91 protein-coding genes, 1 tRNA gene, 5 pseudogenes and 1 riboswitch are annotated in these 94,012 nt (G+C 70.8%); of the genes and pseudogenes, 55 read left to right on the top strand and 42 right to left on the bottom strand.

Annotated features, from left to right (window positions below; all coding sequences use genetic code 11):
* Positions 1-3 precede the first annotated feature (3 nt).
* Together cbiE and cobM are read left to right on the top strand one after the other, a co-directional pair.
* Complete coding sequence (gene cbiE / locus K7G60_RS15795) at positions 4-1,233, top strand: precorrin-6y C5,15-methyltransferase (decarboxylating) subunit CbiE (protein ID WP_225801541.1); 1,230 nt, start codon at positions 4-6, stop codon at positions 1,231-1,233.
* Positions 1,230-1,979: a precorrin-4 C(11)-methyltransferase gene (cobM, locus tag K7G60_RS15790; RefSeq protein ID WP_225801537.1), complete on the top strand. Its 750-nt coding sequence runs from the start codon at positions 1,230-1,232 to the stop codon at positions 1,977-1,979. Before cbiE ends, cobM begins: the two co-directional genes overlap by 4 nt.
* Positions 1,980-2,003: 24 nt before the next feature.
* Here the strand turns inward: cobM and K7G60_RS39400 are convergent, their stop codons facing one another.
* The gene (locus tag K7G60_RS39400) at positions 2,004-2,078 is read right to left on the bottom strand and encodes a 50S ribosomal protein bL37 (protein ID WP_099895366.1); all 75 of its coding nucleotides are present in this window, start codon (positions 2,076-2,078) and stop codon (positions 2,004-2,006) included.
* A gap of 99 nt (positions 2,079-2,177) precedes the next feature.
* On the opposite strand from K7G60_RS39400, the gene K7G60_RS15785 reads away from it, so the two are divergent.
* Positions 2,178-2,855: a hypothetical protein gene (locus tag K7G60_RS15785; RefSeq protein ID WP_225801536.1), complete on the top strand. Its 678-nt coding sequence runs from the start codon at positions 2,178-2,180 to the stop codon at positions 2,853-2,855.
* On the opposite strand, the gene K7G60_RS15780 is transcribed toward K7G60_RS15785, so the two are convergent.
* Both K7G60_RS15780 and K7G60_RS15775 read right to left on the bottom strand, forming a co-directional pair.
* On the bottom strand, positions 2,840-3,403 hold the full coding sequence (locus tag K7G60_RS15780) for a GNAT family N-acetyltransferase (protein WP_225801535.1): 564 nt from the start codon (positions 3,401-3,403) through the stop codon (positions 2,840-2,842). The two genes, K7G60_RS15785 and K7G60_RS15780, sit on opposite strands and share 16 nt — an antisense overlap.
* Before the next feature lie 59 nt (positions 3,404-3,462).
* Positions 3,463-4,581 (bottom strand): cobalt-precorrin-5B (C(1))-methyltransferase, encoded by a 1,119-nt coding sequence (locus K7G60_RS15775; RefSeq protein ID WP_225801534.1) that lies wholly within the window; start codon positions 4,579-4,581, stop codon positions 3,463-3,465.
* Positions 4,582-4,593: 12 nt separating this feature from the next.
* Here K7G60_RS15775 and K7G60_RS15770 point away from each other — a divergent pair, with 12 nt between their 5' ends.
* Positions 4,594-5,316 (top strand): cobalt-precorrin-6A reductase, encoded by a 723-nt coding sequence (locus K7G60_RS15770; protein WP_225801533.1) that lies wholly within the window; start codon positions 4,594-4,596, stop codon positions 5,314-5,316.
* 9 nt (positions 5,317-5,325) lie between these two features.
* Here the strand turns inward: K7G60_RS15770 and K7G60_RS38865 are convergent, their stop codons facing one another.
* From K7G60_RS38865 to K7G60_RS15750, 4 genes are all read right to left on the bottom strand, one after another.
* Positions 5,326-6,744, bottom strand: a complete 1,419-nt coding sequence (locus tag K7G60_RS38865; RefSeq protein ID WP_263985938.1) for a fibronectin type III domain-containing protein — start codon at positions 6,742-6,744, stop codon at positions 5,326-5,328.
* Positions 6,745-6,851: 107 nt separating this feature from the next.
* A complete protein-coding gene (locus tag K7G60_RS15760) occupies positions 6,852-8,342 on the bottom strand; it encodes a precorrin-2 C(20)-methyltransferase (RefSeq protein ID WP_225801532.1) in 1,491 nt (496 codons plus the stop codon).
* On the bottom strand, positions 8,339-8,992 hold the full coding sequence (locus tag K7G60_RS15755) for a precorrin-8X methylmutase (protein ID WP_225801531.1): 654 nt from the start codon (positions 8,990-8,992) through the stop codon (positions 8,339-8,341). Before K7G60_RS15755 ends, K7G60_RS15760 begins: the two co-directional genes overlap by 4 nt.
* Entirely contained in the window at positions 8,989-10,218 is a 1,230-nt protein-coding gene (locus K7G60_RS15750; RefSeq protein WP_225801540.1) for a cobalamin biosynthesis protein CobG, read from the bottom strand. Before K7G60_RS15750 ends, K7G60_RS15755 begins: the two co-directional genes overlap by 4 nt.
* Before the next feature lie 75 nt (positions 10,219-10,293).
* A riboswitch (cobalamin riboswitch) is annotated at positions 10,294-10,434 on the top strand.
* Positions 10,435-10,472: 38 nt separating this feature from the next.
* Here K7G60_RS15750 and cobN point away from each other — a divergent pair.
* A complete protein-coding gene (cobN, locus tag K7G60_RS15745) occupies positions 10,473-14,072 on the top strand; it encodes a cobaltochelatase subunit CobN (RefSeq protein ID WP_225801530.1) in 3,600 nt (1,199 codons plus the stop codon).
* 68 nt (positions 14,073-14,140) lie between these two features.
* Here cobN and K7G60_RS15740 read toward each other — a convergent pair whose 3' ends face one another.
* Positions 14,141-15,865 (bottom strand): ABC-F family ATP-binding cassette domain-containing protein, encoded by a 1,725-nt coding sequence (locus K7G60_RS15740; RefSeq protein ID WP_225801529.1) that lies wholly within the window; start codon positions 15,863-15,865, stop codon positions 14,141-14,143.
* 133 nt (positions 15,866-15,998) lie between these two features.
* Positions 15,999-16,346, bottom strand: coding sequence for a DoxX family protein (locus tag K7G60_RS15735; RefSeq protein WP_225801528.1), 348 nt, complete (start codon positions 16,344-16,346; stop codon positions 15,999-16,001).
* Positions 16,347-16,438: 92 nt separating this feature from the next.
* Between K7G60_RS15735 and K7G60_RS15730 the strand changes: the two genes are divergently transcribed.
* From K7G60_RS15730 to K7G60_RS15715, 4 genes are all read left to right on the top strand, one after another.
* Positions 16,439-16,879, top strand: a complete 441-nt coding sequence (locus tag K7G60_RS15730; protein WP_225801527.1) for a MarR family winged helix-turn-helix transcriptional regulator — start codon at positions 16,439-16,441, stop codon at positions 16,877-16,879.
* Between the two features lie 101 nt (positions 16,880-16,980).
* A complete protein-coding gene (locus K7G60_RS15725) occupies positions 16,981-17,850 on the top strand; it encodes an alpha/beta fold hydrolase (protein WP_225801526.1) in 870 nt (289 codons plus the stop codon).
* Between the two features lie 212 nt (positions 17,851-18,062).
* Positions 18,063-19,022: a DUF1648 domain-containing protein gene (locus tag K7G60_RS15720; protein ID WP_225801525.1), complete on the top strand. Its 960-nt coding sequence runs from the start codon at positions 18,063-18,065 to the stop codon at positions 19,020-19,022.
* A 2-nt stretch (positions 19,023-19,024) separates the two neighbouring features.
* A complete protein-coding gene (locus tag K7G60_RS15715; protein ID WP_225801524.1) occupies positions 19,025-19,381 on the top strand; it encodes a GntR family transcriptional regulator in 357 nt (118 codons plus the stop codon).
* A 15-nt stretch (positions 19,382-19,396) separates the two neighbouring features.
* Here K7G60_RS15715 and K7G60_RS15710 read toward each other — a convergent pair whose 3' ends face one another.
* The 6 genes and pseudogenes from K7G60_RS15710 to K7G60_RS15685 form a co-directional block, all read right to left on the bottom strand.
* Positions 19,397-20,356, bottom strand: coding sequence for a D-2-hydroxyacid dehydrogenase family protein (locus K7G60_RS15710; RefSeq protein ID WP_225801523.1), 960 nt, complete (start codon positions 20,354-20,356; stop codon positions 19,397-19,399).
* Between the two features lie 90 nt (positions 20,357-20,446).
* Complete coding sequence (locus K7G60_RS15705; RefSeq protein WP_225801522.1) at positions 20,447-21,688, bottom strand: threonine/serine exporter family protein; 1,242 nt, start codon at positions 21,686-21,688, stop codon at positions 20,447-20,449.
* Positions 21,685-22,122, bottom strand: coding sequence for a hypothetical protein (locus K7G60_RS15700; protein ID WP_225801521.1), 438 nt, complete (start codon positions 22,120-22,122; stop codon positions 21,685-21,687). Before K7G60_RS15700 ends, K7G60_RS15705 begins: the two co-directional genes overlap by 4 nt.
* Complete coding sequence (locus K7G60_RS15695; protein ID WP_225801520.1) at positions 22,119-23,588, bottom strand: APC family permease; 1,470 nt, start codon at positions 23,586-23,588, stop codon at positions 22,119-22,121. Before K7G60_RS15695 ends, K7G60_RS15700 begins: the two co-directional genes overlap by 4 nt.
* 28 nt (positions 23,589-23,616) lie before the next feature.
* A complete protein-coding gene (locus K7G60_RS15690; RefSeq protein WP_225801519.1) occupies positions 23,617-23,895 on the bottom strand; it encodes a hypothetical protein in 279 nt (92 codons plus the stop codon).
* 157 nt (positions 23,896-24,052) lie between these two features.
* Positions 24,053-24,223 (bottom strand): annotated as a pseudogene (locus K7G60_RS15685) (helix-turn-helix domain-containing protein); the annotation flags it as partial.
* Between K7G60_RS15685 and K7G60_RS15680 the strand changes: the two are divergent.
* Both K7G60_RS15680 and K7G60_RS15675 read left to right on the top strand, forming a co-directional pair.
* A pseudogene (locus K7G60_RS15680) lies at positions 24,201-24,445 on the top strand (MBL fold metallo-hydrolase); the annotation flags it as partial. The pseudogenes K7G60_RS15685 and K7G60_RS15680 overlap by 23 nt on opposite strands.
* Positions 24,446-24,575: 130 nt before the next feature.
* Positions 24,576-24,947, top strand: a complete 372-nt coding sequence (locus K7G60_RS15675) for a hypothetical protein (protein ID WP_225801518.1) — start codon at positions 24,576-24,578, stop codon at positions 24,945-24,947.
* 8 nt (positions 24,948-24,955) lie between these two features.
* On the opposite strand, the gene K7G60_RS15670 is transcribed toward K7G60_RS15675, so the two are convergent.
* Positions 24,956-25,807: a class I SAM-dependent methyltransferase gene (locus K7G60_RS15670; protein WP_225801517.1), complete on the bottom strand. Its 852-nt coding sequence runs from the start codon at positions 25,805-25,807 to the stop codon at positions 24,956-24,958.
* 183 nt (positions 25,808-25,990) lie between these two features.
* Between K7G60_RS15670 and K7G60_RS15665 the strand changes: the two genes are divergently transcribed.
* From K7G60_RS15665 to K7G60_RS15650, 4 genes and pseudogenes are all read left to right on the top strand, one after another.
* Positions 25,991-27,388, top strand: a complete 1,398-nt coding sequence (locus K7G60_RS15665; RefSeq protein WP_374115633.1) for a glutamate decarboxylase — start codon at positions 25,991-25,993, stop codon at positions 27,386-27,388.
* Positions 27,389-27,458: 70 nt separating this feature from the next.
* Positions 27,459-27,869: a VOC family protein gene (locus K7G60_RS15660; RefSeq protein ID WP_225801516.1), complete on the top strand. Its 411-nt coding sequence runs from the start codon at positions 27,459-27,461 to the stop codon at positions 27,867-27,869.
* Positions 27,870-27,895: 26 nt separating this feature from the next.
* A pseudogene (locus K7G60_RS15655) lies at positions 27,896-28,147 on the top strand (AraC family transcriptional regulator); the annotation flags it as partial.
* A gap of 71 nt (positions 28,148-28,218) precedes the next feature.
* Entirely contained in the window at positions 28,219-28,665 is a 447-nt protein-coding gene (locus tag K7G60_RS15650; protein ID WP_225801515.1) for an iron chaperone, read from the top strand.
* A gap of 83 nt (positions 28,666-28,748) precedes the next feature.
* Here the strand turns inward: K7G60_RS15650 and K7G60_RS15645 are convergent, their stop codons facing one another.
* Positions 28,749-29,411, bottom strand: a complete 663-nt coding sequence (locus K7G60_RS15645; protein WP_225801514.1) for a TetR/AcrR family transcriptional regulator — start codon at positions 29,409-29,411, stop codon at positions 28,749-28,751.
* Between the two features lie 128 nt (positions 29,412-29,539).
* On the opposite strand from K7G60_RS15645, the gene K7G60_RS15640 reads away from it, so the two are divergent.
* Entirely contained in the window at positions 29,540-30,748 is a 1,209-nt protein-coding gene (locus K7G60_RS15640; protein WP_225801513.1) for an NAD(P)/FAD-dependent oxidoreductase, read from the top strand.
* Between the two features lie 66 nt (positions 30,749-30,814).
* Here K7G60_RS15640 and K7G60_RS15635 read toward each other — a convergent pair whose 3' ends face one another.
* The 4 genes and pseudogenes from K7G60_RS15635 to K7G60_RS15625 all read right to left on the bottom strand — a co-directional run bounded on the left by K7G60_RS15635 (position 30,815) and on the right by K7G60_RS15625 (position 33,616).
* Positions 30,815-31,699, bottom strand: a complete 885-nt coding sequence (locus tag K7G60_RS15635) for a low temperature requirement protein A (protein WP_263985937.1) — start codon at positions 31,697-31,699, stop codon at positions 30,815-30,817.
* Between the two features lie 109 nt (positions 31,700-31,808).
* Positions 31,809-31,964, bottom strand: a pseudogene (locus tag K7G60_RS39170) (low temperature requirement protein A); the annotation flags it as partial.
* Positions 31,965-32,136: 172 nt separating this feature from the next.
* Entirely contained in the window at positions 32,137-32,556 is a 420-nt protein-coding gene (locus tag K7G60_RS15630; RefSeq protein WP_225801512.1) for an SRPBCC family protein, read from the bottom strand.
* Positions 32,557-32,605: 49 nt separating this feature from the next.
* Positions 32,606-33,616, bottom strand: coding sequence for an aldo/keto reductase (locus tag K7G60_RS15625; RefSeq protein WP_225801511.1), 1,011 nt, complete (start codon positions 33,614-33,616; stop codon positions 32,606-32,608).
* A 369-nt stretch (positions 33,617-33,985) separates the two neighbouring features.
* Between K7G60_RS15625 and K7G60_RS15620 the strand changes: the two genes are divergently transcribed.
* Both K7G60_RS15620 and K7G60_RS15615 read left to right on the top strand, forming a co-directional pair.
* The gene (locus K7G60_RS15620; RefSeq protein WP_225801510.1) at positions 33,986-34,909 is read left to right on the top strand and encodes a DUF4239 domain-containing protein; all 924 of its coding nucleotides are present in this window, start codon (positions 33,986-33,988) and stop codon (positions 34,907-34,909) included.
* Positions 34,910-35,086: 177 nt separating this feature from the next.
* Complete coding sequence (locus K7G60_RS15615; protein ID WP_225801509.1) at positions 35,087-35,854, top strand: GNAT family N-acetyltransferase; 768 nt, start codon at positions 35,087-35,089, stop codon at positions 35,852-35,854.
* Between the two features lie 263 nt (positions 35,855-36,117).
* Here the strand turns inward: K7G60_RS15615 and K7G60_RS15610 are convergent, their stop codons facing one another.
* From K7G60_RS15610 to K7G60_RS15575, 8 genes and pseudogenes are all read right to left on the bottom strand, one after another.
* A complete protein-coding gene (locus tag K7G60_RS15610; RefSeq protein WP_225801508.1) occupies positions 36,118-36,621 on the bottom strand; it encodes a hypothetical protein in 504 nt (167 codons plus the stop codon).
* The gene (locus K7G60_RS15605; protein ID WP_225801507.1) at positions 36,618-36,908 is read right to left on the bottom strand and encodes a hypothetical protein; all 291 of its coding nucleotides are present in this window, start codon (positions 36,906-36,908) and stop codon (positions 36,618-36,620) included. Before K7G60_RS15605 ends, K7G60_RS15610 begins: the two co-directional genes overlap by 4 nt.
* Positions 36,909-37,038: 130 nt before the next feature.
* Positions 37,039-37,813, bottom strand: a pseudogene (locus K7G60_RS15600) (RHS repeat-associated core domain-containing protein); the annotation flags it as partial.
* 119 nt (positions 37,814-37,932) lie between these two features.
* On the bottom strand, positions 37,933-38,274 hold the full coding sequence (locus tag K7G60_RS15595) for a MerR family transcriptional regulator (protein WP_225801506.1): 342 nt from the start codon (positions 38,272-38,274) through the stop codon (positions 37,933-37,935).
* A gap of 662 nt (positions 38,275-38,936) precedes the next feature.
* Positions 38,937-39,248: an SCO5918 family protein gene (locus tag K7G60_RS15590; protein WP_225801505.1), complete on the bottom strand. Its 312-nt coding sequence runs from the start codon at positions 39,246-39,248 to the stop codon at positions 38,937-38,939.
* Between the two features lie 51 nt (positions 39,249-39,299).
* Entirely contained in the window at positions 39,300-39,704 is a 405-nt protein-coding gene (locus tag K7G60_RS15585; protein ID WP_225801504.1) for a CBS domain-containing protein, read from the bottom strand.
* Between the two features lie 46 nt (positions 39,705-39,750).
* Positions 39,751-41,259 (bottom strand): DEAD/DEAH box helicase, encoded by a 1,509-nt coding sequence (locus tag K7G60_RS15580; RefSeq protein ID WP_225801503.1) that lies wholly within the window; start codon positions 41,257-41,259, stop codon positions 39,751-39,753.
* Positions 41,260-41,508: 249 nt separating this feature from the next.
* A complete protein-coding gene (locus K7G60_RS15575) occupies positions 41,509-41,712 on the bottom strand; it encodes a cold-shock protein (RefSeq protein WP_225801502.1) in 204 nt (67 codons plus the stop codon).
* A gap of 1,057 nt (positions 41,713-42,769) precedes the next feature.
* Here K7G60_RS15575 and K7G60_RS15570 point away from each other — a divergent pair.
* Positions 42,770-45,880: an FG-GAP-like repeat-containing protein gene (locus tag K7G60_RS15570; RefSeq protein WP_225801501.1), complete on the top strand. Its 3,111-nt coding sequence runs from the start codon at positions 42,770-42,772 to the stop codon at positions 45,878-45,880.
* Positions 45,881-46,059: 179 nt separating this feature from the next.
* Here K7G60_RS15570 and K7G60_RS15565 read toward each other — a convergent pair.
* A tRNA-Gly gene (locus K7G60_RS15565) sits at positions 46,060-46,130 on the bottom strand.
* Positions 46,131-46,536: 406 nt separating this feature from the next.
* Between K7G60_RS15565 and dcd the strand changes: the two genes are divergently transcribed.
* The 4 genes from dcd to K7G60_RS15550 all read left to right on the top strand — a co-directional run bounded on the left by dcd (position 46,537) and on the right by K7G60_RS15550 (position 48,998).
* Complete coding sequence (gene dcd, locus K7G60_RS15560) at positions 46,537-47,112, top strand: dCTP deaminase (protein WP_030690788.1); 576 nt, start codon at positions 46,537-46,539, stop codon at positions 47,110-47,112.
* A 13-nt stretch (positions 47,113-47,125) separates the two neighbouring features.
* Positions 47,126-47,635, top strand: a complete 510-nt coding sequence (locus K7G60_RS15555; RefSeq protein ID WP_225801500.1) for a phosphoribosyltransferase — start codon at positions 47,126-47,128, stop codon at positions 47,633-47,635.
* A 158-nt stretch (positions 47,636-47,793) separates the two neighbouring features.
* Complete coding sequence (locus K7G60_RS38855) at positions 47,794-47,925, top strand: hypothetical protein (RefSeq protein WP_263985935.1); 132 nt, start codon at positions 47,794-47,796, stop codon at positions 47,923-47,925.
* Between the two features lie 572 nt (positions 47,926-48,497).
* Positions 48,498-48,998, top strand: a complete 501-nt coding sequence (locus tag K7G60_RS15550) for a hypothetical protein (RefSeq protein ID WP_225801499.1) — start codon at positions 48,498-48,500, stop codon at positions 48,996-48,998.
* On the opposite strand, the gene K7G60_RS15545 is transcribed toward K7G60_RS15550, so the two are convergent.
* Both K7G60_RS15545 and K7G60_RS15540 read right to left on the bottom strand, forming a co-directional pair.
* Positions 48,995-49,249: a hypothetical protein gene (locus K7G60_RS15545; RefSeq protein WP_225801498.1), complete on the bottom strand. Its 255-nt coding sequence runs from the start codon at positions 49,247-49,249 to the stop codon at positions 48,995-48,997. The two genes, K7G60_RS15550 and K7G60_RS15545, sit on opposite strands and share 4 nt — an antisense overlap.
* Before the next feature lie 275 nt (positions 49,250-49,524).
* Entirely contained in the window at positions 49,525-51,741 is a 2,217-nt protein-coding gene (locus K7G60_RS15540; protein WP_225801497.1) for a lipopolysaccharide assembly protein LapB, read from the bottom strand.
* Positions 51,742-53,566: 1,825 nt separating this feature from the next.
* Here K7G60_RS15540 and K7G60_RS15535 point away from each other — a divergent pair.
* A complete protein-coding gene (locus K7G60_RS15535) occupies positions 53,567-54,100 on the top strand; it encodes an NUDIX hydrolase (protein ID WP_225801496.1) in 534 nt (177 codons plus the stop codon).
* Here K7G60_RS15535 and K7G60_RS15530 read toward each other — a convergent pair.
* Positions 54,078-55,421 carry a helix-turn-helix transcriptional regulator gene (locus K7G60_RS15530; protein WP_225801495.1) on the bottom strand — a complete coding sequence of 448 codons (1,344 nt, stop codon included), beginning with the start codon at positions 55,419-55,421 and terminating at the stop codon, positions 54,078-54,080. The genes K7G60_RS15535 and K7G60_RS15530 overlap by 23 nt on opposite strands.
* Before the next feature lie 125 nt (positions 55,422-55,546).
* Between K7G60_RS15530 and K7G60_RS15525 the strand changes: the two genes are divergently transcribed.
* The 6 genes from K7G60_RS15525 (at position 55,547) to K7G60_RS15500 (ending at position 58,695) form a co-directional block, all read left to right on the top strand.
* Entirely contained in the window at positions 55,547-55,777 is a 231-nt protein-coding gene (locus K7G60_RS15525; RefSeq protein WP_225801494.1) for a hypothetical protein, read from the top strand.
* 186 nt (positions 55,778-55,963) lie between these two features.
* Positions 55,964-56,221 (top strand): hypothetical protein, encoded by a 258-nt coding sequence (locus K7G60_RS15520; RefSeq protein ID WP_225801493.1) that lies wholly within the window; start codon positions 55,964-55,966, stop codon positions 56,219-56,221.
* Between the two features lie 27 nt (positions 56,222-56,248).
* Positions 56,249-56,452, top strand: a complete 204-nt coding sequence (locus K7G60_RS15515; RefSeq protein WP_225801492.1) for a hypothetical protein — start codon at positions 56,249-56,251, stop codon at positions 56,450-56,452.
* Complete coding sequence (locus K7G60_RS15510; protein WP_225801491.1) at positions 56,452-57,576, top strand: radical SAM protein; 1,125 nt, start codon at positions 56,452-56,454, stop codon at positions 57,574-57,576. The genes K7G60_RS15515 and K7G60_RS15510 overlap by 1 nt, the downstream gene beginning before the upstream one ends.
* Positions 57,573-57,737 (top strand): hypothetical protein, encoded by a 165-nt coding sequence (locus tag K7G60_RS15505; protein WP_225801490.1) that lies wholly within the window; start codon positions 57,573-57,575, stop codon positions 57,735-57,737. The genes K7G60_RS15510 and K7G60_RS15505 overlap by 4 nt, the downstream gene beginning before the upstream one ends.
* A gap of 88 nt (positions 57,738-57,825) precedes the next feature.
* Positions 57,826-58,695 (top strand): GNAT family N-acetyltransferase, encoded by an 870-nt coding sequence (locus K7G60_RS15500; RefSeq protein ID WP_225801489.1) that lies wholly within the window; start codon positions 57,826-57,828, stop codon positions 58,693-58,695.
* Between the two features lie 1,699 nt (positions 58,696-60,394).
* Here the strand turns inward: K7G60_RS15500 and K7G60_RS15495 are convergent.
* Positions 60,395-60,805, bottom strand: coding sequence for a GntR family transcriptional regulator (locus K7G60_RS15495; protein WP_225801488.1), 411 nt, complete (start codon positions 60,803-60,805; stop codon positions 60,395-60,397).
* 186 nt (positions 60,806-60,991) lie between these two features.
* Between K7G60_RS15495 and K7G60_RS15490 the strand changes: the two genes are divergently transcribed.
* The 7 genes from K7G60_RS15490 (at position 60,992) to K7G60_RS15460 (ending at position 67,300) form a co-directional block, all read left to right on the top strand.
* Positions 60,992-61,369, top strand: coding sequence for a hypothetical protein (locus tag K7G60_RS15490; protein ID WP_225801487.1), 378 nt, complete (start codon positions 60,992-60,994; stop codon positions 61,367-61,369).
* Complete coding sequence (locus K7G60_RS15485) at positions 61,366-61,578, top strand: hypothetical protein (protein WP_225801486.1); 213 nt, start codon at positions 61,366-61,368, stop codon at positions 61,576-61,578. The genes K7G60_RS15490 and K7G60_RS15485 overlap by 4 nt, the downstream gene beginning before the upstream one ends.
* Positions 61,575-62,987 carry a cell division protein FtsK gene (locus K7G60_RS15480; protein WP_225801485.1) on the top strand — a complete coding sequence of 471 codons (1,413 nt, stop codon included), beginning with the start codon at positions 61,575-61,577 and terminating at the stop codon, positions 62,985-62,987. Before K7G60_RS15485 ends, K7G60_RS15480 begins: the two co-directional genes overlap by 4 nt.
* A gap of 53 nt (positions 62,988-63,040) precedes the next feature.
* A complete protein-coding gene (locus K7G60_RS15475; protein ID WP_225801484.1) occupies positions 63,041-63,793 on the top strand; it encodes a DUF2637 domain-containing protein in 753 nt (250 codons plus the stop codon).
* 131 nt (positions 63,794-63,924) lie between these two features.
* Positions 63,925-65,388, top strand: coding sequence for a replication initiator (locus K7G60_RS15470; protein WP_225801483.1), 1,464 nt, complete (start codon positions 63,925-63,927; stop codon positions 65,386-65,388).
* 314 nt (positions 65,389-65,702) lie between these two features.
* Complete coding sequence (locus K7G60_RS15465) at positions 65,703-66,083, top strand: hypothetical protein (protein ID WP_225801482.1); 381 nt, start codon at positions 65,703-65,705, stop codon at positions 66,081-66,083.
* On the top strand, positions 66,083-67,300 hold the full coding sequence (locus tag K7G60_RS15460; protein ID WP_225801481.1) for a hypothetical protein: 1,218 nt from the start codon (positions 66,083-66,085) through the stop codon (positions 67,298-67,300). Before K7G60_RS15465 ends, K7G60_RS15460 begins: the two co-directional genes overlap by 1 nt.
* Positions 67,301-67,327: 27 nt before the next feature.
* On the opposite strand, the gene K7G60_RS15455 is transcribed toward K7G60_RS15460, so the two are convergent.
* The 4 genes from K7G60_RS15455 to K7G60_RS15440 form a co-directional block, all read right to left on the bottom strand.
* Positions 67,328-68,761, bottom strand: a complete 1,434-nt coding sequence (locus K7G60_RS15455; protein WP_225801480.1) for a recombinase family protein — start codon at positions 68,759-68,761, stop codon at positions 67,328-67,330.
* A 193-nt stretch (positions 68,762-68,954) separates the two neighbouring features.
* Positions 68,955-69,803: a Yip1 family protein gene (locus tag K7G60_RS15450; RefSeq protein ID WP_225801479.1), complete on the bottom strand. Its 849-nt coding sequence runs from the start codon at positions 69,801-69,803 to the stop codon at positions 68,955-68,957.
* 164 nt (positions 69,804-69,967) lie between these two features.
* Positions 69,968-72,226 (bottom strand): (Fe-S)-binding protein, encoded by a 2,259-nt coding sequence (locus K7G60_RS15445; protein WP_225801478.1) that lies wholly within the window; start codon positions 72,224-72,226, stop codon positions 69,968-69,970.
* Positions 72,227-72,333: 107 nt separating this feature from the next.
* Positions 72,334-72,849, bottom strand: a complete 516-nt coding sequence (locus K7G60_RS15440) for a sugar transferase (protein WP_225801477.1) — start codon at positions 72,847-72,849, stop codon at positions 72,334-72,336.
* A 203-nt stretch (positions 72,850-73,052) separates the two neighbouring features.
* Between K7G60_RS15440 and dnaK the strand changes: the two genes are divergently transcribed.
* Genes dnaK through K7G60_RS15420 form a run of 4 tightly spaced genes read left to right on the top strand, consistent with a single transcriptional unit; the run spans position 73,053 to position 77,177 of the window.
* Positions 73,053-74,894 (top strand): molecular chaperone DnaK, encoded by a 1,842-nt coding sequence (gene dnaK, locus K7G60_RS15435; RefSeq protein WP_225801476.1) that lies wholly within the window; start codon positions 73,053-73,055, stop codon positions 74,892-74,894.
* Positions 74,891-75,532, top strand: a complete 642-nt coding sequence (gene grpE, locus K7G60_RS15430) for a nucleotide exchange factor GrpE (protein ID WP_225801475.1) — start codon at positions 74,891-74,893, stop codon at positions 75,530-75,532. Before dnaK ends, grpE begins: the two co-directional genes overlap by 4 nt.
* A 33-nt stretch (positions 75,533-75,565) precedes the next feature.
* Complete coding sequence (gene dnaJ / locus K7G60_RS15425) at positions 75,566-76,729, top strand: molecular chaperone DnaJ (protein WP_225801474.1); 1,164 nt, start codon at positions 75,566-75,568, stop codon at positions 76,727-76,729.
* Between the two features lie 4 nt (positions 76,730-76,733).
* Positions 76,734-77,177, top strand: coding sequence for a heat shock protein transcriptional repressor HspR (locus K7G60_RS15420; protein WP_225801473.1), 444 nt, complete (start codon positions 76,734-76,736; stop codon positions 77,175-77,177).
* A gap of 72 nt (positions 77,178-77,249) precedes the next feature.
* On the opposite strand, the gene K7G60_RS15415 is transcribed toward K7G60_RS15420, so the two are convergent.
* Complete coding sequence (locus K7G60_RS15415) at positions 77,250-78,230, bottom strand: hypothetical protein (RefSeq protein WP_030690798.1); 981 nt, start codon at positions 78,228-78,230, stop codon at positions 77,250-77,252.
* Positions 78,231-78,362: 132 nt separating this feature from the next.
* Here K7G60_RS15415 and K7G60_RS15410 point away from each other — a divergent pair, with 132 nt between their 5' ends.
* Entirely contained in the window at positions 78,363-78,578 is a 216-nt protein-coding gene (locus K7G60_RS15410) for a hypothetical protein (RefSeq protein WP_225801472.1), read from the top strand.
* 8 nt (positions 78,579-78,586) lie between these two features.
* On the top strand, positions 78,587-78,904 hold the full coding sequence (locus tag K7G60_RS15405; RefSeq protein ID WP_078953989.1) for a (2Fe-2S)-binding protein: 318 nt from the start codon (positions 78,587-78,589) through the stop codon (positions 78,902-78,904).
* A 113-nt stretch (positions 78,905-79,017) separates the two neighbouring features.
* Here the strand turns inward: K7G60_RS15405 and K7G60_RS15400 are convergent, their stop codons facing one another.
* Positions 79,018-79,422, bottom strand: coding sequence for a pyridoxamine 5'-phosphate oxidase family protein (locus K7G60_RS15400; RefSeq protein WP_225801471.1), 405 nt, complete (start codon positions 79,420-79,422; stop codon positions 79,018-79,020).
* Positions 79,423-79,544: 122 nt separating this feature from the next.
* Between K7G60_RS15400 and clpB the strand changes: the two genes are divergently transcribed.
* On the top strand, positions 79,545-82,136 hold the full coding sequence (gene clpB, locus K7G60_RS15395; protein WP_225801470.1) for an ATP-dependent chaperone ClpB: 2,592 nt from the start codon (positions 79,545-79,547) through the stop codon (positions 82,134-82,136).
* 15 nt (positions 82,137-82,151) lie between these two features.
* Here the strand turns inward: clpB and K7G60_RS15390 are convergent, their stop codons facing one another.
* Positions 82,152-82,580, bottom strand: a complete 429-nt coding sequence (locus tag K7G60_RS15390) for a hypothetical protein (RefSeq protein WP_225801469.1) — start codon at positions 82,578-82,580, stop codon at positions 82,152-82,154.
* A gap of 117 nt (positions 82,581-82,697) precedes the next feature.
* Between K7G60_RS15390 and K7G60_RS15385 the strand changes: the two genes are divergently transcribed.
* Entirely contained in the window at positions 82,698-83,234 is a 537-nt protein-coding gene (locus K7G60_RS15385) for a YbjN domain-containing protein (protein ID WP_225801468.1), read from the top strand.
* Between the two features lie 129 nt (positions 83,235-83,363).
* Here K7G60_RS15385 and K7G60_RS15380 read toward each other — a convergent pair whose 3' ends face one another.
* Positions 83,364-84,557 (bottom strand): pyridoxal phosphate-dependent aminotransferase, encoded by a 1,194-nt coding sequence (locus tag K7G60_RS15380; RefSeq protein WP_374115632.1) that lies wholly within the window; start codon positions 84,555-84,557, stop codon positions 83,364-83,366.
* Positions 84,558-84,634: 77 nt separating this feature from the next.
* Here K7G60_RS15380 and K7G60_RS15375 point away from each other — a divergent pair, with 77 nt between their 5' ends.
* The 10 genes from K7G60_RS15375 to K7G60_RS15330 all read left to right on the top strand — a co-directional run.
* Positions 84,635-84,823, top strand: coding sequence for a hypothetical protein (locus tag K7G60_RS15375; protein WP_225801466.1), 189 nt, complete (start codon positions 84,635-84,637; stop codon positions 84,821-84,823).
* A gap of 81 nt (positions 84,824-84,904) precedes the next feature.
* Positions 84,905-85,159, top strand: coding sequence for a hypothetical protein (locus K7G60_RS15370; RefSeq protein ID WP_225801465.1), 255 nt, complete (start codon positions 84,905-84,907; stop codon positions 85,157-85,159).
* A 217-nt stretch (positions 85,160-85,376) separates the two neighbouring features.
* On the top strand, positions 85,377-85,895 hold the full coding sequence (locus K7G60_RS15365) for a DUF2617 family protein (RefSeq protein WP_225801464.1): 519 nt from the start codon (positions 85,377-85,379) through the stop codon (positions 85,893-85,895).
* A gap of 75 nt (positions 85,896-85,970) precedes the next feature.
* A complete protein-coding gene (locus K7G60_RS15360; protein ID WP_225801463.1) occupies positions 85,971-87,653 on the top strand; it encodes a polyamine aminopropyltransferase in 1,683 nt (560 codons plus the stop codon).
* Positions 87,654-87,716: 63 nt separating this feature from the next.
* Entirely contained in the window at positions 87,717-88,571 is an 855-nt protein-coding gene (locus K7G60_RS15355) for an SRPBCC family protein (protein WP_225801462.1), read from the top strand.
* A 108-nt stretch (positions 88,572-88,679) separates the two neighbouring features.
* Positions 88,680-89,465 (top strand): aldose 1-epimerase, encoded by a 786-nt coding sequence (locus tag K7G60_RS15350; protein ID WP_225801538.1) that lies wholly within the window; start codon positions 88,680-88,682, stop codon positions 89,463-89,465.
* A 33-nt stretch (positions 89,466-89,498) separates the two neighbouring features.
* Positions 89,499-90,038 carry an orotate phosphoribosyltransferase gene (gene pyrE / locus K7G60_RS15345; RefSeq protein WP_225801461.1) on the top strand — a complete coding sequence of 180 codons (540 nt, stop codon included), beginning with the start codon at positions 89,499-89,501 and terminating at the stop codon, positions 90,036-90,038.
* A 222-nt stretch (positions 90,039-90,260) separates the two neighbouring features.
* Positions 90,261-91,283, top strand: coding sequence for a class II fructose-bisphosphate aldolase (gene fbaA, locus K7G60_RS15340; protein ID WP_225801460.1), 1,023 nt, complete (start codon positions 90,261-90,263; stop codon positions 91,281-91,283).
* A gap of 71 nt (positions 91,284-91,354) precedes the next feature.
* On the top strand, positions 91,355-92,515 hold the full coding sequence (locus tag K7G60_RS15335) for a MalY/PatB family protein (protein WP_225801459.1): 1,161 nt from the start codon (positions 91,355-91,357) through the stop codon (positions 92,513-92,515).
* Positions 92,516-92,570: 55 nt separating this feature from the next.
* Positions 92,571-94,012, top strand: a 1,442-nt coding sequence (locus K7G60_RS15330; RefSeq protein ID WP_225801458.1) for an MFS transporter, incomplete at its 3' end; no start/stop codon positions are given.

Below are 94,012 nucleotides of genomic sequence, written 5' to 3'. Positions count from 1 at the left end.
CCGCTGGGGGGGGCGGCCGGGGGGCGCCGCCCGCGCGCGGGCGCGGGGGGGGGGGGCCCCCCGGAGCCCGCCCGCCGCGCCCTGCGCGCCGCCGAGGTCCTGCTCGGCGCCCCCCGCCAGCTCGGCCTCCTCCCGGAGGACGACTGCCCCGGCGAGCGGATCGCCTGGCCCTCCCCCCTCCGCCCCGCCGTCCCCGGACTGCTCGCCGCCCACGAGGGCCGCGCCGTCGCCGTCCTCGCCAGCGGCGACCCCTCCTTCTACGGCATCGCCCGCACCCTCGCGGAGACCACCGGCCCCGACCGCCTCCGCATCCACCCCCACCCGTCCTCCGTCTCGTACGCCTGCGCCCGGCTCGGCTGGCCCCTCGAAGCCGTCGAGACCCTCTCCGTCGTCGCCAGGCCGCTCGCCGCGCTCTCCGCCGCCCTGCACGAGGGCCGCCGCCTGCTCGTGCTCAGCGAAGGCGCCGACACGGCCGCGCGGGTCGCGGAACTGCTGCGCACCACCGGCTGGGGCGGCACCCGCATCCGCGTCCTCGAACAGCTCGGCGGCCCCGCCGAGCGGCTCCTCGACGGGACCGCCGCCGACTGGCCGCACGGGCGCACCGACCCCCTCAACGTCCTCGCCCTCGACTGCGCCCGCGACCCGGGCGTCCTCCGGCTCGGCGCCGTGCCCGGACTCCCCGACGAGGCGTACGAGCACGACGGCCAGCTCACCAAGCGGTACGTGCGCGCCGCCACCCTCGCCGCCCTCGCCCCCGCCCCCGGCGAACTCCTCTGGGACGTCGGCGGCGGCTCCGGCTCCATCGGCGTCGAATGGATGCGGACCCACCGCTCCTGCCGGGCGATCGCCGTCGAGAAGTCCCCCGAACGGGCCGCCCGCATCACCCGCAACGCCGACGCCCTCGGCGTACCGGGCCTGCGCGTCGTCACCGGCCCCGCCCCCGCCTCCCTCACCGGCCTGCCCACCCCCGACGCGGTCTTCATCGGCGGCGGCCTCACCGCCCCCGGCCTGCTCGACACCTGCTGGGAGGCCCTACCGCCCGGCGGCCGGCTCGTCGCCAACACCGTGACGCTGGAGTCCGAGGCGCTGCTCGCCCGGTGGTACGGCCGCCACGGCGGCGAACTGATCCGGCTCGCCGTCTCCACCGCCGTGCCCGTGGGCGGCTTCACCGGCTGGCGCCAGGCCATGCCCGTCACCCAGTGGTCCGTAACGAAGGGTTCAACAGAGCAATGACCGTCTACTTCATCGGCGCGGGCCCCGGCGCGGCCGACCTGATCACCGTGCGCGGCGCGCGGACCCTCGCCGGGTGCGGGGTCTGCCTCTACGCCGGCTCCCTCGTCCCCACCGAGCTGCTCGCCGAGTGCCCGCCGGACGCGAAGCTCGTCGACACGGCGAAGATGGACCTCGACCAGATCGTCGCCGAGATCACCGCCGCCCACGAGGCCGGCCTGGACGTGGCCCGGCTGCACTCCGGCGACCCGTCGGTCTTCAGCGCCATGGCCGAGCAGATGCGCCGCCTGGACGCGGCCGGCATCCCGTACGAGGTCGTGCCCGGCGTCCCGGCCTTCGCGGCGGCCGCGGCGGCGCTGAAGCGGGAGCTGACGGTCCCGACCGTCGGCCAGACGGTGATCCTCACCCGCATCGCCCAGCAGGCCACGCCGATGCCGGAGGGCGAGGACCTGGAGACCCTGGGCCGCAGCGGCGCCCTGCTGGTCCTCCACCTCGGCGCCCGCTACGTCGACCGGATCGTCGCCGAGCTCGTCCCCCACTACGGCGCCGACTGCCCGGCCGCCGTCGTCGCGATGGCCAGCCGCCCGGACGAGGTGGTCCTGCGGGGCACCCTGGAGGACATCGCGGAGCAGGTGAAGGCGGCGGGCATCACCAGGACGGCCGTCATCATCGTGGGCCGCACGCTGGCGGCGTCGGAGTTCCGCGACAGCCACCTGTACGACCCGGCGCGGGACCGCCACGCCTGCTGACGGTCCCGACCGCGGTCCGGCGCCTCAGGCGTTGGGCCGCTTGCCGTGGTTCGCCTTCTTCTTCTTGCGGGCCCGCTTCTTGTTGCCGCGCTTCGCCATGGGACTCCCTCTCGCTCGGGGAACGGGGAACTCTGCCGTGGCCAGCCTAGGAGCGGGGCCGGAGTGCCGCATGTCGGTGCCACGGTCTTGAATGGTCCCGTGACCGTCTACGACGTGGCCCGGGCGCTGCCGGGCATCGAGGAACTGCGCGACCACTCACGGGGACTCGCGATGCTGGACGCCGTCCTGAGCCCGGAGTGGGAGAGCCGGTACTACTCCTTCGACGCGCACTGGTCGGAGACCGAGCAGCTGGCGTCGATGAAGGACGGATCGGGCGACGAGTACACGATCGTCCTCTCCCCGGCGGGGGCGTTCGCGCGCGTCTTCGACCACGAGTCGCCGCTGAGCCCCTTCGGGCCGCTCGCGGACGGGCGGACCTGGCCCGGGGTGCTCGACGGGGTCCCCGAGGCCTTCCGGGAGTACCTGACGGAGCCGGCGTTCACGGACGAGGACGGGGTGCACGTGACCACCGCCTGTCTGTGGCGCGGGACCACGGACACGGAGTGGCGGACGGGCCCGGTCGAGTTCCCGGACCTGGACGGCCGCGAGGACCCGGACGGCTCCGTCCGCCTCCTCCGCCTGCTGACGGACCGCTCGGCGGAGGCGTACGCCGAGTGGGCCTCGGACTACTACGAGACCCGGGTCGACGTCGAAGCCGTCCGCCACGTCCTGGCCCTGCGGCCCCTGACCCCGGAGCTCGTGGCGGCCCTCAACCCCGAGGTGACCCTCGCCGACCTGGCCGAGGACATCGCGGAGATCGGCTACCCGACCGTCTGACGGGCCCCGCCCCACTCCGGCGCGATCACCGACATCACCGTCGCGTCCACCCGCTCCCCCTCCCAGAGGAGTGCGCCCCGCAGGACGCCCTCCGCCCGGAAGCCGGCCTTCTCGTAGGCGCGGCGGGCGCGGGGGTTGAAGGCGTAGACCTCCAGCCGGATCCGGTAGAGGCCGAGCGCCTCGAAGCCGTGGCCGACGACCAGGCGGGTCGCCTCCGAGCCGAGGCCCCGGCCGACGGCGTCCGGGACGAAGGCGATCCGGAAGGCGCAGCTCTCGTTGTCCGGGTCCCATTCGCTGAGGACGGCCTCGCCGACGACCCGGCCGGTCGCCCGCTCGACCACGGCGAGGTCGAGCCGGTCGTCCCGCGCGCCGCGCGAGCCGTACCACCGCACCAGGGCCGCCTCGTCGAAGGACGTGTGGCTGCCGGTGAGCCGGGTGACCTCCGGGTCCTCGAACAGCGGCAGCAGCGCGGGCACGTCCGCTTCGGTGACGGGGCGCAGGACCACGCGGTCGCCGGTGAGGGTGGGCTTGTGCGAGAAGTCGGTCATCCCGGGATTCTCGGCGGCCGCCGCACGGCCTGTCGCGCGCATATGAGGACCCGGCCAGCTCAGGGCCCGGCCGGCGCCGACCGCCCCACCACGGCCCCCGCCCGGTCGATGCAGATCACGTCCACCGTGACCGGGGCGCCCCGCAGGACCGCGAGGGACTCGTCGCGGGCGCGGGCGGCGACGAGGTCGCCCAGGGGCACGCCCGCGGCCTCGCAGAGGCGGAGGGCGGCGAGGCCCGTGTTGGCGGCCGTGATCTCGGCGGCGAGGGCCTCGGAGGCGCCGCCCGTGCGGGCGAGCTCGGCGAGGAACCCCTTGTCGACCTGCGAGCGGGCCGAGTGGAGGTCCAGGTGTCCCGCGGCCAGCTTGGAGAGCTTGGCGAAGCCGCCGCAGATCGTGAGCCGGTCGACGGGGTGGCGGCGGATGTACTTGAGGACGGCGCCCGCGAAGTCGCCCATGTCGAGGAGCGCGATCTCCGGCAGGTCGTATATCCCGGTGACGGTCCGCTCGGAGGTGGAGCCGGTGCAGCCGGCGACGTGGGTGAGGCCGCCGGCGCGGGCCACGTCGACGCCCCGGCGGATGGAGTCGATCCAGGCGGAGCAGGAGTACGGGACGACGACGCCGGTCGTGCCGAGGATCGACAGGCCGCCGAGGATGCCGATGCGGGGGTTCCAGGTGGAGCGGGCGATCTCGGCGCCGTTGTCGACGGAGACGGTGATCTCGACGTCGCCGGGAGCGCCGTGCGCGGCGGCGACGGCGGCGACGTGCTCGCGCATCAGCTGCCGGGGCACGGGGTTGATCGCGGGTTCGCCGACCTCCAGGGGGAGGCCCGGCAGGGTGACGGTGCCGACGCCGGGGCCCGCGCGGAAGACGACGCCGGAGCCGGGCGGCAGGAGCCGCACCGTCGAGCGGATCACGGCGCCGTGGGTGACGTCCGGGTCGTCGCCCGCGTCCTTGACCACGGCGGCCATGGCGGCACCGGCCGTCAGGGACTCCGCGGTCAGCGCGAAGGACGGCGTCTGGCCCTTCGGGAGCGTGATCGTCACCGGGTCCGGGAAGTCGCCGGTGAGCAGCGCGGTGTACGCGGCGGTGGTCGCCGCCGTCGCACAGGCACCGGTCGTCCATCCCGGGCGGAGGCCGGTGTGCTTGAGTTGGGCCTCACGCCCGCCGCCTGAAGTCACGAAGGGGCTCCTGTGCACGTACTCATTCTCGGCGGGACCACCGAGGCCCGCGCCCTCGCCGGACTGCTGCACGGCCGGGTCCGGGTCACCAGTTCCCTCGCGGGCCGGGTGGCGAGCCCCCGGCTGCCGGTGGGCGAGGTCCGGATCGGCGGGTTCGGGGGCGTCGAGGGTCTCGTGGAGTGGACGGCGGGGCACGCCGTGGACGCGGTCATCGACGCCACCCATCCCTTCGCCGAGCGGATCAGCTTCAACGCGGCCCGGGCGGCCGCCACCGCCCATGTTCCCCTGCTGGCCCTGCGCCGCCCGGGCTGGGTCCCCGTCGACGGCGACGACTGGCACCCGGTCGCGTCCCTGGAGGAGGCGGCCGGGGCCCTGGACGGCCTGGGCGACCGGGTGTTCCTGACGACCGGCCGCATGGGCCTGGCGGCCTTCGCCGCCTGCCCGCAGTGGTTCCTGGTCCGCTCGGTGGACGCCCCGGACGCCCCGATGCCGGCCCGCACCGAGGTCCTCCTCGACCGGGGCCCCTTCACGCTGGACGGCGAGCGGGAGATCCTGGCCCGCCGGCGGATCGACGTGGTGGTGACGAAGGACAGCGGCGGCGCGGCGACCTCACCGAAACTGACGGCGGCCCGCGAGGCGGGCCTTCCGGTCGTGGTCGTCCGCCGCCCCCCGGTCCCGGAGGGCGTCCCGGTGGCGGCGACCCCGGAGGAGGCCGCCGCCTGGGTGCTGCGGTAGCGGTGGGTGCTACTCGGTTTCGGGCGTGCCGAGTTCGGTGATCTCGACCCAGTTCAGGTTCGGGTCGTCGAAGTAGATCTGGTTGTTCGCGGTGTCGATGGCGACCACGCCGTAGAGCACGTGCTCGCCGTCCGCCGCGCTTTCGTGGAGGTAGGACGAGGCGATGGACGTCAGGTACTCGACGCGGTGGGCGACCCAGACGAGGTTGCCGTCGCCGTCGTCCATCTGCACGGCCTTGTAGATCTCGTACAGCTTGACGTCGGGCTCGGTGTTCGGCGTCCATTCCAGGAGTACGCCGTCCTCGCGCGGGGTCGCCTTGAGGCCGGCGACCGGGGCGGGGGCCGTGTAGTCGTCGTGCGTGGCGGTGACGGCGGTGCGGGCCGAGGTGTTGCCGGCGGCGTCGACGGCCGAGACCCAGTACGTGTAGCCGGTCCGCTCGGCGGCGGCGGCGTCCTTCCAGGTGGTGGCGGTGACGCCGGTCGCGACCTGGGCGACGGGGTCGGCGGTGCCGGTGCGCTGCCGGTGCACGGTGTACTTCACGGCGCCCGTGACCGGCTGCCAGGCCAGGACGACGCCGGTGGCGCCGTCGGTGGCGGTGACGCCCGCCGGGGCGGCGGTCGGGGTCCGGTCGACCGAAACGACGGTGAGGTCGGCGGAGCCGGCGGACTCGTTGCCGGCCTTGTCGACGGCGCGGACCTCGTAGAGGTGGGTCTGGCCGGTCGGCGGCGGGTAGTTCACGTACGAGGCGGACGTGACGAGCGCGGTGGCGCTGCTGATCTTCGTCCAGGTGGTGGAGGTGCTCGGCCGCCGGTAGACGCGGTAGCCGGCGAGGTCCATCTCCTTGTTGGGCGCCCACTTCAGGGTGGCCTTGTTCAGGGTCCTGTCGTACGCGACGGTCGCGCCGGTCGGCGCGAGCGGGCGGACCTTGTCGAGGGTGGCCGAAGTGACGGGCCCGTAGGCGAACTTGACGTTCGCCGTGCCCGTCCACGCCGCGTAGTCGACGCGGAGGGTGTGCCGGCCGGACGGGACCGTGAGGTTGACCGTCTTCTTCTGGGTGGTGGTGACGTTCTTCCAGAGGTCGATCTTCCGGACGCCGTCGAGGTAGACGCGGATGCCGTCCTGGGTCTCGGCGGCGAAGGAGAAGGGGCCGCCGGAGCCGAAGTCCCGGGTCACCGACCAGCGGACGGAGAAGTTGTCCTTGGGGAGGGTGACGCCGGCCGGGTCGCCGAGGCCGTAGTTCTCGGCGATGGCGCTGTCGCAGGCGGTCAGCTTCGGGGTGCCGGTGAGGGTGGCGTTGGCGTAGTACTCCGCCTTCCACAGGGGGGAGGCGCAGGTGACGGCCGCTGCGGCCGGGGTGGCGGTGAGCAGACCGCCGGAGGCGGCGAGGGCGGCCGTCGTGGCCAGCGCGCTCAGCCGGGTGCGAGTCATCACAGGGAGAGGGCCCTTTCCGGACCTGGGTGAAGCATGTGAAACGGGGGAACGCCTGTGTGACTCGTGAGGTGGGTGCGGGGTTGCCCCCGCACCCACCTCCGATTTCAGCCGTAGCGCCGCGGCGTCCACGTGATCGTGCGGCCGTCGCCCCGTTCGACCGCGCGCGTCTGCGAGGAGCCGATCAGGAGGAGGGTGCGCATGTCGACCTCCGACGGGTCCAGGGTCTTCAGGGTGAGGACCCGGACCGACTGCTCCGGGCCGCCGACGTCACGGGCGACGACCACCGGCGTCTCGGGGGCGCGGAGTTCGAGGAGGAGGTCGCGGGCGGCGGCCACCTGGTGGGTGCGGGACCTGGAGCCCGGGTTGTAGAGGGCGATGACCAGGTCGGCGCCCGCGGCCGCGCGGAGGCGGGCCTCGATGACGTCCCAGGGCTTGAGGCGGTCGGAGAGGGAGATCGTGGCGTAGTCGTGGCCCAGGGGGGCGCCGGCCGCGGCGGCGGCCGCGTTGGCCGCGGTCACCCCCGGGAGGACCCGTACGGGCACGTCCGCGTACCGCGGTTCGCAGGCGACCTCCAGGACCGCCGTCGCCATGGCGAAGACGCCCGGGTCGCCGCCGGAGACGACCGCGACCTTCCGGCCGCGCCGGGCCAGGTCGAGGGCGAACTCGGCGCGCTCGGACTCGACCTTGTTGTCGGAGCCGTGCCGGATCTGCCCGGGGCGCAGCACCGGCACCCGGTCGAGGTAGGTGGTGTAGCCGACGAGGACGTCGGCGTTGACGAGCGCGCCGCGCGACTCGGGGGTGAGCCAGGGTGCCCCGGCCGGTCCGGTGCCGACGACGGTGACCTCGCCCGCCTCCCGTACGGGGGGCTCCTGGTCGATGCGGGAGGGCAGGACGGCCACCGAGAAGTACGGGACGGACTCCGGGTCCACGTCCGTCAGCTTCTCCGTGCGCTCGCCCGTCATGAACGCCCGCTCCACGTAGCGCGCGTCGTCGAGCCGCCCGGCCCGCTCCAGGGCCCGCTTCACGGTGGGGAAGGTGCGGCCGAGCTTCATGACGACCGCCGAGTCGGTGCCCGCGAGGCGGGCCGTCAGCTCGTCCTCCGGCAGGGTGCCGGGGATGATCGTGAGGACCTCCTCCGCCTCGCACAGCGGCTCGCCGAGCCGGGCGGCGGCGGCGCTCACCGAGGTGACGCCGGGGATGACGGTCGTGTCGTAGCGGTCGGCGAGCCGCTTGTGCATGTGCTGGTACGAGCCGTAGAAGAGCGGATCGCCCTCGGCGAGGACGGCGACGGTGCGGCCGGCGTCGAGGTGCGCGGCGAGGCGGGCCGAGGCCTCCTCGTAGAAGTCGTTCAGGGCGCCCCGGTAGCCGCCCGGGTGGTCCGTGGTCTCCACCGTGAGCGGGTACATCAGCCGCTCCTCGACGTGGTCCTCGCGGATGTGTTCGGCGGCGATGGAGCGGGCTATGGAGCGGCCGTGGCGGGCCGAGTGGTAGGCGATGACGTCGGCCTCGGCGATCGCCTTCACGGCGGCGACGGTCATCAGGTTCGGGTCGCCGGGGCCGAGGCCCACGCCGTAGAGCCTGCCGGTCGTGGTCATGCCTGGATCTCCGCTTCGTGGGCGAGGGCGTTGAGCGCGGCGGCCGTCATCGCGCTGCCGCCGCGCCGGCCCCGTACGACCAGGTATTCGAGGCCGAGGGTGTTCTCGGCGAGTGCGTCCTTCGACTCGGCGGCGCCGATGAAGCCGACCGGGATGCCGAGGACGGCGGCGGGCTTCCCCGCGCCCTTCGCGATCATCTCCAGGAGGTGGAAGAGGGCGGTCGGGGCGTTGCCGATGGCGACGACGGAGCCTTCGAGGCGGTCCCGCCACAGTTCGAGCGCGGCGGCGGAGCGTGTGGTGCCCAGCTCGGCGGCGAGGCCCGGCACGGCCGGGTCGGAGAGGGCGCAGAGCACCTCGTTGTCGGCGGGCAGCCGCTTGCGGGTGACGCCGCTGGCGACCATCTGGGCGTCGCAGAGGATGGGCGCGCCGGAGAACAGGGCCTCGCGGGCGTTCGCGACGACCCGCGGGGAGTAGGCGATGTCCTGCACGAGGTCGGTCATGCCGCAGGCGTGGATCATCCGGACCGCCACCTGGGCGACGTCGGCGGGCAGGCCCGCGAGGTCCGCCTCGGCGCGGATCGTGGCAAAGGACCGGCGGTAGATCTCCGTCCCGTCCTTCTCGTAGTCGAACATCCTGGTGCTCTCGCTCATCTCGTCGTGCGGGCCGTGGTCACTGCTTCGGGCAGGGAGGTACGGGGGGTGGGGACGCCGTCCACCAGGTAGGTGTCGTCGCCGGTGGCGAGGACGTCGACCCAGGTGCCGTGCGGGTGCCCGCAGCGGCGCTCGCACCCCGAGTAGTGGACGGGCAGGCCCCCGCGGCGGACGAGACCGGCGTCCGTCCGTACGTCGGCGAGGGACTTGGCGCAGCCGGGCCGCCCGGTGCAGGCGCTGACCCCGACCGAGGGCAGGTCGGGCCGGGTGACCAGGCCGTGGGCCTCCAGCTCGGGCAGCCGGTCGGCGGAGGTCCCGACGACGACCACCCCGCGCCAGGGCGTGAACCGCAGCTCGTCGGCCCCGTCGGCCAGGGCCCGCAGCCGCGCGGCGGTCAGCCGGCCGAGGGGGGCGAGGACGTGCAGGGCGCGTTCGCCGAGCGGGCCGGGTGCGGGCGGCGGGGACGCGGGAAGCGGCGGTACGGGTACGGGCTCCGCCGTGATCCCGGCCCGCGCGAGGGCCCCGGCCCAGTCGGGGACGTGCCCGGCGGGCAGCTCGCGCGGCCGCCAGGCCCCGGTCCCGGCGGCCTCGGCGGCGTCGAGGAACGCGAGGGCGGCGGCGAGGGCGGCCCGGACGGCGTCGGCGGCGGCGAGGCGGAGGAACCGGGAGCCGAGCCGCAGCAGGACGGATCCGTCCGCTCCTGCGATCAAGCTCACATCGCCGCCGAGTCCGGCGACGTCCCCGCGTCCGTCGTCGAGGAGGAACAGGAACCGCCCCGAAAGGGACGCGGCCCGGGGCTCGGCGCACAGCGCGGTGTCCAGCCCGCGCGCCCACAACTGCACGTCCGCGTGGCCGAGTCCGTCGAGTCCCGCGCCGGGCGAGGCCACGATGTTGCGGACGCGCTCGTGGGTGGGGGAGGGCAGCAGGCCCGCCCCGTCCAGGAGTTCCGCGAGCTCCGCCCCGCAGCCCTCGCCCAGACCGCGCAGCTCCGCGTTGCCGCGCGAGGTGATGCTGATCCGTCCGTCGCCGAGGGCCTCGGCGGCACGGGCCAGGACCTTGGCCTGACGCATCGTCAGGCGCCCGGCGGGCAGGCGCAGTCGGGCGAGGCGCCCGTCGTCGGCGGGGTGCAGGCGCAGCGCCCCGGGGCAGGCGTCGCCACGGTCCCGTATGCGAGCTTCGCCCGGTTCGGGCGTCGGGGGCGGGGTGGGCGGCATGGCGGCGAGCATACCCACGGGGAACCGGCTGACCACCGGGTGTGATCCGGCCGACTCCCCGGTTCCCTCCGGACCGGAGACGGCACGATCTAGGATGCAGATCGGCATGGGGTCCCAGGACCCCGGGGAGGAAGCCCGGTGAGAATCCGGCGCGGTCCCGCCACTGTGAGCCGCCCCGGTTCGTCCGGGGCGGTGAGTCAGGAACTCCTGCCGTCCACACGACCACCCGGGGCGCGGACAACCCCGAGGAAGGGCCTGAGCTCGCCATGCTCCTGCTGCTGTCGCACTCCGACACCGACCTGCTCAGCGCCCGTGCGGCCGGGGGGCCGGTGGAGTTCCGCTTCGCCAACCCCTCCCGGCTCCCGCTCGCCGACCTCCCCGCCCTCCTCGACGGCGTCGACCTGGTCGTCGTCCGCCTCCTCGGCGGCGTCCGCTCCTGGCAGGAGGGCCTGGACGCGGTCCGCGCCGCCGGGAAGCCGGTCGTCGTGCTCAGCGGCGAGCAGGCCCCCGACGCCCAGCTCATGGAGGCCTCCACCGTCCCCGTCGGCGTCGCCACCGAGGCCCACGCCTATCTGGCGCACGGCGGCCCCGGGAACCTGGAGCAGCTGGCCCGCTTCCTCTCCGACACCGTCCTGCTCACCGGCCACGGCTTCGAGGCCCCGGCCGCCGCCCCCACCTGGGGCCCCCTGGAGCGCACCGCCCGGAACGAGACCGGCCCGACCGTCGCCGTGCTCTACTACCGCGCCCACCACATGAGCGGGAACACCGCCTTCGTCGACGCCCTGTGCGGGGCGATCGAGGACGCCGGGGCCCGGGCCCTCCCGCTGTACGTGGCGTCCCTGCGCGCCCCCGAGGAGGAGCTGGTCTCCGTACTGCGGGGAGCCGACGCCATCGTCACCACCGTCCTCGCCGCCGGCGGCACCAAGCCCGCCGAGGCGCAGGCCGGCGGTGACGAGGAGGCCTGGGACGCGGGCGCGCTCGCCGCGCTCGACGTGCCGATCCTGCAGGCCCTGTGCCTGACCGGCTCGCGGTCCGCGTGGGAGGAGAACGACGAGGGCCTCTCCCCGCTGGACGCCGCCAGCCAGGTCGCCGTGCCCGAGTTCGACGGCCGCCTCATCACCGTCCCCTTCTCCTTCAAGGAGATCGACGAGGACGGCCTGCCCGCGTACGTCGCCGACGCCGAGCGCGCGGCCCGCGTCGCCGGGATCGCCGTCCGGCACGCCCGGCTCCGCCACATCCCGAACGCCGAGAAGAAGCTGGCGCTCGTCCTCTCCGCGTACCCGACGAAGCACTCCCGCATCGGCAATGCCGTCGGCCTCGACACCCCCGCCTCCGCCGTCGCCCTCCTGCGCCGCCTGATCGCCGAGGGCTACGACTTCGGGCCCGTCGAAGACCTCCCCGGCCTGGTCTCCGGCGACGGCGACGAGCTCATCTACGCCCTCATCGAGGCCGGCGGCCACGACCAGGACTGGCTGACCGAGGAGCAGCTCGCGAAGAACCCGGTCCGCATCCCGGCCGCCGACTACAAGCGCTGGTACGCCACCCTGCCCGCCGAGCTCCGCGAGCAGGTGGAGGAGCACTGGGGCCCCGCGCCCGGCGAGATGTTCCTCGACCGCTCCCGCAACCCGGAGGGCGACATCGTCCTCGCCGCCCTGCGGCGCGGGAACCTCCTGGTCCTCATCCAGCCGCCGCGCGGCTTCGGCGAGAACCCGATCGCGATCTACCACGACCCCGATCTCCCGCCGTCCCACCACTACCTGGCCGCCTACCGCTGGATCGCCGCCCGCACCGAGGACGGCGGCTTCGGCGCCGACGCCATGGTCCACCTCGGCAAGCACGGCAACCTGGAGTGGCTGCCCGGCAAGAACGCCGGCCTGTCCGCCGCCTGCGGCCCCGACGCGGCCCTCGGCGACATCCCGCTGATCTACCCGTTCCTCGTCAACGACCCGGGCGAGGGCACCCAGGCCAAGCGGCGCGTCCACGCCACCCTCGTCGACCACCTGGTGCCGCCGATGGCCCGCGCCGACTCGTACGGCGACATCGCGCGCCTGGAGCAGCTGCTCGACGAGTACTCCCAGATCTCCTCCATGGACCCGGCGAAGCTGCCCGCGATCCGCGCCCAGATCTGGACCCTGATCCAGGCCGCCAAGCTCGACCACGACCTGGGGCTCGAAGAGCGGCCCGAGGACGACGGCTTCGACGACTTCCTGCTGCACGTCGACGGCTGGCTGTGCGAGGTCAAGGACGCCCAGATCCGCGACGGCCTGCACGTCCTCGGCGGCGCGCCGGAGGGCGAGGCCCGGGTCAACCTGGTCCTGTCGATCCTCCGCGCCCGCCAGATCTGGGGCGGCACGCAGGCGCTGCCCGGTCTGCGCGAGGCCCTCGGCCTGGACGAGTCGGCGCCGACCCGCGCGAACGCCGACGCCGTCGAGGCGAAGGCCCGCGAGCTGGTCGAGGCGATGGAGGCCGCGGGCTGGGACGAGGCGGCGATCCCGGAGATCACCGACCAGTACGGTCACGACGTCCGCGAGGTGCTGTACTTCGCCGCCCGGCAGGTCGTGCCGCGCCTCGCCGCCACCACCGACGAGCTGGCCCACGCCGTGCACGCCCTGAACGGCGGCTTCGTCCCGGCCGGCCCGTCCGGCTCCCCGCTCCGGGGACTGGTCAACGTCCTGCCGACCGGCCGCAACTTCTACTCGGTCGACCCGAAGGCCGTGCCGTCGCGCCTCGCGTGGGAGACGGGCCAGGCGCTCGCCGACTCGCTCCTCACGCGCTACCGCGACGACAACGGCGAGTGGCCGGCCTCCGTCGGCCTCTCCCTCTGGGGCACCAGCGCGATGCGCACCGCCGGCGACGACGTCGCCGAGGCGCTCGCCCTGCTGGGCGTCCGCCCGCTGTGGGACGAGGCCTCCCGCCGGGTCAACGGCCTGGAGCCCATCCCGCTCGCCGAACTCGGCCGCCCGCGCATCGACGTGACGCTGCGCATCTCGGGCTTCTTCCGGGACGCTTTCCCGCACGTCATCGGGCTCCTCGACGACGCGGTACGGCTCGTCGCCGGGCTCGACGAGCCCGCTTCGGACAACCACGTCCGCGCCCACGCGCAGGCCGACCTCGCCGAGCACGGCGACGAGCGGCGCGCCACCACCCGCATCTTCGGCTCCCGCCCCGGCACGTACGGCGCGGGCATCCTCCAGCTGATCGACTCGCGCGACTGGCGCACGGACGCGGACCTCGCCGAGGTGTACACGGTGTGGGGCGGGTACGCGTACGGGCGTGGGCTCGAAGGCCGCCCGGCGCGCGCCGAGATGGAGACCGCGTACAAGCGGATCGCGGTCGCCGCGAAGAACACGGACACGCGCGAGCACGACATCGCCGACTCCGACGACTACTTCCAGTACCACGGCGGCATGGTCGCGACCGTCCGCGCGCTCACCGGCACCGCTCCCGAGGCGTACATCGGCGACTCCACCCGTCCGGAGACCGTCCGCACCCGGACCCTGGTCGAGGAGACCTCCCGCGTCTTCCGCGCCCGCGTGGTCAACCCGCGCTGGATCGAGGCGATGCGCCGCCACGGGTACAAGGGCGCGTTCGAACTGGCGGCGACCGTCGACTACCTCTTCGGGTACGACGCGACGACGGGTGTCGTCGCCGACTGGATGTACGACAAGCTCACGCAGGCGTACGTCCTCGACCCGGAGAACCAGGCCTTCCTCAAGGAGGCCAACCCCTGGGCCCTGCACGGCATCGCGGAACGCCTCCTGGAGGCCGAGTCGCGCGGCATGTGGGAGAAGCCGGACCCGGAGACGCTGGCGGCGCTGCGGCAGGTCTTCCTGGAGACGGAGGGCGACCTGGAGGGCGAGGAGTAGCCCCTGGACGGCGCCCCGGCCGCCCACCGCCCGTGTGGGCGCCGCACCCTGCTGGGCGGTGCCCCCGCCTACCCGCCGTGTGGGCTCGCGCCCGGCGGGTCGGTGCCCCGGCCCCGCCCGTGCGGGCAATCGTCCCGCGGGGCGGAACGACTGCCCACAACGGGCGGCGGGAGCAGTTCGAGGCGGCGGCCCCGGAAGCCGGAACGCAGACGGCGGTCGTGGCTGGCGATCACCAGCGTCCCCCGCCAGGCCGCCAGCGCGGCCTCCAGCTCCTCCACCAGGCCCGGCGCCAGGTGGTTGGTCGGCTCGTCCAGGAGCAGCAGGTCGGCCGGCTCGGTCACGAGCCGCGCCAGTTCGAGCCTGCGGCGCTGGCCGGCCGACAGCCGGTCCACCGGGACCGTCAGGTCCCGGGCGGCGAAGAGCCCGAGGGAGAGCAACTCCTCCGTGCGCTCCTCGCCGAAGGCCTCGCTCACCGTACGGGGGTCGGTGGGCGGGGCCATGTCCTGCCGGAGCAGGCCCACCCGGGCGGGTGTCCTCACCGTGCCGGCGTCCGGGGCGAGTTCGCCCGCGAGCACCTTCAGGAGGGTGGTCTTCCCGGCGCCGTTGGGGCCGGTCACGAGGAGCCGTTCGCCCGGCTCCAGGTGGAGGACGTCCAGGTGGAGCCGTCCGGCGACCCGCAGGCCGGTCAGGTCGACCGCCGCGCCCTCGCCCGCCAGGTCCGCGCGGAAGCGGAGCGGCTCGGGCGGTGGCGGTACGGGGTGCTCGGTGAGCCGGGCGAGCCGCTCGCGGGCGGCGCGGATCCTGCTCATCGCGCCGTGCGCCCGTGACCGGGCCCGGAAGGCGCCCGCCCCGCTGAACGCCGCCGGGGCCTTGCGGGGGATCGCCGAGAACCGGTCGATGTGCGTGTCGGCCAAGGCCCGGTGGCGGGCGAGCTCCTCCTTCCACTCCTCGTGCTCCCGCTGTCTGCGGGCCCGCTCGGCGGCGCGCCCGGCGAGGAAGCCGCGGTAGCCGTCGCCGTACCGCCGCACGGTGTGGCGGTCCTCGTCGACCTCCAGGACGGCGGTGGCGACGAGGTCGAGGAAGGCGCGGTCGTGCGAGACGGCGACGACCGTGCCCCGGTGGGTGCGCAGCCGTTCCTCCAGCCAGGCCACGGCCTCGTCGTCGAGGTCGTTCGTCGGCTCGTCGAGGAGCAGCAGTTCGGGGTCGGCGGCGAGGACGCCGGCGAGGGCGAGCCGGGACCGCTGTCCGCCGGAGAGCGTGCCGAGCGGCCGGTCCCGGTCGAGCGGGCCGGGCTCGCCGAGCCGCCGCAGGACGGTCTCGACGCGCCGGTCGGCCCCGGCGCCGCCCCGGGCCTCGTAGGCGGCGAGCAGTTCCGCGTACGCGGCGAGGGCGGCGTCCGGACCGGTGCCGGGGGAGGCGCCGGTTCCGGCGCGGCCGGTGGCGCCCGTGGCGGACAGTTCCGCCTCCGCCGTGCGGATCGCCCGCTCCAACTCCCGTATCTCCGCGAGGGCGTGGTCGACGGCGTCGCCGACGGTCGCGTCCGCGGGGAGGTCGAGGGTCTGGGCGAGGTGGCCGAGCCCGCCGGGGGCCTCGACGGTCACCGTGCCGTTGTCGGGGGACTCCAGGCCGGCGAGGAGCCGGAGGAGGGTGGACTTCCCCGAGCCGTTGTCGCCGACGACGCCGAGGCGTTCGCCGGGGCGGACGGTGAACGAGACGCGGTCGAGGACGGTCCGGCGGTGGACGTGCCGGTCGTCGTGCCGCCGGGTGACGTCGGTGAACCGGGCACGGAACAAGGGCGACCTCCTGCCGTCGGGGACACGGGCGCGAGACGCGGCGTCTCGTCTGGATGACGGTACGGCATGCCGGGAGGCCTGACAAGACGATACGTCTCGTCTTGACGGGAGGTGGCGGGTCGGCGGGGGACGGTCAGGCGGAGGCTATGCGCAGGACCAGGGCCGCCGTCGAGACCAGGGCGAGGACCGCCGCCGGCGCCAGCTCGAAGTCCTTCACGCGCAGGTGGGAGATGACGGCGCCGGCGAAGTAGAGCACCAGGCCCGCCGCGGCGGCCTCGCCGAGCGGCGGGACGAAGAGCCCCGCGAGCAGGCCGGCCGCGCCCGCCGCCTTCGCGGTCGCGAGCCACGGCAGCGCGCCCTCCGGGACGCCCACCTTGGTCATGCTGCCGACGACCTGCGGGTTCTTGGCGAAGGTCAGGAAGGCGGAGGCGGCGGACGCGAGGGCGAGCAGGCCCGCCACGACGACGTAGGCGATGAACATGGAAGGGCTCCAACGGTATGGGGACGAAAACCGTTGAAGCGTAACAATGATTTATCCCGCTCCACAATTGTGTTGTTGTTACGGTGGATGGCATGGCAGCTCTCCCGACCGATCGCCTCGGCTTCCTCCTCTCCTTCCGGGGGGAGCTCACCGGCGCGCGCATCCGCGCCGCCCTGGGCGTCGCCGGGCTGCACCCGCGCAACGCCATGACGCTGATGCAGCTCGCCCCCGGGGCCACGAGCCAGCGCGAACTCGCCGTCGCGATGGAGCTCGACCCCAGCCAACTGGTCGCGATCCTCAACGAGTTGGAGTCGGAAGGGCTCGCCGAGCGCCGCCGCGACCCGGCCGACCGGCGTCGTCACATCGTCGAGATCACCCCGGCCGGCACCGCCGCCCTCGAGCGCATCGACGAAGCCGTGCGCGAGGCCGAGCGGGAGCTCTTCGGCGATCTCACCGAGGCGGAACAGACCCTCCTGCGCGGTCTGTTGGACCGCGTCGTCGTGGACCCGGCCGTCCACGAATGCGGCGAGTAGTCGCCAGGAGGGAAGAAGAGCGGAAGAGGGGTCGTCCACGGCGATGACTTCCGGGGACGCGGAAGGTCCACCCCGTGACCGTTCCACCCCGGAGGAGAACCATGGCCGAGACCGACACCCGCACCCTGGAGACCGTCGGCGCGACCCTGCGCTACGACGTACGCCCCGGCACCGGGCCCGACGGACGCCCCCTGCTGCTGATCGGCTCTCCCATGGACGCGAGCGGCTTCACCACGCTCGCCTCCCGCTTCGCCGACCGGACCGTCGTGACGTACGACCCGCGCGGAGTGGGCCGCAGCGAGCGCACCGACGGCGCGGCGGAGACGCTCCCCGAGGAGCACGCCGACGACCTGGCCCGGCTGATCGAGGCGCTCGGCGCCGGCCCCGTGGACGTCTTCGCCAGCAGCGGCGGCGCCGTCAACGCCCTCGCCCTGGTGGCCCGCCGCGGCGACCTGGTGCACACCCTCGTCGCGCACGAGCCGCCGACCGCCCAGGTCGTCCCGGACCGGGAGGCGGCCCTCGGGGTCTGCGCCGACGTCCACGCCACGTACCTGCGGGAGGGCTGGGGGCCCGCGATGGCCAAGTTCCTCGTGCTGACCGGCCGACAGGGCGAGTTCCCGGCGGACTGGGCCGAGGAGCCCGCCCCCGACCCGGCCGCGTTCGGCCTGCCGGCCGAGGACGACGGCTCGCGCGGCGACCCGCTGCTCGGGCAGAACATGCGCGGCTGCACCTCCTACCGCCCCGACTTCACCGCCCTGCGCGCCGCGCCGACCCGGATCGTCGTCGCCGCCGGGAAGGAGTCCGAGGCCACGTTCGCCGCGCGCGCCGCCCTCGCCGTCGCCGAGGGGCTCGGCACCCCGCTCGCGGTCTTCCCGAGCCACCACGGAGGCTTCCTGGGCGGCGAGTTCGGCCAGCACGGCGCCCCGGCGGAGTTCGCCGAGGCCCTGCGCGCCGCCCTGGCCGACGGCTGAGGCCGCGGCTGCCTCCTCGCGAAGGACGCGGCTGCCTCTTCGCCGCGGCCGCCTCCACCGCCGTTGCCGCGTGGACGTTCCCCGGGCCCGGTTTCGGCGCCCGGCCCGGGTGGCGACCGCGTCGCGGATCGCCCGCATCTCGGCAAAAACTTGCATTGTTCTAGCGGGGTGCAAACAACTTGTTCTATGTTGATGCGAACAAGGGAGGTCTCATGAACCGTGCCACACCCCGTCTCCGCGTGCTCGCCGCGCTCCCCTTCGTGCTCGCCGTCGCCGTCCACCTGGGGCTCCTCGCCCTCCGGTACGACCGGCTGCCCGACACCCTCGCCACCCACTTCGGACCCGACGGCGGCCACGCCGACGGCTTCACCGGCCGCACCCCCTTCACCGCCGTCAGCACCGGCCTGCTCCTCGCGCTCGGCGCCGGCTGGACCCTCCTGGTCCGCCGCGGCTCCCTCTGGGGCGCCTGGGCGACCGCCGGCTTCACCGGCGCCCTGTTCGTCCTCCTCGTACGGGACAACCTGGACGCCACCGACCCGGCACGGGTCGAGTTCCCCCTCGCCGGCCTCCTGTTCGCGGCGGCGGCCGCCGCCCTCCTCGGCCTCGCGGGACGGGGCCTGACCCGGTTCGTCCCCCGCGACGAACCGGCAGCGGACCCCGGCCTGCCCGACGCCCCCCGCCTCCCGCTCGGCGCGAGCGAGGTCGCCGGCTGGACCCGCGCCACCGCCTCCCGGCCGCTCACCGCCCTCGCGGTGCTCGCCCTCGCCGCCACCCCGGTCGTCCTGCTCCTCGCGCCCTGGCCGGCCGCCCTCCTCGGCCTCCTCGGCCTCGTCATCGGCCTCCCGGGGCTCGCCCTCGCCCGGGTCAGGGTCACCGTCGACCGGCGCGGCGTCACCGTGCGCTCCGCGCTGGCCTCCCGGCCCCGCACCAGGATCCCGCTCGACGACGTCACGGGCGCGAGCGTCCGGGACCTCGACGCGGCGGCCGTCCTCGCCGAGTTCGGCGGCTGGGGGTACCGGGTCAGGGCCCACCGCACGGGCGTGATCGTCCGGAGCGGCGAGGCCCTCGTCGTACGGCGGTCCGGGGGCCGGGAGTTCGCGGTCACCGTGCCCGACGCGGGGACCGCCGCCGCCCTTCTCAACACGCTCGCCGAGCGGCATGGGAAGGTCTGACCGTGCTCTTCCGTGTCGACCCGGCCTCCGCCGTGCCCCTCGGCGACCAGATCGCCGCCTGTGTCCGGGGCGCCCTCGCCGACGGCTCCGCCGCCCCCGGCGAGCGCCTCCCGGCCGCCCGGGAGCTCGCCGACTCCCTCGGCGTCAACGTCCACACCGTCCTCCGCGGCTACCAGCGGCTCCGTGAGGAGGGCCTGATCGAACTCCGCCGTGGCCGGGGCGCCCTGATCGTCCCCGGCGCCACCGCGCCCGACCGCGCCCGCCTCGTCTCCCGGCTCCGCGAGGCCGCGGCCGAGGCCCGCGAACTTGGCCTCACGGACGAGGAGTTCGTGGAGCTGGCACGGGCGAGCCTCGGCTAGGGTCTGTCCTTCGGATCAGGACAGCTCGCGGACCGGCGTCCCCGCCAGGAAGGCCTCGACGTCCTCGACCGCCTGGCCGAAGTAGCGCCCGTAGTTCCCCTCCGTCACATAGCCCAGATGGGGGAGGGCCAGGACGTTCGGCAGCGTCCGCAGCGGGTCGTCGGCGGGCAGCGGCTCCGTCTCGTACACATCGAGGCCCGCCCCCGCGATCCAGCCCTCGCGCAGTGCCCGCAGCAGCGCCCCGCCGTCGACGAGACCCGCGCGGGAGGTGTTGACGAGGTACGCGGACGGGCGCATCGCCCGCAGCTCCGGCTCCCCGACCAGGCCCCGGGTGCGGTCGGACAGCACCATGTGCAGCGAGACGAAGTCGCTGCCCGCGAGCAGGTCCCGCTTGTCCTTCGCGAGCCGCACGCCGTGCTCGGCGGCCCGCTCCTCCGTCAGGTTCGGGCTCCAGGCGGTCACGTCCATGCCGAAGGCGAGACCGATCCGGGCCACCCGGGAGCCGATCTTGCCGAGCCCGACGAGGCCGAGCGTCCGGCCGGCGAGGTCGGCGCCGACGGTCGACTGCCACGGCCCGCCCTCCCGCAGGGCCCGCGCCTCCGCCGGCACGTGCCGGGCGAGGCCCAGGAGGAGCGCCCAGGTCAGCTCGGTGGGCGGCTCCGGACTGCTGGCGGTGCCGCAGACGGTGACGCCCCGCGCCCGGCAGGCCGCGAGGTCGATCGAGGCGTTGCGCATCCCGGAGGTGATCAGGAGCCGCAGCCGGGGGAGGCGGGCGAGGAGTCCGGCGTCGACCGGGGTCCGCTCGCGCATGACCACGAGGATCTCGCAGTCCTCGACGGCGGCGACGAGCGCGTCCCGGTCGGTGAGGTGCTCGCGCAGCACGCGGACGTCCACGCGGTCCGCGAGCGGGCTCCAGTCGGCTGAGGAGAGGGCGACGCCCTGGTAGTCGTCGAGTACGGCGCAACGCAGCTTCATGACTGCATGATCGCGGACCGGCCCCGCGCGATGACGGCCTTTCCGGCGGAGGACCCTAGGGGAGCGCCGCTCGGTCCCGCTCGGTCCCGCTCAGTCCCGCTCGCCCCGCGCCGGTACGAGCGCCGCGCCCGCGAGGAGCCCGACCGCGATCGTCGTGACGATCGTGACGAAGTCCATCAGGTCGCGGAAACCGTGCAGGACGTGACCGCCGGCCAGGGAGGTGAACGCCCGCAGGCCCAGCGAGCCGACGGTGAGGGTGAAGAAGCCGCCCAGGAAGAGGACGAGCCGGGGCGGGCGTCCGGCCGGCCGGGACAGCAGGTCCGCGGCGACGGCGAGGGCCATGGCGGCGACGAAGGTGCCGGCGACCTCCCCGATCAGGGCGGTGCCCGCCGCCTGCGCGCCGAGCGACAGGTAGACCAGGGCGGTCACCCAGCCCGCGGCCCGCCACGGCACCCCGAAGGCGAGGACCATGCCCACCGTGAAGACGGCCCAGCTCGCGACGAGCACCCACCGGGACAGATCGGCGTCCTGCGCGGTGTCGAAGAGCGCCCCGGTCGGCGTGCCGGTGACGGCCACGCCGATGAGCACGCCCACGTACAGCTGGAGGAGCAGGACGAGGGCGTAGACGAGGCGGACGGCGCCGGTCGTCAGGAAGCCTGCGGCGAGCTCGGCGGTGGCCGCGCTGAACAGGTCGCCGGGAACGAAGAAGAACAGCGCCGGAAGCATGATCAGCACCGGGCCGCCGTGGTCGTGGCCCGGCCGGAGCAGGCCCAGGGTCACGAGGGAGACCAGGACGGCGGCGAGCAGCGGCAGGACGCGGGCGAGGCGCGGCCGCCGGTCCGACAGGACGGTCGGTGTGGCGACCAGGGCGGCGAGGAGGGCGGTGGTGCCGATCTCGTACCAGGTCGGCTGGACGGCCGGCGCGAATCCGACGGAGAACAGCACGATGCCCGCCCCGCGGCCCCAGCGCGGCACCGTGGCCGGCAGGGTCTCGACCCGCCGCAGGCCGGCCGCGGCCTCGGGCAGGGCCGGCCGGGTGTCCCGTACGCGCTCGACGAACTCCTTGAGGGCGACCGCCCGGTCGAGCCGGGCGACGTCGGGGGCGGCGGTGACGGTCGAGGTGAGGGTGCGGTCCCCGGCGGTCACGGAGAGCACGGCGCCGTCGGCGACGAGCACAGTCTCGGCCCGCGCGCCGTAGGACCGGGCGACGCTCCGGACGCCCCGGGCGACGCCTTCCGCGCCCTCCCCGCTGAACGTCATCATGAAACGGGTCAGTTCGCGCAGGAAGTCGTGGAGGGCGTCGAGCTCGGACTCCTGGAGTCCGTGTCTCACCGGCGGACGGTGTCGTCGGTCTCCAGGTCCTTCACCTCGTCGTCGAGTTCGGCGACCTTGTCCGGGCAGTAGACCTGGAGGACGATCCGCTCGGCCTCGACGGCCTTGGTGTCGGAGATGACGGGCCGCATGCCGGGCCCCGCGGCGCCGTTGGCCTGCTGGATCTTCCACAGTGCCCTCTTGAGGGTGTTGCCCGGCTCCTCGCAGACCTGCCCGCCGTCGGTGCCGAGCAGCCGCTCGACGGTGTCGGTGTCGGGGGAGGGGTATCCGGCCCTCACCAGCTCCTCCTGGAGCCGGTTGGCCTTGGAGAGCGTCTCGTTGCCCGTCCTCACGCTCTCGTAGCGGACGATGCCGGTGACGACGAGGCCGACGAGGATCACGATCGCGCCCCAGTAGATCCACTTGTGCTCTGAGGCGAAGCGGGTGGGACTCATGCCCGGTCTCCCTCGCTCGGGGCGTCGGCGGCGGCGGTGCGCCAGTCCGGCTTGCGGAACTTCAGGAAGAGCCAGGGGATCAGCAGGCCGAGGACGACCAGTCCGCCGCCGACGACGAGGACGTACGACCAGACGCTGCTGCCGCCGAACTGGGAGGGCGGGACGAATCCGATGGCGAGGGCCGCGAGCGAGGCGAGCAGGCCGACGGAGCACAACAGCCCGAGGGCGGGCGCCCGGTAGCCGCGGGGATGGTCGGGCCGGGTCTTCCGGAGCCGCACGGCGGCGGCGAACATCAGCAGGTAGACGATCAGGTACACCTGCGTGGTGATGGTCGAGAAGATCCAGTAGACGCTCGACACGTTCGGGATCAGCGCGTACCCGAGGGCGATGAGCGAGGTCACGACGCCCTGGGTGACCAGGATGTTCTGCTGGATGCCGAACTTGTTGAGCTTCTGCAGGAACGGCGGCAGGTAGCCCTCGCTGCGGGAGATCTCCAGGAGGCCCTTGGACGGCCCGGCGAGCCAGGTCAGCATGCCGCCGAGGGAGGCGGAGACCAGCATGACGGCGGCGATGGGGGTCATCCAGCCGACGCCGAAGTAGGCGAAGAAGGCGTTGAAGGCCTGCATCACGCCGGCGGTCAGGCTGAGCTGGTCGGCGGGGACGACCCAGCTGATCGCGAGCGCGGGCAGGATGAAGATCAGCAGGACCAGGCCCACCGCCAGGAACATCGACTTCGGGTACTCCTTCGCCGGGTCCTTCAGCGAGGAGACGTGCACCGCGTTCATCTCCATGCCGGAGTACGACAGGAAGTTGTTGACGATCAGGACCAGGCTCGCGAGGCCCGTCCACTGGGGCAGCAGGTGGCTGCCGTCCATCGGGGCGGCGGAGGGGTTGCCCTGGCCGAGGAAGACCATTCCGAGCACGACGAGGATCGTGCCCGGCACGAGCGTGCCGATGATCAGGCCCCAACTGGACAGCCCCGCGAGGGCCTTGGTGCCGCGCGAGGAGACCCAGACGCCGGTCCAGTACAGGACCATGATGACGATCGCGGTGTAGACGCCGTTCGAGGCGAGGGACGGGTCGATGACGTACGCGATGGTCGAGGCGACGAAGGCCAGCAGGCTCGGGTAGTAGAAGATCGTCATCGCGAACTGGCACCAGACCGCGAGGAATCCGAGCGGCTTGGACAGCCCCTCGGCGACCCAGCGGTAGACGCCGCCGCTCCACCCGGAGGCCAGTTCCGCGGAGACCAGGGCGGTCGGCAGCAGGAACACGATCGCCGGGACGAGGTAGAGGAACACGCAGGCCAGGCCGTAGACGGCCATCGTGGGTGCGGCCCGCAGGCTCGCCACCGACGAGGTGGTCATCAGGGCGAGCGTCACCCAGGTGAGGGTCGTGGGCGCGGCGGGCCGTGCGGCCGCCACCCGCGGTCGGGGTAGTTCGGCCGGGGTTTCGATGCTGCTCAAGGAGTCCTCCGCAGGTCGGACGATCACCTCACGCTCGAACGGCCGGGGAGGACCGGCAAGCAGGGTCGGCCGTACGGGGGACGGGCCCGCGGCGGCGGGTGTCGTACGGGGGCGGGGCCGCGGCGGTGGGTCTCGTACGGGGGCGGGGCCGCGGCGGGGAGGCGTTGCCGAGGACGTGCGTGAAGACGGCGGCGGCCCGGTCCGCCGCGGGCCCGGTGAACCCGGCGGCCTCGTGGACCGCGAGGTTGTGGTCGTCGTGGCGGGCCTTGCCCCCGTCGTGGAAGAGGCGGGTCGCGAAGGCCTGCACGAGCCAGGGGGGCGGGTGAACATCGCGTACAGGTCGCCGGCCACGGCGGTGGCGGCGGTGCGCCGGCCGACGGCGTCGAGGTCCGGCAGCCGGACCTCGCCCCGGACCCGGTCGCCGGCTCGGCCCTGGCCGTCGCCCTCCTCGCGCCGTGCCCCCGTCAGGCCGTACGGCTGAAGGAGCGGCGGTACGCGCGCGGGGGTGCGCCGCGGCGGCGGACGAACTGGGCGCGGAGCACCGCCGCGCTGCCGAAGCCGACCGCGCGGGCGATCTCCTCGACCGGCGGCTCCGTCGTCTCCAGGAGCTCCTCGGCGCGGCTGATCCGCACCCCCGGGCACAGCCCCGAGGACATCACCCTCCTCGCGGGCACCGGCGAGGGCGTCGTCGCCTTCGTGGACGACCTCTGGTGGCGGCCGAACGGTCCCGTCGAGGACCCCGTGCCCCGGACCGGGCGCTGCTGTGCTCCTCGCGCCTCCGCGTCCTCGCCGCGGCCGACGTCATCGCCCCCGGCCACGGCCCCGCCTTCCCCGCGGACGACACCGCACCGCACTGACGCCGCACCGCATCCTGGGGCCGTCCCGCGCCGGTCCCGTCCCGCACCGAGCACCGCCCCGCGCCACACTGACGGCGCATCGCACCGACAGCCCCCACCGCGCGGGCCCGCCCCTCTAGAATCGGCTTCCATGTCGATCCCTGACGAGTTGCTCGTCGACGTCGCCGCCACCGTGGAATCCGGGCGGAGCAACCAGATGTCCCTGACCGTGGTCGCCGGGGGAGTGGTCATCACCGGGCGACTCGCGCCCGAAGCCCTGTGGAGACAGCGCGTGTCGGAGGTCCTGACGGACTCGGCCCGGCTGTCCGAGTTCTCCGGCGTCTTCGCCCCCGGCACGGGGCGGAAGGCGAAGGACGGAGAGCCCCCCACCCACCTCCACTTCCACCTCGCCCGCATCCTGCAGGGGACCGTGGGCATGCCCGAGACCGGCGGGATGTACCGCGTCGCGATCGCGGACGTCAGCGCCTGGACCGTGGGGGACTTCAGCTACTCCGACAGCTGACGGTCCGTCTACTGCTTGACCCCCGACACCACGAGGAACGGCGGGTGTCCGGCCTCCGCCGGATCGCCGCCGAGCAGCGCCGACCGGTGGGTGAGGACGGGCTCGTGGACGTCCAGGTCGGTGAAGCCGGCCTTGCCGAGCACGTCGAGGTACGTCTGGCACGGCCAGTGGTGGTCGAACGTCTCCAGCGGGGCCTGGCCGTCCGGGCGCACCAGGCGCGACCGGCGCCGCTCGCCCTTGGTGTAGACGCGGCCGGGCTCGCCGCGGCGGAAGGTGGAGAACCGGATGCCCGTGGTGCGGGGGTTGGCGTCCAGTACGGCGAAGCGGCCGCCGGGCCGCAGCACCCGGTGCGTCTCCGCGGCGATGTCGTGCAGGTCGGCGATGTCTCCGGTGGTGGTGAAGACGAAGCAGGCCATGGCGGCGTCGACGGAGCCGTCGGCGAGGAAGCCGAGGCCGCCGTCGTCGGTGAGCCGGTGGTCGATCCGCGGATGCGGCCGCCGCGCGCGGGCGATCCCCAGCATGCCGGGCGAGACGTCGACGGCCACCACGCGCGCGTCGGAGGCCTCGACGACGCGGGTGGCGACCTTGCCCGGCCCGCAGCCGTAGTCCAGGACCGTGCGGACGGCGCAGGACCCGATGCCGAGGGCGTGGAAGACGGCCGGGTAGCCGATGAGGCGCTCGGGGACGTCGTCGTAGGAGTCGAAGGCCTCGGCTTCGAGGCGGTCCGCGTCACCGGTGTCGAGCCGGTCCATGTCGTCGAGGCCGAGCCGGTCCGTGCCGACGGTGTCGAGGCGGTCCGCGTCACCGAGGCCGAGCCGGTCCGCGTCGGTGGTCGGGTGCGAAGTCGTGCGAGGGGTCATGTGGGGCCTTCCGGTGATGATCCACTTCGTCCGGAACGTACTGGTCGGGGGAGCCTCGGGACAGGGCCTGGGCGCCCCGCTCACCCGGGTGGGTCAACGGTCCCGGGAGCTGCCGGGCGCTCCGCCCGGCCCCATGGGTTGATGAGAGGACTGTCGTCGAGTCCGCTGATCGAAGGGGAAACTGTGGCGCTCCACGAGATGAAGGGCCCGAAGAACGTCGCCGACGCGGCGACCGACGTGTTCGCCTCCGCCCTCAGTGAGCGGGTCCTGCCGAAGCACCGGATGCCGGAGGAACCGAACCTCCCCTCGGTCGTCTACGCGATGCTCCACAACGAGCTGCTGCTCGACGGCAACGCGGCGCAGAACCTGGCGACGTTCTGCACGACCTGGACGGACGACGAGGTCCGCCGGCTGATGGACGAGTGCCTCGACAAGAACATGATCGACAAGGACGAGTACCCGCAGACCGCCGAGATCGAGTCGCGGTGCGTGAACATCCTGGCCGACCTGTGGAACGCCCCCGGGAGCGCGAACGGCGAGGGCACGGCGCTCGGCTGCTCCACCACCGGCTCCAGCGAGGCCGCCATGCTCGGCGGCCTCGCCCTGAAGTGGCGGTGGCGCGAGCGGCGCCGGGCCGAGGGCAAGCCGACCGACCGGCCGAACATCGTCGCCGGGCCCGTGCAGATCTGCTGGGACAAGTTCGCCCGCTACTTCGACGTGGAGCTGCGCCAGGTCCCGGTGGAGCCCGGTGCCACCGGGCTGCGTCCGCACCAGCTGAGGGAGTACGTCGACGAGAACACCATCGGCGTCGTCGCGATCCTCGGCGTCACCTACACCTGCGACTACGAGCCGGTCGCCGAGCTCGCCGCCGAACTCGACCGGATCCAGCGGGAGACGGGCCTCGACATCCCGATCCACGTCGACGCGGCGAGTGGCGGTTTCATCGCCCCCTTCCTCCACGAGGACGTCGTCTGGGACTTCCGGCTGCCGAGGGTCTCCTCCATCAACGCCTCCGGCCACAAGTTCGGCCTCGCGCCCCTCGGCGTGGGCTGGGCGGTCTGGCGCACCGCCGACCTCCTGCCGGAGGACCTCGTCTTCCGGGTGAACTACCTGGGCGGCGACATGCCGACGTTCGCCCTGAACTTCTCCCGCCCCGGCGGCGAGATCGTCGCCCAGTACTACAACTTCCTGCGCCTGGGGCGGGCCGGCTACCGGCGCGTCCAGGAGGCCTGCGCGCTGACCGCCCAGTACCTCGCCGGGAAGATCGAGGCCATGGGCCCGTTCACCCTGCTCTACGACGGGCAGGGCGCGCTGCCCGCCGTCTCGTACACCCTCACCGACCCGGAGGGCGCGGGCTTCAGCCTGTACGACCTCTCCGACCAGCTCCGGATGCGCGGCTGGCAGGTCCCCTCCTACCCGCTGCCCCCCGACCGGCAGGAGACCGTCATCCAGCGCGTCCTGATCCGCCACGGCATCGGCCGCGACGAGATCGACCTGCTGGCCCAGGACATCCGCCGCTCCCTGGAGCGCCTGACGAAGGGCATGCCGGCGGACTCCGACCGCGCCGGCTTCCACCACTGAGACGGTCCAGTGCGGAAGGGATCAGGATTCGAGAAGCGTCGTGCGGAGGGCCGCCACTAGCGTGAAGGCCATGGACATCAGCATTCACACCAGCTCCCTTCCGCACGAAGACCCGGACGCCTCCCTGGCGTTCTACCGGGACGCCCTCGGCTTCGAGGTCCGCAGCGACGTCGGCCAGGGCAGGATGCGGTGGATCACCGTCGGACCCGCGGGGCAGCCGGACACGTCCATCCTCCTGGCGCCGCCCGCCGTCGACCCCGGCATCACCGAGGACGAGCGCCGCACCATCGCCGAGATGATGGCCAAGGGCACGTACGGCTGGATCCTCCTGGCCACCCGGGACCTCGACGGCACCTTCGAGAAGGTGCGGGCCGCCGACGCCGAGGTCGTCCAGGAGCCGACGGAGCAGCCGTACGGCGTCCGCGACTGCGCGTTCCGCGACCCCGCGGGCAACCTGATCCGCATCCAGGAACTCCGCTAGCGCCGACCGAGCCGAGAGGAGTTCCCATGTGCCACCCCGCGTGGGCACGCGCGCGCGTCGCCGCGCAGCGCCTGGACGACTTCGCCCGCCTGAGGCGCGTCCGTGACCGGATCGACCGCGAGTACGCGCGCCCCCTGGACGTCCTGGAGCTCGCCCGGGGCGCGGGCATGGCGGCCGGCCTGCTGAGCCGCCAGTTCCGGGTCGCGTACGGAGACTCGCCGTACGGCTACCTGCTGAGCCGCCGGGCGGAGCGAGCGAGGACGCTGCTGCTGCACGGCGCACGAACGGAAGCGCAGCCCGCCTGACCGCGCCCGTCCGCCCGACCCGTCCGAGAGGGGAACGAACCACCATGACCGCGAACGACAAGTCCTACGACGGCTTCACCGAAGACGAGCGGGACGCCATGAAGGAGCGCGCCAAGGAGCTGAAGGCGTCCGCGCGCCGGGGCTCGCGCGGCGCGAAGGCGGACACCGAGCCCGAAGTGCTCGCGAAGATCGCCGAGATGGAGGAGGCGGACCGCGTCCTCGCCGAGCGCGTCCACGCCCTCGTCAAGGAGAACGCCCCGGAGCTCACCGCGAAGCTCTGGTACGGGATGCCCGCGTACGCCCGGGACGGCAAGGTCGTCTGCTTCTTCCAGAGCGCCCAGAAGTTCAAGTCCCGCTACGCCACGCTCGGTTTCAGCGACCAGGCCGCCCTCGACGAGGACACCCTGTGGCCCACGGCGTACGCCCTTACGGCCCTGACCCCGGCCACGGAGCAGCGCATCGCGGCGCTGCTGAAGCAGGCGGCGGGCTGACGCGCGGCCCCGCGCGCCGACCCCGCCCCACGCGGCGGACCCGAACGACGACGAAGGCCCAGGCCACCGGCCTGGGCCTTCGTTCATGCGTCCGCTCGTCCGTCCGTGGCGGGACGCGTCTCGTGCTCCCTGATCGCCGCTTCCACCAGGGCGCGCGCCGCCCAGGTGATGGCCTCCTCCTCGGCTTCCGGGCCGAGGCCGCGGACGTCGCGCAGGGCGATCTGCGCCTCCCAGCCGACCACGATGGTCAGGGCCGAGATCAGTCGCTGGTACGCCTCCGGGCTCAGGGTGTCGCGCAGCGGGGCGCAGGCCTGCTCCAGCCATTCGATGCGGCGGGGGCCGCGGCGCGGGCCGGCCGGCTGCGGGGTGTCGCCCGTGGGCTGGTCGACGGTCAGGCGGATCAGCCGGCGGCCGAGGGGAAGCGACTGCGGTGAGTACTGCAACAGCGTCCTTATGAGGGCGTCCACCCGAGCTGCGGGGTCGTCGGCGATCGAGGGGTCGGCCAGGGCCTGCTCGACCGGGGGCTCGTTGAGCGCGCCGGCGGTCGCGTCGATCAGCAGGTGGTCGAGGCTCGGGAAGTACGCGTAGACCGTGCGCCGCGACACGTCGGCGGCGGCCGCGATCTCGTCGATGGAAGGCGTCGCTCCGCCGGCGCTCAGCCGGACCGCCGCGTCCACGATCGCCTTGCGGGTGCGGCGGCGCTGCGCTTCACGGCCACCGCGGCGGACTGGCTCGTCACTGGTCATCGAGGACTGTCGCTCCCGGGTCGGTGGGTGGGCGGCGCCTTGACGCCCCCTCGGGAAATAAGTATATCTTCATGCAGTCGCTGCACAGCAGTGCAGTGACTGCATTGAAGGGAAACAGGGGGTAGGGCATGAACGAGAACACCGACGTGGTCGTGATCGGCGGCGGGTACGCGGGCGTCATGGCGGCCAACCGCCTCACCCGGCGCGGCGACGTGACGGTGACGCTGGTCAACCCGCGCCCGGCCTTCGTCCACCGGGTCCGCCTGCACCAGCTGGTGGGCGGGACGGACAGCGCGGCCGTCGAGTACCGGGAGGTCCTGGCCGAGGGGGTCCGGCTGGTGGTCGACACGGTGACCCGGATCGACGCCGCCGGGCGCGCCGTGGAGCTGGCGTCGGGCGGCGCGGTCGGCTACGACTACCTGGTCTACGCGGCGGGCAGCGGCAGCGCCGACCCGAGCGTTCCCGGGGCGGCCGAGTTCGCCCACCCGATCGGCACCTTCGAGGAGGCCGGACGGCTGCGGCCGGTTCTCGACGCCACGCCCGCGACCGCCGCGGTGACCGTGGTGGGCGCCGGTCCGACCGGCATCGAGACCGCCGCCGAGCTGGCGGAGGCGGGCCGCGCCGTGACCCTGGTCTGCGGCGGGGTCCTCGGCCCGTACCTGCACCCCCGGGGCCGCCGCTCGGTGGCGCGGCGCCTAGCGGGGCTCGGGGTGACCGTCCTCGACGGCCCCGGCTCCAGGGTGACGGAGGTGACCAGCGGCGCCGTACGGCTCGGCGACGGCCGTGAGCTGCCGAGCGCGGTGACCATCTGGACCGTCGGCTTCGGCGTGCCCGACCTGGCCGTACGCAGCGGGCTGAGCACCGACGCGCTGGGCCGCCTGCTCACGGACGAGACGCTGACCAGCGTCGACGACACGCGCATCGTCGCGGCCGGGGACTCGGCGGCGCCGTCGGGCCTCCCGCTGCGGATGAGCTGCCAGGCCGCGATGCCGATGGGCGCGCAGGCCGCCGACACCGTCCTGAGCCGGATCGCGGGGGAGCGGCCCGAGACCCTCAACCGGCCGTTCGCCGCCCAGTGCATCAGCCTGGGCCGGGGCGACGGCATCTTCCAGTTCGCGAACCGGTCGGACACGGCGATCTGGTTCAAGATCGACGGCCGTCTGGGCGCGAAGCTCAAGGAGACCGTGTGCGCGGGCATCGTGAAGCACCTGGCCGACGAGGCGGAGAAGCCCGGCGGGTACCGCCTGCACCGCACGGGGGGAGCCGACGCGCGACAGCGCCAGCTGGAGGCGGAGCGGACCGGCGCGCCGGCGACCGCACCGCGTTCCTCGGTCTGACCGCACACCCCCGGCCGCTCTCGGCGCACGCACCGGGGCTCCGCCGGGCGGGCCCCAGACGGGCGTTCAGACGGTCATCGTCGTGAGGACCCGGTGGTGCACCCGCCTCAGAACGGTGACGAGGGCGATGAGGACGGCGTCGAGGATCAGCACCGAGGCCAGCGGGGGGAGCCGGACGGCGGCGATGCCGACGAGGGCGAAGACCGGGCAGGCCAGGAGGCGGACGCCCCAGGCCTGCCCGGTGGAGGCGCGGTACCACCAGGCCTGCGTGATCACGTAGAGGATCGGGCCGCCGAAGAGGAGCAGGCTGAGGGTGGTGCTGCCGTGGCCGGTGGGGTGGCCGATGGCGAGCTCGGCGCCCACGGCGAGGGCGACCAGGCCGGCCAGGGTGGGGTACTGGCCGCTGACGGCGCGGCGGACCGGCAGCAGCTTGTCGGCCGTGGTCGCGACGTGCCGGGCCAGGATGTCCTCGCCGCCCTGGAAGTAGCTGGCGCACAGGCACACCAGGGCGACGAGCACCCCGAGGCCGGCCGTCACGGTCGCCGCGTCCACCGGGGCCCCCGAGATCGCCGTGCCGATGGTCAGGACCGTCTCGCCGAGCTGGATGATGAAAAGGCGGATCCGCTCCACCATGTGCTCGGCGTCGAAGACCAGGTCCCGGGAGGAGAGCCGGTTGCGGGGCAGGGGATGGGCCAGCCACACGCCCGCCATGTCGACGGCCGCCGCCGCGGTCCGCCAGGCCAGCCGCGGCCCGTGGTCCACGGCCGCGCCGATCAGCCACAACGGCCCCGAGGCGATGGCCCACGCCGTCACACGGCGGTAGTGCCGACGCAGGACCGGGGTGGGAGCTGTCACGGCGGCGGCGAGGTCGACCAGGAGCAGGATGGCGACCAGCGGGATCGCGAAGGCCCAGGGCCGGCCCGCGAAGGCGTGCGGGATCTGGGCGTTCATGAACAGTCCCAGGCCCGTCACGACCAGGACCAGCCACTGGGTCCGGGGGCTTCTCGACGTCGAGGAACGTCGCGTCGAAGCTGGTCAGCGCCCAGGTGCTGAGGACCGCGACGAGCATCACCGCGGTCTCGGCGGCCCCGCGCCAGGACAGTTCGTGGTGCAGGTGCTCCGCCAGCTGACCGATCGCGAAGACGAAGACCAGATCGAAGAACAGCTCCAGCGGGGCGACGCTGCGCCGCAGCGCTCCCGACGGCGCGGGCTTCACGTGAACGCGCCGTTCAGGGGCCTGCCGTCGATCGTCATGGGCTCACGATCCGACGGGCCGACGCGCCTCGCAACGCGTGCCACCCGTACCGCGCACCGCGGCCCGGGCGCGCGGGGCGTGTCCGGGCCGAACGAGTGGGGCCGTCGGTGTCAGGCGGAGAGTGCCGTCGGTGTCAGGCGGCGAGGGTCTCGTGCAGGGCGTCGAGGCCGTCGGCGTAGATGCCGGTGAACAGCTCGACGACCTCCTGCTCGGTGGCGCCCCTGGGGTGGAAGCGGCCGGACCACTGGACCTCGGCGAGGTCGTCGCGGCCGGGGACCGCGTGGACGCGGAGGGTGGAGACGTAGCCGTCGACCGGGAACGGCGCTTCGAGGATGGCGTAGCTGTAATGGCGCTCCGCCTCGTCGAAGCCGACCAGGCGCTCGATGATGACGTCGCCGTCGGGGTTGGTCAGACGGCGGACCCGGCCGCCTTCGAGTGCGGTGCTCTCGGGGATGTACGGAAGCCAGTCCGGGAGGGCGTCGAAGCCGCCGATCAGGTTCCACACCTGCTGGGGGGAGGCGGGGACGACGCGGGAGACGGACGTGGAAGCCATGGCGGTGCTCCTGACGCTGTGGGGGGAGTGGGGGAGGGGGACGTGAAGGTCAGGCGTTGTCCGGGAGCGGGGCGGCCGGGCTGACCAGGCCGGCGGCGCGCAGCTCGGTCCAGAACGCGGCCGGGACGGTCTCGTTCAGGGCCGCGGTGTCCTCGGCGATGCGGCTGGGCCGGGTGGCGCCGGGGATGACGGCGGCGGAGGCGGGGTGGGCGAGGGAGAACTGCAGCGCGGCGGCCTTGATGCTCACGCCGTGCTTCGCGACCAGGGCCCTGAGCTTGCCGACGCGCTCGATGATCTCGGCCGGGGCCTGCTGGTACTCGAAGTGGGTGCCGCCGGCGAGGATGCCGGAGCTGTACGGGCCGCCGACGACCATGTCGACGCCCTGCTCCTGGGCCACGGGCAGCAGGCGGTTCAGGGCGTGGCCGTGGTCGAGGAGGGTGTAGCGGCCGGCGAGGAGGAAGCCGTCGGGCTGCGGCTCGTCGAGGGCGAGGGTGAGCTCGATGGGCTCGGTCTTGTTGACGCCCAGGCCCCAGGCCTTGATGACGCCCTCGTCGCGCAGCCGGGACAGGACGCGGAAGGCGCCGGTGCGGGCCTCCTCGAACTTGCCGAGCCAGGCGTCGCCGTGGAAGTCCTGGGCGATGTCGTGGACCCAGACGATGTCGAGGCGGTCGGTGCCCAGGCGCTTGAGGCTGCCCTCGATGGAGCGCTCGGTGGCCTCGGCGGTCCACTCGTGGAGGATCTTGTTCGGGTTGCCGTGCTCGAACAGGCCGCCCTTCTCGCCGAAGTCCGGGACGTCGGTCTCGTGCTCGTCGAGGACGACCCGCCCGACCTTGGTGGACAGGACGTACTCGTCGCGGGGCTTGCCGGCGAGGACCTCGCCGAGCCGCTCCTCGGCGAGGCCGGCGCCGTAGAAGGGGGCGGTGTCGTAGAAGCGGATGCCGTGGTCCCAGGCGGCCTCGACGGTGGCGCGGGCCTCCTCGTCGGGGATGGCGCGGAACATGTTGCCGAGCGGGGCGGTGCCGAAGCCGAGGCGGCCGGGAAGGATGTGCTTGAGCGACATGGGGAGTGCCTTTGCGGGATGTGGGGGTGGGAGACGGGGGCGACCCGTCGTCGTACGAGCGCCGCATTCAAGTGCAGGCGCGCCTTACATGTGAAGACAATACTTGCATGCGCGGGTTAATGCAAGGAGTGGAATCCCGCGCTCGCTCTTCAGTGGCTTCGTGCTCCCTTCCCACCCGGAGGGTCGCCCCACCCGGAGGGACGCCCCACCCGGAGGGAAGCGAGTCCCGGCCGTGGCGGCGCTGCTCGCGATCCGTTCCGGTGACGGCCGACGGCTCCTGTCGCGGGTGTGGTGGCTCCACATGGAGCAGCCCGGGCCCGGCCCGTCTCGCCCGAGGGCGCCCGGCATGATCGTCTGAGGGGGGCGGGGGTGACCCGAAGACGACCGACCGACCCCTGGGACCCGACCGTGCTGACGATCCTCACGATCGCCGCGATGGCCGCCGCGCTCGCCATCGGACTGGCCGCGAACCACTACCGGCGCCGGCGTGCGCCCGAGGACGCCGACGAGGAGACGGCGCCCATCAGCGACCTGATCAGCCCGCTGGAGACGCTCGCCGTCCTCCTGGTCGCCTTCGTGATCGTCGTGGCCGCGGAGTCGTTCGGCACGGCCGGCCAGGCCGTGGGCGCCGAGGCGCACCGGGTGGACCAGCTCTACGAGGTGGCCGACTACGCCCCGGAACCCCAGCGGGAACGGATCCAGGCCGACGCCGTCTGCTACGCGCGCGCCATCCTCGCGTACGAGTGGCCGCAGATGGACAAGAACGGTGAGAAGGCCCCCGAAGTGTCCGTCTGGTCCTCGGACTTCCGCCGCCACTTCAAGGAACTGGCCCGTACGGACGCCGGCACCCTCGACCTGCTGGTCGACGCGGACGACGAGCGCTCGGTGGCCCGCCAGACCCGGCTGTCAGAGGCCGCCCCGGCGATCCCGCCCGTCGTCTACTGGTTCATGGTCGTCGCCCTCGCCGCCACCATCGGCGCCTTCGCGTTCGGACTGCCGGCCAGGCGCGGACCCTCCCACCTCGTGCTGCTCTTCGTCCTGGCCGGACTCTTCACCGGATCCCTCCTCCTCATCGAGGACATCGACCGGCCGTTCTCCGGACAGATCCACGTCTCCAGCACGGCCATGGAGGACACCGTGGCCGACATCGGCGAGGACTTCGCCGCGGACCACCCGGGCCGCCCCCTGCCCTGCGACGCCCACGGCGCCCGCATGAGCGCGGGCCCGGAACCCGGCCGGACCGGCGCCCCTGTCCCGCGGGCCCTCGGTTCCCCGGACTCGGCGCGCCCCTGATCGACTTCGGACCGGGTGCACTGCGGCCGCTTCCGGCCGAAGGCGGGGAGCCGGTCGGGACGAGCCGCGAGCCGCGAGCCACGGCATCCGGCGGCCCGGCCGGCCGCGCGGACGGCCCAGTCGGCTCGTGTGCAATTGGCCCCTGCGAGCGGGAAGTTGCGCAGTACCGTAGGCGCAATGACAACACGATCGACGTCGGCCGGCCGACCCCTGTCCGTGGCCCTGGCCGAGGCTCCGACGCGTCAGGCCCGCAACTCCGCCGCCTTCTGGACCGCGACCGGCCGAAGCCGGGGACACGAGGTCATCCGCCGCCACGGATTCGTCGCGGTCGACGGCGGCGTGCGCGCCGGCCTGCGGATCCTGATCCAGGAGCCGGCCCTCGACCCGGGCGAACTGGCCGAGGTGAGCGAGCTGGTGCGCCGGGCCACAGGCCCGGTGAACGCCGAGGATCCGTTCGGCTCGACCGACCTGAGCCACCTGGGCATGCGCAGCTGGCAGATGCCGGTCATGCTGCGCCCGGCCGGGCCCGTCGACGAACCGGCGCTGGACGTGATCCGGGTGCGGCGGCCGGAAGACCTGCAGGCGGCCGAGCGGATCGTGATCGAGGGCTTCGAGCTGGACGGATTCCAGCCCTACCGCCCCGGCGAGCTGTTCCCGACGGCGCTGATCGAGCAGCCGGGCGTGGACGTGTTCGTCGCCGTGCGGGACGGCGTGGCCGCGGGGGCCGGCGTCAGCGTCGTGGACGACGGCGTCGGCAGCCATTACTGGGTCGGCACTTCGCCGGCCTTCCGGTCGCGTGGCGTCGGCCGGGCCGTCATGCTCGGCTCCCTCGCCCACCTGGCGGACCTGCCGGCCACGCTCACCGCTTCGAAGCTGGGCAGGCCGCTGTACGAGTCGCTGGGCTACACCGCCGCGGCGCCCTCGACCTGGTGGTCCTCTCGCTGACGCCGCCGCGGTGAGGCCCACCGGTTCGGGAACGACGGGCCGACGACGAAGCCCCGGGTCGCCGGCCCGGGGCTTCCCGCGAAGAGCGGACGACGGGAAGCGGATCCGCGCCATAGGCTTGGGAATCACCCGCCGCTTCTCCGGCAGGGCGGGTCTGACCTGCGGAAACAGACGTCGGCGGGACTACTCCGGCCGCCTTCGGCGAATCCCCTGGTGACCGCTGTCCACCGCCGCCACCGGCATGTCGCGGCACGGCCGTCCCGTCATGCCGCCGCCCCGTCCGGACAATCACGCACGGAGAGTTCCGCCACGGCGGCGTCCCGCACCTGCTCGAGGTCGGCGATGTAGGGCGCGGTGTCCGGCAGTGGTGTGCAGAACGTGACCTGGGCGGTCAGGAGGTCGTCGTCGAGGCCGCCCAGGGACAGCGAGACGTACGCCCGCACCTCGTCGTCGCCGAAGTGATCCCGTGCTGCCCGCAGGCAGCCGGCGGCGTACGCGAGGCATCGGCGCAGCAGTACGTTCGCGCGTTCGTCCGCGGCGGCGGGTTCGGCGGAGAGGTCGTAGTCCGTCATCCCACGGCCGTTGAGGGTGGTCTCCTCCGTCAGACGATCGAAGTAGGACCCCGCCGTGTCGGGCCGGAGGTCGGTCAGCACCCGCGCGCCGCTCCCCGTCACCGACCAGCCCCGCTCGACCACCTCCTGGAACATCGGAGGGATGTCCGACGAGGACAGACCGGCCAGGTCCGCGTCTGCGAGGAGCTTCCTCATCCACTGGTTGGTGCGCACGTCTGCCCTTCGCCGAGTGCGGCGAGACCCTTCCTGATGCCGGCGATGAAGCCGGGATTGCTGCCCACGGACTTCTCGATGCTTCGAGGAAGACCCTCGAACTTCCCGGACTCGAAGTCGAACCGGTACTTCGCGCCCTTGTTGCTCTGATCCTGGAAGTGGAGCTGTCCCGGCCGCTGGCCCGGGTTGGGATTCTCCACGTCGATCCGGTACGGCCCCTGGTTCCACAGGGGCTTGCTGGTGATCTGGGGTCCGTTCGCCCCGATCATGCCCTTGTCGGCGGGGTCCTTGATGCCGTGGAGCTCACGGTCCTTGCGGATGCGCTCCTCGACGACGTCGGGGTGGTAGGGGTCCCGCTCGAACGCCGGCGACGAGGTGTACCCCCTCGCGCAGCGGGTCGTAGGGGGCGAGGCCCAGGGGGTCGGCCCAGGTGTGCGGGTTGTGCACGTAGGCCGAGGGGTCGGGGCCGGGCGCGAGTCCGAGCGGGTCCTGCGTCAGATAGCGGGCGGTCGCGGGGTCGTAGTGCCGGTGCAGGTTGTAGTGCAGGCCGGACTCGGAGTCGAAGTACTGCCCGGGGAAGCGCAGCGGGGTGTAGGCGGTGCCGTTCTTGGACCAGGTGGTGGTGCCCCACAGCGTGGCGCGGGTGAGCCACGCGATGTCGCCGGACTCGGAGACGAGTTCGGTGGGGGTGCCGACGAGGTCGGCGGCGATGGCGAAGAAGCGTTCGTCGAACACCTCCTGGGAGGCGTCCGCCGCGAGCACGCGTTCCGTCTGGGACAGCGGCCGTACGCCGCGGTGGTCCCAGGTGAGGGCGACGGGCCGTGGTGACCCGGCTCGCGGCGTCGAGGGCGTAGCGGAAGGAGCCGCGCAGGGCGTCGTCCAGCGCGGTGAGGTGTCCGTCGGCGCGGTAGGCGTAGGCACGCCGGTTGACGGTGCGGGCGCCGGCGGTCAGCTGCTGTTCGGTCAGCCGGCCGGCCTCGTCCCAGACGGAGGCCAGTGTCAGTGAGCCGTCCGGGCCGGCCGCGCCGCCGATGGACCGGCGCACCTCACGGCCGACCGGGTCGTGGGCGAAGGCGATCCGGCGGGTGCCGCTGGTCAGCGTCGTGAGGCGGCCCGCCGCGTCGTACCCGTAGGAGGTCACGTGCCCGGTGGGCGTGGTGCGGCGGGCGCCGCGCCTCTCCGAGCGGATTCCACCGACGCCGCGGGAGAAGCGAAGGGCCCGTCCGTTCGCGGCCCGGTGCTGATCGCGTGGCATCTCGTGCGTGCCGTGCCCGTCGATCGCCTGGAACCGCTTCAGCCGGCAGCGGGGTGATCGGACTGCTGAGCCGCTGCGCGGCGGTACTCGGCGTTGATGCGCTGGGCTTCTTCGAGCTGGTCTTCCAGGACGATGATGCGGCAGGCGGCCTCGATCGGGGTTCCCTGGTCGACGAGTTCCCGGGCGCGGGCGGCGATGCGCAGCTGGTAGCGGGAGTAGCGGCGGTGGCCGCCCTCGGAGCGCAGCGGGGTGATCAGGCGTGCTTCTCCGATGGCACGGAGGAAGCCCTGGGTGGTGCCGATCATTTCGGCGGCCCGGCCCATCGTGTAGGCGGGGTAGTCGTCGTCGTCGAGACGGTCGTACGAGTCGTCTGCTGTCATTTGCACCTCTCTGCGGAACGCGTCGAGGGGCCCTGGTGCCGTACGGCACCAGGGCCCCGAAGGAACTACTACACCATCTGCCGGCCCTGATATCGCGCCGGCCTCCTGTGTCCGTCGCCCCGACACGGCTGCTGTCGGGAGCGCGGGGATCGCGGTTGCCTGACCGGAGACCACCTCACTATCGATGTCCTGCGGTACCCGGGCTCGAGAGCTCCTCCCGGGCGATCCTGATGGCGCGGGTTCCTCCGTTCCTCCTCGGCGATCGATCACTTGCCACGGGGTCTCCGTACTGCGACCACGTGTGTTGCCGGCCGGCAGTTCATCTCTGCCAGGCCCCATTGTCTCTCTGGGTTACGAGAAAAAACATACCTACATCAACGCCTAATGTCTATCTTGGCCGCGATAGATTTTCGCGTGTCCGGCAATGAGGTCATCGATCCCGGTCGGCTGTGCGGCGGGTATGACGGCACACCTCACCGCCCGTGGCCCGGTCGTCCCACGACTCGCCGCCCGCCCTCCGGGTACGGAAGGCCCGCCGGGCAGCACTTCGCCCCGCCGGGTGACCGGCGGGGCGAAGTGCTGCCCGGAGTGGTGCGTCGACGGCCTCGGCCGGGCTCTCCTGGCTGCTCGGATGCCGGCCTCACGTTCGTCCGTATGCGGAGTCAGGCCCCCGTCGGGGCCCCGAGCAGCGCGGAGGCGTGCTGGAGAGGGTCGGAGGCGCGGAGCGGCGCGGGCGTCCGGGGAAGGCCGCGGCAGGTGAAGCCGAGCTTGGTCATGGCCCGGAGGACCTCACCGGCGGTGAAGTCGCGGCGGTCCTGGCGGGTGATGACCTCGCCGACCTGCTTGACGGGGTAGGCGCGGCGACCGATGATCACGGACTCGCCGGTGATCTCCTCGGGCTTGACGCCCTTCATGGATTCCAGGACACCGCTCTTGGTGAGCTCGAAGGGGAAGCGGGCGATGACACAGCGCACGATGCCTCACAGGGGAGAGGAAGAGGTCGGTTTCCGCGAGGGCGCGGGGATTCAGGCGAGGGCGAGAACAGGTCCGGGGGCGCCCGGGCCGCCGTCCCGTTCGTCCATGACACACGGGACGGGAAGCCGGACATGGTTGCCGGCGTGCCCGGCGTGCCCGGCGTGCCCGGCGCGCGGCGCCCCGTCGTCGGGCAGGTCGCGCAGCCGGAGGCGGTCCGTATAGGCGGGGCTGTCGCGGACGGCGGTGAGCTGGGCCGGGGTGACCAGCCCGGTGCACAGCCCGTCGTCGTCGCAGACGAGCAGGCGTCCGGCGCGGGCACCGGCCATGACGGCCAGGGCCACCTCGACCGTCATGTGGTCTCCGACCTGGAGTCCTCCCTTGTCCACGGTGTCGGCCACCGTCCTGGTCGCGGGGACGGCGGGGGTCGAACGGGGCTGCGTCTGGACCGGTGTCATCACGTGCCTCCTGAGGAGTTGGGTCGGCTTCCGGATCACGTGGAGCTCAGGACGCCGCGTCGGCGGGGCGCCGCACGCCGGTGCGCCGCGCTGCCGAGACGGGACGGCGCCGACCGCGGGAGGTCGCGTCCCGCTTGCGCTGCTCGGCGGGCGGCGCGGCGATCGTCACGGGGATGCCGGACGGGGTCCGCGCGCCGGTGATCCGGACGAGTGCCTCCTCCCCCGAGCGGACCTGGGTGGTCTCGGGCACGATGCCGGCGGTCGTCATGAGACGGGCCATGTCGCGGCGCTGGCCGGCGGTGACCAGGGTGACGACGCTGCCGGACTCGCCGGCCCGGGCGGTGCGGCCGCCGCGGTGGAGGTAGTCCTTGTGGTCGGTCGGCGGATCCACGTTGACGACGAGGTCCAGGTGGTCGACGTGGATGCCGCGCGCGGCGACGTTCGTCGCGACCAGGACGGTGACGTGCCCGGTCTTGAACTGGGAGAGGGTGCGGGTGCGTTGGGGCTGCGACTTCCCGCCGTGCAGGGCGGCGGCCCGGACACCGCAGCCGAGGAGGTCCTCGGTGAGGCGGTCCACGGCGTGCTTGGTGTCCAGGAACATGATCACCCGGCCGTCGCGCGCCGCGATCTCGGTCGTCAGCCGGTGCTTGTCGGCGCCGTGCACATGGAGGACGTGGTGCTCCATCGTGGTGACCGCGCCCCGGGAGGGGTCCACGGAGTGGACGACGGGGTCGGTGAGGTAGCGGCGGACCAGGAGGTCGACGTTGCGGTCCAGCGTCGCGGAGAACAGCATCCGCTGGCCCTCGGGGCGGACCTGGTCCAGGAGCGCCGTGACCTGCGGCATGAAGCCCATGTCGGCCATCTGGTCGGCCTCGTCCAGGACGGTGATCGAGACCCGGTCCAGCCGGCAGTCACCGCGGTCGATGAGGTCCTTGAGGCGGCCGGGGGTGGCCACGACGACTTCGACGCCCCCGCGCAGCGCGTTCGCCTGCCGCCGGATCGGCATGCCGCCGACGACGGTGGCCAGGCGCAGCCTCACGGCGCGGGCGTAGGGAGTGAGGGCATCGGTGACCTGCTGCGCGAGTTCCCGGGTGGGGACCAGGACGAGCGCCAGCGGCTGGCGGGGTTCGGCGAGCTGTCCGGCGGTGCGGGCGAGCAGGGACAGACCGAAGGCGAGGGTCTTGCCGGAGCCGGTCCGACCGCGGCCGAGGACGTCACGGCCGGCCAGGGAGTTCGGCAGCGTCGCGCCCTGGATGGGGAACGGGACGGACAGGCCCTGCGCGGTGAGCGCGGCTAGGAGGCGCCGGTCCAGGGCCAGGTCGGCGAACGTCTCGACGGCGGGCAGTGCCGGGGTGACCGTCTTCGGCAGGGCGAACTCGCCCTGCGCCGGGGCGGCACGCCGACCGCCTCCGCCGAAGCGCCCCGGGGCTCCCGATCGGCTCGGCGCGGACGGACCGAAGCGGCTGCTCAGCCCCGAACCGGCGGCGGAGCCGTACGCGCGGCCGCCGTTGCGGCGGGTGCGGGAGGAACGGCCGTTCGTGCGTGTGGGGTTCATTCAGAACCTTCCTTGATGCGGCACGTATCGAGGAATTCCGGCGGCGGATGGGAGGCGCCGGGAATCACGGGCACGGGCCGAATGAAATGCGACCGGCAGGCGGCGTGGTCCAGGGCAGGGAATTTTTGGTGCACCTGGGCGGGTGGAGAAATTCGAGGGGCGCAGGTGTGTGAGAAGCCTGCAAAACGCATGCAGCTGGGGCCCGCACCCCGAAGGATGCGGGCCCCAGCTACGTGTTGCGCGTCGGCGTCAGGCGGAAACGATGTTCTCGGCCGTCGGGCCCTTCTGGCCCTGCGCGATGTCGAAGGAGACCTTCTGGCCCTCCTGGAGCTCACGGAAGCCCTGGGTGGCGATGTTGGAGTAGTGGGCGAACACGTCGGGGCCGCCGCCGTCCTGCTCGATGAAGCCGAAACCCTTTTCCGCGTTGAACCACTTCACGGTGCCAGTGCTCATGTCATGTCTCCTTGGGGCATTACGCCGGAATCCGTACCGTACGGACGCCGTGTCGCCGCGATGATGCCCTGTCCGGAAAATGACCGGAAATACAAAGCGCTTCCGTGCGGCATGTGGCCGGCGGGAGGCGCCTGGAGTCTTTGGGTACCAAAACTGCAACTGATTTCGACAGTAGCACGCCACCGCGGCCTGTGCGCGGCCGATATTTTCCCCTGCGTGTTGCCGACAAAAACTCTCCGGGCGAGGACGGCTAAATTCTCAGGTCGCGAATGCAGGTATTCATTCCCTCCGGACGGAGCGTTCCGGAAGAGGGCGGTCGACCGGCCGGGACGTCTGCGGGGCATCGGAGCCCGCGACTGTGGCCGGCGCCGGAGGAGTCCCCTACGGCTCGCGGAGGTCCCGCGTTGGTGAAGCCCGCGTCGGCCTGCGCAGGCGGACCGGTCGGGTCCGGGCGACGACGAAGCCCCAGGCCGCTGACCCGGGGCTTCGTTCAAGAGCGGATGACGGGAATCGAACCCGCGCCATAAGCTTGGGAATCACCGACACCCGGCAGAGTCATCCTGCCTCTGAGCTGCGAGAACATGCTCAAGCGGCGCTCTTTCCGCAGGCTCGTGGGTACCTGTGTCGACCGCTGTTATCCGTCCTGAAGGGCACGGTTGGGGCACGAGGTACCGACGGCCATCCCTGCCCCCCGCTGCCCATCGGGTCGCTGCGTTCGCGCCCGGAAGGAGCGGGACAGGGCCTTCAGATGAGCCTTCGCGCGCCCTGCGGATGCCCTCCGGGCACTGATCGGCTCTGCTGCTAGCATCGCGGCGTTTGCACGAGGCGGTACGGCTGGGGGGCCCTTCTCGCTCATACTCGCTCGGCTGAATGAGCCGATGCCGTGCGCCTCCTGCCTTACGCCCTGGGGAGGGACTTCGCTTTGGCTCATACGAGCAATGCGCGGCTGCGCAGAAACGGCCCCGCCCGCGCTGCTCTCGTGTTGGCGCTGGCGATGCTGACAGCGTCGGCCTCGGGAATCACGGCGCCGCCGGCGTTCGCCGACTCGGCTTCGGACGTGACCGTTCTGCCCGCGGCCCCGCGCTTCTCGCCGCGTGCCACCTCGATCCTCAACGCGGGGGAGACCGGCTACCTGCTGGCGCAGGAAGACGACGACCGCCTGCTGTGGGTCGACTACGCGACGGGATCGGCGACACCTCTCGCCGCCACTCTGCCTGAAAGGCCGCGCTACGACTTCGAGAACGGCTACTGGGACTACCACCAGCAGCTGCACCTCGGGGGCGGCGGCTACTACGGTGACGGCTCGGACACCGTCGCCCTCTACTCCGACTCGCCCGTACCGCACGTGACGCTCCAGAAGGGTGCGGGCACCGTTTTCGCCGACCTGGCGCTACCCGAGGGGCAGTCGTACGTCGGAACGTTCGGCGACACCGTCCTGACCCGCACGGGCGAGGCAGACGCGCCGACCGGCTACCACCTGCTGCGGTACGAGGCCGGCAAGGTGGCGGACACGCCGATCACCGGCTTCCCCGAGGGGTCTGTGCTGAGCAGGGTGGAGGACGCCGACGCGAAGTCGCTCATCCTTCGGTACTCGGAGCCAGCTAAGGACGGATGGGCCCGCTGGAGGATCGTGGATCTTGCGGACGGGGTGGCGAAGCCGCTCCCCGACCGTCCCGTTCCCGACCAGCCGTGGAGGGTGGACGGTTTCCGGCTCGGCGTCGGGACGATCCTGCGGAGTGGGGCCGATCTCCTGGATCGTGCCGATCCGGACACCGTGATCCGTACCGTTAACCCCGGCGCCGTTTCGTACAACGCGACCATTGTCCCTGTCGGCACGGCTGTTTTGGCGGTCCAGCCGCAGAATGCAGGCAACAACGAGTACCGGGGTTCAGAGTTGTGGAGCCTTCCGGGGGCGGACGAGGGCCTGGCTCCGCCTGTGCTGCAACGGGCCTACACGCAGGTCGTTCTCGCGCCCGACGGCACCGCGCTCGTAGCCGGAGCCAGGACAGCGGACTGGAAGGGCGACATCGACTGGGCCGTGCACCGGCTCGTACCGACCGCCGACGGCGGCGTGGAGGCTCACCGCCTCCGGGCCGTTGACCCCATGCCCGCCCGTATCTACGGCCTCTCCCTGGGCAGCGGCATCCTCACCACGGCCGAGAACAGCACCTACTTCCAGCCCGGCGACTACTACGGCGTGTACCGGAGTACCTGGCTGAGCTCCGCCGGGCAGCCGCAGCCGGTCCGCACGACCGTGGACGGGCTGCTGAGCATCGGCGGCGGGGGATGTGACATGGATTCCGCGCAGCGTTGCGTGCGGATGTGGGCGAGCGGTGACGGCTTCCACGGACAGATGGATGTCACCGACCAGGGGTACGCGCTGCTCTACAAGAACGGCGAGAGCGGCTGGGGCCCGCGCGTCGACGCGGACAGAGAGCGGCTGAACGACCTCTCCGGCCGGTTCGGCGTGGTCGTCAGTGGCGTCCCTGGTGACTCTCCGTCGGTCGTGGAGTTCAAGGAGCCTGGGGGCGGGACCGTCCTGGAACGGACTGACTACGCTCTGGCCGCGCTGTGGGGCTCCACCCTGTGGAGCGTCACCAAGGACAGCCCGAAGATCACTTCGAAGACCCTGCCGTCCGGTGCCGTCGGCGCGTCCTTCACCACGCCCAACGCGTGCGTGCCGACCAGCCTCCAGGCTGCGGGACGCTGGGTGTACTGGTCCTGCGAGGACAGCGAGTGGGGACCTGAGAAGGGATCGGGCGTCTACGACCGCCTGACCAAGCGGACCATGCCCATACCGGGGCGCAACATCCGCAACGTCCTGCTCGGCGACGGCTACCTCGTCCGGCAGGTCAACGGCGAGGGCCTGCGGCTCTACGACCTGCATGCCGGGCTTCCCGCCACCGGCTCCACCGTGCCCCAGCGCATTCTGGTGAGCGCCGCCGACCTCGGGCCGAACAACTGGCCCGGCGGGGGCTGGACCGTGGACCGCTTCGGCGGCCACGTGGCCTACGCGGGCGACGACCAACGTGCCCGCATCGTCGGCACAGGGGTTCCCGCCCCGGCCGTCAACGTGATCGACTCCGTCGTCAGCGGCACAGCGCTCGACCTGGCCGCCCAGGACCCGCGTTGGTCCGGCACCTGGTGGACCTCCAAGCCCACCGGTGCATGGAACCTGTCGCTGAAGGAGTCCGCCACGGGGATCGTGGTCCGCACCGTCTCCGGCGCCGAGGCGCGCGGCCGCATCAATGCCGCTTGGGACGGCAAGAACGCCTCCGGGCAGGTCGTGCGCAACGGTTCATACACCTGGACTCTGACCGCCAAGCCTGCCGACGGGGTCGGCGCCGATCTGACGGCGAACGGTTCGGTGACCGTGGCTGGTGGAGCTCCGGCACCCAAGCCGCTTCCCGCTTGGCGTGATTTCAGCGGTGACGGCAAGGGCGATCTGCTTGCGCTGACCTCGGCCGGGACACTGACTGTGCGCACGGGTACGGGGGCCGGTGGGCTCGGGACGGGGACCTCGGCGACCGGATGGCCGGCGACGTCGATGGTCGTGCCGTTCGGGGACCTGTCGGGCGACCGGTGCAACGACGTGCTCGTGCGCAGTTCCGCGGGTGTGCTGACCCGATACGACGGGAGCTGTGGGAAGGCATTCTCGACCGGCGGGCCCCGGCTGACGATCGGGTCGGGCTGGCAGATATACAACATGCTGACCGCGCCCGGAGATCTGACCGGCGACGGCCGGACGGATCTCCTCGCACGGACCCCGGCCGGTGAGCTGTGGATGTACGCCGCCGACGGCACGGGGAAGTTCAAGGGACGCGTGAAGCTGGGCGGCGGCTGGCAGATCTACAACTCGATCGTCGGCACCGGCGATCTGAACGGCGACAAGGCCGGTGACCTGCTGGCCCGCGACGCCGCCGGTGTGCTGTGGCGGTACTACGGCAACGGCAAGGGCACACTGGGCGGCCGTGTGAAGGTCGGCACCGGCTGGCAGATCTACAACGCGCTCACGGGCGTCGGTGACATCACCGGCGACGGCAGAGCGGACCTGGTCGCCCGGGACACGGCTGGAGTGCTGTGGCGCTACAACGGCACCGGCGTGGGCACGTTCTCCACGCGGGTGAAGATCGGTGGCGGCTGGCAGATGTACAAGACGCTGTCCTGACCGGTGATGTGATGGCCGCGTCGACCCGTTTCAGCCCTGTGGCCCAGCGCCCCCGGGGCATGCGGCCTGGGGGCGAGGTCGCCTGCGTGCCCCACAGCCGAACAGCCAGAGGCGCCCTGTAACCGCCAGTATCGGACCATGAAGAAGGCCCAGGTCTCTGACCTGGGCCTTCGTTCAAGAGCGGATGACGGGAATCGAACCCGCGCTATAAGCTTGGGAAGCTCATGTTCTACCATTAAACTACATCCGCGCAACGGCCGGATGATCCGTGCCGCATCGTTGCACACTGTACCCCATGCGCCACTTGAGGCGAAGCTCCCGCCTCCGGGTGTTCGGAGTGCCGCGTGGAGGGCACCCCCTTCATCCCCTAATGTGGCTGATCGTCCACCACATGTGTAGGGGAAGGGACTTGATGGCTTCGATGGAGCGCACCGTCGTCCGTTGTGCCGAGGGGCATGTGTTCAGTACCGCTTCGTTCCCGCTTCAGCAGCTCGGTGCGGGGCGGATCGGGCCCGGACGGCTCATCCGGTGTCCGCGGTGTGCGCGGTTGCGGCATGCGGTGCCGGTGGAGGCCGGGCGGCGCTGAGCCGTGAGGTGCCGGGGCGCGGGCGCCTGCCGATTGGGGCAGGTCCGCGCCCTCTGCGTATCGTGGGGGCGTGCTTCTCTCAGACAAGGACATCCGGGCCGAGATCGATGCCGGACGGGTGCGCATCGACCCGTACGACGAATCCATGGTGCAGCCCTCGAGCATCGACGTGAGGCTTGACCGCTTCTTCCGGGTGTTCGAGAACCACCGCTACCCGCACATCGACCCCGCCGTCGAGCAGCTCGACCTGACGCGCGAGGTCGAGCCGGAGGGCGACGAGGCGTTCATCCTGCACCCGGGCGAGTTCGTGCTCGCCTCGACCTACGAGGTCATCACCCTGCCGGACGACATCGCCTCGCGGCTGGAAGGGAAGAGTTCCCTGGGGCGGCTCGGGCTCGTCACGCACTCGACCGCCGGGTTCATCGACCCCGGTTTCTCGGGGCACGTGACCCTGGAGCTGTCGAACCTCGCCACCCTGCCGATCAAGCTCTGGCCGGGGATGAAGATCGGCCAGCTGTGCATGTTCCGGCTGAGCTCGCCCGCCGAGTTCCCGTACGGGAGCGAGCGGTACGGCTCGCGGTACCAGGGCCAGCGGGGGCCGACGGCCTCCCGCTCCTACATGAACTTCCATCGGACCCAGGTGTGAGGCGGTCGCAGGCATGAGTGAAGTACGCGAGAACCTGACGTACGAGGGCTTCGGCAACGCCGTCCGCGAGCTGGCGCAGACCATCGCCGACGACGGCTACGAGCCCGACGTCGTGCTCTCCATCGCCCGCGGCGGCGTCTTCGTCGCCGGCGGTCTGGCCTACGCCCTGGACTGCAAGAACATCCACCTCGTGAACGTGGAGTTCTACACCGGGGTGGGGACCACGCTGGAGATGCCGGTCATGCTGGCGCCCGTGCCGGACGCGATCGACTTCAGCGACAAGAAGGTGCTCATCACCGACGACGTCGCCGACACCGGCAAGACGCTCAAGCTCGTCCACGACTTCTGCATCGACCACGTCGCCGAGGTCCGCTCCGCCGTCATCTACGAGAAGTCCCACTCCCTCGTGAAGTGCGAGTACGTGTGGAAGAAGACCGACGAGTGGATCAACTTCCCGTGGTCCGTCTTGCCTCCAGTAAGTAAGTCGGGCGAGCCGCCCAAGCCGAACCTGGAAGCACTGTAGCCCTGGCGCGGCGGTAGGCGCCGACGGTTCAGCCCCCGGCTGGTGTCGGTGCCTACATATATGCTCTTGCCGTCCACTTCCGGTCCATCCTGCGCCTCGGCCAGGAGGTCGAGGACCCCAGTTCCATGGGGACCGTTTCACCGGATTGGTGGTGCGACATGGCAAGAAGGCGGACGTCGAAGCACGAAGGGAACGATCAAGGAAGTGGCCTCGCGAAGGCCCAGTTCCTGATCGACCTCCTCGCCGTGCTGGTGGCGATCGCAAGCTGTGTGGAGCAGCTGGCGCGGTAGCGCCATGAGAGCGATGTACCGGACGAAGGTTGGGCAGCAAGAAGCGAGCCCGGCCGTTGCTTAGTCGGCCGGGCTCGCTCGAACTCCACGCATGAGCTCGGTTCTGGTTGCAGCCAGGGCCGAGCTCCTCTGCTTGGAGCCAGTTCGTGATCCAGAAGCCTCGTGCTTTCACACGTGAAATTTGAGAGTTCTGGTTGCGTCGCTGAGGCCCACTATAGACCGCACCACAAGCGAGGGGCACCATGGAGGGCCCGATGCTCACGAGACCTTCATGGGGCTCTGACCTGCTGAAACGGTCTACTTCGGTATCGAGTCCCATGGAATGCGGCACGTGACCGAAACGGTCGTACGTCACATTTGCCCAACTCTCACGGGTGAAAGTAACGGGGCTGTCCGGCTCAATCATGATCGGCCGCGCCAGCGTTGCGCATCGTGATTCCGGTTCTGTCGCGCGCCGGTCGCCGTTGTCGCCACCATCTCGTCACTTTGACGGGAAGCTCTCTGAAGCTGGGCCCCGCCTCGACAGCTGGGCCCGAGCCGTACGCTTGTGGCCGCTTCGCCATCATGAGCAGATGACGTACAGCGATGCCGACCTGAACGCCCTCCTTCATCGCCTGGACGATCCAGAGCTGGTGGAGCATCCACCTGGCTACGACCACGCGGCGACGCGAGCGTTGTTCGAGCGACTGGTGGCCAGGCTGGACGCAGACTTCGACACCCGCTGCACGGCCGATCGCCAGGTGCAGGATGCGAGCCTGCACGCCAGGGTCGAAGTGCCAGCGGAGGCCGCGGCACGCGGGAAGCGGATCGTCGTCTCGGTGAGCAACTTCGGATCGATGGCAGTCGTGGCCGCTGAGAACCCGGGCGTCTACTCGGATACCGATGAGGCGGTGGAAGTAGGTGCGCTCGGCGTTACCGACCTGCGCAGAGTCGAGCGGGCCCTCACGGACCTGGGCTACGTGCTGATCCCCGAGCGCCTGCTCACCCGGCCGTACGACGGACTCAGTCCCCTGGCCACGTATCGCCCCGGGGAACGAGTCGATTGGTGGATTCGGTACTTCGACTACATCTAGGCGCTCGGTCCGAGACACAGCCTTGCGAGGCGGGGAAGCCGCCGGCGCATCTCCTCGGCATCGTCGATGTCAAAGCCCTCACCCATATCCGCTTCCGCGTGTCCCGCTTCACCAGCGGGCTGATACCCGATCCAGGCTTCGTAGAAGGCGCCCGGGCCGCCGGTGAGACTCTCGAAGGCGTTGGAGGCTACGTAGTTCCTGTCTTCGTAGAACAGGGCCTCGTCGCGGTGCGCCGACGCCGCCTCCAGCACGGCAGGATGCTCGGCAAGGCTGTCCGGCTCTGCGGCGGTGCGCTCGTATTACTTGCGGCCGAGGGCGATGACTGAGGTGCCAGAACCTATCGATGTCCATAGCTGGCGCTCTGCCACCTAGATGGGACATCGCCCGTGGCTCGCCTTGCCTCTGGTAAGTCGGGTGAGCCGGCCAAGGAGGACAACGAAGCACTGTAGCTCCCGGTGAGGTCGTGCGGAGGGCATTGTCTACGGGGCCGCTTTGAGACAGGGTTCCATAGCCGAGGGCGAGCGACTTACAAACGAGTGACGGGCGCTATGACGTGCTCCGCTACGACCTTCAGGCTCCCGGGAGATACCGCAGCCATGGCCTCTAGCAAGGAATCCCACCGAGTCAGAGACAGCGCCTCAGAAAGATAGCGTCGCCCCTGTTCCGTGGGTCCAAGTTCCATGGCGACTGCGCCGAGCGCTTCTCCTCTCGTTGAGGCAGTGTCGATTTCTTCCAAAATAAGAAGAGCTTCGTCGTATTCGCCATCCGCAGCAAAGGCGCCCGCTAGGACTGATAGCGCCCTTTCTGCGACTGTCTTGGTGTCAATCTGGTGAGCAATTTCGAGGGCATGGACCCTATCTCCATGAGAAGCCAGGGCGCAGGCGATAGCACGCAGCGCGTGATCCCGTTCCCTCCCATCTTGGATCTCCTCGGCGACGGAAGTGGCCTGGTCAATGCGACCGGAGTAGGCCAGTCCTGATGCTATCTCCGCCAATGCCTCAGAAACCATGTCAGATTCCACTAGTGTGCCGGTAAGCTCTTCCGCCTTATCGAAATCGTTTACGGCGCAGAGTGCCCTAATCGCAGACGCTGTGTCCCAGGCTTTTTCATAAGGGCTGCCGCTTAGCTGAAGCGATTCAACCACTTTATCGGCGACCTCGATCGCGCGGGATATGCTGCCGATGTCAGCCAATGTGGTGGCAATTTTCGCCAAAGCCTCGCTTCGCTCTGTGAAGTGCAGCCTCTCTTCGGTAATAGTAATTGCGTGCTCCAGTAGCTTCCTGGCTTCTGCTGGTGGTGACGCATCGGCCACGGTACATAGGTGCAGAATTTTCCTGTAACCACTCAGCTCCGCGCTCACTAGTTTTTTCACGCGGCGAAGTAGGGCAGAATAACTCTTCTCGTGGCAGGTTCCATTCAGCGATTTTGCTGCGGCACATAGTGCGCCTACTTGGGCGTGGGCGTCGATTCGAGTGCGTGCCATCTCAGTAATCTCATGCGCGAGATCGCGAGACTGGTCTACGAAGCCAGCGCGATAGAGTGCCCATGCGACTGATACGGAAACAATTATCCCCCATTCTTCTGGAAGATCCTCAGTCGCCTGAAGCGCCTGGTGCGCGCAGTCAGCCGACCTAGCTGGTTCTCCGGTCTTTGCTAGAGCGTTCGCCAGATCGGCAAGGGCGATCGCCCTCTCTGTTCGATCTAGTAGAGGGGAAGCTTCGTTAAGGAGTTGGAGGGCTAGGTCATGCTGGCCTGAATCGGATAGCTCAGTGATAACTTTCGCGATAGACTCGCCAAGCGAGCCAGAATCTTTGAGTGTGTTACACAGTTGAACTGCTAGGTGGTACTGGCCCGTCTTTACCAAGGCAGAATTGACGAGAGAAAGAGACCAAGCGCGCTCTTGGGGGTCCTCGATGCTTGCAGCTGTCTGCCCGGCTTTGCGAGCTATTTCTTCGGCTTCTTTCGTTAGTTCATTCAACTTTGAGAGTGTTCGAGCTATGCCGGCAAGTGACTGTGCAGCTCGATACTTTGGAACGGTTGACTCGGCAAGAGAGGTTGCCTGCTCGGTCACTGCGACGCCCTCTTCCGGGAAACCGATGGCGGCCAACGTGCCAGCTATAAGGGCAAGCAGGGTCCCTCGCTCGTGAGAATCAGGAGCGCTCATGGCAACGGCCATGAATTCGGTCAGGAAATTTTCGGCCGTCTTATTACCCCCCGGAAGCCCTTGAGACCTCATAAGGGCCAGCTTTACAGTCAGAAGTTTTTCCGGCTTCGCTACCAAGCCGGCTAGCTCCACGGCGTGCTCAAGATGACCTTCGGCGATGAGAGTTCTGGCGATTTCTGATATTTCGAAGCTATTATCGCCCGCATGCGCTATGGAGGTCCCTATCTCCAAGGCCAGGTCTGGCTTTCCCAGTGAAGCTAGTGCTTTGGCCACCTCGGTTAGGGCTAGCTGTCTCTTGTGGCCGGCTTCCTGCGCATATGCAAGATTTACTGCTCTATCGAAATCGCCGAAATGAGCCCACAGGGAGAGTAGTTTCGGTGGCAGATTCCCTGTTTGGTCATGGATGGCGTCTCGCCCTTGAGCAAGCCGAACGACATCGTTAATGTCAGTATGCGAGAAACCGCTTGAATCGCCGATTACCTTCTCGAATGCGGCTGATATCTCGTTGAGGGCTTCTAGGTCGGAACCTGTAACGCGCCAAAGCCGTTCATGGCGTGCTCGTTCGCCAACAATGGTCACGAGTCGCGCTATTTCATTCGACTCGCGGAGCAGTTGAATATATCCTCGAAGTAGATACTCGGGAGTCTCTGGAGGCCAGGAAAGTTTGCGATAGCGGTCCGCCCAACTATGTAGCCGCTGGCGGTACTCCGCCAGCTCCTCGTTAGTCAGTAGGCTCAGGGCGGAAATCTGTAGTTCTTCATGTCCTAGAAGATAGACGTCCTTCGCACCTTGAGGCGCATCGTTATCCCGTGGTGCCCAGTGAGCAGTACGCCTGCGGAAACTGCGTCCGCTAACGGCCGAGAGCTCACGCTCTACGAGGCGTGTACGACTCCCTGTCAGATCGGCCAAGTCGGCAGCGCTGAGGCCACCGCCGGCCGTTGACACTAGGCCCACGAGTTCCCGGCCCAGCCCGCCACCATCAAGCAGTCGAAGCAAATCTCGCTCTGCGTCATGGCGGATTGCTTGGGCATGGGGAGAGACTTCTAGCCAGTGATCTATAGCTGGATCTCGCAAAGGGTGATCGGCTAGGACGTCATCGGGAATGGGGGGATGGGGGCGTCCAGCCAGGATTACCCGCATGCCATACTTGGGAGTTCGGGGGAGAAGGGCGGCTATGCTGTAGCTTTCTGGACCTGCCGTTACTCCTCGATCCTCGTCAAGCCCATCGACGAGAATAACTAGTCGCCTGCCCTGACTGTGCGAAAATTCTGCTGCCCTATCGACGGCGAGCCTCAATTGCTCGTCACGGGTGGACGGGGTGGTGATCGGTTCTTCCTCGCCTAGCAAGGCATATATTTGCCTCTGAACGACCTCACAGAAGGCCACTCGATCGCTCTGGCCTGCGAGACGAGCCGTGATGAAAAAGGAAATCACATCTACGCCTGCTGGCGGATTCAACACGAAGTGGGCCATCAGAGCGGACTTGCCCGCCCAAGCTGGTGCCAGCCAGCGCCAGTACCATTCATTCAGTCTTTCATCTTCAACGCGTTGAGCGCAGAAGGCGGCCAGTTCTGCTAGTTCCTCTTCTCGGCCGCAGAATTTGGCTGCGGCAATAGCCTCGACCTGGTGTAGATATCCTGAACGTGATCTAGGTGGCAGTCGAACGTGTACGCTGCCGTTGATGATGCCAGAGTTAGATATAGCTATGGCGCCCGCAGAATCTGCTTGGCCTGTATTTCTGGCCGTCATACGTTCTTGACCAGCCAACTTGCTGCTCCCGGCTCTCTCGGTGCGATGTGAAGCTACCGCTGCTGGAAACCGGTGTTCGCGTTCCCGTCCTCAGAGTAGGCGTCGCCTGTTTTCCGAATAGAAGTCGATCCCGTACCACTGGGTGCAGCCACTACTCCGGTGTTGGCGCTGCCCCCGTTGGTCGTCCTCGCTGTACCAGTCCCCGAAACTCGCACCGTGTTGCCGCCGCTTGAGCTAGCGATCGCGGCCCACCCCGCTGCCCCTAGAGCCGCCACGCTTACTAGAGCCGACACCACTCCGGCAACTTGATCGGCGCGCTCCCAGCTCATGAACGAGAAAACGCCTGCCAAGATCGCGAGTGCCAGTGCCGTACATCCGATGATCACGCGCTGGGCCCCACCCATGCTGGTCCCCCCAAGGTCGGTCGCCGAGTGGCCACGAGGGTGTCAATCTACCGCCGTTCGTGTTAGCAGGCCCTAGAGACGGCATGCTGGCCTGCAGCCGTTCCATCCATGCCCGGGGGACGCGTCCTTCATGTGTGAGGTGCACGCCGCCATGCTTGGCTTTTCGTCAAGGTGACACGTATTTCTTTGATCTGGGCTATGTGAGTACCTACCTCTGCGATGCTGGGGGCTGATCGAGAGGGGCAGCAGCGATGCAGTGGAAGATCCACGGGGAACGTCCGATCTATGAGAACCAATGGGTCAACCTCTGGTTGACCGACGTCGAACAGCCGGACGGGCGCCGGTGGGAGTACCACGTCGTCAAGCTCCGGCACCTGGCCGTGGCCGCCGTGATCAACGACAAGCAAGAGATCCTGATGATGTGGCGGCACCGCTTCATCACGGACTCGTGGGCGTGGGAACTGCCCATGGGCCTGGTCGAGGACGGGGAGAGCCCTGCCGATGCTGCCGCCCGTGAGGTCCTGGAGGAGACGGGCTGGAGGCCTGGACCGATGAAGCCGCTGATCTACGCGGAGCCGGCCAACGGGATCACGGACTCTCAGCACCACGTGTTCCGTGCAGACGGGGCCACCTATGACGGTCCGCCTACCGAGAAGAACGAGTCCGACCGGATCGAGTGGATCCCACTGGCTGACGTCCGAGGCATGATCGACCGCCGCGAGATCGTCAGCAGTGGCTCGCTCGTCGGCCTCCTGTACGTCCTCATGGACGAGGCGATCCGCTGACCTGAGCGGGGAGGAGATCCCGTAGCCGTGACTCGAAGGCCAGGGCTACGGGCTCCCGCCGATACGGGGCCAGCTCGTCGTAGAACTCGCGCAGGTGCCCGGCCACACGCTCCGAGGCGACCGAGGAAGCGGGCTCCAACGCGTCCGTCGCCGTCTGGCACGCCTGGTCCAGCTTGCCCAGGCTGAGTTGTGTCCGGGCGAGCCAGAACGCGTGGAATGCGCGCCCTCGCTGATTGGCGCTGTTCTCCCGCCTCAGGGCGTCAGCGATCAGGGGTTCGGCGGTCGCTGCCTCGCCGAGTCGGCCGTGTGCGATGCCGGTGTCGACGATGAGCTTGGTCTCGTCGAAGTAGGTCACCCACGCGGGGTCGGGGTCGCTGTCCTTGATCCGTTCGAACTGGCGGTGTGCCTCGCTGATGGCCGCGTGGGTGGCGGTGTGGCTGCCCAGCGTCGCGTGGGCGAACGCTTCCCGCAGTGACAGCATCGACAGCACGCGCGGGGTGGTGCCGGCTGCTGCGCGGGCCTCGTCCTGGGCTGCGTTGACGAACGCCAACGCGTCCCCGGGCCTGTCCTGGTAGGTCGCCTGCAAGCTCATGCAGGCCAGCACGTTGGCCATGAACTCCCGGTCGTCGATCTCCCGGGCGAACTGCAACGCCTCGGTGAAATACGACCGGGCCTGGTTGTACTGGCGTGCGTCGAAGTGCGTCCAGCCCGTGAGGCGCGCGAGCTCGGCGGCCACGCCGTACAGGCCGTGCTGGATGGGGGCGGGGCGGTTCTCCTTCAGTAGTTCGACGACGTAGCGGAGCTGCCCGACAACGGCCGGCCGCAGTGCCTCGCCTCCGTGCTGGTCGTCCCGTCGCCAGTAGTCCTCGATGGAGGAACGCAGCGCGTGCAGCGTGGACGGGTTCGGGTTCGCCCGAGAGGTGAGGGCAAGGATGCTGTCCACGTCCGAGCCCGGCAGAGAGGCTGATGTCGACGGTGTGGGTGAGACAGGGTGAGGCGACTCCCTGTCCGCGACCCGGAGCCCGACGGGCGTTTCCCACTCCCGCCGCGCGAGTCCGAGCATGTGGCCAGGGATCCGCAAGCCGTCGGCGATGCGCTCGATGACATCCATGTGAAGCAACTGGCGTCGCCCCGCCATGACTTCGCCGACACGGCTCGGTGTCAGGTCGCAGCGTCGCGCGATCATCGACGGGTAGACGCCCGCACGGGTCTTCACCAGCTTGAAGACCGCCGCGAAGTCACGGACGCGGCATGCCCTGATCATCTCGGGATGGGTGAGGAGCCCGGCAGGCAACTCCGGCGGTCGGGACGGCTCGGGCATCGGGCAAGCTCCCACTGATGAGGGCCACACAACGTTGCTGATTCTCTACCTACCGCGACTTTACCCAAGTTGGGTAATCAGTCTGACCTTCTGTCAACAGCCCACGGTTCGCGAACCTGATGCACATGGCGAGCAATCAGCAGGCCAGACCCGGAGTCGGCGAACTGGCCAAGGACCAGAAGACCGGACGCATCGGCCTCGTCATGGGCGAGATCGGTGGACGCGTTCAGATGCGACCGATGAACGGTGGCATCGAGTGGGACGCCATGCCCGATGACGTCGTGGCACCCAAGGCGCGGGAGGAACTGAGCGCGCGCCTGGCCGTGAAGAACAACAACAGCCGGGTCGGCCTGTGATGCGCGTCATCGGCCGGTACGCCGGCGTCCTCCTCGTGATCTGCATCAGCGCTTCGTGCGGATTCGTGATCGGGGTCGCCCTCGGTACCGGCACCTAGCCCGGTCCGCCCTGGACGGCTGCCGAATCCGCGGATCCCCGTCTGTGCATGTCGCGGCAGGGGGTCAAGACGTACGCCTGGAGGTGCAATGAACGGTTCGACGAGTCAGATCGTCACGACGGTTGGTGACGGCGTCCGTCTCGGAGACGTGATCACGATCGGCGGAAACCCGCACACCGTGACGAACGTGCGACGGGTCGCGGGTGGGCGAAAGGTCCTGGAGTTCGCCGACGGCAACGTCTACGTGCTGGGCCCCGCGCTGCCCATCCAGGTCATGCGGACGTCGCGGACGCGAGTGCGGCTCGTGGCCGGACGAGACGGACTCGCCCGCGTGGCGCTGTCCTGATCTTTCTTCTGCACGGAGGTTCCCTGCGTGGCAACTGCACCATCCACCCTGACCCGGTGCCCTCTCCCTCCTCGCAACGAGAGCTGCGGGGACTGCGGCGGCAGCGGTGCCGACTCGTCCGGCAAGAGCTGCGGCACCTGCAACGGGCTCGGCGAGATCTACTGCCGCGTCGCCGACCGCCAGGGCGTACGCGTGCCGTCGCGCTTCTCGATCCGGAAGGAGTACCACTGATGGCTCATGCTCTGATCGCCTCGCCGTTCCTTGACGGGCACTTGCTTCTCAAGCCCGGTGCCAGGGCTGGGGCTCGCATCCCCGCCGACCACTACGAGGACCTGCGGCAGGCCGCTGCCGACGGTGAGGCATTGCCCGCCTGGGCGGTGCAGACCGCGTCCGACGTGTGGGGCATCGACCTGAGCGGCCGGCCCGCGCAGGGCACAGTGCTGGTGCGCGAGCCGTCCCCGTACGGCTACTGCCGGGCCTCGTGGGAGATCAACCTCGGCTGCAACTTCGGCTGCAAGCACTGCTACCTCGGCGAGCGGCCGTTCTCCGGCCTCGCCTGGGAGGAGAAGGTGCGGCTGCTGGACATCATGCGCGAGGCCGGTGTCCTCTGGCTCCAGATCACGGGCGGTGAGCCCACGATGGACCCGGACTTCCAGGGCGCCTACCGGTACGCCTGGCAGGCCGGGATGATGCTCACCATCTCCACGAACGGCTCGCTGCTCTGGCGACCGGACCTCCTCAAGCTCTTCCGGGACTCTCCGCCGTACCGGCTGGTGGTCAGCATGTACGGGGCGAGTGAGGAGTCCTTCGACACGCTCACCCAGCGCCGTGGGGCGTGGAAGGCGTTCCGGCGGGGCATGGACGCCGCACGTGAGGCTGGCCTGCCGCTGCGGATCAACGTCGTGGTGACCGAGGACAACGCCTCTGAGGCCGACGAGATGGCCGCCCTCGCCGACGAGTGGAACGTGGAGAACCACGCGTACACGAACATGACGCCCACGATCTACGGCGGTGGAGAGCCGCTGCTCGCTCAGTCCGCTGCCCACCTGCGCCAGCGCAAGCCGTTCGCCGGCTGCAACGCGGGGCACACCTTCTTCCACGCCGACCCGCACGCCAAGGTGTCGATCTGCAAGGTCGGCCGCGACGACCAGATCGACCTCATGGCCGAAGGCATCGACGGCCTCACCCGGCTCGGCGCCATCGCCGACCGCCTCATGCTTCGCACCGGAGGGTGCGAGGGCTGCGCCCTGTCCGGCACCTGCCGGGTCTGCCGCCCCCTGGCCAAGCACTACCAGGAGGCAAAGGCGCCGCTGCACAGCTACTGCCAGCACGGAGACAAGGAGAACGCCTCATGACCCCGCCCGTACCGGTGACCATCCTCCCCGGCCCGCCGGCCTCGGCCCGCCGCGCCGCCCCGCCCGTCGCCGCTTCGGCGGTTACCGCCGTCCTGGACCTGGACGCGGTCGTGGAGAGCGCGGAGTGCTCCTGCGACGCCGGTGACGACAACCCCCACTAACCGACCGAATCCGGTCGGTACCGTTCAGGCCCTGGCGTCTTCGCGTCGGGGCCTGAGCCCTGGCCGGCCGACCGTTAAGGTGCCGCACATGTTCTTCCGCTGGGACTGGCTCCGGCCCGTATTGACCGCGCCGATCGTGCCGACTCTCGGCCCCGTCCACCCCCACGTCCTCACCGTGGATCTCTTCGAGGACACGCTGCGGGCGGCCGTCGCTGACCGTTCCTTCCTGCACTACGACAAGGACCGGCGCTGGAGCAGTGAGAAGGACGAGACGGTTCTTCGTCGTGACGTGGTCCACCAGTCCGATCACACCCTCATCCCCACCCTGACCCGGCGTGGACGCGGCACTGTCAAGGTCTTCGCCTACGGGCACCGTGACAGCGTCGTGGACGAAGCGGCCGAACTGTCCGCGAAGCTCGCCGTCGTGCATGACGTGGTCAACGCGAGGGTCGTGCGCCCGCTCGGTCCCGAAACCGCCTTCCCGCGTGGCACCCGCATCCAGCTTCAGGACTTCACCGCTCGCCCCTGCCCCGACCCCGGCGGCCCGGTCCGGCCCGTCACCGACTGGCCGGCCACTGTGCAAGGGACCTTCGCCCCGTTCGCCTCGGCCATGGCCGCCGATGGCCTGGCCTTCCTTCACGGGCAGATGCAGGCCGGCCGGTGCGGCCCGGTCCTCGCTGTCGCCGTGGATGGTCGCATCGTGGGCGCGATCGGCCCGATGGAAGTGCGGCCCGACGCGATCGGCTGCCCCCAGCTCATGCCCCAGTACTTCGCCGTCCTGCCCGAGGCCCGGGGGCATGGCCTCGGGCGTGTTCTGTGGCGGGCCGCGATGCACTGGGGTCAGTCCCATGGCGCCGCTTACCAGCTCCTACAGACCGAGGTCGGCGGCCCCTCCGACAGGTTGTGTCAGTCCGAAGGGCTGACCTCCCTCGGCTTCAGCCACACCACACGGGCGTAGTGGCGTCGCGGCCTGACCTACGACAACGAAAGACCGGACCACCCCTCGGCCTGGACAGCATCCGGGGTGGTCCGGTCGCGGAAGCCCTGATCAGGACCCCGGTGCCGATGGTACCGGGGTGGTCGTGGTGCCCAGAGACGGGCTGATCCCAACCCCGCTTTCGAATTGTCGAGTTGGTGAGGAGCGCGCGGCGTGCGGTTCGGCCGGCCTCGTTCTCCTGGTGAGCTGATGGGTGGTGCACGTGACATCGCGTCCGGCTGGAGCGGCTTTGGCCGGTGGCCTGCCCGGTCTGGGGTCGGGCATGTTCAGGGGGCCGTACGCTAGCCCGGCAACTCGGGCAGGCTTTGCCCCTGCCCGGAATTTGAACGAGTGGCCCCCTGGACTTGCCCGACGCGGGACCCGGACCGGGGAGGTGGGTAAAGCCGTGGAAGCCGGTCGCCCCAGCCACAGGGCCTCGGCCACGTACCGCGCTTCTGTGAACGTCGGAGGGGTCGGCTCGTCGGGGCCGGCGTGTTGGTGTGCCAGTAGGTGGACATCCGCCGGGTGCTTCGCGGGGCGCTGTCTGGCGGTGCGACTGCGGGCGGTTGGGTTGCTTCCTGACTCATCCGGTTCGCCTTCGGGCTTTTGCGGCGCGAGTGGACCGGCCGCCGGAGCGGTGGCGGAGACAAGGAGCGTCGGCGGCCTGGGGCCGCCGCGCCGCGCGGCCCGCCGTGGCGGGCCGCCTTGATCCAGTAAAGAAACTCTTAACAGCCCTGCTGCCGTACGAGCTTGGTCGCGTCTCGGCGAAAAAATCCTGCGCAATCTCCGCATTCCTGGCTGCCTCAGACCCTGAAGATCCCGATAGTGGCGATTCATGCCTGTTTATTCTCCGGGTCGGCGGAATCTATCCACAGGCTCGGGATTGCAAGGTGGTCTTGGTAAGGGGGCGCGGACTCACCACGGCCTGGTCGTGACCATCTCGTGGCCTGTGGGAGGCGCTTTCGGCAAGGGCGGTGGTGAGTGGGGGCTGCTGAGGTGGATTCGTTGGCCGCAGGTGTCACACGGGAGGCACTTTTCACACCTGTAGCAGGTGAAGGGCGCAGTGCCCTACAGGACGAAGTGCGGAGGTTGAGCGCGTGAGGTACGGACAACGCGAGGGCTGTCTTCCGCGGCGCGAAATGGCGAAACATAGCCGACGATCGCCGGTTTCCCAAACCGGGGATTCTCCGGAACATGGAGGTCCGGAAGCGAAAGGAGGTCGGGAGTCTTGATGCAGCTCGGCGACGCGTGTGACTTCTTCCCGATGGTGTGGCCAAAGTGGAGCCGTGCCATCGGCGGGTCCCGCTTGCGCCTGTGCGGTCCGTCGTGCGGGCTGGCCTCGACGGTTGCTTCCCGTCCGATGACTCGCGTTGGCGGTGTCGGCGAACCGGAGTGGCGAAGGCGGCTAGACCTGGTGTTCGGGGTGCTTCCGGCCAGCGGGCTCGTCCGGGGCGGTGTCCGCTCTGACTGCTGGGATGGGCAAGCCCTCAGAGGTGAGCGGGCAAGCCGTGGGCAAGCCCCGGTGAGTTTGATCGGAACGTCAGCAAGGAACGGCACGACATGAACGGGGCGGGAATGAAGAAGCACGAGGCGGCGGAGATTGCGGCTCGCCTGGCGAAGATGGAAAAGAAGGTTGCCCGCCTGGAGGAGTTGGCGCGTCAGGCCGGCCAGCGAATGGGCGCTACGACTTTCGCGGCTTCTCGCTGACTCCGGCGAGCTGCTGAAAGACACTCAAGAGGCTGTCCAATCTGGCGTCGATCGCATTCAGGCGCTCGGACAGCTCGACGTATTCAGGTGTGGGCATGTGCCGTTCCGAACCCTGCTCGCTGGCGTCAGCCTTCGGGCTGGTGCTGGCCGGCAGGGTGTCAACGACGAAGTTGCCCACACCCGGCTTGGAGTAGATCAAGCCCTCGTCCCGCAGGACGCGGAGGGCTGAGCGGGCGGTCATGTTCGCGATCTCGTACTTGGCTTCGAGGTCGCGGGACGACGGGACGCGCTCACCCGGCTTGATACGGCCGGACCGGATCTGCTTGCGGATCTCATCGGCAAGCAATTGGTACGGCGGAGTGTGGGAGTCCCTCGGCAGAGTCATGCGTCGAGGGTAGCCCGCCTAGCACACCAGCCGCACTAGGACGCTGGAAATACCCGGCCTCTGGGCCCGCCCGAGCTAGCTAGATCTCTGCACTAGGTGCGCTAGGTGCTTGACGGGGTTGGCGGAGGTAGTGCACTGTAGTGATCACGCCGCACCGAGCGGCACCGAACGAAAGGAAGTCCACCCATGGCACGCATCCGCGTTGGCTTCACCAGCACGACCCGTCACATGCTCGGCGTCCTGCCCACCCCGAAGTTCACCGACATGGAGAAGACCCAGCTCGCCACCGACCGTGAGACCGGTGAGCCGCTGTACACGGTGACCGTCTTCGTGATGGAGGACGGGGCCGCTGAGGCGATCAAGGTCACCGTCCCGAAGAGCGGTCTGCCGAACGGGCTGAACGTCGGGGCGTTCGTGCGGCCGCTGGATCTGTTCGCCACTCCGTGGGCGCGGGTCTTCAACGGTCAGCTTCAGGACGGCATCGCCTACCGGGCCTCGGGCCTGGAGGTACTGGCCATGCCCGCGCCGCAGGTCGCGGACGAGCCGTCCGAGATCGCCGCGTGACGGGCGCTGTCGGGTTCCGGTTCGGCGCTGAGCGCAGCTATCCGCTCGCTCACGCCGGACCGGACCCCCGGTTCTCCGAATCCCTGATCCACTCCGTGGCCGCCGGTCTCGTCGGCTACGGCTACCCGCCCTTCGAGTCCCTGGAGGACTGGGCGGGCCTCGGATCAGCCCTCGCGGGCTACCTCTACGAAAGGAAGGACACGACGTGACTGTGGGGGAGGTGACGGGCTACGCCCCGCTCGTGGTCGGGGCGGGCCTGGTCCTCATCGCTGTGTGGGCGGTCGTCTGGCTCGTCCGCTACGCGATGGCGGACACCGAGATGCGGGCCAGCATCCGGCAGGCGATACGGGTTCGCCGGACCTGGAAGCGGCTCGCGCCGATGGCGGGACTGTCGGTCACGGACAAGACCCCGCCCGCGCTGGCCTCGCTGACGAACACCGATGGCAAGCCGCCCAAGCCGCGGGTCCTCATCCCCGCGCTGAAGGTGAAGCCCGACCGGTTCGGCGTCGTCGTCCGGGCGAACTGCCTGCCGAAGGTGGGTCTGGAGGAGTTCCAGAAGGCGGCCCCGTATCTGGCGGACGCCTGGCGGTGCACGCGCGTGTCGGTCGTCCAGGACAAGCCCGGTCAGGTGCTGATCCGTGGTGTTCGCGTTGATCCGCTGCTGACGCCCACCACGCACGTCCCCTCCGGGCAGGCCCCGGAAGAGTTGGTGCGGTGGGAACTCGGCCTGGACGAGTACGCCCAGCTCGTAGCCCTGTACCTGGCCGAGGTACCCGGGGTGACCGTGGCCGGCCTGCCCGGCTTCGGCAAGACCGCGATGGTCAACCGCTTCATCTGTGACTGCGCTCCCTCACCCGCCGTTCAGATCGCGGTGGCGGACGGCAAGGTGTCCGCCGCGTACGAAGGCGACTACGCCGACCTGGTCAGCCGGTTGTTCGCCTTCGTCGGTGACGACCTGGACGACGCCAACGCGCTGTTCAAGCGGCTCGTCAAGCTCCGCCGGGACCGGTCCGCCGCGATCAAGACCGTGCTCGGGCGCAAGGACATGTGGCACGTCGGCCCGTCTGCCGCCTGGCCGTGGACGGTGCTGATCATCGACGAGGCGCACACGTACTTCCGCGACCACAAGGGCTCCGACAAGGAGTCCAAGCGCCTGGCCGCCCTGGCGGCCGAGAACACGAGGCTCGTGGAAGAGCTGGTCAGGAAGGGACGCAGCGTCGGCATCCTGGTCATCCTCATCACGCAGAAGCCCACCGGCGATGCCATCCCCACGTCCATCCGGGACGTGTGCCCGGTCGGCGTGTCCTTCGCGCAGAAGACCGCCGACGCGGCCGTGGCCGCCCTCGGCGAGGACATCCGCGAATGGCCGGACGCGAACCCGACGACGTTGCAGGACCCCGCCTATGTCGGCGTCGCGGTCATGAACAGCCCTGGTAGGGCGGGCTTTACCCGCCTGCGCACCCCGTACGTCGAAGAGGAGGACGCTGCCCGCATCGCGGCCGAGACCGCCCACCTGACTGCCGACCCCGCTGACCTGCTGGCCGCCCGGCTCCCCGCCGGCATCGACCTGACCAAGTACGACGGCTACGACGAGGGTGAGGAGCCGCTCGCCGCATAGCCCAGACGGCCAATCCACGTATCCCTGCGCGCTGTGAGAGGAGGTGAAACCCTATGTCTGAGGACCGGATCACCCAGCGCACCGTGACCGTGGTCATGGGCGTCATTGCGGCCCTGGCCTTCGTCTTCTCCTTCGGCAACGTCTGGGCCCTCGCCCTCCGGCTCGGCATCCCTGAGCCCATCGCGCCGCTGATCGCTCCGATGGTGGACCTGTCCGTGGTCGGCCTCCTGGTGGCCCTGCGCTACCTCTCGCTGCGCGGTGTCCCGCCGGAACACATGAAGGCCGCTACCCGGCTGATGCACTTCTCCGGCCTGCTGACGCTGGCTCTCAACATCGCCGAACCCATCGCTGCCGGCCACTACGGCCGCGCTGCCGTGGACGCTGTGGCCCCGCTGCTCCTCCTCGGCTGGGGCGCCGTCGGCCCCCAGCTCCTCCGGGCCTTCCACGCCATCGGCACCCCCGCGCCGGTCTCCGTCGCCACGGAGCCGAGACCGGAACCCCGGCCCGTTCCCGCGCCGGTCGTCCCGGCTGAGGAAGACGAGCCTGCCTCCACTCCGGCCCCTGCCGATCCGGCCTCCGTGCCCGAGCCCGCACCCGAGCCCGCACCCGTGACGGCCTCGCCCGTGCCCGCCCCGGCCCCGGTGCCTGCGGTCAAGGTGCCCGAGCCCCTGCTGAACGAAGCGCGCTCGATCGCGGACGCCCACCACGTCCAGCACGGCGAGCCCATCACCACCGCTCAGCTCAAGGCGCGGCTCGGCGTCGGCCTGCCCATGGCCACCGCCCTTCACTCGGCCCTTACGGCCTGACCTTCCCGCCGGCCTTCCGGCTCCCTCCCGCACTCGGCCCCCAAGGGGCTCGGTCCGCCATGCCCCGAGCAGCCCGCGCATCCGTCGGCCTGCTCGGGGCCCCAGCCCAGCACGAAGGGAGAACCCGCCCCATGAAGCGCCCCCTGGACCTGCGCCACGTCGTCAGCCCCGCCCTGCGGGACCTGATCGAGCTGGCCCACCTCGAAGACTTCGACCGCGTGACGGAGCAGGTCCGCAACGTCCGCGGCTGCACCCGCCCGGTCAACCTCGTCGGCCACACCGCCACCCTCGACGCCACCACCCGCACCGTGGTCCGCGCCTACTCCACCGCCGACGAACCCACCGGCCGACTCCTCACCACCTGCGGCAACCGCCGCGCCTCCCGCTGCCCGGCCTGCTCCCGCGTCTACGCTGCTGACACCTACCACCTGATCAAGGCGGGACTCTCCGGCGGCAAGACCGTCACGGAAGACGTCCGCAACCACCCCCGCGTCTTCGCCACCCTCACCGCGCCCTCTTTCGGCCCGGTCCACAACCGCCCCACCACTCCGTCGGGCAAGCCCCTGGACTGCCGCTGCGGCCGGCACCACGCCGAGGACGACCCCGCCCTTGGCACTCCGCTCGCCCCGGCCTCGTACGACTACACCGGCGCCGTGCTCTGGAACGCCCATGCCGGGGCGCTCTGGGCACGCTTCACCATCTACCTCCGGCGCGAGCTCGCTGCCCAACTGGGCATCACGCAGAAGGCGTTGAAGGCGGCTCTGCGTGTCTCCTTCGCCAAGGTCGCTGAGTACCAGAAGCGCGGCCTGGTCCACTTCCATGCCGTGATCCGTCTCGACGGCCCCGACGGACACACCACCGCGCCTCCGTCCTGGGCCACCCTCGACGCGTTGGACCACGCCGTACGCGCCGCTGCCCGCCGCGCTCAGCTCACGATCGAGTCCGATGCCGTCGGAGAACGCGTCATCGCCTGGGGCGACTGCATCGACGTGCGGGAGATCAAGGCCCTGGGGGACGGCGAACTCACTGACCAGAAGGTGGCCGCCTACGTCGCCAAGTACGCCACCAAGAGCGCCGAGGGCTCCGGCACGGTTGACCGCACCCTTGTCTGCCGCGCCTGCGCCGGACGCGGATACACCAGCGGCCCGGACGGCTTCCGCGACCTGTGCGCCGACTGCGACGGCACCGGACAGGCCGAACCCCTGCGTGACCTCCAGGTGCAGCAGCACGTACGGCAGATGATCCGCACCGCCTGGGCGCTCGGCCACCTGCCTGAGTTCGCGGACCTCAAACTCTGGAAGTGGGCCCACATGCTCGGCTTCCGTGGCCACTTCTCCACCAAGTCCCGCGCCTACTCGACCACTCTCGGCGCGCTCCGCGACGTACGCCGCGCCTGGCGCACCGCCCAGGCCGATGCCGCCCGTACCCGCGCCGGCCACCCCGTCCCCGACGAGAACACCACCCTCGTCACCGAGTCCTCCTGGGCCTACCTCGCCTCCGGCTACCGCCCTGGTGAAGAACTCCTTGCCAACCAGGTCCGCCACGACCTCGCCCACACCGATCGCCGCAAGACAGAAGGGAGCCCTTGGCAGTGATCACCACAACCGAAACGATGGCACATCGGGAGAAGAATGATGGGAGCGTAGAGGGCGAGACGGCTTGGATGCGGAAGCATCTAGCGCGGGCACCTGAGCGTGATGAGGAGTGGGTGCGTCGCGCTCTCCAACTTCAAGGAAGGTGGTGACAACGAGGCGCTTTCCAGTGGAGGGGATGACTCCGTACCGCTCGGAGCCGGACAGGCTGCCCCCGCAGGGGGTGATCGCGACGCCGCCGTCGTATCTCAAAACCGATCGTCTCACCAGAGCGGCATCCTTACGATGGCGGAGAGGTCTGGCAGAGGAGCCGAGGGATGGAACAGCACGGCAGCGTCGCGTTGATCGCCGTGTCGGAGATGGCTGTAATGCGGGCGCTCCAGCTTGCTGGAAATCGCATCTTGGGCAAGCGTGGCCGCTCGGTTCGGGGACCCATGAGATCCGTCGACCTGTGGTCGATTCACGTGCACCTGCCCGTTGAAGACCACGAGCTTGATGCGTTGCTGAAGGATGCCTGGGAGATCCCCGTCGCGGTCGGCTTGCCCAGTGGCCTCCTGGATGCACTCGATAGGCACGTGCGGACTTTGCTGGCAGCTGGCATCGAGTTTCGTCGTGACGACCTTCTGCTGACTCTGTCCCGGCTTCCTGTGGGGCTTTCGCTGCCCTGGGAATCTCACAGCTCACCTGGAGAGTCGTAATGGCACAGAGGACTAGTGAGAGCGAACTCCACGCCGCCCGCATCGTGGAATACTTGACCGGCCAGCGGGTTGAGCCCTACGACAAATGCGTTGAATGCGATGACTTCCATGACAAGAGCACACCCTTCAACGGCCGGTACGACTTTCATGTAGGGCAGGCAGGTGCGCTGGAGGTCACGCTCGCCACCAGCAGAGTCGCTGAACGGAATTCACGAGACTGGGAGCCATATTCGAGTCCGCAGTCAGCGTCACTGCTCCGTAATCACTGGTTCGTTGCGGTCGAGAGTACTGCTAAGGTCAAAGTGCCCCGCAGCAGGAAGGAAGGTCGCGGCTCCCAGGAGTTCCTCGAAGTGGTTAGCTCAGCGCTTGCTGAGCTTGAACGACGGGGCGTATCAGATGTTGCTTGGGGCAGTCCGTGTTTCTCAGACCCCTTCCATGACCCTGATTGCCCCTACGGGAAGTTGCGCCGAGCGGGCGTTCAGTTCGGGAAGGCAACGTCGGGTGATGGAACGGGCGCGATCAGCGTGACCGTGCTCTATGGGTACGACGCCATGCCTGCTGCTGATGAAGAGGGCGACAGGAAGAAGGCGGAACGGCTGCAGAGGAAGCAGCGGGCCAAGGAGGGGCGGAAGCCCACGCCCAAGACTGCCGAGCCCGACGGGCTAGGCCCTGTGCAGTGGTCGTTCAACCCAGGGTTCGTTGCGCGACTGGAGCGTCGGCGAGCGGAGGACGAACAGAGGGAGGCGGCAGTCATTCGATCCTTGTTCGCTGATCACCTTCCTGAGTCCGAGATCGTCGAACGTGCGCGGGAGGAGGTGGCCAGGAGGATCGATCTTGCGAGGACTATGACTTGGCGGGAACGACTCCCATCTCTGCCCGAGGCCAGGAAAGCGGATGCGGGTACAGACCTGGTGGATCTCTTGGAAGTTGAGTTTTCGCTTCATCCCGATTTGGCGATGAAGCTGCTCCGAGCAGATCCCCGCCGAATGCGGCACGAAGTCTTCTTCTGGCTCACCTGGATGCGGGCGCCGGCCTGGAATCGCCTTACACGGCACGGCCTTCTGCCTGCCCGTGATCCAGAACTGCCCGATGGAGTGACCGGAGTCTGGGTTGGCTCTCTGACGGATCCCTCTCATGTTCTGCACTGGGATGGCGAGACCGGGTGGGTCCGCCACGACCCGCCCGACTCGTTGCTTGCTTCTATCTGCCGTAGGTAATTGGCCGCTTGAACAGGGCCTTCTAGTTCAGCGCCAAACCGGGTCGATCAGGTCGGGGTCGAACTTCCTCTTGCCCCGGCCTGCGGGGTGGACGATCACGGCTGTGAGGCTGTGCAGCACGATCTCTCGCTGGCGCTCGATCGGGAGGTCGAAGAACTCGGCCTCGGTCAGATCGGCCGTGTTCCCCTTGGCCTCCGCCTGCTTCTGTTCCTTGTAGAAGCGGGCTCGTTCCAGCTTCAGGGCGTCCCGCTCACGCTCCTTGTCGGGGAGGAGTTGGAGGAGCGTGGAGACGGTGATCGTCTTGGCCTTCTCCGCCTCGATGAGCTGGGCGATGTCCAGGAGAAGGGATTCCAACTCCTCTTCCTTGGGCCACCGTTCCTCGGTCGGCACAGCCGTTGTGGCGGCCTTCTCGCGCTGCTCCTGGAGGACGAGGCGGGCAATGAGGCTGTCCACCGGCTCACCGACGCGGCCGACCTTGCCGCAGCCGCCGTTCACCCCGGAGCACTGGTAGGTGTACTGCGCGCCCTTGGAACCCGGCTTCCACCTCCCGTTGACCTGGCCCCGGATCTTGTTCTTGCACAGGCCGCAGCGGGCGATCCCGGAGAGCAGGTACTTACGCGCGAGGGACTGGCCGGTCTTGTTCTGCTTGCGCTCGGCGATGGCCGCGCAGACGGCCTCCCACTCCTCCGGGGTGTTGATCGTCTCCCACTTGCCCCTGACGGGCTTGCCGTCCTCGCCGTGCAGGATCTCTCCGTGGTACGTCCGGTATCCCACCAGCCGCGGGTTCGTGAGGATGTGCTCGACGTGGTGGTGAGCCATGCGCTTGGTGCCGGCGCGAGGGTTGCCCAATCCCTCCTCCTGCCAGCGCGTGCGGATCGTGCCGATGCGGACCCCAGCCAGTACTTCCTTCTGGGCCGCGCGGATGTGGCGCGCCGCCTCGGGGTCGACCTTGTTCCGGTCTTCCTTCTGCCACCCGTAGGGCGCCGGGCCTCCGTTGCTCTTGCCCTGCTGGGCCAACTCAAGGTGCTTGCGCTTGATCCGCCGGGACGTGTCGTGCGACGACTTGTTGGCGAACGCCACCATGATCCGGGCCATGGTCCGCCCGTCGGCGGTGCCGAGGTTCACGTCGTTGGTGACTGTCGCGAACTCCAGCCGCGGGCGGTCGTCGAAGATCTCGATCAGGCGCTCAAGGTCGCGGGGTTGGCGGGCCAGGCGGTCGAGGTCGTACGCCACGACTCCGTCGATCAGGCCGGCCCGAAGGTCCTTGAGCATGAGCTCGAACTCTTCGCGGACGACGTTCCGCTTGAACGCGGACACGTCGTTGTCCTCGTAGACCTTCACCGGCTGCCAGGTGCGGAGATCCGCCAGACGCTCGCAGTCCTGGCGCTGGCGGGCCACGCCGAGTGCTTCCCCCTCGTCGTCGCGAGAGATACGGGTGTAGATCCCCACCTTGCGCGCCATGATCGGGGCCTCCCCTGCCTGCGATCCACTCCGACGATGCAGGATGAGGTTACTACCCTCATACAGTCCATTTGCCATGGAGCGTCGAGCCGCCGGTCGTGAAGCGCGAGGGCCAGGTCCTCGACGCCTGAGCTCCTCCTCCGACGCGCGAAAGGGCCCCCACCGGCTTCGGTGGGGGCCCTTTCGCGCGTCGTTACAGGGTGCCCAGCTTGGTCAGGCTCAGCAGGGCCACCAGCTGGATCGCCGACGCGCCCAGGGCCTTCGGCCACGGCAGGTCGTGGGAGCGGCTCACCATCACGGTGAGGAGCGCGCCCAGCGCCAGCCAGGTCGCCCAGCCCAGGACCTGCACCAGGCCGTTCTCGCCGCCCAGGAAGAGCGCGAAGACCAGGCGCGGCGCGTCGGTGATCGACATGATGAGCATGGAGAGGCCGACGGTGGGCTGCCAGGCGCCGTCGCCGCCCAGCTGGCGCGCGAGGGTGTGGGTGACCGCGCCCAGGATCAGTCCGCCGAGCACGAAGCCGAGGGCCGTCATCAGGACGTACGGGATCGTGCTGGAGATCGTCGCGTCGAGCGCCTCGTCGCGGGCCTTGTCGAAGCCGAAGATCGCGAGGAGTCCGTAGAGGAACGTGACGATCAGCGCCGGGCCCCAGACGGCGTGGTCCCGCATCTGCAGGAACGTGTCCGCCGGGCGGAGCACGATGCCGCTCAGGAGCGGCTTCCAGGAGAGCCGGGGGCCGGTGGGCACGGGGGCCGCGCCGGCGTTGTACGTCGCGGCGTCGCCGTACGGGTCGTCGACGCTGAACATCTGGGTGTGGCCCGGGTTGTTCGCCGCCGCGTGCTGCCGGTTGTGCTGCGGGTCGCCGAAGTACTCCGGCTCCCCGTATGCCTGCCCCTGCTGCCCGTACGGCTGCCCCTGGGGCGGCTGCTGCCACTGCTGCTGCGGGTAGGGCGGCGGGGCCGCGTTGTACCCGTACGGCGCCTGCTGCGGTTGTCGTTGCGGGGGGCGGTTGTCCCGGCCGCGTCCGTTCCTGAATCCAGCCACGTGTCGAACGTACCCGTTTTCTCCGTGCGGTCGTGCCTCGGGCCCGTCCTTGCCACTGACCTGTGACATCCCCTAGGGGACCGTGCGTACCCAGGAGGTACGGCGAAGGGGCCGCCCCGCGCCTCCAGCAGCGCGGGGCGGCCCCTTTCGTCGGGCGATCAGCCTCAGACGGCCGGCTCGGGCTCCTCGGCCGCCGGCTCCTCCTCCGGCTCGACCGGGGTCTTCACCGAGTCGAGGAGCAGCTGGGCGACGTCCACGACCGTGACGGACTCCTTGGCCTTGCCCTCGTTCTTCTTGCCGTTCACGGAGTCCGTGAGCATGACGAGGCAGAACGGGCAGGCGGTGGAGACGATGTCCGGGTTGAGGGACAGGGCCTCGTCGACGCGCTCGTTGTTGATGCGCTTGCCGATCCGCTCCTCCATCCACATCCGCGCGCCGCCGGCGCCGCAGCAGAAGCCGCGCTCCTTGTGGCGGTGCATCTCCTGCTGGCGCAGGCCGGGGACGGCGGACATGATCTCGCGCGGCGGCGTGTAGACCTTGTTGTGCCGGCCCAGGTAGCAGGGGTCGTGGTAGGTGATGAGGCCCTCGACCGGGGTCACCGGGATCAGCTTGCCCTCGTCGATGAGGTGCTGGAGCAGCTGGGTGTGGTGGATGACCTCGTACTCGCCGCCGAGCTGCGGGTACTCGTTGGCGATGGTGTTGAAGCAGTGCGGGCAGGTCGAGACGATCTTCTTCGCCGACTTCGGCTTCTTCGTCGACTCGTCCTCGTCGTCCTCGCCGAACGCCATGTTCAGCATGGCGACGTTCTCGGCGCCGAGCTGCTGGAAGAGCGGCTCGTTGCCCAGGCGGCGCGGGGAGTCACCGGTGCACTTCTCCTCGCCGCCCATGATCGCGAACTTGACGCCCGCGATGTGCAGCAGCTCGGCGAAGGCCTTGGTGGTCTTCTTGGCGCGGTCCTCCAGGGCGCCGGCGCAGCCGACCCAGTAGAGGTAGTCGACCTCGGTGAGGTCCTCGACGTCCTTGCCGACGATCGGGACCTCGAAGTCGACCTCCTTGGTCCACTCGACGCGCTGCTTCTTCGCCAGGCCCCAGGGGTTGCCCTTCTTCTCCAGGTTCTTGAGCATCGTGCCCGCCTCGGACGGGAAGGCGGACTCGATCATCACCTGGTAGCGGCGCATGTCGACGATGTGGTCGATGTGCTCGATGTCGACCGGGCACTGCTCGACGCAGGCGCCGCAGGTGGTGCAGGACCACAGGACGTCCGGGTCGATGACGCCGTTCTCCTCGACGGTGCCGATCAGCGGGCGCTCGGCCTCCGCCAGGGCGGCGGCGGGGACGTCCTTGAGCTGCTCCTCGGTGGCCTTCTCGTCGCCCTCCATGGTCTTGCCGCCGCCCGCGAGCAGGTACGGCGCCTTGGCGTGCGCGTGGTCGCGCAGCGACATGATGAGGAGCTTGGGGGAGAGGGGCTTGCCGGTGTTCCAGGCGGGGCACTGCGACTGGCAGCGGCCGCACTCGGTGCAGGTGGAGAAGTCGAGGATGCCCTTCCAGGAGAACTGCTCGACCTGGGAGACGCCGAAGACGGCGTCCTCGGCCGGGTCCTCCCAGTCGATCTCCTTGCCGGCCGTCGTCATCGGCTGGAGCGCGCCCAGGGCGGTGGAGCCGTCGGCGTTGCGCTTGAACCAGATGTTCGGGAAGCCGAGGAAGCGGTGCCAGGCGACACCCATGTTGGTGTTGAGCGAGACAGTGATCATCCAGGTGAAGGACGTGACGATCTTGAGCGCCGCGAAGAAGTAGGTGAGGTGCTGGATCGTGCTCAGGTCCAGGCCGTCCAGGAGCGCGATCAGCGGGTACGAGGCGAAGAAGCCCGGCTCCCAGCCCGTCACGTGGTGCTGGACGCCCTCGAGGGCGCGGAGCGTCATGATGCAGACGCCGACGATCAGGATGACGGCCTCGACGAAGTAGGCCTGGCCCGTCTTGGAGCCGGCGAAGCGGGACTTGCGGCCCGCCTTGGTCGGCTTGCTCAGCTGGCGGATGACGATGAGGGTCACGATGCCGAGGACCGTCATCAGGCCGAGGAACTCGGTGAAGACCTCGTACGGCAGCCAGTCGCCGATGAACGGGATCAGCCAGTCGGCCTGGAAGAGCTGGCCGAAGGCGTTCACGATGGTGAGGAGCAGCGAGAAGAAGCCCACCGCCACGAACCAGTGCGCGAAGCCGACGATGCCCCAGCGGTTCATGCGCGTGTGGCCGAGGAACTCCTTGACCAGCGTGATGGTGCGCTGCTTGGGGTCACCGGTGCGCGTGCCGGCGGGTACCGGCTGACCGAGCCGCACGAAGCGGTAGATCTGCACGGTGGCGCGGCCGAACAGCGCGACGGCCACCACCGTGATGGCGATCGACACGATGATCGCGGCGAGTTGCATGACGGGCTCCTCGGGCGGGCCTACTAAGCGGTAACTTATTGAGTTCCTGCTGAGATTACCCGGTCACGGCGCCGCGCTGTAGCGGCGCTCGCGGTGATATGTGTCGCTCAGGCAAACCTTGCCGCGCGACGTCTGCGGACTGCTGGAAGCGTACGCGCAAGGATCAGCAGATCCATCCCCAGCCAATGGTGGTCCACATAGTGGAGGTCGAGGAGTTCGCGCTCCTCCCACGGTAGGTCGGAACGGCCGCTGATCTGCCACGGTCCGGTCAGCCCCGGGCGTACGGAGAGCCGTCGGCGGCCCTCGCCCGCGCACTCGCGGTGGGACGGGGTCAGCGGGCACGGACCGACGAGCGACATCCGGCCCGTGACGACGTGCAGCAGCAGCGGCAGCGCGGCCAGCGGGCTCCTCGTGCGGAAGGTCAGCATCGTGAAGGGCCGTCCCTTCAGGCCGGCCACCGTCCGGCGGCGCAGCACCGCGCCGCTGCCGCCGAGGGAGACGGACAGGGCGGTGCCGGCGATCAGCGGCGCGAGGACGAGGAGCAGGAGGAGTCCGCCCGCCAGGTCGAACGAGCGCTTCGCCGTCATCGCGCGCTTCGCTGTCATCGCGCGCTTCGCCGTCATGCGGTCTCACCCTCCGGCGGGAATCCTGGGATATGTCCGGACTCTCTCATGGGAATCCGGGCAAAGGCCGGGAGCGACGCGCCCGTTGAGTGTTGTGGTCGGCGAAGAGTTGAGTCGCCCCGACTCAGGTCTGTTGACGCGGTCCGGTTCCTCGTGCATCCTTGAGTCAGTTCCACTCAAGTCAGTCAGCTGGAGGAATCGAAATGGCACGTGCGGTCGGCATCGACCTGGGCACGACTAACTCCGTCGTCAGCGTTCTGGAAGGCGGCGAGCCCACCGTCATCACCAACGCCGAGGGCGCCAGGACCACGCCGTCCGTCGTCGCCTTCGCGAAGAACGGCGAGGTGCTCGTCGGCGAGGTGGCCAAGCGCCAGGCCGTCACCAACGTCGACAGGACCATCCGGTCGGTCAAGCGCCACATGGGCACCGACTGGAAGATCGACATCGACGGCAAGAGCTTCAACCCGCAGCAGATGAGCGCCTTCATCCTGCAGAAGCTCAAGCGCGACGCCGAGGCGTACCTGGGCGAGAAGGTCGTCGACGCGGTCATCACCGTTCCGGCGTACTTCAACGACTCCGAGCGTCAGGCCACCAAGGAGGCCGGTGAGATCGCGGGCCTCAACGTCCTGCGCATCGTCAACGAGCCGACCGCGGCCGCCCTGGCCTACGGCCTCGACAAGGACGACCAGACGATCCTCGTCTTCGACCTCGGTGGCGGCACCTTCGACGTGTCCCTCCTGGAGATCGGCGACGGCGTCGTCGAGGTGAAGGCCACCAACGGTGACAACCACCTCGGTGGTGACGACTGGGACCAGCGCGTCGTCGACTACCTGGTGACGCAGTTCCAGAACGGCCACGGCGTGGACCTGGCCAAGGACAAGATGGCCCTCCAGCGTCTGCGCGAGGCGGCCGAGAAGGCGAAGATCGAGCTCTCCTCCTCGACCGAGACCACGATCAACCTGCCCTACATCACGGCCTCCGCCGAGGGCCCGCTGCACCTGGACGAGAAGCTCACGCGCGCCCAGTTCCAGCAGCTCACCTCCGACCTGCTCGAGCGCTGCAAGGTGCCGTTCCACAACGTCATCAAGGACGCGGGCATCCAGCTCTCCGAGATCGACCACGTCGTCCTCGTCGGTGGCTCGACCCGCATGCCGGCCGTCGCCGAGCTCGTCAAGGAGCTGACCGGCGGCCAGGAGGCCAACAAGGGCGTCAACCCGGACGAGGTCGTCGCCATCGGCGCCGCGCTCCAGGCCGGTGTCCTCAAGGGTGAGGTCAAGGACGTCCTGCTCCTCGACGTGACCCCGCTGTCCCTCGGCATCGAGACCAAGGGCGGCATCATGACCAAGCTCATCGAGCGCAACACCACGATCCCGACCAAGCGGTCCGAGATCTTCACGACGGCCGAGGACAACCAGCCGTCCGTGCAGATCCAGGTCTACCAGGGCGAGCGCGAGATCGCGGCGTACAACAAGAAGCTCGGCATGTTCGAGCTGACCGGTCTGCCGCCGGCCCCGCGCGGCGTCCCGCAGATCGAGGTCGCCTTCGACATCGACGCCAACGGCATCATGCACGTGACCGCGAAGGACCTCGGCACGGGCAAGGAGCAGAAGATGACCGTCACCGGCGGCTCCTCGCTGCCGAAGGACGAGGTCGACCGGATGCGCCAGGAGGCCGAGCAGTACGCGGAGGAGGACCACCGCCGCCGCGAGGCCGCCGAGTCCCGCAACCAGGGCGAGCAGCTCGTCTACCAGACGGAGAAGTTCCTCAAGGACAACGAGGACAAGGTCCCCGGTGACGTCAAGGCCGAGGTCGAGGCCGCGCTCGTCGAGCTGAAGGAGAAGCTCAAGGGCGAGGACACCGCCGAGATCCGCACCGCCACCGAGAAGGTCGCGGCCGTCTCGCAGAAGCTCGGCCAGGCGCTGTACGCCGACGCCCAGGCCGCGCAGGCCGCCGGCGGCGACGCCGGTCAGGCCCAGGCGCACGACGACGACGTCGTCGACGCCGAGATCGTCGACGAGGACAAGTCGAAGGGCGGCCAGGCGTGACCGAGGAGACCCCGGGCTTCGAGGAGAAGCCCGACGTCCCCTCCGGCGCCACCCCTGACGACGCCGCCGAGGCCGTCGAGTCCGAGGAGGACGCGACGGCCCCGGCCGGGGACGCAAGCAGCCAGCAGTCGGACCGGGACGCGGGCCTCACCGCCCAGCTGGACCAGGTGCGCGCCGCGCTCGACGAGCGCACCGCGGACCTCCAGCGGCTCCAGGCCGAGTACCAGAACTACCGCCGCCGCGTGGAGCGGGACCGGGTCACGGTCAAGGAGATCGCCGTCGCGAGCCTCCTGTCCGAGCTCCTGCCCGTGCTCGACGACGTCGGCCGGGCCCGGGACCACGGCGAGCTCGTGGGCGGGTTCAAGTCGGTGGCCGAATCGCTGGAGACCGTCGTCGCCAAGATGGGTCTGCAGCAGTTCGGCAAGGAGGGCGAGCCCTTCGACCCGACGATCCACGAGGCCCTGATGCACTCGTACGCGCCGGACGTCACCGAGACGACCTGCGTGGCGATCCTGCAGCCCGGGTATCGGATCGGCGAGCGGACCATCCGGCCCGCCCGCGTGGCCGTCGCCGAGCCCCAGCCGGGCGCGCAGGCGAAGGCGGAGGAGTCGGATGACTCCGAGAAGGACAGCGAGTAACAGCCGTACCCGCACGCGGGAGGAGGGACGTCGATGAGCACGAAGGACTTCGTCGAGAAGGACTACTACAAGGTTCTCGGCGTCCCCAAGGACGCCACCGAGGCCGAGATCAAGAAGGCGTACCGGAAGCTCGCCCGCGAGAACCATCCGGACGCCAACAAGGGCGACGCGAGCGCCGAGGCGCGCTTCAAGGAGATCTCCGAGGCGAACGACATCCTCGGCGACCCCAAGAAGCGCAAGGAGTACGACGACGCCCGCGCCCTCTTCGGGAACGGCGGCTTCAGGGCCGGCGGTCCGGGCGGCGGCTCGTTCAACTTCGACCTGGGCGACCTCTTCGGAGGCGCCCAGGCCGGGGCGGGCGGCTTCGGCGGCGGGATCGGCGACGTCTTCGGCGGACTGTTCAACCGCGGCGGGGGAGCCGGCCGCACCCAGCCGCGGCGCGGCCAGGACATCGAGTCCGAGGTGACGCTCAGCTTCACCGAGGCCATCGAGGGCGCGACCGTGCCGCTGCGGATGTCCAGCCAGCAGCCGTGCACGGCGTGCTCGGGCACCGGCGACAAGAACGGCACGCCCCGGGTGTGCCCGACCTGCGTCGGCACCGGGCAGGTCTCGCGCGGCAGCGGCGGCGGCTTCTCGCTCACCGACCCGTGCGTGGACTGCAAGGGCCGCGGCCTCATCGCCGAGAACCCCTGCGAGGTCTGCAAGGGCAGCGGGCGGGCCAAGTCCTCCCGCACCATGCAGGTCCGCATCCCGGCGGGTGTCAGCGACAACCAGAAGATCCGTCTCCGCGGCAAGGGAGCGCCGGGCGAGCGCGGCGGGCAGAACGGCGACCTGTACGTCGTCGTGCACGTCGACGACCACCCGGTCTTCGGCCGCAAGGACGACAACCTCACCGTCACGGTGCCGGTCTCCTTCTGGGAGGCGGCGCTCGGCGGCGAGATCAAGGTCCCGACCCTCGGCGGCCCCGCGGTCACCCTCAAGCTGCCCGCGGGCACCCCGAACGGCCGGACCATGCGCGCCCGGGGCAAGGGCGCGGTCCGCAAGGACGGCACGCGCGGCGACCTCCTGGTGACGGTCGAGGTGGCGGTGCCGAAGGAGCTGGACGACAAGGCACGAGAGGCCCTGGAGACCTTCCGCGAGGCGACCGCCTCCGAGGACCCGCGGGCCGAGCTGTTCCAGGCCGCGAAGGGAGCGTGACCAGGTGGAAGGGCGCAGGCGCAATCCGTTCGAGCTGACCGACGAGTCGCCGGTGTACGTCATCTCGGTGGCGGCCCAGCTCTCCGGTCTGCACCCGCAGACCCTGCGGCAGTACGACCGTCTCGGCCTGGTCTCCCCGGACCGCACGGCCGGGCGGGGCCGCCGCTACTCGGCCCGTGACATCGAGCTGCTCCGCCAGGTGCAGCAGCTGTCGCAGGACGAGGGCATCAATCTGGCCGGAATCAAGCGGATCATCGAACTGGAGAACCAGGTCGCTGCGCTCCAGGCCCGGGTGTCCGAGCTGTCGGCGGCGGTCGAGGGCGCGGCGGCGACGCTGCGCCAGCGCGAGGCCCAGGTGCACGCCTCGTACCGCCGGGACCTGGTGCCGTACACCGACGTGCAGCAGGCGAGCGCCCTCGTGGTGTGGCGCCCGAAGCGCGGCGAGTAGCACGCCCCCCGTCACGGCGAAGGCCCCCTCCACTCCGGTGGAGGGGGCCTTCGCCGTTGTCGTGCGGGGCGCTCAGTTGTCCCGTTCGAGGATGCCGGACTGGGCGATCAGATAGCCGAGCTGCGCCCGGCTGCCGCTGCCGAGGGCGGCGGCGAGCTTGGCGATGTGCGCCCGGCAGGTCCGCACGTTCATCCCGAGCCGGCGGGCGATGGCCTCGTCGACGTGCCCCTCGACGAGGAGCCGGGCGATGGAGCGCTGGACGCCGCCGATGCCGTCGGTCTTGATGTCGTACGGGATCTCCTCCCGTATCGGCACCGCCAGCTGCCAGAACTGGTCGAAGACGCCGCCGAGGTAGGCGACCAGGCCGGGGTGGCGCAGCTCCAGGGCGACCTGGCGGTCGCTGCGGGCCGGGATGAAGGCGACCTCGCGGTCGACGATGATCAGCCGGTCGATGATCTCTTCGAGGGTGCGGACCTGGACCTCGGGGCCCACGTGCTCCAGATAGGTCAGCGTGAGCTCGGTGTGGCGCGCGGTGTGCTGGTAGAGCGTGCGCATGCTGATGCCGCGTCCCAGGAGCGGGGAGACGCGGTCGAGGGCCTCGCTGAGGGCCTGGGCGGGCCGTCCGCCGCCCGGCTGGACGGTGAGGAGCTCCTGGCGGCAGTTGGCCACGACGCGGTCGAGGGTCGAGTTGATGCGGTCGATGCCCTCGAGGACGGTGATGGCGTGTGTGGTGGGGGAGTCGTGGGCGCTGATGGCCATGAACGGCTCGAACGCGTCCGACAGGGCGACGGTGCGCCGCCGGCGGTCGAGTATCTCCCGCTCGATCGGCTGGAGCAGCTGGGCGAGCGCCGCGGAGGGGGGAACCGGACGCAGCCACTGCGCGTCGTCGGGGTCGGGGTGGAGCAGCGAGAGGTCGAGGAGACAGGGCGCCTCGACCGCCTCTGACCGGGGTATTCGCCCCGTGCGCAGAGCGGCCGCGTAGAGCTCGGAGCCCGCTTCGCACAGTTCGGCGTGCGAATGAGGGTGCCCTGTTTCGTCCGCTTGTTTCCGCATATGTACACCCCCAGGCTCCTGCATCTCAGGAACATGATGCCTGGGTTTGGTGGTGCAGGCGCAGAGAGTAAGCCATCGTCTTACTCGCGGGGGTTGGAAGTAGACGTTGCCTTCAAGTGAGGTTGCTCGGTGATGATGAAGAAGCTCATACGCGCGGCGGCCGGAGTCGCCTTCATCGCGGCCGCCACATTGGGCGCGGTGGGAGTGACCCCGGATCCGGGCTGGCACTCGGAGCCGGCGCAGGTGCAGGCCGCTCAGCTCGACCCGGGCTGGCACCTCGCGGCACCCACGCTCCTCGATGACCCGGGCTGGAGCGTGGCCCCCGCGCAGGACCCCGGCTGGAACTAGTCGGGCACATGAATGTTCCCGATGACCCCAGGTTCCGCCGGGAGATGGCCTCGGCCTATCGCTCCGGCTGGCACTTCGTCGATCTCGCCACGGCAATCCCCCACCGCGGCGACTCGCTGAAGGTCACCCTCTTCGGAGAGCCGATCGTCGTCGCCCGTGAGCAGGACGAAGACGTCCGCGCGTACCGCTGTCTGCGCCGTCCCCGCGGCGCTCCGCAGCCCATCCGCTGTGCCATCCGGTACGGCATGATCTTCGTCAACCTCGATCAGCGGGACCACCAGCTGATCGAAGCAGAGGCCATCACCGCCACCCCCCGCAGTGCCTGAGCGATTCCCCCGTCGTTGTAGATCGCTCCGGCACTTCCCCCACACAGCGGCGCCATCGCGGACCTGAAACGCGATGGCGCCGCTGTGCTTCTCCCTTTTCCCCGCCCGTGGGGTCAGGCGCGGCCCATCGCCCGGGTGAGGGCGATCTCGATGACGACCCGGTCCGGGTTCGGGGTCGGCGTGCGGCCGTAGCGCTCCGCGTAGCGGGCGACGGCGTTCGCGACGGTCTCGGCCTCCGTGCGGACGTGGGCGACGCCCTCCAGGGTGGCCCAGCGCCCCTTGTCGACCTGGCAGACCGCGACCCGCGCGCCGTCCGCGCCCGCCGCCAGGACGTTGGCGACCTTCCGGCTGTTCTTGTTGGTGATCACGCGCGCGTACCCGCCCTCGGGGTCGTACGTGACGCCGACCGCGACGACGTGCGGCGTGCCGTCCGGGCGCGGGGTGGTCAGGGTGCACATGTGGTACTCGCGCCAGAAGCTCAGGTACGAGTCGGAGGGGTTCCTGGGGTCTGTGGCCATGCCCGGAAACTACCCGCGGGAGAGCTCCCTCCGACACCTTGAGCGGAGTCGACTCAACTTTGTGTACCCTGGAGAGGTCATAGAAGGAGAGGACCCACGAGACCCCAGAAGGAGCACCGCACGTGGACGCCGAACTGACCAACAGGAGCCGGGACGCGATCAACGCGGCGAGCAGCCGCGCCGTGTCCGGGGGACACGCCGACCTGACCCCGGCCCATCTGCTGCTCGCGCTGCTGGCCGGTCAGGACAACGAGAACATCACCGACCTGCTCGCCGCCGCCGGGGCCGACCAGGCGGTCGTGCGCGCCGACGCGGAGCGGCTCCTCGCCGGTCTGCCCAGCATCACGGGGTCCACGGTCGCGCCCCCGCAGCCCAACCGGGACTTCCTCGCCGTCCTCGCCGACGCCGACGAGCGCGCCAAGGAGCTCGGCGACGACTACCTCTCGACCGAGCACCTGCTCATCGGGATCGCCGCCAGGGGCGGCCGGGCCGGTGAGATCCTCGACCGGCAGGGCGCGAGCGCATCGAAGCTTCTCGACGCCTTCGAGACGAGCAGGGGAGGACGCCGGGTGACCACACCCGACCCGGAGGGGCAGTACAAGGCGCTGGAGAAGTTCGGCACGGACTTCACCGCCGCCGCGCGCGAGGGCAAGCTGGACCCGGTCATCGGCCGCGACCACGAGATCCGGCGCGTCGTCCAGGTGCTGTCCCGCCGCACCAAGAACAACCCGGTCCTCATCGGCGAGCCCGGCGTCGGCAAGACCGCCGTCGTCGAGGGCCTCGCCCAGCGGATCGTGAAGGGCGACGTCCCCGAGTCCCTGAAGAACAAGCGGCTCGTCTCGCTCGACCTCGGCGCGATGGTCGCCGGCGCGAAGTACCGCGGCGAGTTCGAGGAGCGCCTGAAGACCGTCCTCTCCGAGATCAAGGACAGCGACGGCCAGATCATCACCTTCATCGACGAGCTGCACACGGTCGTCGGCGCGGGCGCCGGCGGCGACTCCGCCATGGACGCCGGCAACATGCTCAAGCCGATGCTGGCCCGCGGCGAGCTCCGCATGGTCGGCGCGACCACCCTCGACGAGTACCGCGAGCGCATCGAGAAGGACCCCGCCCTGGAGCGCCGCTTCCAGCAGGTCCTGGTCGCCGAGCCGACCGTCGAGGACACCATCGCGATCCTCCGCGGCCTCAAGGGCCGGTACGAGGCCCACCACAAGGTGCAGATCAACGACTCCGCCCTGGTGGCCGCCGCGACCCTCTCCGACCGGTACATCACCTCCCGCTTCCTCCCCGACAAGGCCATCGACCTCGTCGACGAGGCCGCCTCCCGGCTCCGCATGGAGATCGACTCCTCGCCCGTGGAGATCGACGAGCTCCAGCGCTCCGTGGACCGGCTCCGCATGGAGGAGCTGGCCCTGAAGAACGAGACGGACGCGGCGAGCAAACAGCGCCTGGAGAAGCTGCGGCGCGACCTCGCCGACCGCGAGGAGGAGCTGCGCGGCCTCACCGCCCGCTGGGAGAAGGAGAAGCAGTCCCTCAACCGGGTCGGCGAGCTGAAGGAGCGCCTCGACGAGACCCGCGGCCGCGCCGAGCGCGCCCAGCGCGACGGCGACTTCGACACCGCCTCCAAGCTGCTGTACGGGGAGATCCCGGCCCTGGAGCGGGAGCTGGAGGCCGCCACCGAGGCGGAGGCCCAGCAGGAGGCGTCCAAGGACACCATGGTCAAGGACGAGGTCGGGCCCGACGACATCGCGGACGTGGTCGGCTCCTGGACCGGCATTCCCGCCGGCCGCCTCCTGGAGGGCGAGACGCAGAAGCTGCTCCGCATGGAGGCCGAGCTCGGCAAGCGGCTGATCGGCCAGTCCGAGGCCGTCCAGGCCGTCTCGGACGCGGTGCGCCGCACCCGTGCCGGGATCGCCGACCCCGACCGGCCCACCGGCTCCTTCCTCTTCCTCGGCCCGACCGGCGTCGGCAAGACCGAGCTGGCGAAGGCGCTCGCCGACTTCCTCTTCGACGACGAGCGGGCCATGGTCCGCATCGACATGTCGGAGTACGGCGAGAAGCACTCCGTCGCCCGCCTGGTCGGCGCGCCCCCCGGCTACGTGGGCTACGAGGAGGGCGGCCAGCTCACGGAGGCGGTCCGCCGCCGCCCGTACAGCGTGGTCCTGCTCGACGAGGTGGAGAAGGCGCACCCGGAGGTCTTCGACGTCCTGCTCCAGGTCCTGGACGACGGACGCCTGACCGACGGGCAGGGCCGGACGGTGGACTTCCGCAACACCATCCTGATCCTGACCTCGAACCTCGGCAGCCAGTACCTGGTCGAGCCGCTGACCTCGGAGGAGGTGAAGAAGGAGCAGGTCCTGGAGGTCGTGCGGGCGAGCTTCAAGCCCGAGTTCCTCAACCGGCTGGACGACCTGGTCGTCTTCTCCGCGCTCGACCGGGCCGAGCTGGGGCGGATCGCGCGGCTCCAGATCGACCGGCTCGCGAAGCGCCTCGCCGACCGGCGCCTCACCCTGGACGTCACCCCGGAGGCCCTGGAGTGGCTCGCCGAGGAGGGCAACGACCCCGCGTACGGCGCGCGGCCGCTGCGCCGCCTGATCCAGACGGCGATCGGCGACCGGCTCGCCAAGGAGATCCTGGCGGGCGAGGTCGTGGACGGCGACACGGTCCGGGTGGACCGCTTCGAGGACGGCCTGATCGTCGGGGCGGCGCAGTAGCCGTCCCCGCCGGGGCTACACGTCGAAGGAGGTGAGGTGTACGAGGGCGGTGCCGCCGTCCTCGTACACCACCTTCACGTGGACGTAGAGCGCCTGGCCGTAGTCCTCGTCCAGGCACAGGTCCGCGTCGCAGGAGGCCGGCGGCTCGCCACCCGGATAGGTGGTTTTCAGCCAGTCGGCGACCCCGGTGCGCGGCATGCGGAAATCCACGGTGATGTACGAGTCCTGCCAGTGCATCCCGGTGCACCGGGCGTCCTCGGCCCCTGCCGGAAGCCTGCCGCGGGCGAACTCCATCGCCTCGGCGCAGTCCACCGGCTGCTCCCTGCCGCCCTCACTGATGGAGTAGGCGCCCCAGGCCAGAAAGGTGACGGGCAGCCCGCAGAGCGCCACGAGCCCCACGAGGAGCCAGATCCACCACCGGGATTCCTTCTTCGTGTCCCCCATGGGCACGGGATCATGTCAGCCGGCAGCGGATCTCGCCTCTTCCGGCCCTGCGGGGCTTGCCACGTACCGCCCGGGATGGGGGAGGATGGCGAGCATCCGTACGAAGGGAAATACACGGTGAGCATCGACCCGTCCTCGATTCCGAATTTCGGGGGCCAGCCCCAGCCTCAGGCCGTAGGACCGGCGGGCCCCGTCGTCCCCGACCAGGACCTCGTCAAGCAGCTCCTCGACCAGATGGAACTCAAGTACGTCGTCGACGACGAGGGTGACCTCGCGGCGCCGTGGGAGGAGTTCCGCACGTACTTCATGTTCCGCGGCGAGGGCGAGCAGCAGGTCTTCTCGGTGCGGACGTTCTACGACCGTCCGCACTCCGCCGACGACCGCGCGAAGGTCCTCGACGCGATCGACGACTGGAACCGCCGCACCCTGTGGCCCAAGGTCTACACCCACCTGCACGAGGAGGAGGACGGCTCCGCCACCCTCCGCCTCATCGGCGAGGCCCAGATGCTGATCGGCACCGGCGTCGCCCTGGAGCACTTCGTGTCCTCCACGGTCAGCTGGGTCCGCGCCTCCATCGAGTTCGACAAGTGGATCGTGGAGCAGTTCGGCCTGGAGTCCCCGGAGGACAAGGCCGAGGGCGGCGACGAGGAGTAGTCCTCGCCCCCGCGCACACGGAGGGAGCCCGGCTTCGGCGCCGGGCTCCCTCCGCGTTCTTTCGGTCTTTGGGACGCCGGGAGCCCCGGGGTCCCCGGGAAATCGGGGGTCTCGGGCCCCGGCAGGGCCTCAGGCGAGCCGCTTGAGGCGGGAGACGGCCTCCTCCAGGACCTCGGTCTTCTTGCAGAAGGCGAAGCGGACGAAGGGGGCGCCCTCCTCGCGGTGGTCGTAGAAGACGGCGTTGGGGATGGCGACGACGCCCGCGCGCTCCGGGAGGGAGCGGCAGAAGGCGAAGCCGTCGGTGGCGCCGAGGGGGCGGATGTCGGTGGTGACGAAGTAGGTGCCGGCCGGGCGGTAGACCTCGAAGCCCGCCTGCGCGAGGCCCTCGCTCAGCAGGTCCCGCTTGGCGCGCAGGTCGGCGCGCAGCCCGTCGAAATAGGCGGCGGGGAGGCGGAGGGCCTCGGCGATCGCGTACTGGAAGGGGCCCGAGGAGACGTACGTGAGGAACTGCTTGGCCGAGCGGACGGCGGAGGTCAGCTCGGGGCTCGCGGTGGTCCAGCCGACCTTCCAGCCCGTGAAGGAGAACGTCTTCCCGCTCGAACCGATGGTGACGGTGCGCTCCCGCATGCCGGGCAGGCTCGCGATCGGCAGGTGCTCGGCCCCGTCGAAGACCAGGTGCTCGTACACCTCGTCCGTGACGACCAGCAGGTCCCGCTCGACCGCCAGCTCGGCGACGGCGGTCAGCTCGGCCCGGGTGAGGACCGTGCCGGTGGGGTTGTGCGGGGTGTTGAGCAGGATCAGCCGGGTCCGGCCGGTGACGGCGGCCCGCAGCTCGTCGAGGTCGAGCACGTAGCGTCGGTCGGCGGCTCCGCCGCGGACGCCCTCGTGGGGGCGGAGGGTGACGGGGACCCTGGTGCCGCCGGCCATCGCGATGCAGGCGGCGTACGAGTCGTAGTACGGCTCCAGGGCGATCACCTCGTCGCCCGGCTCGACCAGGGCGAGCAGGGCCGCCGCGATCGCCTCGGTGGCGCCCGCCGTGACGAGGACCTCGGCGTCGGGGTCGTACACGAGGCCGTACCGCTCCCGCTGGTGGTCGGCGATCGCCGACCGCAGCTCGGGGACGCCGGGGCCGGGCGGGTACTGGTTGCCGCGGCCGTCCCGCAGCGCGCGGACCGCCGCCTCCCGGACCTCCTCCGGGCCGTCGGTGTCGGGGAAGCCCTGACCGAGGTTGATCGACCCGGTCCTGGCGGCGAGCGCGGACATCTCGGCGAAGATCGTCGTCCCGAACTCGGCGAGGCGGCGATTGAGCAGCGGTCGTGTCATGGGCGCCATCCTGGGGCCAAGCTCTGGACTTGCTCAAGTGCGCTTTGACGGGTGTCCGGGGCGGGGATCGCCCTGGCATGGACATCGCATTCTTCATCGCCGGACTCGTGATCGTGATCGCGATCGTGGTGGGGGTCGTCGCGAAGGCGCTGAGCGGGACGACGCGCGTGAGCCGCGCCGGCGGCGGCAGTGACAGCTGGTGGGCCGGGTCCTCGACCTCGTCCTCCTCGTGTTCCAGCTGCTCCAGCTCGTCCTCGTGCAGCTGAAGCTCTGGACTCGCTCAAGTCGGATTTGACGGGGTGTCGGACCGGGCATCCCCCTCGCACAGAAGAACGGGGGTAGTACAGATGGGATTCATCTTCTTCGTCGTCATCGCGATGGTCGTCCTCGGGGCGGTCGTCGCCGTCCGGGAAGCGGCCGGGGGGAAGAAGCGCCGGAGCGGGGGCGGGAAGCGCCGTGGCGGGGTCAAGGGCGGCCGGCGCAAGGGCCGCAGCAGCTGGGCCGACGGGGGTGGCGGTGGCGGCTGCGGCGGGAGCAGCTCGTGCGGTTCCGGCAGCTCGTGCGGCTCCGGCTGCGGTGGTGGTGGCTGCGGCGGCAGCTGATTGAACAATTGAACTGCTGGGGCCCCGAAGGGGTTGGAAAACACGGCAAGTTGGGTAAAAACGCTGCGAGTCGCCCGGCGCACGTGGTTCTCTCGCTCCTGACAGAGACAGCCCTCGGACCGTGTGTGGACCCGAGCCGGCGATTCCCCACTCCCGTAGAACCCTTCTCCGGGGCGCCCCCGGCCCACCCGTCAAACCGTGTTTGCGGAGCCGACCCATGCTCACCACCCTGAAGACGTCATACACCGATACGCGTGCGGCAGATCTGGCCTGGGCCCTCGGGCGCGAGCCGCTGCCCGCGCTCGCCGTGCTCGATCTCGAACTCTCCGGCGCCAAGCTCCAGTTGAGGCTGCTCGGCGCCTCCCATCAGGTCCTCCTGGAGGAGGAGGGGCGCCACTGCTCGGAGACCGTGGCCTGCATGCCGGGCAGCAGCACCCCGCTCCCGCTCGGCGTGTCCAAGCGCGTCGGCGAATGGGAGTACGAATTCTCGGCGCGCGTCGAGACGCTCTCGCACGGCTCCTTCGCGGGCCGTGCGCAGGAGCTGCTCGCGCTCGTCGCCGACCACCCCAACGGCCTCGCGGGGACCTTCCCGGGCTCCCCGCACGCCTTCACGGCGATGCTGGCGCAGCGCCACGAGGGCCAGGTGCGCTGGCGCACCTGGCACGCCTACCCGCAGGAAGGGCAGCTGGTGGTGACCAGGACCCGCCTCGGCGCACGTATGCCCGCAACGCTCTGATGCGCCCTCCTGGAGCCCCATGTGCACTCGTGTGGGTGACAAGGGGTGCGACAGTCGTGACGTAGCGTTACGGACATGATCGAGCCGACCGTGACCATGCCACCCAAGAGGGTGCGCCGGCCGCCTGTGCGGCCGCCTGTGCGGCCGCCGCGCGAGGCGGTGCGGTTCCCGGTCCTCGGGGTCGTCTTCGTCTGCGCCGCCTGCGGACTGGTCTACGAACTCGAACTCGTCGCGCTCGCCTCCTACCTGATCGGCGACTCGGTCACCCAGGCCTCCGTCGTGCTCTCCGTGATGGTCTTCGCGATGGGGGTGGGCTCGCTCCTCGCCAAGCGGCTGCGCTGCCGTGCCGCCGTCGGCTTCGGCCTGGTCGAGGCCGGGCTCGCGCTGATCGGCGGCTGCTCGGCGATGGCGCTGTACGCGGCCTTCGCCTGGCTCGGCGAATCGCGGTACGTGCTGGTGGCGTTCTCCCTCGCCATCGGGGTGCTCATCGGCGCCGAGATCCCGCTCCTGATGTCGCTCATACAGCGGGCGGGACGCGAACGCGCCGGGCGGAGCGGGCGGCAGGCCCCGCTCGGGGAGCAGGACGACGCCGCCGGGACGGTCGCCGACCTCTTCGCCGCGGACTACGTCGGCGCGCTCGTCGGCGGCCTCGCCTTCCCCTTCCTGCTGCTGCCCTGGCTCGGCCAGCTCACCGGCGCGCTCGTCACCGGCGCGGTCAACGCGGTCGCGGGAGGCGGCCTCGTCCTCTGGGTGTTCCGCCACGACCTGACCCGCCGGTCCCGGGCCCTGCTCATGGCCGTGAACCTGTGCGTCCTGACCGTCCTCGCCACCGCGACCGTCCTCGTCGACGACTTCGAACAGGCCGCGCGCCGCGCCGTGTACGGGGACCGGGTGCGGGTCGCCGTCCACACCGAGCTCCAGGAGGTCGTGGTGACCGGGGGCCGCGAGGAGCCGCCCGACCTGTTCCTCGACGGGCGCCTGCGGGTGGCGGGCCGGGACGAGTACCGCTACCACGAGGCGCTCGTGCACCCCGCGATGAACGGCCCGCACGCGCGCGTGCTGATCGTCGGCGGCGGCGACGGGATGGCCGCCCGCGAGGCCCTGCGCTACGCCGGGGTCCGCTCCGTCACCGTCGTCGAGCTCGACCCGGGGGTCGTCCGCCTCGCCCGTACGGATCCGGCGCTCGCCACGCTCAACGCGCAGGCCTTCCGCGACCCCCGCGTCCACGTGGTCTACGCGGACGCGTTCAACTGGCTGAGGGGCGCCGCCGATCGTCTGCAGGAACGGTACGACGTGGTGATCTCCGATCTGCCCGACCCGGGTATCACCCCCAGCGCCAAGCTCTACTCGGAGGAGTTCTACGGCCTGGTGGCCCGGGTGCTCACCGCCACCGGACGGTTCGCCGTGCACGCCGGATCGGCCGCCGACCGGCCCCGCACCTACTGGACCGTCGACGCCACCCTGCGCGCCGCCGGCTTCGCGACCCGCCCGTTCAGCGCGGCCGGCCGCACCCCCGGCTTCGCCGCCGGCCCCGACCGCGCCGACCGCGCCGGCCGTACGGGGCGGGGCCCGCGGGACTGGGGCTTCCTCCTGGCCGTACGGGGCGACCGGCCGCCCGCCCTCGGCCTGGCCCCCGGCGCGCCCCGGCTGCGCTCACTCGGCGCCGGGACCCTGGAGGCCGCCGCGCGCCGCGCCGAACGGACCCGGGGCGCCGCACCGCCGCCCTCGACCCTGGTGCACCCCCGGTACGGGGCCTGACGGGGGACACCCCCTGGGACGAACAGGCGACGCCGCGCCCCCGTCTGAGTAGGCTCGGCTTCCATGGAGCATGAGGTGTTCGTTCCCGTCCCTGCCGAGGCCCTGCGCGCGGCGCTCACGGACCCGGCCCGCGTGCTGCGCTGCGTGCCCGGTCTCCAGCGGGACGCCGACGCGGAGGCGGCCCCCCTCACGGGCCGGCTGAAGGTGCGGGTCGGCGGCAACACCATCACCTATCGGGGCGCCCTCAGGGTCGTCGAACGGGACGGTGCCATCACCTACGAGGGGGAGGGCACCGAGGTGCGGGGCAAGGGCTCGGCCGAGTTGTCCCTCACCGTCGTCCTCACCCCGGTGGCCGAGGGGACCAGCCTGAGCTTCACCGGCGCCCTCACGGCGGCCGGCCGGCTCGCCGACGCGACGGACGAGGCGCGCTCCACGGCGGGCGCCCGGCTCCTCGACAAGTTCGTGGAGGCGGTGGTCGCGCTGGCGGACGAGCCGGAGGCGGCTCCGGACGTGACCCCGGAGAGGGCCCCGGAGGAGATCTGGGTGGAGCCCTCGGAGGAGGCCAGTGACGACGACGGGGTCGACGACGGAGCGGAGGAGCCCTCCGGGCGGGGCGCCGCCTTCGACTCGCCGGTGACGCCGTCCTCCCTCGACCCGCTCCTCGACGAGGACTTCGGCGAGACCCCGATCGAGTTCCCCTCCCCGCAGCCCGCCGCCGAGGCCGCCCACGCCCGCCGGACCATGATCGGGCGGAGCGCCGAGGAGGTCGACCACGCGCCGCCGCGCGGCCGGTACGCCCCCGTCCCCGCCCCCGAGGCGACGAGCGCCGGCGCCACCCTGCGCTGGATCGCGCCGGCCGCGGCCCTCGCGCTCGCCTCGGCCGTCGTCGTGGGCCGGGCGCTGCGCCGCCGCCGCTGAAACGGTCCCGTCGGCGCCGGGCGCCACGAGCCCGGCCCGACCGGCCGGACACCCCAGGGCCTGGCCGGCCCTGATCCGCCGGACAGGCCCTAGGCTCGGAGGGTGAGCATGCAGACGCGACTGACGGCGGGCGACGCCGAGTTGACCATTAACCCCGAACACGGCTGCCGGATCGAGAGCCTGCGCATCGGCGGCACCGAACTGCTGCGCCAGGGTGAGCGGTACGGAAGCTTCCCGATGGCGCCCTGGTGCGGGCGGACCGAGAACGGCCGCTTCCGCAACGGCGCCACCATCCACCGGCTGCCGGTCAACGCCGCTCCGCACGCCATTCACGGCACCGTCCGCGACCTCGCCTGGAAGACCGCCCGGACCTCCGCGACCGAGGCCGTCTTCACCTGCGAGCTCGGCGACCCCTGGCCGTACCAGGGCCGGGTCACCCAGGTCTTCGAGCTGGCCGAGGACTCCCTCACCCTCCGCTTCGGCGTCGAGACCTACGACGACTCCTTCCCGGCGCAGGCCGGCTGGCACCCCTGGTTCCTGCGCAACCTGGGCCGGGGCGGACAGGACGTGCGGATCGACTTCACGCCCGCCTGGCAGGAGGAGCGCGGGGAGAACCACCTCCCGACCGGCCGCCGCATCGACCCCCTCCCCGGTCCCTGGGACGACTGCTTCGGCATGCCCGGCGGCGTCGACGTCACCCTCACCTGGCCGGAGGAGCTGGAGCTGAAGGTCGCGAGCCGCGCCGAGTGGGTCGTGATCTACGACGAGCCCGCGGAGGCGGTCTGCGTCGAGCCGCAGTCCGGCCCGCCGAACGGCCTCAACACGCACCCGCGCCTGGTCACCCCGATCGACCCCCTGGAGGTCGAGAGCACCTGGAGCTGGCGTCGGCTGTGAGAGCCGCGAAAGACGCCCCTTAAGCTGCTGAGCATGACTGACGTACGCGCTGAGCTGCTCCAGCAGATCAAGGACAAGGCCGTGGTGCACGGCAAGGTGACCCTCTCCTCGGGTCTGGAAGCCGACTACTACATCGACCTGCGTCGCATCACGCTGGACGGCGAGGCCGCGCCGCTGGTCGGTCAGGTCATGCTCGACCTCACGGCCGATCTGGACTTCGACTGCGTCGGCGGGCTCACCCTGGGCGCCGACCCGGTCGCGACCTCGATGCTGCACGCCTCCGCCGCGCGCGGGCAGCGCCTGGACGCCTTCGTCGTGCGCAAGGCGCAGAAGGCGCACGGCATGCAGCGCCGCATCGAGGGCACGGACGTCAAGGGCCGTCGCTGCCTCGTCGTCGAGGACACCTCGACCACCGGCGGCTCGCCGCTGACCGCGGTCGAGGCCGTCCGCGAGGCGGGCGGCGAGGTCGTCGCCGTGGCCACCATCGTGGACCGGGGCGCCGCCGGCGCCATCGCCGAGGCCGGCCTGCCGTACCTCACCGGCTACCAGCTGGCGGATCTCGGCCTGGCGTAACCGCCGCGAAGTCGTGACTTAGGGCCCGGACTCCTGGCGAAACCGTCCTGACCTGGTGTTTTACCGAGGGGCGGGGTGTTTCACGTGAAACACCCCGCCCCTCGGTATGTCACGACCGTGGGAGCCCGCACAAGAGTCTGGAAAGATGGGCGGCGACGATGACGTCGCCCCTAGGTCAGGGACAGCAACGCACACACCCCGCACATCACAAGGAGCGGACGAATGCCCATCGCAACCCCCGAGGTCTACAACGAGATGCTCGACCGGGCGAAGGCTGGCAAGTTCGCCTACCCGGCCATCAACGTGACCTCGTCCCAGACCCTGCACGCTGCGCTGCGCGGCTTCGCGGAGGCCGAGAGCGACGGCATCATCCAGATCTCGACCGGCGGTGCCGAGTTCCTGGGCGGTCAGTACAACAAGGACATGGTCACGGGCGCCGTCGCCCTGGCCGAGTTCGCGCACATCGTCGCCGCGAAGTACGACATCACGGTCGCCCTCCACACCGACCACTGCCCGAAGGACAAGCTGGACGGCTACGTCCGTCCGCTGCTCGACATCTCCGCCGAGCGCGTCAAGGCCGGTCGGAACCCGCTGTTCCAGTCGCACATGTGGGACGGCTCCGCCGAGACCCTCGCCGACAACCTGGCCATCGGCCAGGAGCTGCTCGCGAAGGCCGCCGCCGCCAAGATCATCCTCGAGGTCGAGATCACCCCGACCGGCGGCGAGGAGGACGGCGTCAGCCACGAGATCAACGACGAGCTGTACACCACCGTCGAGGACGCCATCCGCACCGCCGAGGCCCTCGGCCTGGGCGAGAAGGGCCGCTACCTGCTGGCCGCGTCCTTCGGCAACGTGCACGGCGTCTACAAGCCGGGCAACGTCGTGCTCCGCCCCGAGCTCCTCAAGGACCTCCAGGCGGGCGTCGCGGCGAAGTTCGGCAAGGCCGACCCGTTCGACTTCGTCTTCCACGGCGGCTCGGGCTCGACGGCCGAGGAGATCGCCACCGCGCTGGAGAACGGCGTCGTGAAGATGAACCTCGACACCGACACCCAGTACGCCTTCACCCGCCCGGTCGTGGACCACATGTTCCGCAACTACGACGGTGTCCTGAAGGTCGACGGCGAGGTCGGCAAGAAGTCCACCTACGACCCGCGCACCTGGGGCAAGCTGGCCGAGGCCGGCATGGCCGTCCGCGTGACCGAGGCGTGTGCCGCGCTGCGCTCCACCGGCACGAAGCTGAAGTAAGCGTGTGACCGAAGGGCCCGGTACCTCCCGAGGTGCCGGGCCCGTCGTGTGTCCGTCGACGGGAGGGCCTGATGTACGACTTCGACCGGCAGATAGACCGGCAGGGGACCTGGTCGGTCCAGTGGGACGGCATCGCGGACCGCTTCGGCGTCCCCGATCTGCTGCCCTTCACCATCTCCGACATGGACTTCGCCTCCCCGCCGGAGGTCCTCGCGGCCCTGCGCGAGCGCGTCGACCACGGGGTCTTCGGCTACACGGACTGGCGCCTGGGGGAGTTCCGGGAGGCGATCCACCACTGGTACGCGAGCCGGTACGGCGCCGAGATCGACCCCGGGACGCTGGTGTACGCGCCCTCCGTGCTCTCCCAGCTCTCGCAGCTCCTCCAGATGTGGACCGCCCCCGGCGACGGCGTGGTCGTCCACACCCCCACGTACGACGGCTTCCGCAAGGCCGTCACCGGGCTCGGGCGCGAGCTGCGGGGCGTCCCGGTCGACGACCCGGCGGCCCTGGAGCGGGAGCTCGCCCGGCCGGACAGCCGGATGCTGCTGCTCTGCTCCCCGCACAACCCGACCGGCCGGGTGTGGACGGAGGAGGAGCTCACCGTCTTCGCCGAGCTGGCCGAGCGGTACGGCGCGGCCGTCGTCAGCGACGAGATCCACGCCGACCTGACGACCGAGGGCCACCGGCACGTCCCCTGGACCCGGATCGCCGAGCCGGGACGGGGCCGCCGCTGGGCCCTGATCACCTCCGGCACGAAGGCCTTCAACTTCCCGGCCCTCTCCGGCTCGTACGGCATGGTCGGCGACCCCGACGAGCGCGAGGCGTTCGTCCGGCGCATGGAGACCGGCGAGGGGCTCGCCTCGCCCGCGGTGCTCTCCCTGACCGCGCACATCGCCGCCTACCGGCAGGGCGCGGCCTGGCTGGACGAGCTGCGCGGATACGTGGCGGGGACGATGGACATGCTCCGCAAGCGCCTCGCGGAAGGGCTTCCCGAGATCGAGTGGACGCCCCCGCAGGCCGGCTACCTGGCCTGGATCGACCTGCGGCCGCTCGGCATCGAGGAGACCCGGCTCCAGGAGGAGCTGGTGGCGGTGGAGAAGGTCGCGATCATGCCCGGCGGGGTCTACGGCACGCCCGGCTTCGTCCGGCTGAACGTCGGCTGTCCCCGGAGCAAGGCCGAGCGGGGCGTGGACGCGCTCGTCCGCGCGGCGAACCGGCTGCGCACGGCCTGAGCCACCGGGCCGCAAGGAGGTGCACGGGGCCGTCCCCGCGAGGAGCATGGCAGGCATGGGCGTGAGGGACGTGCGGATGGCCTCGGGGACCGGCCGGTGGATCTTGTTCACCACCGTCCTCGGGTCGGGGATGGCGCTGCTCGACTCGACCGTCGTCAACGTCGCCCTGCCGCACATCGGCGAGGACCTGGGCGCCGACCTCGCCGTCCTCCAGTGGACGGTCAACGCCTACATGCTGACCCTGGCCGGGCTGATCCTGCTCGGCGGCTCGCTCGGCGACCGGTTCGGACGTCGCCGGGTCTTCGTGGTCGGGGTGGTGTGGTTCGCGGCGGCCTCGCTGCTCTGCGGGCTCGCACCGAACGCCGGGGTGCTGATCGCGGCCCGCGCCCTCCAGGGAGTGGGCGGGGCGCTCCTCACCCCCGGCTCCCTCGCGCTGATCCAGGCGAGCTTCCACGAGGACGACCGGGCGAGGGCCGTCGGGCTCTGGTCGGGCTTCGGCGGGGTGGGCGCGGCGATCGGGCCGTTCGTGGGCGGCTGGCTGGTGGACGGCCCCGGCTGGCGGTGGGTGTTCCTGTTGAACGTGCCGCTCGCCGCCGTCTGCGTGCCGGTCGCCCTGCGGCACGTGCCGGAGTCGCGGGACGAGACCGCGCACGGCCGCTTCGACGTGCTCGGCGCGGTCCTGGGCGCTGCGGCGCTCGCCCTCGTCACGTACGCGCTGATCGGCGCGGCCTGGTGGGCCGGCGCGGCCGGGGCGGTGGTCGGGGCCTGCTTCACGGTGGTGGAGCGGCGGCGCGGGGAGCGGGCGATGGTGCCGCCGTCGATCTTCCGCTCGCGGCTGTTCACAGCCGTCAACCTGGTCACCCTGTGCGTGTACGCGGCGTTCGGCGGCTTCTTCTTCCTGGCGGCCCTCCAGCTCCAGGTGGTCTCCGGCTATTCGGCGCTCGGCGCCGGCACGGCCCTGCTGCCGACGACCGTGCTGATGCTGCTGCTGTCGGCGAAGTCCGGGGAACTGGGGGAGAAGATCGGACCCCGCATCCCGCTCACCGTGGGGCCGCTGCTGTGCGCCGGCGGGATGCTGCTGATGCTGCGGGTCGGGGAGGACGCCTCGTACGTACGGGACGTGCTGCCGGCGCTGCTCGTCCTCGGGCTCGGCATGACGACCCTGGTCGCCCCGCTGACCGCGACCGTCCTCGCCTCGGTGGACGTGTCCCGGGCGGGCCTCGCGAGCGGCATCAACAACGCGGCCGCCCGCGCGGCCGGGCTGATCGCGGTGGCCGCGCTGCCGCTGCTCGCCGGGATGGGCCCGGAGGCGTACCTCTCGGCGGACGAGTTCGGGGAGACGTTCCGGCGGGCGATGCCGATGTGCGCGGGGATCCTGGTGGTGGGCGCGGGCCTCGCCTGGACGACCATGAGGACCCCGGCCGCGTCGGCGGACTGCCACCCCGACCCGCACCGGAACGCGCCGTGCCCCCGAGCCCGAGGCCCGGGGGCACGGCG

Source organism: Streptomyces sp. NK15101 (genome assembly GCF_020400725.1).
Taxonomy (GTDB): domain Bacteria; phylum Actinomycetota; class Actinomycetes; order Streptomycetales; family Streptomycetaceae; genus Streptomyces.
The sequence above is the reverse complement of the archived record's forward strand: the minus strand, read 5'-3'. Positions and strand labels throughout refer to the sequence as shown.

Bases quoted from the DNA above. Each gene is read 5' to 3' on its own strand.
- K7G60_RS15465 (WP_225801482.1), top strand. From the start codon at position 65,703: ATGGAACAGCACGGCAGCGTCGCGTTGATCGCCGTGTCGGAGATGGCT.
- K7G60_RS15495 (WP_225801488.1), bottom strand. From the start codon at position 60,805: ATGACTCTGCCGAGGGACTCCCACACTCCGCCGTACCAATTGCTTGCC.
- K7G60_RS15535 (WP_225801496.1), top strand. From the start codon at position 53,567: ATGCAGTGGAAGATCCACGGGGAACGTCCGATCTATGAGAACCAATGG.
- K7G60_RS15375 (WP_225801466.1), top strand. From the start codon at position 84,635: ATGGACATCGCATTCTTCATCGCCGGACTCGTGATCGTGATCGCGATC.
- K7G60_RS15500 (WP_225801489.1), top strand. From the start codon at position 57,826: ATGTTCTTCCGCTGGGACTGGCTCCGGCCCGTATTGACCGCGCCGATC.
- K7G60_RS15700 (WP_225801521.1), bottom strand. From the start codon at position 22,122: ATGAGTCCCACCCGCTTCGCCTCAGAGCACAAGTGGATCTACTGGGGC.
- K7G60_RS15455 (WP_225801480.1), bottom strand. From the start codon at position 68,761: ATGGCGCGCAAGGTGGGGATCTACACCCGTATCTCTCGCGACGACGAG.
- K7G60_RS15625 (WP_225801511.1), bottom strand. From the start codon at position 33,616: ATGTCGCTCAAGCACATCCTTCCCGGCCGCCTCGGCTTCGGCACCGCC.
- K7G60_RS15780 (WP_225801535.1), bottom strand. From the start codon at position 3,403: ATGACCGACTTCTCGCACAAGCCCACCCTCACCGGCGACCGCGTGGTC.
- K7G60_RS15710 (WP_225801523.1), bottom strand. From the start codon at position 20,356: ATGAAGCTGCGTTGCGCCGTACTCGACGACTACCAGGGCGTCGCCCTC.
- cobM (WP_225801537.1), top strand. From the start codon at position 1,230: ATGACCGTCTACTTCATCGGCGCGGGCCCCGGCGCGGCCGACCTGATC.
- K7G60_RS15730 (WP_225801527.1), top strand. From the start codon at position 16,439: ATGGCAGCTCTCCCGACCGATCGCCTCGGCTTCCTCCTCTCCTTCCGG.
- pyrE (WP_225801461.1), top strand. From the start codon at position 89,499: ATGACTGACGTACGCGCTGAGCTGCTCCAGCAGATCAAGGACAAGGCC.
- K7G60_RS15645 (WP_225801514.1), bottom strand. From the start codon at position 29,411: ATGACCAGTGACGAGCCAGTCCGCCGCGGTGGCCGTGAAGCGCAGCGC.
- dnaK (WP_225801476.1), top strand. From the start codon at position 73,053: ATGGCACGTGCGGTCGGCATCGACCTGGGCACGACTAACTCCGTCGTC.
- fbaA (WP_225801460.1), top strand. From the start codon at position 90,261: ATGCCCATCGCAACCCCCGAGGTCTACAACGAGATGCTCGACCGGGCG.
- K7G60_RS15460 (WP_225801481.1), top strand. From the start codon at position 66,083: ATGGCACAGAGGACTAGTGAGAGCGAACTCCACGCCGCCCGCATCGTG.
- K7G60_RS15555 (WP_225801500.1), top strand. From the start codon at position 47,126: ATGAGTGAAGTACGCGAGAACCTGACGTACGAGGGCTTCGGCAACGCC.
- K7G60_RS15520 (WP_225801493.1), top strand. From the start codon at position 55,964: ATGAACGGTTCGACGAGTCAGATCGTCACGACGGTTGGTGACGGCGTC.
- K7G60_RS38865 (WP_263985938.1), bottom strand. From the start codon at position 6,744: ATGACTCGCACCCGGCTGAGCGCGCTGGCCACGACGGCCGCCCTCGCC.
- K7G60_RS15650 (WP_225801515.1), top strand. From the start codon at position 28,219: ATGACCGCGAACGACAAGTCCTACGACGGCTTCACCGAAGACGAGCGG.
- K7G60_RS15610 (WP_225801508.1), bottom strand. From the start codon at position 36,621: ATGAGGAAGCTCCTCGCAGACGCGGACCTGGCCGGTCTGTCCTCGTCG.
- K7G60_RS15735 (WP_225801528.1), bottom strand. From the start codon at position 16,346: ATGTTCATCGCCTACGTCGTCGTGGCGGGCCTGCTCGCCCTCGCGTCC.
- K7G60_RS15630 (WP_225801512.1), bottom strand. From the start codon at position 32,556: ATGGCTTCCACGTCCGTCTCCCGCGTCGTCCCCGCCTCCCCCCAGCAG.
- K7G60_RS15490 (WP_225801487.1), top strand. From the start codon at position 60,992: ATGGCACGCATCCGCGTTGGCTTCACCAGCACGACCCGTCACATGCTC.
- K7G60_RS15640 (WP_225801513.1), top strand. From the start codon at position 29,540: ATGAACGAGAACACCGACGTGGTCGTGATCGGCGGCGGGTACGCGGGC.
- cobN (WP_225801530.1), top strand. From the start codon at position 10,473: ATGCTCCTGCTGCTGTCGCACTCCGACACCGACCTGCTCAGCGCCCGT.
- K7G60_RS15660 (WP_225801516.1), top strand. From the start codon at position 27,459: ATGGACATCAGCATTCACACCAGCTCCCTTCCGCACGAAGACCCGGAC.
- K7G60_RS15355 (WP_225801462.1), top strand. From the start codon at position 87,717: ATGGAGCATGAGGTGTTCGTTCCCGTCCCTGCCGAGGCCCTGCGCGCG.
- K7G60_RS15635 (WP_263985937.1), bottom strand. From the start codon at position 31,699: ATGAACGCCCAGATCCCGCACGCCTTCGCGGGCCGGCCCTGGGCCTTC.
- K7G60_RS15580 (WP_225801503.1), bottom strand. From the start codon at position 41,259: ATGAACCCCACACGCACGAACGGCCGTTCCTCCCGCACCCGCCGCAAC.
- K7G60_RS38855 (WP_263985935.1), top strand. From the start codon at position 47,794: ATGGCAAGAAGGCGGACGTCGAAGCACGAAGGGAACGATCAAGGAAGT.
- K7G60_RS15350 (WP_225801538.1), top strand. From the start codon at position 88,680: ATGCAGACGCGACTGACGGCGGGCGACGCCGAGTTGACCATTAACCCC.
- K7G60_RS15370 (WP_225801465.1), top strand. From the start codon at position 84,905: ATGGGATTCATCTTCTTCGTCGTCATCGCGATGGTCGTCCTCGGGGCG.
- K7G60_RS15670 (WP_225801517.1), bottom strand. From the start codon at position 25,807: ATGACCCCTCGCACGACTTCGCACCCGACCACCGACGCGGACCGGCTC.
- K7G60_RS15405 (WP_078953989.1), top strand. From the start codon at position 78,587: ATGAATGTTCCCGATGACCCCAGGTTCCGCCGGGAGATGGCCTCGGCC.
- K7G60_RS15675 (WP_225801518.1), top strand. From the start codon at position 24,576: ATGTCGATCCCTGACGAGTTGCTCGTCGACGTCGCCGCCACCGTGGAA.
- K7G60_RS15410 (WP_225801472.1), top strand. From the start codon at position 78,363: ATGATGAAGAAGCTCATACGCGCGGCGGCCGGAGTCGCCTTCATCGCG.
- K7G60_RS15445 (WP_225801478.1), bottom strand. From the start codon at position 72,226: ATGCAACTCGCCGCGATCATCGTGTCGATCGCCATCACGGTGGTGGCC.
- K7G60_RS15390 (WP_225801469.1), bottom strand. From the start codon at position 82,580: ATGGGGGACACGAAGAAGGAATCCCGGTGGTGGATCTGGCTCCTCGTG.
- K7G60_RS15725 (WP_225801526.1), top strand. From the start codon at position 16,981: ATGGCCGAGACCGACACCCGCACCCTGGAGACCGTCGGCGCGACCCTG.
- K7G60_RS15380 (WP_374115632.1), bottom strand. From the start codon at position 84,557: ATGACACGACCGCTGCTCAATCGCCGCCTCGCCGAGTTCGGGACGACG.
- K7G60_RS15595 (WP_225801506.1), bottom strand. From the start codon at position 38,274: ATGACAGCAGACGACTCGTACGACCGTCTCGACGACGACGACTACCCC.
- K7G60_RS15505 (WP_225801490.1), top strand. From the start codon at position 57,573: ATGACCCCGCCCGTACCGGTGACCATCCTCCCCGGCCCGCCGGCCTCG.
- K7G60_RS15475 (WP_225801484.1), top strand. From the start codon at position 63,041: ATGTCTGAGGACCGGATCACCCAGCGCACCGTGACCGTGGTCATGGGC.
- K7G60_RS15525 (WP_225801494.1), top strand. From the start codon at position 55,547: ATGGCGAGCAATCAGCAGGCCAGACCCGGAGTCGGCGAACTGGCCAAG.
- K7G60_RS15415 (WP_030690798.1), bottom strand. From the start codon at position 78,230: ATGCGGAAACAAGCGGACGAAACAGGGCACCCTCATTCGCACGCCGAA.
- K7G60_RS15365 (WP_225801464.1), top strand. From the start codon at position 85,377: ATGCTCACCACCCTGAAGACGTCATACACCGATACGCGTGCGGCAGAT.
- K7G60_RS15440 (WP_225801477.1), bottom strand. From the start codon at position 72,849: ATGACGGCGAAGCGCGCGATGACAGCGAAGCGCGCGATGACGGCGAAG.
- K7G60_RS15470 (WP_225801483.1), top strand. From the start codon at position 63,925: ATGAAGCGCCCCCTGGACCTGCGCCACGTCGTCAGCCCCGCCCTGCGG.
- K7G60_RS15400 (WP_225801471.1), bottom strand. From the start codon at position 79,422: ATGGCCACAGACCCCAGGAACCCCTCCGACTCGTACCTGAGCTTCTGG.
- K7G60_RS15720 (WP_225801525.1), top strand. From the start codon at position 18,063: ATGAACCGTGCCACACCCCGTCTCCGCGTGCTCGCCGCGCTCCCCTTC.
- K7G60_RS15585 (WP_225801504.1), bottom strand. From the start codon at position 39,704: ATGACACCGGTCCAGACGCAGCCCCGTTCGACCCCCGCCGTCCCCGCG.
- K7G60_RS15360 (WP_225801463.1), top strand. From the start codon at position 85,971: ATGATCGAGCCGACCGTGACCATGCCACCCAAGAGGGTGCGCCGGCCG.
- K7G60_RS15605 (WP_225801507.1), bottom strand. From the start codon at position 36,908: ATGATCGGGGCGAACGGACCCCAGATCACCAGCAAGCCCCTGTGGAAC.
- K7G60_RS15755 (WP_225801531.1), bottom strand. From the start codon at position 8,992: ATGAGCGAGAGCACCAGGATGTTCGACTACGAGAAGGACGGGACGGAG.
- K7G60_RS15575 (WP_225801502.1), bottom strand. From the start codon at position 41,712: ATGAGCACTGGCACCGTGAAGTGGTTCAACGCGGAAAAGGGTTTCGGC.
- K7G60_RS15760 (WP_225801532.1), bottom strand. From the start codon at position 8,342: ATGACCACGACCGGCAGGCTCTACGGCGTGGGCCTCGGCCCCGGCGAC.
- K7G60_RS15550 (WP_225801499.1), top strand. From the start codon at position 48,498: ATGACGTACAGCGATGCCGACCTGAACGCCCTCCTTCATCGCCTGGAC.
- K7G60_RS15530 (WP_225801495.1), bottom strand. From the start codon at position 55,421: ATGCCCGAGCCGTCCCGACCGCCGGAGTTGCCTGCCGGGCTCCTCACC.
- K7G60_RS15510 (WP_225801491.1), top strand. From the start codon at position 56,452: ATGGCTCATGCTCTGATCGCCTCGCCGTTCCTTGACGGGCACTTGCTT.
- K7G60_RS15750 (WP_225801540.1), bottom strand. From the start codon at position 10,218: ATGCTCGCCGCCATGCCGCCCACCCCGCCCCCGACGCCCGAACCGGGC.
- K7G60_RS15335 (WP_225801459.1), top strand. From the start codon at position 91,355: ATGTACGACTTCGACCGGCAGATAGACCGGCAGGGGACCTGGTCGGTC.
- K7G60_RS15615 (WP_225801509.1), top strand. From the start codon at position 35,087: ATGACAACACGATCGACGTCGGCCGGCCGACCCCTGTCCGTGGCCCTG.
- dnaJ (WP_225801474.1), top strand. From the start codon at position 75,566: ATGAGCACGAAGGACTTCGTCGAGAAGGACTACTACAAGGTTCTCGGC.